The organism is Roseovarius nanhaiticus, from assembly GCF_900156535.1.
GTDB lineage: Bacteria > Pseudomonadota > Alphaproteobacteria > Rhodobacterales > Rhodobacteraceae > Roseovarius > Roseovarius nanhaiticus.
The window spans coordinates 1-112,812 of record NZ_FTNV01000003.1; the positions used below are offsets into that span (position 1 = coordinate 1).

Annotated in this window: 110 protein-coding genes and 1 tRNA gene (1 of these 111 only partly in view); 60 read left to right on the forward strand and 51 right to left on the reverse strand. The window is 63.1% G+C overall.

The window, feature by feature from the left end:
- Positions 1-92: 92 nt before the first annotated feature.
- Both BW975_RS17815 and BW975_RS13155 read left to right on the forward strand, forming a co-directional pair.
- Positions 93-1,919: a TniQ family protein gene (locus tag BW975_RS17815; protein ID WP_244512597.1), complete on the forward strand. Its 1,827-nt coding sequence runs from the start codon at positions 93-95 to the stop codon at positions 1,917-1,919.
- Positions 1,920-2,412: 493 nt separating this feature from the next.
- On the forward strand, positions 2,413-3,000 hold the full coding sequence (locus BW975_RS13155) for a rhodanese-like domain-containing protein (RefSeq protein ID WP_076534803.1): 588 nt from the start codon (positions 2,413-2,415) through the stop codon (positions 2,998-3,000).
- A gap of 463 nt (positions 3,001-3,463) precedes the next feature.
- Here BW975_RS13155 and BW975_RS13160 read toward each other — a convergent pair whose 3' ends face one another.
- The 19 genes from BW975_RS13160 to BW975_RS13245 all read right to left on the reverse strand — a co-directional run bounded on the left by BW975_RS13160 (position 3,464) and on the right by BW975_RS13245 (position 19,222).
- The gene (locus tag BW975_RS13160; RefSeq protein WP_076534804.1) at positions 3,464-3,682 is read right to left on the reverse strand and encodes a hypothetical protein; all 219 of its coding nucleotides are present in this window, start codon (positions 3,680-3,682) and stop codon (positions 3,464-3,466) included.
- A 553-nt stretch (positions 3,683-4,235) separates the two neighbouring features.
- Complete coding sequence (locus BW975_RS13165; protein WP_244512592.1) at positions 4,236-5,153, reverse strand: FAD:protein FMN transferase; 918 nt, start codon at positions 5,151-5,153, stop codon at positions 4,236-4,238.
- Between the two features lies 1 nt (position 5,154).
- On the reverse strand, positions 5,155-5,724 hold the full coding sequence (locus BW975_RS13170; RefSeq protein ID WP_076534805.1) for a nitrous oxide reductase accessory protein NosL: 570 nt from the start codon (positions 5,722-5,724) through the stop codon (positions 5,155-5,157).
- Complete coding sequence (locus BW975_RS13175) at positions 5,721-6,542, reverse strand: ABC transporter permease (protein WP_076534806.1); 822 nt, start codon at positions 6,540-6,542, stop codon at positions 5,721-5,723. Before BW975_RS13175 ends, BW975_RS13170 begins: the two co-directional genes overlap by 4 nt.
- On the reverse strand, positions 6,539-7,435 hold the full coding sequence (locus tag BW975_RS13180; RefSeq protein ID WP_076534807.1) for an ABC transporter ATP-binding protein: 897 nt from the start codon (positions 7,433-7,435) through the stop codon (positions 6,539-6,541). Before BW975_RS13180 ends, BW975_RS13175 begins: the two co-directional genes overlap by 4 nt.
- On the reverse strand, positions 7,401-8,732 hold the full coding sequence (locus tag BW975_RS13185; RefSeq protein ID WP_170846596.1) for a nitrous oxide reductase family maturation protein NosD: 1,332 nt from the start codon (positions 8,730-8,732) through the stop codon (positions 7,401-7,403). Before BW975_RS13185 ends, BW975_RS13180 begins: the two co-directional genes overlap by 35 nt.
- A gap of 3 nt (positions 8,733-8,735) precedes the next feature.
- Complete coding sequence (nosZ, locus tag BW975_RS13190) at positions 8,736-10,679, reverse strand: TAT-dependent nitrous-oxide reductase (protein ID WP_076534808.1); 1,944 nt, start codon at positions 10,677-10,679, stop codon at positions 8,736-8,738.
- A complete protein-coding gene (locus BW975_RS13195; RefSeq protein ID WP_076534809.1) occupies positions 10,672-12,879 on the reverse strand; it encodes a NosR/NirI family protein in 2,208 nt (735 codons plus the stop codon). Before BW975_RS13195 ends, nosZ begins: the two co-directional genes overlap by 8 nt.
- Before the next feature lie 91 nt (positions 12,880-12,970).
- A complete protein-coding gene (locus BW975_RS13200) occupies positions 12,971-13,255 on the reverse strand; it encodes a hypothetical protein (protein ID WP_139194248.1) in 285 nt (94 codons plus the stop codon).
- Positions 13,256-13,631: 376 nt separating this feature from the next.
- Positions 13,632-13,946 carry a hypothetical protein gene (locus BW975_RS13205; RefSeq protein WP_083687111.1) on the reverse strand — a complete coding sequence of 105 codons (315 nt, stop codon included), beginning with the start codon at positions 13,944-13,946 and terminating at the stop codon, positions 13,632-13,634.
- 47 nt (positions 13,947-13,993) lie between these two features.
- On the reverse strand, positions 13,994-14,230 hold the full coding sequence (locus tag BW975_RS13210; protein WP_244512591.1) for a hexameric tyrosine-coordinated heme protein: 237 nt from the start codon (positions 14,228-14,230) through the stop codon (positions 13,994-13,996).
- The gene (gene ccoS / locus BW975_RS13215) at positions 14,172-14,384 is read right to left on the reverse strand and encodes a cbb3-type cytochrome oxidase assembly protein CcoS (protein ID WP_076534812.1); all 213 of its coding nucleotides are present in this window, start codon (positions 14,382-14,384) and stop codon (positions 14,172-14,174) included. The genes BW975_RS13210 and ccoS (BW975_RS13215) overlap by 59 nt, the downstream gene beginning before the upstream one ends.
- Positions 14,381-15,178, reverse strand: a complete 798-nt coding sequence (locus BW975_RS13220) for a DUF2189 domain-containing protein (protein ID WP_076534813.1) — start codon at positions 15,176-15,178, stop codon at positions 14,381-14,383. Before BW975_RS13220 ends, ccoS (BW975_RS13215) begins: the two co-directional genes overlap by 4 nt.
- 10 nt (positions 15,179-15,188) lie before the next feature.
- Positions 15,189-15,347, reverse strand: coding sequence for a hypothetical protein (locus BW975_RS18090; protein ID WP_170846595.1), 159 nt, complete (start codon positions 15,345-15,347; stop codon positions 15,189-15,191).
- Positions 15,344-16,264: a cytochrome-c oxidase, cbb3-type subunit III gene (ccoP, locus tag BW975_RS13225; protein WP_076534814.1), complete on the reverse strand. Its 921-nt coding sequence runs from the start codon at positions 16,262-16,264 to the stop codon at positions 15,344-15,346. The genes BW975_RS18090 and ccoP (BW975_RS13225) overlap by 4 nt, the downstream gene beginning before the upstream one ends.
- On the reverse strand, positions 16,261-16,428 hold the full coding sequence (locus BW975_RS13230; protein WP_083687112.1) for a cbb3-type cytochrome oxidase subunit 3: 168 nt from the start codon (positions 16,426-16,428) through the stop codon (positions 16,261-16,263). The genes ccoP (BW975_RS13225) and BW975_RS13230 overlap by 4 nt, the downstream gene beginning before the upstream one ends.
- On the reverse strand, positions 16,425-17,153 hold the full coding sequence (gene ccoO, locus BW975_RS13235) for a cytochrome-c oxidase, cbb3-type subunit II (protein ID WP_076534815.1): 729 nt from the start codon (positions 17,151-17,153) through the stop codon (positions 16,425-16,427). The genes BW975_RS13230 and ccoO (BW975_RS13235) overlap by 4 nt, the downstream gene beginning before the upstream one ends.
- A gap of 3 nt (positions 17,154-17,156) precedes the next feature.
- A complete protein-coding gene (gene ccoN, locus BW975_RS13240; protein WP_076534816.1) occupies positions 17,157-18,794 on the reverse strand; it encodes a cytochrome-c oxidase, cbb3-type subunit I in 1,638 nt (545 codons plus the stop codon).
- Positions 18,791-19,222, reverse strand: coding sequence for an RrF2 family transcriptional regulator (locus tag BW975_RS13245; RefSeq protein ID WP_076534817.1), 432 nt, complete (start codon positions 19,220-19,222; stop codon positions 18,791-18,793). The genes ccoN (BW975_RS13240) and BW975_RS13245 overlap by 4 nt, the downstream gene beginning before the upstream one ends.
- 179 nt (positions 19,223-19,401) lie before the next feature.
- Between BW975_RS13245 and BW975_RS18370 the strand changes: the two genes are divergently transcribed.
- Positions 19,402-19,527 (forward strand): hypothetical protein, encoded by a 126-nt coding sequence (locus tag BW975_RS18370; RefSeq protein ID WP_272482026.1) that lies wholly within the window; start codon positions 19,402-19,404, stop codon positions 19,525-19,527.
- A gap of 572 nt (positions 19,528-20,099) precedes the next feature.
- On the opposite strand, the gene BW975_RS13250 is transcribed toward BW975_RS18370, so the two are convergent.
- From BW975_RS13250 to BW975_RS13305, 12 genes are all read right to left on the reverse strand, one after another.
- Positions 20,100-20,978, reverse strand: a complete 879-nt coding sequence (locus tag BW975_RS13250) for a copper resistance D family protein (protein WP_076534818.1) — start codon at positions 20,976-20,978, stop codon at positions 20,100-20,102.
- Between the two features lie 5 nt (positions 20,979-20,983).
- Positions 20,984-21,328: a copper resistance CopC family protein gene (locus tag BW975_RS13255; RefSeq protein ID WP_076534819.1), complete on the reverse strand. Its 345-nt coding sequence runs from the start codon at positions 21,326-21,328 to the stop codon at positions 20,984-20,986.
- A gap of 105 nt (positions 21,329-21,433) precedes the next feature.
- A complete protein-coding gene (locus BW975_RS13260) occupies positions 21,434-21,928 on the reverse strand; it encodes a DUF411 domain-containing protein (protein WP_076534820.1) in 495 nt (164 codons plus the stop codon).
- Positions 21,929-22,022: 94 nt separating this feature from the next.
- The gene (locus tag BW975_RS13265) at positions 22,023-22,397 is read right to left on the reverse strand and encodes a copper-binding protein (RefSeq protein WP_076534821.1); all 375 of its coding nucleotides are present in this window, start codon (positions 22,395-22,397) and stop codon (positions 22,023-22,025) included.
- A 26-nt stretch (positions 22,398-22,423) separates the two neighbouring features.
- Entirely contained in the window at positions 22,424-25,603 is a 3,180-nt protein-coding gene (locus BW975_RS13270) for an efflux RND transporter permease subunit (protein WP_076534822.1), read from the reverse strand.
- The gene (locus tag BW975_RS13275; protein ID WP_244512590.1) at positions 25,600-27,609 is read right to left on the reverse strand and encodes an efflux RND transporter periplasmic adaptor subunit; all 2,010 of its coding nucleotides are present in this window, start codon (positions 27,607-27,609) and stop codon (positions 25,600-25,602) included. Before BW975_RS13275 ends, BW975_RS13270 begins: the two co-directional genes overlap by 4 nt.
- Positions 27,610-27,891: 282 nt before the next feature.
- A complete protein-coding gene (locus BW975_RS13280; protein ID WP_076534824.1) occupies positions 27,892-28,293 on the reverse strand; it encodes a DUF2946 family protein in 402 nt (133 codons plus the stop codon).
- Between the two features lie 684 nt (positions 28,294-28,977).
- Entirely contained in the window at positions 28,978-29,529 is a 552-nt protein-coding gene (locus BW975_RS13285) for a carboxymuconolactone decarboxylase family protein (protein ID WP_076534825.1), read from the reverse strand.
- A 286-nt stretch (positions 29,530-29,815) separates the two neighbouring features.
- Positions 29,816-31,144, reverse strand: coding sequence for an aspartate aminotransferase family protein (locus BW975_RS13290; RefSeq protein WP_076534826.1), 1,329 nt, complete (start codon positions 31,142-31,144; stop codon positions 29,816-29,818).
- A gap of 5 nt (positions 31,145-31,149) precedes the next feature.
- On the reverse strand, positions 31,150-31,581 hold the full coding sequence (locus tag BW975_RS13295) for a universal stress protein (protein WP_076534827.1): 432 nt from the start codon (positions 31,579-31,581) through the stop codon (positions 31,150-31,152).
- Positions 31,582-31,592: 11 nt separating this feature from the next.
- Complete coding sequence (locus tag BW975_RS13300) at positions 31,593-34,364, reverse strand: TRAP transporter permease (protein ID WP_076534828.1); 2,772 nt, start codon at positions 34,362-34,364, stop codon at positions 31,593-31,595.
- A 132-nt stretch (positions 34,365-34,496) separates the two neighbouring features.
- Positions 34,497-35,453: a TAXI family TRAP transporter solute-binding subunit gene (locus BW975_RS13305; RefSeq protein WP_076534829.1), complete on the reverse strand. Its 957-nt coding sequence runs from the start codon at positions 35,451-35,453 to the stop codon at positions 34,497-34,499.
- 878 nt (positions 35,454-36,331) lie between these two features.
- Here BW975_RS13305 and BW975_RS13310 point away from each other — a divergent pair.
- The 5 genes from BW975_RS13310 (at position 36,332) to BW975_RS13330 (ending at position 41,116) form a co-directional block, all read left to right on the forward strand.
- Positions 36,332-36,823, forward strand: a complete 492-nt coding sequence (locus BW975_RS13310) for an Lrp/AsnC family transcriptional regulator (RefSeq protein WP_076534830.1) — start codon at positions 36,332-36,334, stop codon at positions 36,821-36,823.
- A gap of 161 nt (positions 36,824-36,984) precedes the next feature.
- Complete coding sequence (locus BW975_RS13315) at positions 36,985-38,127, forward strand: glycine cleavage T C-terminal barrel domain-containing protein (protein ID WP_076534831.1); 1,143 nt, start codon at positions 36,985-36,987, stop codon at positions 38,125-38,127.
- Between the two features lie 82 nt (positions 38,128-38,209).
- Complete coding sequence (locus BW975_RS13320; protein WP_076534832.1) at positions 38,210-38,659, forward strand: OsmC family protein; 450 nt, start codon at positions 38,210-38,212, stop codon at positions 38,657-38,659.
- Positions 38,660-38,671: 12 nt separating this feature from the next.
- Complete coding sequence (locus BW975_RS13325; RefSeq protein WP_076534833.1) at positions 38,672-39,472, forward strand: enoyl-CoA hydratase; 801 nt, start codon at positions 38,672-38,674, stop codon at positions 39,470-39,472.
- Positions 39,473-39,475: 3 nt separating this feature from the next.
- Positions 39,476-41,116 (forward strand): acyl-CoA synthetase, encoded by a 1,641-nt coding sequence (locus tag BW975_RS13330; RefSeq protein ID WP_076534834.1) that lies wholly within the window; start codon positions 39,476-39,478, stop codon positions 41,114-41,116.
- Positions 41,117-41,606: 490 nt separating this feature from the next.
- On the opposite strand, the gene BW975_RS18375 is transcribed toward BW975_RS13330, so the two are convergent.
- Together BW975_RS18375 and BW975_RS13340 are read right to left on the reverse strand one after the other, a co-directional pair.
- Complete coding sequence (locus tag BW975_RS18375; RefSeq protein ID WP_076534835.1) at positions 41,607-43,874, reverse strand: Hint domain-containing protein; 2,268 nt, start codon at positions 43,872-43,874, stop codon at positions 41,607-41,609.
- 191 nt (positions 43,875-44,065) lie between these two features.
- Entirely contained in the window at positions 44,066-45,190 is a 1,125-nt protein-coding gene (locus tag BW975_RS13340; protein WP_076534836.1) for a phosphatase PAP2 family protein, read from the reverse strand.
- 387 nt (positions 45,191-45,577) lie between these two features.
- Between BW975_RS13340 and BW975_RS13345 the strand changes: the two genes are divergently transcribed.
- From BW975_RS13345 to BW975_RS13355, 3 genes are all read left to right on the forward strand, one after another.
- Positions 45,578-46,552, forward strand: coding sequence for a quinone oxidoreductase family protein (locus BW975_RS13345; protein ID WP_076534837.1), 975 nt, complete (start codon positions 45,578-45,580; stop codon positions 46,550-46,552).
- Between the two features lie 89 nt (positions 46,553-46,641).
- Positions 46,642-46,974, forward strand: a complete 333-nt coding sequence (locus tag BW975_RS13350) for an SH3 domain-containing protein (protein ID WP_076534838.1) — start codon at positions 46,642-46,644, stop codon at positions 46,972-46,974.
- An 89-nt stretch (positions 46,975-47,063) separates the two neighbouring features.
- A complete protein-coding gene (locus tag BW975_RS13355) occupies positions 47,064-47,351 on the forward strand; it encodes a hypothetical protein (protein ID WP_076534839.1) in 288 nt (95 codons plus the stop codon).
- Between the two features lie 22 nt (positions 47,352-47,373).
- Here the strand turns inward: BW975_RS13355 and BW975_RS13360 are convergent, their stop codons facing one another.
- On the reverse strand, positions 47,374-48,039 hold the full coding sequence (locus tag BW975_RS13360) for a L,D-transpeptidase (RefSeq protein WP_076535234.1): 666 nt from the start codon (positions 48,037-48,039) through the stop codon (positions 47,374-47,376).
- A gap of 209 nt (positions 48,040-48,248) precedes the next feature.
- Positions 48,249-49,592, reverse strand: coding sequence for an oxygen-independent coproporphyrinogen III oxidase (gene hemN, locus BW975_RS13365; RefSeq protein WP_076535235.1), 1,344 nt, complete (start codon positions 49,590-49,592; stop codon positions 48,249-48,251).
- 70 nt (positions 49,593-49,662) lie between these two features.
- On the opposite strand from hemN, the gene fnrL reads away from it, so the two are divergent.
- The 10 genes from fnrL (at position 49,663) to BW975_RS13415 (ending at position 59,191) form a co-directional block, all read left to right on the forward strand.
- Positions 49,663-50,394, forward strand: a complete 732-nt coding sequence (gene fnrL, locus BW975_RS13370) for a transcriptional regulator FnrL (RefSeq protein ID WP_076534840.1) — start codon at positions 49,663-49,665, stop codon at positions 50,392-50,394.
- Between the two features lie 220 nt (positions 50,395-50,614).
- Complete coding sequence (gene ccoN, locus BW975_RS13375) at positions 50,615-52,219, forward strand: cytochrome-c oxidase, cbb3-type subunit I (protein ID WP_076534841.1); 1,605 nt, start codon at positions 50,615-50,617, stop codon at positions 52,217-52,219.
- 4 nt (positions 52,220-52,223) lie between these two features.
- On the forward strand, positions 52,224-53,054 hold the full coding sequence (gene ccoO / locus BW975_RS13380) for a cytochrome-c oxidase, cbb3-type subunit II (RefSeq protein WP_083687115.1): 831 nt from the start codon (positions 52,224-52,226) through the stop codon (positions 53,052-53,054).
- 14 nt (positions 53,055-53,068) lie between these two features.
- Positions 53,069-53,287: a CcoQ/FixQ family Cbb3-type cytochrome c oxidase assembly chaperone gene (locus tag BW975_RS13385; protein WP_076534842.1), complete on the forward strand. Its 219-nt coding sequence runs from the start codon at positions 53,069-53,071 to the stop codon at positions 53,285-53,287.
- The gene (ccoP, locus tag BW975_RS13390) at positions 53,280-54,269 is read left to right on the forward strand and encodes a cytochrome-c oxidase, cbb3-type subunit III (RefSeq protein ID WP_083687116.1); all 990 of its coding nucleotides are present in this window, start codon (positions 53,280-53,282) and stop codon (positions 54,267-54,269) included. Before BW975_RS13385 ends, ccoP (BW975_RS13390) begins: the two co-directional genes overlap by 8 nt.
- Before the next feature lie 196 nt (positions 54,270-54,465).
- Positions 54,466-56,190 carry a cytochrome c oxidase accessory protein CcoG gene (gene ccoG / locus BW975_RS13395; RefSeq protein ID WP_076534843.1) on the forward strand — a complete coding sequence of 575 codons (1,725 nt, stop codon included), beginning with the start codon at positions 54,466-54,468 and terminating at the stop codon, positions 56,188-56,190.
- Positions 56,190-56,666 (forward strand): FixH family protein, encoded by a 477-nt coding sequence (locus BW975_RS13400; RefSeq protein WP_076534844.1) that lies wholly within the window; start codon positions 56,190-56,192, stop codon positions 56,664-56,666. Before ccoG ends, BW975_RS13400 begins: the two co-directional genes overlap by 1 nt.
- Positions 56,663-58,777 carry a heavy metal translocating P-type ATPase gene (locus tag BW975_RS13405; protein ID WP_076534845.1) on the forward strand — a complete coding sequence of 705 codons (2,115 nt, stop codon included), beginning with the start codon at positions 56,663-56,665 and terminating at the stop codon, positions 58,775-58,777. The genes BW975_RS13400 and BW975_RS13405 overlap by 4 nt, the downstream gene beginning before the upstream one ends.
- Positions 58,774-58,992 carry a cbb3-type cytochrome oxidase assembly protein CcoS gene (ccoS, locus tag BW975_RS13410; protein ID WP_076534846.1) on the forward strand — a complete coding sequence of 73 codons (219 nt, stop codon included), beginning with the start codon at positions 58,774-58,776 and terminating at the stop codon, positions 58,990-58,992. Before BW975_RS13405 ends, ccoS (BW975_RS13410) begins: the two co-directional genes overlap by 4 nt.
- 4 nt (positions 58,993-58,996) lie before the next feature.
- Positions 58,997-59,191, forward strand: coding sequence for a hypothetical protein (locus tag BW975_RS13415; RefSeq protein ID WP_076534847.1), 195 nt, complete (start codon positions 58,997-58,999; stop codon positions 59,189-59,191).
- Positions 59,192-59,197: 6 nt separating this feature from the next.
- Here BW975_RS13415 and sfsA read toward each other — a convergent pair whose 3' ends face one another.
- Positions 59,198-59,899 carry a DNA/RNA nuclease SfsA gene (sfsA, locus tag BW975_RS13420; protein ID WP_076534848.1) on the reverse strand — a complete coding sequence of 234 codons (702 nt, stop codon included), beginning with the start codon at positions 59,897-59,899 and terminating at the stop codon, positions 59,198-59,200.
- A gap of 102 nt (positions 59,900-60,001) precedes the next feature.
- Between sfsA and BW975_RS13425 the strand changes: the two genes are divergently transcribed.
- The 4 genes from BW975_RS13425 (at position 60,002) to map (ending at position 63,414) form a co-directional block, all read left to right on the forward strand.
- Positions 60,002-60,721 carry a competence/damage-inducible protein A gene (locus tag BW975_RS13425; RefSeq protein ID WP_076534849.1) on the forward strand — a complete coding sequence of 240 codons (720 nt, stop codon included), beginning with the start codon at positions 60,002-60,004 and terminating at the stop codon, positions 60,719-60,721.
- A complete protein-coding gene (locus BW975_RS13430; RefSeq protein ID WP_244512589.1) occupies positions 60,718-61,470 on the forward strand; it encodes a GNAT family N-acetyltransferase in 753 nt (250 codons plus the stop codon). The genes BW975_RS13425 and BW975_RS13430 overlap by 4 nt, the downstream gene beginning before the upstream one ends.
- A 14-nt stretch (positions 61,471-61,484) precedes the next feature.
- The gene (locus BW975_RS13435; protein WP_083687146.1) at positions 61,485-62,423 is read left to right on the forward strand and encodes an OmpA family protein; all 939 of its coding nucleotides are present in this window, start codon (positions 61,485-61,487) and stop codon (positions 62,421-62,423) included.
- 124 nt (positions 62,424-62,547) lie between these two features.
- A complete protein-coding gene (gene map, locus BW975_RS13440; protein WP_076534851.1) occupies positions 62,548-63,414 on the forward strand; it encodes a type I methionyl aminopeptidase in 867 nt (288 codons plus the stop codon).
- A gap of 111 nt (positions 63,415-63,525) precedes the next feature.
- Here map and BW975_RS13445 read toward each other — a convergent pair whose 3' ends face one another.
- Positions 63,526-64,716, reverse strand: coding sequence for a BaiN/RdsA family NAD(P)/FAD-dependent oxidoreductase (locus tag BW975_RS13445; RefSeq protein WP_076535238.1), 1,191 nt, complete (start codon positions 64,714-64,716; stop codon positions 63,526-63,528).
- Between the two features lie 220 nt (positions 64,717-64,936).
- Here BW975_RS13445 and ftsW point away from each other — a divergent pair, with 220 nt between their 5' ends.
- From ftsW to recN, 13 genes are all read left to right on the forward strand, one after another.
- The gene (gene ftsW / locus BW975_RS13450; RefSeq protein WP_076534852.1) at positions 64,937-66,103 is read left to right on the forward strand and encodes a putative lipid II flippase FtsW; all 1,167 of its coding nucleotides are present in this window, start codon (positions 64,937-64,939) and stop codon (positions 66,101-66,103) included.
- The gene (locus BW975_RS13455; protein ID WP_076534853.1) at positions 66,100-67,203 is read left to right on the forward strand and encodes a UDP-N-acetylglucosamine--N-acetylmuramyl-(pentapeptide) pyrophosphoryl-undecaprenol N-acetylglucosamine transferase; all 1,104 of its coding nucleotides are present in this window, start codon (positions 66,100-66,102) and stop codon (positions 67,201-67,203) included. Before ftsW ends, BW975_RS13455 begins: the two co-directional genes overlap by 4 nt.
- Positions 67,204-68,619 (forward strand): UDP-N-acetylmuramate--L-alanine ligase, encoded by a 1,416-nt coding sequence (murC, locus tag BW975_RS13460; protein ID WP_076534854.1) that lies wholly within the window; start codon positions 67,204-67,206, stop codon positions 68,617-68,619.
- Positions 68,620-68,622: 3 nt separating this feature from the next.
- The gene (locus BW975_RS13465; RefSeq protein WP_076534855.1) at positions 68,623-68,931 is read left to right on the forward strand and encodes a DUF2484 family protein; all 309 of its coding nucleotides are present in this window, start codon (positions 68,623-68,625) and stop codon (positions 68,929-68,931) included.
- 19 nt (positions 68,932-68,950) lie between these two features.
- Positions 68,951-69,244: a hypothetical protein gene (locus tag BW975_RS13470; RefSeq protein ID WP_076534856.1), complete on the forward strand. Its 294-nt coding sequence runs from the start codon at positions 68,951-68,953 to the stop codon at positions 69,242-69,244.
- Between the two features lie 8 nt (positions 69,245-69,252).
- A complete protein-coding gene (gene murB, locus BW975_RS13475; RefSeq protein WP_244512588.1) occupies positions 69,253-70,206 on the forward strand; it encodes a UDP-N-acetylmuramate dehydrogenase in 954 nt (317 codons plus the stop codon).
- Positions 70,207-70,274: 68 nt separating this feature from the next.
- Positions 70,275-71,195 (forward strand): D-alanine--D-alanine ligase, encoded by a 921-nt coding sequence (locus BW975_RS13480; protein ID WP_076534858.1) that lies wholly within the window; start codon positions 70,275-70,277, stop codon positions 71,193-71,195.
- Complete coding sequence (locus tag BW975_RS13485; protein ID WP_076534859.1) at positions 71,183-72,088, forward strand: cell division protein FtsQ/DivIB; 906 nt, start codon at positions 71,183-71,185, stop codon at positions 72,086-72,088. Before BW975_RS13480 ends, BW975_RS13485 begins: the two co-directional genes overlap by 13 nt.
- Positions 72,085-73,416 carry a cell division protein FtsA gene (gene ftsA / locus BW975_RS13490; RefSeq protein WP_076534860.1) on the forward strand — a complete coding sequence of 444 codons (1,332 nt, stop codon included), beginning with the start codon at positions 72,085-72,087 and terminating at the stop codon, positions 73,414-73,416. The genes BW975_RS13485 and ftsA overlap by 4 nt, the downstream gene beginning before the upstream one ends.
- Positions 73,417-73,613: 197 nt before the next feature.
- Positions 73,614-75,299, forward strand: a complete 1,686-nt coding sequence (gene ftsZ / locus BW975_RS13495) for a cell division protein FtsZ (RefSeq protein WP_076534861.1) — start codon at positions 73,614-73,616, stop codon at positions 75,297-75,299.
- Positions 75,300-75,563: 264 nt separating this feature from the next.
- Positions 75,564-76,496, forward strand: coding sequence for a UDP-3-O-acyl-N-acetylglucosamine deacetylase (lpxC, locus tag BW975_RS13500; protein WP_076534862.1), 933 nt, complete (start codon positions 75,564-75,566; stop codon positions 76,494-76,496).
- A gap of 201 nt (positions 76,497-76,697) precedes the next feature.
- A complete protein-coding gene (locus BW975_RS13505) occupies positions 76,698-77,543 on the forward strand; it encodes an outer membrane protein assembly factor BamD (RefSeq protein WP_076535239.1) in 846 nt (281 codons plus the stop codon).
- Positions 77,544-77,596: 53 nt separating this feature from the next.
- Complete coding sequence (recN, locus tag BW975_RS13510) at positions 77,597-79,246, forward strand: DNA repair protein RecN (RefSeq protein ID WP_076534863.1); 1,650 nt, start codon at positions 77,597-77,599, stop codon at positions 79,244-79,246.
- 155 nt (positions 79,247-79,401) lie between these two features.
- Here recN and BW975_RS13515 read toward each other — a convergent pair whose 3' ends face one another.
- From BW975_RS13515 to BW975_RS13525, 3 genes are all read right to left on the reverse strand, one after another.
- Positions 79,402-81,045 carry a CTP synthase gene (locus BW975_RS13515; RefSeq protein WP_076534864.1) on the reverse strand — a complete coding sequence of 548 codons (1,644 nt, stop codon included), beginning with the start codon at positions 81,043-81,045 and terminating at the stop codon, positions 79,402-79,404.
- A gap of 173 nt (positions 81,046-81,218) precedes the next feature.
- Entirely contained in the window at positions 81,219-81,578 is a 360-nt protein-coding gene (secG, locus tag BW975_RS13520; RefSeq protein ID WP_076534865.1) for a preprotein translocase subunit SecG, read from the reverse strand.
- A gap of 148 nt (positions 81,579-81,726) precedes the next feature.
- A complete protein-coding gene (locus tag BW975_RS13525; RefSeq protein ID WP_076534866.1) occupies positions 81,727-82,122 on the reverse strand; it encodes a DUF6524 family protein in 396 nt (131 codons plus the stop codon).
- Between the two features lie 156 nt (positions 82,123-82,278).
- Between BW975_RS13525 and BW975_RS13530 the strand changes: the two genes are divergently transcribed.
- The 14 genes from BW975_RS13530 (at position 82,279) to nusB (ending at position 96,678) form a co-directional block, all read left to right on the forward strand.
- Positions 82,279-83,574: an adenylosuccinate synthase gene (locus BW975_RS13530; protein WP_076534867.1), complete on the forward strand. Its 1,296-nt coding sequence runs from the start codon at positions 82,279-82,281 to the stop codon at positions 83,572-83,574.
- 14 nt (positions 83,575-83,588) lie between these two features.
- Positions 83,589-83,837: a DUF2842 domain-containing protein gene (locus BW975_RS13535; RefSeq protein ID WP_076534868.1), complete on the forward strand. Its 249-nt coding sequence runs from the start codon at positions 83,589-83,591 to the stop codon at positions 83,835-83,837.
- 812 nt (positions 83,838-84,649) lie between these two features.
- On the forward strand, positions 84,650-85,153 hold the full coding sequence (mraZ, locus tag BW975_RS13540) for a division/cell wall cluster transcriptional repressor MraZ (protein ID WP_076534869.1): 504 nt from the start codon (positions 84,650-84,652) through the stop codon (positions 85,151-85,153).
- A 4-nt stretch (positions 85,154-85,157) separates the two neighbouring features.
- The gene (gene rsmH / locus BW975_RS13545; RefSeq protein WP_076534870.1) at positions 85,158-86,147 is read left to right on the forward strand and encodes a 16S rRNA (cytosine(1402)-N(4))-methyltransferase RsmH; all 990 of its coding nucleotides are present in this window, start codon (positions 85,158-85,160) and stop codon (positions 86,145-86,147) included.
- A complete protein-coding gene (ftsL, locus tag BW975_RS13550) occupies positions 86,147-86,506 on the forward strand; it encodes a cell division protein FtsL (protein WP_170846594.1) in 360 nt (119 codons plus the stop codon). The genes rsmH and ftsL overlap by 1 nt, the downstream gene beginning before the upstream one ends.
- Positions 86,503-88,299, forward strand: coding sequence for a peptidoglycan D,D-transpeptidase FtsI family protein (locus BW975_RS13555; protein ID WP_076534872.1), 1,797 nt, complete (start codon positions 86,503-86,505; stop codon positions 88,297-88,299). Before ftsL ends, BW975_RS13555 begins: the two co-directional genes overlap by 4 nt.
- Positions 88,300-88,327: 28 nt before the next feature.
- On the forward strand, positions 88,328-89,827 hold the full coding sequence (locus tag BW975_RS13560) for a UDP-N-acetylmuramoyl-L-alanyl-D-glutamate--2,6-diaminopimelate ligase (protein ID WP_076534873.1): 1,500 nt from the start codon (positions 88,328-88,330) through the stop codon (positions 89,825-89,827).
- Complete coding sequence (locus tag BW975_RS13565) at positions 89,824-91,263, forward strand: UDP-N-acetylmuramoyl-tripeptide--D-alanyl-D-alanine ligase (RefSeq protein ID WP_076534874.1); 1,440 nt, start codon at positions 89,824-89,826, stop codon at positions 91,261-91,263. Before BW975_RS13560 ends, BW975_RS13565 begins: the two co-directional genes overlap by 4 nt.
- Positions 91,264-92,346, forward strand: coding sequence for a phospho-N-acetylmuramoyl-pentapeptide-transferase (gene mraY, locus BW975_RS13570; protein ID WP_076534875.1), 1,083 nt, complete (start codon positions 91,264-91,266; stop codon positions 92,344-92,346).
- Positions 92,347-93,009 carry a DUF6630 family protein gene (locus BW975_RS13575; protein ID WP_076534876.1) on the forward strand — a complete coding sequence of 221 codons (663 nt, stop codon included), beginning with the start codon at positions 92,347-92,349 and terminating at the stop codon, positions 93,007-93,009.
- A 21-nt stretch (positions 93,010-93,030) separates the two neighbouring features.
- A complete protein-coding gene (gene murD, locus BW975_RS13580) occupies positions 93,031-94,440 on the forward strand; it encodes a UDP-N-acetylmuramoyl-L-alanine--D-glutamate ligase (RefSeq protein ID WP_076534877.1) in 1,410 nt (469 codons plus the stop codon).
- A 71-nt stretch (positions 94,441-94,511) separates the two neighbouring features.
- Positions 94,512-95,645 carry a 3,4-dihydroxy-2-butanone-4-phosphate synthase gene (gene ribB / locus BW975_RS13585; protein ID WP_076534878.1) on the forward strand — a complete coding sequence of 378 codons (1,134 nt, stop codon included), beginning with the start codon at positions 94,512-94,514 and terminating at the stop codon, positions 95,643-95,645.
- A 5-nt stretch (positions 95,646-95,650) separates the two neighbouring features.
- Positions 95,651-96,196, forward strand: a complete 546-nt coding sequence (locus tag BW975_RS13590) for a 6,7-dimethyl-8-ribityllumazine synthase (protein ID WP_076534879.1) — start codon at positions 95,651-95,653, stop codon at positions 96,194-96,196.
- Entirely contained in the window at positions 96,193-96,678 is a 486-nt protein-coding gene (gene nusB, locus BW975_RS13595; RefSeq protein WP_076534880.1) for a transcription antitermination factor NusB, read from the forward strand. Before BW975_RS13590 ends, nusB begins: the two co-directional genes overlap by 4 nt.
- A gap of 77 nt (positions 96,679-96,755) precedes the next feature.
- Here the strand turns inward: nusB and rpoH are convergent, their stop codons facing one another.
- Both rpoH and BW975_RS13605 read right to left on the reverse strand, forming a co-directional pair.
- Positions 96,756-97,652 (reverse strand): RNA polymerase sigma factor RpoH, encoded by an 897-nt coding sequence (gene rpoH, locus BW975_RS13600; RefSeq protein ID WP_076534881.1) that lies wholly within the window; start codon positions 97,650-97,652, stop codon positions 96,756-96,758.
- Positions 97,653-97,798: 146 nt separating this feature from the next.
- A complete protein-coding gene (locus BW975_RS13605; RefSeq protein ID WP_076534882.1) occupies positions 97,799-98,848 on the reverse strand; it encodes an RluA family pseudouridine synthase in 1,050 nt (349 codons plus the stop codon).
- On the opposite strand from BW975_RS13605, the gene BW975_RS13610 reads away from it, so the two are divergent.
- On the forward strand, positions 98,847-99,158 hold the full coding sequence (locus BW975_RS13610; protein ID WP_076534883.1) for a DUF6476 family protein: 312 nt from the start codon (positions 98,847-98,849) through the stop codon (positions 99,156-99,158). The genes BW975_RS13605 and BW975_RS13610 overlap by 2 nt on opposite strands.
- Positions 99,159-99,166: 8 nt before the next feature.
- On the opposite strand, the gene BW975_RS13615 is transcribed toward BW975_RS13610, so the two are convergent.
- Positions 99,167-99,243 (reverse strand) — tRNA-His (locus BW975_RS13615).
- 160 nt (positions 99,244-99,403) lie between these two features.
- On the opposite strand from BW975_RS13615, the gene BW975_RS13620 reads away from it, so the two are divergent.
- Positions 99,404-99,586 (forward strand): DUF6324 family protein, encoded by a 183-nt coding sequence (locus tag BW975_RS13620; RefSeq protein WP_076534884.1) that lies wholly within the window; start codon positions 99,404-99,406, stop codon positions 99,584-99,586.
- Between the two features lie 6 nt (positions 99,587-99,592).
- Here BW975_RS13620 and BW975_RS13625 read toward each other — a convergent pair whose 3' ends face one another.
- From BW975_RS13625 to BW975_RS17955, 3 genes are all read right to left on the reverse strand, one after another.
- Positions 99,593-100,036 (reverse strand): MmcB family DNA repair protein, encoded by a 444-nt coding sequence (locus BW975_RS13625; protein WP_076534885.1) that lies wholly within the window; start codon positions 100,034-100,036, stop codon positions 99,593-99,595.
- A gap of 257 nt (positions 100,037-100,293) precedes the next feature.
- On the reverse strand, positions 100,294-100,614 hold the full coding sequence (locus BW975_RS13630) for a hypothetical protein (protein ID WP_076534886.1): 321 nt from the start codon (positions 100,612-100,614) through the stop codon (positions 100,294-100,296).
- 264 nt (positions 100,615-100,878) lie between these two features.
- A complete protein-coding gene (locus BW975_RS17955; protein ID WP_139194246.1) occupies positions 100,879-101,091 on the reverse strand; it encodes a hypothetical protein in 213 nt (70 codons plus the stop codon).
- Between the two features lie 99 nt (positions 101,092-101,190).
- Between BW975_RS17955 and BW975_RS13635 the strand changes: the two genes are divergently transcribed.
- Both BW975_RS13635 and BW975_RS13640 read left to right on the forward strand, forming a co-directional pair.
- The gene (locus tag BW975_RS13635; protein WP_083687147.1) at positions 101,191-101,826 is read left to right on the forward strand and encodes a sigma-70 family RNA polymerase sigma factor; all 636 of its coding nucleotides are present in this window, start codon (positions 101,191-101,193) and stop codon (positions 101,824-101,826) included.
- Complete coding sequence (locus BW975_RS13640) at positions 101,823-102,518, forward strand: anti-sigma factor (RefSeq protein WP_076534887.1); 696 nt, start codon at positions 101,823-101,825, stop codon at positions 102,516-102,518. Before BW975_RS13635 ends, BW975_RS13640 begins: the two co-directional genes overlap by 4 nt.
- Positions 102,519-102,585: 67 nt before the next feature.
- Here the strand turns inward: BW975_RS13640 and BW975_RS13645 are convergent, their stop codons facing one another.
- The 3 genes from BW975_RS13645 to BW975_RS13655 all read right to left on the reverse strand — a co-directional run bounded on the left by BW975_RS13645 (position 102,586) and on the right by BW975_RS13655 (position 107,069).
- Positions 102,586-104,406 carry a M3 family oligoendopeptidase gene (locus BW975_RS13645; RefSeq protein ID WP_076535241.1) on the reverse strand — a complete coding sequence of 607 codons (1,821 nt, stop codon included), beginning with the start codon at positions 104,404-104,406 and terminating at the stop codon, positions 102,586-102,588.
- 72 nt (positions 104,407-104,478) lie between these two features.
- Complete coding sequence (locus BW975_RS13650; RefSeq protein WP_076534888.1) at positions 104,479-106,071, reverse strand: ATP-dependent DNA ligase; 1,593 nt, start codon at positions 106,069-106,071, stop codon at positions 104,479-104,481.
- The gene (locus BW975_RS13655) at positions 106,068-107,069 is read right to left on the reverse strand and encodes a ligase-associated DNA damage response exonuclease (RefSeq protein WP_076534889.1); all 1,002 of its coding nucleotides are present in this window, start codon (positions 107,067-107,069) and stop codon (positions 106,068-106,070) included. Before BW975_RS13655 ends, BW975_RS13650 begins: the two co-directional genes overlap by 4 nt.
- Before the next feature lie 98 nt (positions 107,070-107,167).
- Between BW975_RS13655 and BW975_RS13660 the strand changes: the two genes are divergently transcribed.
- Entirely contained in the window at positions 107,168-107,998 is an 831-nt protein-coding gene (locus BW975_RS13660) for a fumarylacetoacetate hydrolase family protein (RefSeq protein ID WP_076534890.1), read from the forward strand.
- Here BW975_RS13660 and BW975_RS13665 read toward each other — a convergent pair.
- Together BW975_RS13665 and BW975_RS13670 are read right to left on the reverse strand one after the other, a co-directional pair.
- Positions 107,995-108,930, reverse strand: coding sequence for an alpha/beta fold hydrolase (locus BW975_RS13665; RefSeq protein WP_076534891.1), 936 nt, complete (start codon positions 108,928-108,930; stop codon positions 107,995-107,997). The genes BW975_RS13660 and BW975_RS13665 overlap by 4 nt on opposite strands.
- Complete coding sequence (locus BW975_RS13670) at positions 108,930-109,226, reverse strand: SCP2 sterol-binding domain-containing protein (RefSeq protein ID WP_076534892.1); 297 nt, start codon at positions 109,224-109,226, stop codon at positions 108,930-108,932. The genes BW975_RS13665 and BW975_RS13670 overlap by 1 nt, the downstream gene beginning before the upstream one ends.
- A 92-nt stretch (positions 109,227-109,318) precedes the next feature.
- On the opposite strand from BW975_RS13670, the gene BW975_RS13675 reads away from it, so the two are divergent.
- The 3 genes in view from BW975_RS13675 to BW975_RS13685 are tightly spaced (at most 30 nt apart) and all read left to right on the forward strand, a layout consistent with a single transcriptional unit that may run on beyond the window.
- Positions 109,319-109,879: a tetratricopeptide repeat protein gene (locus tag BW975_RS13675; protein ID WP_076534893.1), complete on the forward strand. Its 561-nt coding sequence runs from the start codon at positions 109,319-109,321 to the stop codon at positions 109,877-109,879.
- A 30-nt stretch (positions 109,880-109,909) separates the two neighbouring features.
- Entirely contained in the window at positions 109,910-112,765 is a 2,856-nt protein-coding gene (locus BW975_RS13680) for a helicase-related protein (protein WP_076534894.1), read from the forward strand.
- Positions 112,762-112,812: the beginning of an RNA-binding S4 domain-containing protein gene (locus BW975_RS13685; protein WP_076534895.1), read on the forward strand. The gene runs 360 nt beyond the window's last position; the window shows 51 of its 411 coding nt (coding positions 1-51); the start codon lies at positions 112,762-112,764; its stop codon lies beyond the right edge, outside the window. Before BW975_RS13680 ends, BW975_RS13685 begins: the two co-directional genes overlap by 4 nt.

Sequence of the window (112,812 nt, forward strand, 5' to 3'; positions counted from 1 at the left end):
ATCGATAAATCTGGATGCGGGTGCCGAAGAATACGACGAGTCGCGCACAAAGCGGCAAAAGAAAAAGCTGGAGAGGGTTTGAACATATGCCCATGCTTCCAGTCTTGCCCCCATATGCCGATGAAACAACCGTTTCTTGGGGGGCCCGCGTCGCCCGCTTCCACACTGGCATGACCTGTGCGGACTTTCTCAAAATGGTTGAGATCAAGCAGGCCCATATAATGGACCTGAACGTCAAAACAGTGGAGCGCCTGTCAAAATTTACAGGTGTTCCAGAAACGCAGATTCTGGGGGGCGGCCCTCAAAAGGCTGGCGAACGGCTGCTGGCCTATAAGGGTGAAACCTTCAACGCTCGGTTCATGACGCGCACCTACACAACGTACTGCCCAGCGTGCCTAATAGATGATGCAGCTGCGGAGGCGAATGGGGACCGGGTAGGGCGCCTTTCTTGGATGTTCTCAACCGTCCGCGTTTGTCCGCGTCATGGCATACTCCTCACTCGGCGCAAGAACCTGGGATACTATGAGCGTTTTCAGGACATGAACCTCGTCGCCCCTGAAGACGACTTTCTGCGGAAGCAAGGCGCCGAAGCAGAGCGTAGGCGTGTCTCTCCTCTGCAGGCATATGTTGAGGACCGGTTTTCAGGAGCGTCGGGGCCCGCTTGGCTCGATAATCAGGGAATAGATCAAGCAAGCAAAGCCTGCGAAATGCTCGGCATCTGTCGCCTTATGGGTGCCGATGTAGACCTTCGGACGCCGACTCTTGCAGAATGGGATGAAGCTGGCGCAATCGGATACGCGGCCGCCAGTCAGGGGCCGGTTGGAATTTATTCGATCTTGGACGAGATTACGGCGCCAGTGAAGGCTAGGAATTGCTGGGGAGGCCCACAGTTAGTGCTCGGCCGCATTTTTAAATGGCTTCAATACAACAAATCTCACACCGACCCGGGTCCAATCCTTGATTGCGTTCGCGAATATATCGTCGATACGATGCCGGTCGATCCTGAAACGGTTCTCTTTGGCCATGCGATCGAGCACCGCAAGCGTCACAGCGTGCCAACTCTCGCCGAATACTCAGGCATTCATGTGAAAACAATCAATAGGGCGGTGGCTGTCACCGGTCTGCTAGCGAATGTAGACTTGGAGGTTATTGATGTTTGGAGAACATTCGACGCGACGGCTGGTGAAGCTCTGGCCGATCGGATCAATCGATCTTTGCCGATTAAGAGCGCTCCTGAATATCTGAACTGCAATCGCACACAAGCCCAGATGCTGGTCAAGTGCGGGATCTTGAAGCAGGTCGCGCCTGGCTTGGGATTGCACGGCGGGGTTCTGACTCAGGTGCCACTCGATGAAATCGATTCATTCCTCGAAGCGTTCCGATCCAGCGGCCGGCCCGTTACATCGGCCAGCAAGGGAATGATGAATGTCATCGACGCCTCTGAAATCGCGCGCGAGACGGCAGCCGATATTGTGCGAATGGTCCTTGATGGTCGCTTATCCAAGGTTGAATTGTTGAATGAATCGCTTCGATTTCGTTCGGTACTGGTCGACCCAGATGAGGTCTACGCTGTCGCGAACGCCAGTGAAGATCATCATGGATGTAGTGTCGCAGAAACTGCGCGCCGGCTTGGCGTTTCGACGGTTGGAGTGACCCATTTGAGGACCAAATTGGACGAAACTGGCCGACCATTTTTGCAAGTAACGGAGGTTATCAACGCGCGTGGATCGGTTCGCCTGCGATTCGCTGTCGAAGAGATTCAGCGCTTTTTGGACATTCATGTTTCGCTCAAGGATCTCGCGAAGAGGGAAGGGGTCAGCACGAAGGCAATGTCGAAGCGTCTTTCTGATCGTGGCATCGAACCGATCATGGACCGCGTTCTCTTGCGGTCGAAAGTTTTTCGTCGTGCTGACCTATAGATTTCTGCAAAAAAAACGCCTCTGAAAGCCGCCCACATGGGCGGCTTTTTTGTGTCTGCTCAATGGTCGGCAAAACTTGGCCCGAATTCACTTGGCACGACTTTCGCCGATTGCTTGGCAAAGTTGCTCGTTGGTTTTCGACGGTGATAGAACTTAGCGTTGAAATCATTAAGTTTTCTGGGTCGCGAAAGCCCCGTTTGGCCTAACTATGCCCGCGTCGACAGATTATCGGGACGGGCGTAGTTATGCCAAAACCGCTGTTTTGGTTTGCCACGAAGCGGGGTCAGTTTTGCCACGTGGTGCTCACATCCAGAGTTAAACGTAGTTTCGAATGACAAACCGGTGAACCCGGCGAGCGAGGACTAAGCCTCGTCGAGGACATTCCGCTCGCTGACCGGCAGAAGGTGTTTCTTTTGTCTGTGTTCGGCGGTGACGCCGCGCCAATCAACGGCTAAGCTTGGAGCCTGTGCAAGAAGCAGAGGAGGAGGCCCATATGAAACTGCTTGTTCTGACGTTTGCTCTGACCCTCGCCCCGGGATTGGCGCAGGCCGAGAGCCAAGTGGGCATTTCCAAGCAGATGCCCACTGTCACCGTGGACACTTCGGATGGCCCCGTAGAGATTGGTCGAATTCAGGATACGACGAACGAGATTTCCGGCGAATGGGCCCGGACCTCGCGTCCTTGCCCTGAATTTTGCATTCAGCCCATGACGCCCGCAGAGGGAGCGGCGACCATCGGCGAGCTTGAGCTCATTGAGATGCTACAGGATCCTGAGGCGGTCGTTGTGGACAGTCGCACCTATGACTGGTTCAAGGGTGGTACGATCCCGGGAGCGGTCAGCATCCCCTACGACCGTATCGTCGACGAATTGGGCCAGCTGGGCTGCGAGGCAGATTTTGACGGGTGGGACTGCACGACGGCGAAGCGCGTGGCGCTCTTCTGCAACGGCATCTGGTGCGGCCAGTCACCCACGGCGATCCGCAACATGATTCAGGCCAATTACCCCGCCGACCGGATCTCATACTACCGCGGCGGTATGCAGGTCTGGCGCCTGCTTGGACTTACGGTAACCGGCGACTGAGGCCTCTCACAGCCCGTGCAAGCCTGTAGGGGAGGCCTTCGAGCCAAGCCTCGCCAGATCCCCTGTCCGAAAGGCCTTCGTGACCTAGCTAAAACGGCGCGCTGACAGGGCCGCCCTGCATTCAGACTCGGAAGGCGACGTCACGCCTGCTGCGACCATCGCGAACAATCATCTGGCAGGCGTGAAGAGAAGGGGTGTCAGGTGCACGCCCTCTCCGGCTTACTGAACGCTGTGAAGGCCAAGTTGATCCTTGGCAGCTCAGCGCCATTGACATGCCAAGTCCGGGGTTGCCGGCATGACAGGCTCTCACCAGGCCTCGTCTTCCTCTTCAAATTCCGCTGTGTTGCCTGAGGGATGCAGGCCTTGATCGCCCCGGATCGTCTTGGGATGTGGTCAATCCACCGCACACTCGGGCCAGCGGCGCGATGACATCCTGCCAGCGTCCCTCGGCGCATGTGAGCATTCACCTGCCGGCCGGCGGATAGCGCAGCCGCGCATCGAGCAGCGGCACGTATCGCGAAAAGGTGTCGACCTCGGTCGGGATACGCAGCTTATGGCCTGTCGCCAGCTGGTCATGGACAGAATTCATCGCCCAAACGTCGTTGGGGCTGAGAGCTTTGGCGCGGTCAACGCGCAGCTTCGCCTTCGCTCTGTGCTTGGATGTCTTGTTCCGAAGCGGCATCCCCAACTTCTTGTCGATGCGGCAGACCTACTTGATCGCTCTCGCCCACAGCTACGCAATAGCCTGCCGGGCAACGATGTATGCCCCCGGCCTTTGTGGTCTGACAGCACGTGAACATGCCTGTAATCACAGCACACACGATGTCTCGCAGATCTCGGTGATCCGTTTCCCGAAACTAGCCTGATTGGTGCGGCGGGATTTGCAGCGAAGGTCGAGCGGTGAAATCCGATGACGTCAAACGCCGTCGGGATCGTGATTGCACAATCGTTGCACATCCCGCGCACCAACGTCGGGTCCGCAACGATTTTCTTCAGTTGCTTCACCTCGGTTGCCAACAGTCCGGCATACTTTTTTTCGAAGTGAGGAGGGCCACTTGGCTACCGCCCGGCGATGGCTTTGCAATCCTCTGCCGGTCACTGGATCCCTGCCGTCCGACAGATCTCTGACACAGGCATGCCTTGCCAGCCTGCTTGATGCGACACACCTTCTGCGCGTCCCTTCTGCACGGGCGGCAGACCTGATCCGGATGCGCGCTCCGGATGTGCTGAACGCTTCAGGAAAGATGCACCAACCGCAGGCCAAGTGTCCGCACGGCTGCTTGGATGGTGGTGCGGTCCATCAGGCACGCCGCTGTGGTCAGCCCATCGGTCATCGCCGCAGAAGGGCCAGAAATCGAAATCTGACGCCATGGCGTATCCGCTGGCTGCCCGGTGACCGGGTTGAGGATATGGCCGGCTGTTTGCGCGGCGTCAAAGCAGGTACCACGCGGTGCGGAGGTGGCCATCGCCATGTCCCGCAGATGGGTCTGCCCGCCTGACCGCAGTGTCACGGGCCAGTCGCCGCCGTGGGGATGCCCGCCGATGGCGGCCAACTCGCCAGTATCGACCATGATATTTGTCAGCCCTTCGGCGCGCAGCATCGCCGCGATGCGATCCGCGATGACCCCCTGCGCGATCCCGTTCAAGGTCAGGGCCATGCCGGGGCGCTTGAGCCGTACGAAGCCGCTGCCGAAGCTGACATTCTGCCAGCCGGTCAATGCCTGTGCGTGTGCCACATCGAGGCCACCGGACTCACCGCTGTAATGCCGCGCCCATGCGGACCAGAGCGGCTGTATCGTTGGATCGAAAAGCCCGCCAGTAAGTGCGTGGAGTTGGCCGCAGAGCGACAGGCACTCCAGCAGTTCGAAGGGCGGCGCGTCAAGCTGGCCATCCGCATTGAGGCGAGACAGGGCCGAGGCGGGTTTGTAGAGGCTGAAGATATCCTCCAGCCGGTCCAGCTCACGCGCGACGTCGGCGGCAATGCGGTCTGCATCGGCATGCGCCAGCGTCAGCGTGGTGCGCGCGCCAAGTGCCATACCGCGCCACTGCGTGATCTCCGGCGCGGCAGCCGTGCTGCCCGCGAAGCTGCCGGCGGCGGTTGCGGCGGCCCCTGCGCTGATGGTCAGGAAGCGGCGGCGGGACAATCTGGACATCTCAGTTCTTCCTCTCATTCGATAGTTTGCGCAGCCGGTCGGAGAAGTCGGCATCGTCCTCCGCGCGGCTTAACAGGCCATCGGCCACGGGCGCCAGAACGGCCTGATCGGGGATCTGGGCGAGGCGCAGGACCTCGCCGCCATGCGCGGCGATGTAATCCCTGGCGGCCGCTTCCTCGGCGAAGGGCACGGTTTCGGGCGCGCCCATGCCGCCCGTGCGATCCGAGCCGAGGACGTAATAGGCCTCCTCGGCGGCGATCCAATGATCCTGCCCCGGCGCGTCCCAGCTGGGCACGGTGCCGACATCCTGCACATAGATCGCGGTGATCGCGTGGCTTTGCTCGGGCATGCGCTGATAGGCGATGGCATCACGGACCTGGCTGAAAAAGAGCGGCATTCCGGGCAGCCCCTCCAGATGGACCTGCGCCTTCGGGCCGGGATGCTCGAGCAGGTTCATCTGGCAGAAATGGCCGATGGCATCTTGCGTCATGCGGACCGGCTCGGGCGCTTTGGCCTCTTCGCGGCAGGCGGCCAGTGCAAGGACGCACAGGATGGCAGGCAGAACCCTCATGGCGTCACCTTGCGGAAGGCCAAAACCGAGGCGGCAAGCGCCAGGAACGGCCACAAAAGGATCGAGAGCAACGCATAAAGCGGCGGAATTGCATTGGCCGCTCCGCCGATCCCGGCCGCCGCCGCGGTGGCGTCCGATGCGGCCAGATTGAAGAGGCGGAACGCATCCGCCGGGTTGGCGACCAGTAGCCAAGGGAATAGATCGGTTGTGAACCAGCCGCCGCTATCGGCGACAATGGCTGCGAGCAGGCCCAGATCGTAAAGAACGATCATGCCTAGCCACAGCCCGATCGCCAGCCCCGCCGCGCCCGAGGGGCGCCGTGACAGCGCCGATAGCCCGTAGCCGAGGCACAAAAACGTCGCGCCCAGAAGGACCGAACTCCAGACCAGCCGCAGAAGCGCGGGCAGACCCTGCACGGCTTCCGGATCGACCAGCCAGGCCGCGATCGCGGCGCTGCCATAGCCCGCGATGATGGCCAGTGTCAGCACAGCCAGATGCGCCGCGAGCTTGCCCAGGAGCAGTTCGGCGCGATTGCCGGGATAGGTCAGCAGCAGGGGCAGCGTGCCGCGCTCGACCTCGCCAGCGATGGCGTCGAAGGACATGAGCAGCGCGACCAGCGGCACGAGGTAGACGCTGAGCGACGTGAGGCTGGCCACCGTCACCGAGAGGCGGTCTGTTCCGAGCGCGCCCGTCGGCGCGGACCCCGCAGCCGAGAGAACCAGCGAAAAGACCACCATCATCAACACCGCGATCGCGACCCAGCGGTTGCGCAGCGCGATGCGGAACTCGGTTGCGGCGGTGGAAAGGATCCGTGTCATTGCCCGTCCCTCCGGCTGTAATGGCTGTAGATGTCTTCGAGGCTGGGCGGTGTGATTTCGATATCGGCGACCAGATCCTTGAGTGCGGTTATCTGCGACAGGACCGGCAGTTTGTCATTTTGCGTGACGTCCAGATGCAGGCCAGTGCCATTCATGTGCCCTTGTGGCAGGGCCGCCGCCAGCTTGCCCTCGGCGCCGGCTTGCGGAATGACATGCAGCGTCACCGACAGGTTCGCGGCGCGGCGCAGGTCGGGCAGCGTGCCTTGGGCGACGACGCGGCCCTGCGACAGGATGACGAGGCGATCGGTGCGCGCCTCGACCTCGGTCAGGGCGTGGCTGGACAGAAGGATCGCGGCGCCATCGGCGGCCAGACCGTCGAGCAACGTGTAGAAATCGCGGCGCGAGACGGGATCGAGGCCGCTCGTCGGCTCGTCCAGCACCAGAAGGCGGGGCTGGCCGATCAGCGCCTGTGCGAGGCCGATCCGTTGGCGCATCCCCTTGGAATAGGTGCCGATGCGCCGCTTGGCCGCATCCGCCAGCCCGACGCGGGCCAGAAGGTCGATCGCGCCGCTTGCGGGCAGGCCCCGCAGGCGCAGGAAATGGCGGATCTGCTCCAGCCCGCTCAGCGCCGGATGGAAGGCCACGTTTTCGGGCAGATAGGCGACATGCGCGCGCGCGCCCGTCGATCCGGGCGCGGCGCCCAGAACCTCGATTTGGCCGCTGTCATAGGGGATCAGGCCTAGGATGATCTTCATCATCGTGGACTTGCCGGCGCCGTTATGGCCCAGCAGCGCAACACGCTCGCCCGGTGCGACCTCGAGCGCGACGTCGCGCAGCGCAGGGGTGCCCGCGTAGGTCTTAGTGAGTTGCGAGAGGATCAAACTCTTCGTCATTGGTCTTTCCATTGCGCCAACGTCCGGCGCTTTGCTCGGCCAATTCGGCCATGTCATCGGGCACGGCAATCTCGACCGGTGCCATCATCGGGTGACTGTCCAGCACACCGCCGGGCAGGGTGGCGGGAAAGCTGCTTTGCGACCAGCGTATCAGCTGAACCGCCGGCGCGCCCATCAGAAGCGCCGCCGAAGGCTGTGACCAGAGGATATGATCCATCAGGTCATTGGGGCGAAACGCGCTGTCGGCGCGCCCGTCTCCATCCAGATCGAAGGCCGGATGATCGGACCAGAAATTGCCGCGGCCTTCAAAGCTCCATTCGACGTCGGTCGTGCCGACATATTTCACCTGCGTGCGGTTGCCGACAAAGGCGTTTCCGGTCAGCGCGTTCCGCTCGGAGCCGGCCGTGAAGTGGATGCCGATATCGCAGCCCTCAAAGCGGTTGTCGGCGATCAGGTTGCGATGGGCATTGTAGATGAACGTGCATTTCTCGGCGCCGCCCTGCACCAGATTGCCCTGAATGTCGGACTGGTTGGCGTAGTTCAGCATGATGCCGTGGTCGCGATCATTCAGCGACAGGTTGTCCAGCACCTGCACGCGGTCGGAAAACATCAGCGCATAGCCCAGATGATTGCCGATAGACACGTTTTGCGACACTTCGCTGTCATTGGCATACATGTAGTGCACCGCGAAGCGCAAATCGCGAAAGAGGTTGCCGCGGAAGACGTTGCGCCGCGACGTGTTCACGAAGATGCCATCACGCCCGTAGCGGATATCGTTGCCGATGACTTCGGCGCCGGTGGCATTCCAGACATAGACGCCGTTGCCGCGATCATTCATGCGCCGGTCGCGGCGGCCAACGATGGTGTTGCCCCGCACGATACTGTTGTTCGCGCCGTGGATGTCGACGCCGAAGAGATTGCCGAGGATGGTGTTGTTCTCGATCAGGGCGCGCCGCGCCGTCTTGATCAGTTGCACGCCGCTGTCGATGGTCGTGTGGCTGCTGCCCGATCCGGTGATCGTCAGCCCGCGCACGGTGATGTCATTGCCGGTCACCGTCACGACCGAGCCTTCTTCGGTGCCGACGATCTCGGCCTTGTTCTGACCGTCCAATGTGATCGTTTCGGCCAGCGTCACCGGGCCGTCGTGACGGCCCGGCGCAAGGATCAGCACATCGCCAGGGGCAGCCCCGGCGATGGCAGTTTGCAAGGCTCCGCCGCCTGCCGAAACCGTGACGGTTTCGGCCCATGCGGGCATCGCCAGAATGCAGGCGGCCAGCAGAAGGCGGAGCAGCGCCATGGATCAGCTCGCCTTCGGCTTGACCAGCATCCGGCCGCGCATCTCCATGTGGAGGGCGTGGCAGAACCACTGGCAATAGTACCAGTAGACGCCCGGCTTGGCCGCCGTGAACGTGACCGACGCGGTCTGTTGCGGCGAGATCTCAAACGCCACGCCGTGGTTGTTCAGCGTGAAGCCGTGGCTGAGATCGTCGATATCGTCGAGGTTGGTGATGATGACTGTCACCTCGTTGCCCTCTTCGACCTCGAACTTCTCCAGCGAGAACATTGGTGCGTTGCTGGACATGTAGACGCGCACCTTGTTGCCGTCTCGGATGACGGTGTCCATGTAGTCGTCGATATCGACGCCATCGGCCTCGGCCTGCTCGCGCGTCTTGGCCCACATCGGATCGTCGCGGTTCCAGACATCGAGAGGATTGACGATATCGCGCCGCACGAGGATCGCGTCATGCGGCTCGGCGAAGGTCGGTCCGTCATGCACCACCTTCATGTCATCGGTCGAAATGTCGATGATCTGCTCGTTCTCCGGCTTGAGCGGGCCGACATTGAGGAACCGGTCCTTGGAGAACTTGTTGAGCGAAAGCAGCCATTTGCCATCGGCTTCCTTGGTTTCGCCCATGGTGGTGGAGTTGTGCCCCGGTTGGTACTGCACGTCGACCTTGGACACGATGGGGTCGATATCCTCTCCATTATAGAGCTTGACTGCGTCCTCGATGTTCCACTTCACCACCTGGCTGTCGAGGAAGAGCGTTGTGAACGCATAGCCCTTGCCGTCGAACGCGGTGTGAAGCGGCCCAAGGCCAAGCTCCGGCTCCGCCACGACGACCGAGCGGGGATCGGCATCCTCGTCGAAAAGCGCGTCCATCTTGCGCACGTCCAGAACGGATACGGTCGGCGACAGCTTGCCTGCGACGCAGACGTGCTTCATGTCCGGCGCCGTGTTGATGCCGTGCGGGCTGCTGGGGATCGGCACGTAACGGGTGTATTTCTTGTTCTGGCCCTTGCGCCCGTCGATCACCTTGACGCCGTTCATCTCCTGATAGTCGCCGTTCTCGATGCCCTTCTCGATTTCTTTGAGGTTGAAGATCACGACATGGTCGCGCTCGGCCTCGGTCATCTCGGCGAGGTTCATGCCCATTTCCGAGTTGTAGGAGGTCGAGAAGGCGTATTTGCCCTGATAGTCGCAATCGGTGTTGTCGAGGTTGCCCGACACCATCACCTGCCACGCGATCTCCATCGTGTCACCGTCAAGCGCGGTGAAGAAGTTCACGTAGTTCGAGATGTCGTCCATGTTGGTCCCGTCATTGACCATCGGAACCTCGTCCTCGCCATTGGCAAAGACATAGCCCGTGCGCGGGAATTTTTGCGGACGCAGTCCGTGGATCGCCTTGGCATTGGGGATCTCGACGATCTTGTCGGCCTTCATCACGTCGCAGCGGACCCGCGCGACGCGCGTGTTGGCCTTGTCATTCATGAAGAGGTAGCGCCCGTCATAGGTGCCATCGGTGAAGGACATGTGCGGGTGGTGCAAATCGCCATTGTCATGCACGCGCTTGCCGTTGGCGGCAAGGAATTCCTTGGTCTGGGGCAGCATGCCTTCTTCGAAGATCGCGAGGCTTTCGTTGGTCTGGCCCCAGCCGGTGGCCGAGCAGCGGTTGAAGACCGGAACGCGCATCAGCTCGCGCATGGACGGAAAGCCTAGGATGCGCAGCTCGCCCGTCTGGCCCGAGGACCAGAAGCCGTAATACTCGTCCAACTCGCCCGGCTCGAGGTTGATGCCTTGAACTGCGGCCGAAGCTTTGCCGGTCGAGGCGACCGTGGCTGCGCCAGCGGCGCCGCCCAGTAGCGCCATGCGCGCCGCGCCCGACCCGCCCAAGAGGGCTGCACCGCCCGTGGCGCCCAAAAGGCCCCGGCGGCTGATGCCGTGTTTTTTTGTGTCGTCAGACATTGGAAGTCTCCTTCAGGTTGGGGTGGTTCTTGATCGCCCGGTCCAGCTCCGCCGAGCCGCGCGACGCGGTCTCGCGCCGTTTGAGCTTGCGGATCACGACCGGGCACTTCTCCTTGGATTGATACAGAACCTGGCAATGCATGCAGTTGAGGCATTCATTGGGGTTGATCTCTCCAGTGGGATGGATTGCCTGCACGAAGCATTCATGCGCACAGGTCTGGCAAGGGTTGCCGCATTCCTTGTAGCGTTTCAGCCAGTCGAACATGCGCAGCCGGGCCGGGATGGCCAGGCCCGCGCCCAGCGGGCAGAGGTAGCGGCAGAAGAACCGCTCGACGAAGAGCCCGGCCACCAGCAGCGCGACGACATAGGCCACGAAGGGCCAGGCGCGCATGAAGTTGAGGATGATCGCGGTTTTGAACGGTTCGACCTCGGCATAGATCTCGGCCTGTTCGAGGGACGCCAGCGAGACGCCGAAAAGCCCGAGGAAGATCATGTATTTGATGGGCCAGAGCCGCTCATGCAGGCCCCAGGGCAGGGTCCATTGCGGAATGCCCAGCTTGCGGCCGATCTGGTTCAGCAACTCCTGCAATGCGCCGAACGGGCAGAGCCAGCCACAATAGGCCCCGCGGCCCCAGAAGATCAGCGCCGCCGCGACCGCGAACCACAGGATGAAGGTCAGCGGGTCGAGCAGGAAGGCCTGCCAGCTGAAATCGCTGGTCAGCGCGCCGAAGAGCGCCATGAGGTTGACCACCGAAAGCTGTGCGTTGGCATACCAGCCCAGATAGACCAGCGTCACGGTGAGGAAGGTCATCCGGAACCAGTAGGTGACGCGCTCGGACCGGGTCAGGAAGCCCTGAAAGAAGAAGGCGCCCGTCAGGATCGTCAGCATCGTCGCCAGCACGATGATCTCCTGCGTCTTGTCCAGCCAGAGGCGTTTCCACAGGGCGGACTGCGCGGCCAATTCGTCCTGATCGGCCATCAGTTGCGCATCATTGGACGCAGCGGGGACGGGCGCGCTGCCGGGCACTTCCTGCATGTATTGCGCGGGCAGATCGTAGCTCATCTCGAAGGTGGTAAAGACCCGTTCGATCGCGGCCACGTCGCGCTGCACAAGCAGTTGCAGGCGGAAGGGCTCGGTCGGATCGAACCCCGCGTCGGCCGGAATCTTGAAAAGGTCCGTCTCGCTGAAATTCGGCGCGCCTTCGGCCGCGACCGCGCCCAGCCGGCGGTGCATCTTGTCGCGGAACCGCACCGAGGTATCGCCTTGGATCAACACGATCCGGTCAAAGATCCCGCCGCGGACATAGCCCGATCCCTTGAAGGAATAGAGGCCGTCCCCGGCCACCATGATCGCGTGCTCGTCCTCTTCCAGCCAGTCCTGCAGGTTGGCATTCTCGGCGCTGCCCAAGAGGGCTTCGCCCACGGCAGGAACGGACACGAGGCCCATATACATATCGATGAAATTGGTCTCGGGCGGGTCTTTCAGCGCGCGTTTGGCGGCGCGTGGGTCGTCCATCGCCTCAAAGGCCGCGTTCACTTCGCCCACGTCCAGCGACAGGCGGCGCAGCGTGCCGTCACCGGCCAGCGTTTCCCAGTCCTGCGGCGCGGTGGCCTCGGGGTTGATCTCGAATTTGGGGCCGGTGGGCGCATTGGGGGCGGTCAGTCCGCCAAGGCCCAGATCGCGCGCCACCTTGAGGCCGGCGCGCACGATCGAATCGTCGATCACCATGATCGTCACGGTCGCGCCTGCGATGATGTCGAGCTCATGCGCAGTCCCGCCCGATTGCGCCTCCTTCACGAGGTCGAGCCCGGCATAATCCGCCGCAAGCGCCTGAATCTTGGAATCGGGGATGCCGATCAGAACGATCGGCTCGGAATGCTTGACCAGCTTGACGCCCAGAACGATGGCGTCATCGTCGACGGCGACCATTGTGTGGATAGGCTTGCCCGAATAGCCCGTTGTGCCGACGTAATCAGACGCGATGAAGGCCCAACCGATCCGCTCGCCGCCCTGCAGCAGAGGCGCCACCGGCATGTCGTCGCGGATGGAGCCAAAGGCGTCCGCCCCCGGGGCCAGATCGCCGGGCGCCACGTCGCCGATGTATTCGGCCAGCACCGAGGCCGCCTGCGCGCGCACGCCATCGCCGGGCATCAGCGCAGCCAAAAGCAGCGCAGCGAGGCCAATGACACAGGATATCATGTGGGAAAGACGAGGGCGCTTGGCAATCGGAGCCGTCTTGGGAGGCGTTGCCGGGCCGGTGGCGCGAGGAGGGCAGATGCGGGCAGGCATATCAGATATTTTTCTGTTCTTGAGGTGGGCCGCGTGCGTGAGCGCGATCAAGGGATGCGCCATGCGGCGGCAAAGCAGTCTCGCCCATGGGCAAGAACGCCGCGTAGGAGATGGCACGACCGGGAGCAGCGGGCTGCGCCGGCGCATGGGCGGCCGTCAGCGCGCAAACAGGGCAGGTGTCGCAGATGGTGGCTGTCTCAAGCGGGGAGGGTGCCCCATCGGCATCGAGCACAACCTCGACCGCAGCGCCGTTGATGCAGATCACGGCCGTCATCGCGTCTGACATGGGCATCGCCATACGCGCCATAGACCCGTTGGCCATGGCGAGTAAGACTGTGATCAGCAAGATCAGACGGGCGAATCCAATGAGCATGGCATCTGATGCCACATCATCTCAGTCGGATGTTTGATCTAAAACAAACTCTGAATCAGGATATGCGCGTTTGGCGCCAAGTATATCGGATGGCAACCCCGCGCCTTGGATGCCGACTAGCCAAACATCAGCTGATATCCCCTGCGGAGGAAGGACATCTTGGCAGAAGGTTATCGGTCAGACCGTCGGCCAAGTCATCTTGGTGGGCGGATATGATCCCTCAACAAAGCGGATGATTTCCAGCTTTGCGGTTGTAGAACATCTCATATCCGGAATTCCCCGGTCCCTGTCATGCCAGTTTGAGCAGACAGTTTTCTAGTGTGAGATCGGCCACGCGTTCTTTCAAATCCGAGGTGTCCGGGCGCAGATCTGTGACATCTGGCGACGTTACCCAACGGGCCGCGTCGCCGGCCAATCGGCGGTTGCCAGCATCGAGGAACTCATTTGGCCCTCTATAATACAGGCTTTCGGCGATGCCCTCACGGCGGCAGAGCACCGAAACCCTCTGCTCGCGTGACAGGCCCGCCAAAAGACCGAAAATCTTCGCCTTTGCCGAACAGACCTCTCGGGTCTTGTGGCGGATGTCCTTTCCCCGCTTGTCCACGGCGCCCTTCGCCGGTCCGAGCTTCTGTTAATATTCAGGTACGGTTCTTAGGCATCTTTCCAATAGTCGTTTGCCGCAGCAACAGTTGCGAAATGAGTCGCCACGACCTGGCTCGACGCGATCAGGGCGGTGGAATCTTCTGCATATTCGGGCCGCAGCCTGTCGCGGATCGCGGCGTCCGGCTGAGTCATCTTGACTGCAACGCGCGCCATCTTCACCGCCAGATCATAGCCTTCTTCGGGCGTTGCCGTTTTCAGGGTTGGTAGCCATTTTGTCATCTTCATCTCCTTTTATTTCAAGTGGGGGATCGGGTATCAGGACGCGTTCAGCATTGCCCATGGGATCGTCGAATTGGTCGTGTCGCAGCGCCCATGCGAATGCGGCAAGGCCGATCAGGCCCATGGTGATCGACATCGGGATGAGTACGAGCCAGCTCATTTATCGAGCCGCCGGATCGCCTTGTAGGCGTGCCATGTGCCATGACCCAGAACCGGGAACACCACCGCCAGCCCCAGAAGGCCGGTCAATGCGCTCAGCGCTAGACCGCCCGCGACGATGGCGGCCCATGTCAGCGCGGGCTTCAGGTTGTGCGTCGTCATGGCGAAGCTGAGGCCGAGGGCGGTCAATGCGTCGCGCCGCTCGGCCATGATCATGGGGATCGAGAAAAGGCTCAGCGCGAAGGCGAAGGCGGCAAAAAGCCCCCCGATCGCGGTCCCGACCCCGATCAGCATCCAGCCCCTGGTTGTGGTCAGGACGTTGACAAACGCATCTTCGGCCCCCGGAAAAGGCGTAAGGCCGAAGAAAAGCGCATAAAGAAGATCGGCAATCCGGATCCAGAACAGCACGAGCAGGCCCAGCATCAGCCCGGCAAAGGCCAACTGCCCCAGCGGCGCGCCCTTGATCACAAGCATGCGCATCAGGCCGATGCGTGCGCCTTCCTCGCGGGCGCGGCTCTTCTCATAGAGGCCGATGGCAAAAAATGGCCCGACGATCAAAAACCCCGAAACCATCGGAAGCGCGAGATAGAGAAGTCCCGCCGACGCAAGCGCCCAGAGGACCGCGTAAGAAAAAATCACCACGCAGATGCCATAGATCAGACTTTGTGCAAGGCCCGCGCGAAAATCGCTCCAGCCGGCGCTTAGCCAAGCGAAGGCTGCGGTCGCGGGCAAGGACCGGGCAAGGGGCGAGTCCGGCCTGTCAGGGGCGCGCAGTGTCGGGAGAGGTTCGAGCATCTCAGACCTTTCAGCAGGCGGGTTTGGCGGCGGCGGCGCGCTCGGACAATGTGCAGTCGGGCTGCGAATTCAGCGCGACGGTGATCAGATGCGCGTTTGCCGCGATGAAGAGGCCGATCGCCAGAAACGCGCCGGTGATGGCCAATCTGCGCTGCACGGCTGCGGTCATTCCTGCGCCTCCGAAATGTCATCGGAAAGGGTCGAGACATAAAGCGCGAGCAGATTGATCTCGGCATCGGACAGACGGTCCGACCAAGCCGGCATGACCCCCTGCCGCCCGCTGCGCAGCGTGTTCAGAACGCTGGCGCGACCCTGCCCGTAAATGACCGCCTCGTCGGTCAGGGACGGCGCACCGATCATCAGCCCGCCTTCCCCATTCTCGCCGTGGCAGGAGCTGCAATTATCCGCAAAAAGCTCGGCACCTGTGCTGTCGGGGTCCGCGCCCTCGCCGGGAAGCGCGGCGACGTAATCGGCCAGTGCGCCAAGCTCGCCCCGCTCCATCCAGTCAAAGGACGGCATCTGTGCGAACCGCGCATCAGCGCCAGCGCCGTTGATGCCGACATGCAAGATTTCCGCGATCGTCGCCGGATCGCCACCCCAGAGCCAATGCCCATCGTTCAAAACCGGAAATCCGGGGCCGCCGCCGCCCTCCGCGCCGTGGCAGGCCGCGCAATTATCCTGATAGAGCCGATTGGCTGCGGCCATCGCGGGCAGCATCAAGGTATCGTCGGACTTGAGCGCCGCGAAATCGCCCCCCTCGAAACGGGCCAGCCAGTCTGCGCGCTCGGCGCTGATGGCGCGGTACCGCTCGACCGCCATGTCGCCCTGATCCAGCCCCAGAAGGCCGCGGGTGTAATCCTGCCCCAAAGGCCAGGCCGGCAGCAGGATCCACGCTATGACGGAATAGACAAAGCTGAGGGCAAGCGCCCAGATCGCGATCTTGGGAAAGGGTGTGTTCAGCTCGCGGATGCCGTTCCAGTCATGCCCGGTCGTGTCGTATCCGGTGACGGGATCGACCTCGCGATGCCCGGTATGCGGATCAACCTCATTGCTGCCTTCGGCATTTCGGCGTGGATCATCGCTCATCCCGCGTCCTCCCCGGCTTGATCGGGCAGGATGGAGCGGGCCGCCCTTTCATGGTCCGCGCGGCGCTTGGGATTGTAGGTGCGGATCAGCACGATGATGAAAAAGCCCATCATCCAGATCGGGCCGAAAGTCTTGGCGATCAGAACGAGCGTGTCGTGACTCATTGCGTCTCTCCTGCCAGCAGCTCATAGGGCGCATCGGTCAGGGTGCCCAGCGATTGCAGATAGGCCACGACCGCATCCATTTCGGTCAGGCGGCCCGGATCACCGTCGAAGGCGCGCACGGCGACATCCGCGCCATAGCGCTCTCGCACGGCGTCGCCTGCCTCCGTGTCCGGCTGGCTTTGCCCCTTGGCATCGTCAAGGGCGGCATCCACCATGTCCGCAGTATAGGGCACGCCCAGTGTGGCAAGTGTGGCCAGTTGATCGCCGATCAGGTCGGTGTCCAGATCCCGGCTCAGCCACGGATAGGCGGGCATGATCGAGGCGGGCACGACGCTGCGCGGGTCGATCAGATGCGCGCTGTGCCAGGCATCGGAATATTTCTCGCCCAAGCGGGCCAGATCGGGGCCGGTCCGTTTGGAGCCCCACAGCATGGGGTGATCATAGGCACTCTCGGCGGCCAACGAGTAGGGTCCATAGCGGTCCAGCTCGTCCGCGAGGCTACGTACCATCTGGCTGTGACAGGCGTAGCATCCCTCGCGGATATAGATTTCGCGTCCGGCCAATTCCAGCGGGGTATGCGGGCGCATGTCGTCCGGTATCTCAACCGTCTCGTCAATGGTGAACAACGGCGCGATCTCGACGATCCCGCCGATCGATGCGGCGACGATGATGCCGGCCACCAGGCCCATCGACATCTTCTCGAGGTTGTAATGAAGTCTGAGCATAACCTACTCCGCCGGCTGCGGTTTGAGGGGCACGTCGCGCGGCTCGGCCATGTAAGGCGCGCTGCGGAAGGTGGCGAGGCAGTTGAGCGCGCAGATAATGGCCCCTGTCAGGAACATGCCGCCCCCGATGGTGCGGATCAGGTAGTAGGGCGCCATCGCCTCGACCGATTGGACAAAACTGTAGGACAGCGCGCCGTTCTCGTCATAGGCACGCCACATCAGCCCTTGCGTGATGCCCGCGTTCCACATCGCCACGACGTAGACCAGCGTGCCCCCGACAGCGAGCCAGAAGTGCCACTCGATCGCGCGGGGCCATGCCATCGCCTCGCGCCCCGAAAGCTGCGGAACCATCGTGTAGATCGCGCCGAAAATGATCATCGCCACCCAGCCGAGCGTTCCGGAATGGACGTGCCCGACCGTCCAGTCGGTATAATGGCTCAGCGAGTTGACAGGCCGGATCGCCAGAAACGACCCCTCGAAGGTCGAAAGGCCATAGAACACTGCGGCGACGAACATGAAGCGCAGCGTCGCGTCGTCGCGCACCTTGTGCCAGGCGCCGTTCAGTGTCGCGATGGCGTTGCCCGCCGACGCCCAAGACGGCACCAGCAGCATCACCGAGAACGTCATGCCAAGGGTCTGCACCCAATAGGGCAGGGCAGTGTAATGCAAATGGTGCGAGCCGACCCAGATGTAGAAAAAGACAATGCCCCAAAAGCTGAGGATCGACAGCCGGTAGGACCAGATCGGACGCCCCGACCGCACCGGCAGGTAGTAATAGAGCATCCCCAGAAAGCCCGAGGTCAGGAAGAACGCGACCGCGTTATGCCCGTACCACCACTGGATCATCGCATCCTGCACACCCGCCCATATCGTGAAGCTGTCGGCGGTATTCCAGCGCACCGGAAGGGCGAGATTGTTGACGATATGCAGCATCGCGACAATCAGGATGAAGGCCATGTAATACCAGTTTGCCACATAGATATGTGGCTCGTGTCGCCGTGCGAGGGTGCGGATATAGACGGTGAAATAGACGACCCACACGATCACAAGCCATATGTCGGCATACCATTCCGCCTCGGCGTACTCCTTGGATTGCGTGCTGCCCATCAGATAGCCGCTGACCGCCCAGAGGCAGAAAAGGTTAAACCCGATCAGCACGAACCATGGGCTGATTGCATCGGCCAGCCGCGTCCGCGCGGTGCGTTGCAACACGTAGAACGAGGTCGCAATCAGGGCGTTGCCGCCAAACCCAAAGATGATGCCGGTGGTGTGCACGGGGCGCAGCCGTCCGAAGCTGGTCCAGGGAAGGGCAGTCGTGCCTTCAGGCCAGTAAAGAAGCGCGGACACCCAGACGCCGACACCCATCGCGACGATGGCCCAGACCAATGTCATCACGATACCAAAACGGGTGGGGCCGTCGAAATAACGGTCATGGCGCTCGGGTCCGGGCGCGTCGTCATAAAGCGCGCCGCCTGTTCGGAAAACCAGGAACAGTCCGAGTGCCAGCGCCATGGCGCCATGAACGGCCATCACGCCTTTGCCAGCCGCAGCTGCCATGGCAAATCCGATGATTGCCAATGCGATGGACAACGCAAAAGCGATCCGGCGTTCAAAGCTGCTGAGCGTTCCGGCAGATGTCATGGAATTGCCCCTTCAAGAGTGGCCGGCGGTGCCAGCGCGATATCCGCCAGACTGGCCCGATCAAGATCTTTCAGAAACGCGGCCTCGGCAGAGCGAAGGCGCGCCTTCAGCTTGCAACGGCCGTCAATGACGCATTCGCCACCCCCCGGCGCGAAACACTCGACCAGCGGCTGCCCCTCTTCGAGAAGGCGGACAACCTGTCCCAAGCTGATATCGCCCGCGTCGCGTGCCAGCATACCGCCGCCGCCACCGCCGCGCCTGGTCATGACGATGCCACCCGCAGACAGCCGCTGCATGATCTTCGACAGGTGATGCCGCGAAATGCCGAATTCGGTTGCAAGCTCCGAGGTGGAAAACCCGCGTTCCGGCGCGCTGGCCATTCGCATCAGCATCCGCAAGCCATAGTCCGTGAACGAGGTAAGACGCACTCGGAAGCCCTCTGATAAATAAGTATTTGAAATACCGATTAACACAAATGTTTCTGATCGCAAACCTTAACCAAGGTTGCGGTTTGCGCTGGAGATGCTGCCGTACCCCACCGAAGTGGTCCACGAGCCGGACTGGTATTGTCCCGCTTCCGCAAGGCCAGATGGCCGGAAAGAAAGACATGTCTGAAGAGATCGTGTCGGGGCGACGGCAGGTCGACATGTTGCAGTTGTACGTAAGCTCACTTGCCGATGCCGTGCGCCAGATCGGCGTGACGGCGCAGACCAGTGGCCAATGGCGCATATAGCATGGTGGCACCAATCGGGATCAGCTCAACTGTTTGAAACCGCTGGTGACCATGACTACGCGGTCTCGGGCGGGCGGTTTCAGATCGGCCGTTGGACCGCGTGATCCTGATCTGGGCCGTCCGGGAAAGCCTCTCGACCATTTGCGCCGCAGACAGTGCCCATGTGCGGCAACCTCCATCCTGTGCAGACCGCCGAAATACGTAACTTCTGCAATGGCGCTGAATGAACGTCAAAAGGGTGCGCGCTTGGATCGGGGCCGTGCGTGCCAAGACCGCCTTCATCGCATCAGGATCGCCACGGCGAAACGGCTACTGTGAGAACGCCATGCAAGGGCCGGGACGGGCTGTTGAACGACAAGCTAGTCGACAGCCAGCGCAAGGATCACATCCCGATCGAGGGGCGCCACCGCCGCTACGACACTGTCTGACCACACAGCGCCTTTGGATGCCGACCGCCTGGCCCCGACACCATCGTTCCGTTAGACCACCGGCCAATCATGCAACCGCAATCAAGCTGACCTACTCGATAGTGGCGACGGCGTTCCATGGGAAACCTTTGGATATGCCGAAAGCTACAGGTTTACCGGGGGCGTGGTGACAGAGGTAAGCGCAGCTGTCGCGAGCAGGATCAACGCGACGGCGATTGCTTCGACTAAGATTGAGCGCCGCAGACGGATCCCGGCGCGCGGCATTCCAGTAGCAAGCGCCGGAACAAGCCGCCATTTGTTAAGCGCGGCGAGCGCCATCAGACCGGCCACCAATGCCAGTTTCGCCAAGAGCGTCCAGCCGTAGGCGGTGGTGAAGAGGCCCACGAGCGATCCGGTCATCAGCCATGCAAAGACGAGGCCTGCCGCGACCAGCACCGAGACCGTGACAGCAGCGATGTGCCCGAACCGATGCAGTAGCGCGGCTCCCCCGGTGTCCTGAACTGCGCGGAATAGGGGCGGCAAGGCAGCCACCCAGAACGCCGCGGCCAAAAGATGAGCCGTCAGCAGCCCAGCGAGCAGCGCAGGCGGATCGCCAAGGGAGTGCCCCACGAAGGTGAAAGACAGCCCGATCAGTAGCGTCCCGAGCAACGCTATGCCAAGACCGACCCTGCCCCGCATCAGCCAGGCAATGATCATCAGCGCACCGCCCGCCTGCCAGAGTGCCGCAGTGCCAAGCGGGCTTTCCCAGACAAATCCCAACATAACCGGATCCAGCGCGCCAGACAGGCCCATGCCCGAGATACGCGCCGCGCGAATGCCGAAACGCAAGGCGAGAACCACAAGCGCAGCGAGGGCGGCAATGACCGCAACCCTCTGCGCCAGCCCCAGAACGTCAACTGATGCACGCGGAAATGCGACCGCAAAAAGCGGGCCACCCATAGCAAGCAGGGCGGCGCCATAACCTGCCGCCTTGGCGATAACCGCCAAAGCCACCCAATGGTCAATCGGTGCGAGCCCCTCCATCAGGGTCAGTTTGCAATCTCAAAGGCAAAGCTGCCCTGCATGGGATGCCCGTCAGACGACATGCCGCGCCAGTTCACCTCGTAGGCGCCGTCCGGCAACTCGCGCGGTGGCAGCGCGCGAAATTCGGTCACCGGATCCATACCCGTCTCGCGCGTCAATTCCACTTCGCCGTCGGGACCGGACATCAAAATCACTGTTATGCGCATGGCATCGTTGAAGCGCATCTCAATGTATGGGACCGAGGCGACGGTCGCGGCATCGGCGGGCAAGGTCTCCTCGGCTTTGGAATGCGCCGCTGCGCCCGTCGCCGTGAACGCCAGTGCGATGCCGGCAAGAAGTGTCTGTTTCATACTCTTAGCTCCAATCATATGTGCCGATGCAACACGCTGTCCGGTGATCACCGATCTTATGGCGACGAGAGCGGCGATGGCATAGCCCCCGACCGCTCCTTATCCTCAAAGACCGGCCCGGTAGAAGACCTCACCGGCACCGGCGTCACCGCCGAACGCGATCACGTCGAACCGCGCGGCCGGATCATCCCCCATGCCGGGCGAGCCAGCGGGCATTCCGGGTACCGCGATCCCTGCGATATCGGGCCGCTCCTCCAGCAGTTTGGCCAGCGCATCGAAGGGCACATGGCCCTCGACGACATAGCCCTCGATCATGGCTGTATGGCAGGACCACAAATCGCCGGGAATACCAGCGGCGCGTTTGGTGGGGGTCACGTTCTGGATGTCGGTCACCTCGACATCGTAGCCTTCCTCGCGCGCCAGCGCGACCCAAGCGCCGCAGCAGCCGCAGGTGGGGCTCTTGGTGACATGCATTGTGCCGTGATTGGCCGCGTTCGTTTGATTTTCCGCATGCGCCATGCCTGCGCCGCCCATGGTGGCCAGCCCAAGGGCCAATGCGGCGGCGGAAAGTGTGGCGAGCGCTGTTTTGATCGGTTTCATTGGGTAACTCCCTTGAGTGTTTTCGCGTGGCCGCCGCGACGGGGGCAGCCCGCTTGCAAGCTTGCGGCCACGCTGCATGATTTGGCGGCCTCGATCACTCGGCCATGATGCCGCCGATGGCATACATGCCATCCTCGCCCTTGATCAGCATCAGTGTGACGCTATCGCCTGCGGAGGCGTCGCCCATCATGTGCGCCTCGGGCAGTACGGGCAGGTCCATCGTCATGGCGGGCCAGCCGATTTCAGGGATCGGCTCGTGGCTGACATTTGCCGTGCCGTCCCCGATGGAGTTGAGAGTGGCCATAGTATGCACGGCACCCTCCATCTGCTCGGCACTCATGGTCATGCTCGAATGGTCCATTTTGGAGTGATCCATCTTGGAGTGGTTCATCTCGGATTTCTCCGTCTCGGCCATTCCCGCAGACGCGCCGAGGAGTGCCGCACAGGTGGCAATCAAAAGAGCTTTCATCTGTCTTCCTTTCAAGGTTGGCCCGCTCATTCGGCGGGCAAGGGGTCTGCCGGGGCGTCGCCGCCGGCCTGCAGGGCGCGGTTGGTGCGTGTCAGCGCCAGCCGCTTCCAGATCACGAAGATCGCTGGAATGACGAAAAGGGTAAGCAAGGTGGCAGTGGTCATACCGCCCAGCATTGGGGCCGCGATCCTCTGCATGATTTCGGATCCGGTGCCGGTGCCGTACATGATCGGAATGAGCCCCGCGAAGATGGTGGCAACGGTCATCACCTTTGGGCGCACGCGCAGGAGCGCCCCCTCGAACACCACCTCTTCGATATCCATACGCGTCATCGCGCGGCGCTCGGTGGCGGCGGCTGCATGCCGGCGGTCCCAGGCGAGGTTGAGGTAAAGCAGCATGACGATCGCCGTTTCCACCGCGACGCCTGCCAGCGCAATAAAACCGACGAGAACGGCCACCGAGATGTCGAAGCTGAGATACCACAGGAACCACACGCCCCCTGCCAGCGCGACAGGCAGCGCGGCCAGGATGATACCCACCTCGATCACGCGGCTGAACGCCATGAAGAGCATCAAGGTAATGATCAGCAATGTCGCGGGCGCGACGATCTTGAGCCGCTCCTGCATCCGCTCGATATACTCATATTGGCCGGACCACGTGATCGAATAGCCCGGCGGCAGCGTTACCCTATCGGCGACGGCAGCACGTGCCTCGTCCACGTATCCGCCCAGATCGCGGCCCGCGATGTCGATAAGTACAAAGCCGGTGCGCCGGGCGTTCTCGGACCGGATCATGCCGGGGCCATCATTGATGCGGATCTCGGCCAGCGCGCCCAGCGGGATATGCGCGCCCGAGGGCGTGACAATTGGCAGATCGCGCAGCCGCTCGGGGCTGTCGCGCCAGTGCTGCGGATAGCGCAGGTTTATGGGAAAGCGCTCTAGCCCCTCGATCGATTCCGACACCTGCATTCCGCCTATGGCGGTCTGCACCACATCCTGCACGTCGCGCACACTCATCATATAGCGTGCGACGGCCTCGCGGTCGGGCGTGATCTCGATATATCGCCCGCCCACGGGCCGCTCAGCATAGGCCGAGGTCGTGCCGGGGATACTCGCAGCGATGCGTTCGACCTGGGTGCCGATATCCTCGATCACGCGCAGATCAGCGCCCGATATCTTGACGCCCACGGGTGTCTTGATGCCGGTGGCCAGCATGTCGATGCGGTTCTTGATCGGCTGAATCCACACGTTCGTAACGCCCGGCACCTGCACTGCACGGTCCAGATCGGCGCGGATCGTCTCCATCGTGCTGCCCGCGCGCCACTCGGCCTCGGGCTTTAGCTGGATCGTCGTCTCGATCATCGTCAGGGGCGCGGGGTCGGTCGCCGTGTCGGCGCGGCCCAGCTTGCCGTGGACGGTTGCCACTTCGGGGACCGTTGCGATCATGCGGTCGGTCTGTTGCAGCACCTCGCGGGCCTTGCCGATCGAGACGCCGGGATAGAGCGTGGGCATGTAGAGAAAATCGCCCTCGTTCAGCTCGGGCATGAACTCGGTCCCGAGTCGCTGGAGCGGCCACATCATCGACGCCACCAGCACCCCGGCCAAAAGGGTCGTCGCCCAAGGCCAGGCGACCGCGGCATCGAGGAAGGGGCGGTAAATCCAGATCACCAGGCGATTGAGCGGGTTCTTGCGCTCGGGGATAATGCGCCCGCGCACGAAGTAGCCCATCAATACCGGGACCAGCGTGATCGACAGGATCGCGGCAGCGGCCATCGCGTAGGTCTTGGTAAAGGCCAGCGGCTTGAAGAGGCGGCCCTCCTGGCTCTCCAGCACGAAGACCGGCAGAAAGCTGACCGCGATGATGGCGAGCGAGAAGAAAAGCGCCGGCCCCACCTCCTGGCAACATTCCGCGACGATGCGCCATCGGTTCTTGGCCGTCAGCTTCTCCTGCTCGATCCGCCTGTGCATCGCCTCGATCATGACAATGGCGGCGTCGACCATCGCGCCGATGGCGATGGCGATGCCACCCAATGACATGATGTTCGCGTTGACGCCCTGCAGCCGCATGATGATGAACGCCGCCGCGATCCCGAGGGGCAGCGACAGAAGGATCACCAGCGACGAGCGGACATGCAGCAGGAAGGCCGCGCAGACCAAGATGACGACGATGAATTCCTCGGTCAGCTTATGCTGCAGGTTGTCGATGGCCCGCTCGATCACGCCGGCGCGGTTGTAGGTTGTCACGATCTCGACGCCCTCCGGCAGGCTGCCGCGCAACTCGTCCAGCCGCGCCTCGACCGCCTTGATCGTGCTCAGCGCATTGCCGCCCCAGCGCAGGATCACGACGCCGCCCGCCGCCTCGCCGATCCCGTTCAGCTCGCCCACGCCGCGCCGCATCTCGGGGCCAAGCCGGATCTCGGCCACGTCGCCCAGCGTCACGGCCGCGCCGCGGTCATTGACCATCAAGGGTGCGCTGGCCAGGTCCGACAGCTCGTCCACGTAGCCGGTCGAGCGGACCATGAATTCGGCCTCGCCCATCTCGACCACGCTGCCGCCCGTCTCGCGGTTGGCGCTTTGAATGGCGGCGCTGACCTCGGCAAGCGTCAGGTCGTAGGCACGCAGCTTCATCGGGTCGACAACGACCTGATATTGCTTGACCATGCCGCCGATCGTGGCGACCTCGGAGACGCCCTCGACCGTCTGCAACTCGTATTTCAGAAACCAGTCCTGAAGGGTGCGCAGCTGCGCCAGATCATGCCCGCCGGTTCGGTCGATCAGCGCATATTGGTAGATCCAGCCGACGCCGGTCGCATCGGGGCCAAGCTGCGGCGACACGCCCTCCGGCAGGTCCGCCGCGATCTGGCCGAGATATTCCAGGACGCGGCTGCGCGCCCAATAGAGATCAGTCCCGTCCTCGAAGACGACATAGACGTAGCTGTCACCAAAAAAGGAAAAGCCGCGCACGTCGCTGGCGCCCGGCACCGACAGCATGGCGCTGGCGATGGGATAGGTCACCTGATCCTCGACCACCTGAGGCGCCTGGCCGGGAAAGGGCGTTTTCACGATCACCTGCACGTCCGACAGATCCGGAATGGCGTCTACCGGCGTCGTACGAATGGCCCAGATCCCCGCAGCGCCCATCATGATCGCCAGCGCGAGAATGATGATGCGGTTCGCGATCGAGGCGCGGATGATGGCGGCGATCATTGTGCCGCCCCCGCATTGCGCGTGCCGACCAGCGTCAACGAGAAATCAGGGTTGCGCGCCAGTTCCAGCGTCACCTCTTGGCCAAGAGGCAGGCTGCTGGCCTCGACCGACGGCGCCACGGCGAAGTCCATCGTCATCCCGGGCATGCCGATTTCGGTCATCGGACCATGCGTGATGTTGGCCGTGCCCGCGGACGCATCGACGCTGTTGATCATGCCGTTCACCTCCATCGGCGGGGCGGTGGGCGCCGCTTCGGCCAGAATCATCGTCATGCCATCCGGACGCGCGAAGGTCAGCTGCGCCACTTCGCCCACCGGCAGAGCGGCGGGGTCGAGCCCCTCGGTCAGCGCAAACTCCATGGTCATGCCGGGCATGCCGATTTCCGCGATCGGCCCATGGGTGATGGTGGCCATGCGCGCCGCCGCGTCCACCGCATCGATCGTGCCCGACACGGTGATCGGGGGCGCTGCGGCCTCGGGTGCAGCGGCATTGGACGCGGCAGTATCGCTGCCTGCTGCCATATCTGTGCCGCGCAGGGCGACAATGGTGAAAAGACCGTCTTCACCCTTGGCCAGATCGAACTCAATTGGCTGGTCCAGGGGCGCCTCCGAGGGGGCAAAGCCTGCGACATCCATGTCCATCTGCATGGCGGGCCAGCCGAGTTCCGGGATCGGCTCGTGCGCGACGGTCAGCTTGCCTTCGTCGGTGACGGCAAGGATTTTGCCTTGCCCGGTGGCGGCAATCCCGTCATCGGCTCCCAGTTCGATAAGGCTCAGAAGGCCGTCCGCGCCGCGTGCGGCCATGAACGTCACCTCTTGCCCCACTTCCAGCCGCTCCAGCGCGATATCGCTGCGCAGCGCGAAGCGAGAGGTCATGGCGGGCCAGTCGAGTGCCGCGAGTGCGCCGTGCCGGATCGTGGTTATGCGAGTCTCACGGTCTAACGCGACGAGCGTTCCGGTGCCGCGCGCGGGCGCATCGTCGGTCGGTGCCATACGCATCAGTCCCGCGCTCAGCGCACTTTCGCTGTCGATCAGGAACTGCGCCGAGGCCACGACCTCCTCACCGGGGGCGAGGCCCTGCATGATCTCGGTCCGGCCCCCCTCGCCGAAGCTGTCGCGCAGACCGGTGGTGACGAGGCGCGGCTTGAACGTTCCGTTGCCCGTCTTGAGGATCACGCGCTCGGCCGAGCCTGTGCGGATGATCGCCTCGGTCGGAACGGTCAGCGCCGTTCGTGATGCTTCGGGGACCAGCGTGACGGTGCCAAACATGCCCGGCCTCAAGAGACCGTCCTCATTATCCAATCGAAGCCGGACGGGCAGGGTGCGAGTTCTGGCGTCGAGGGCGGGATAGATGTAGTCGATTTCTCCCTCGAACAGACGGCCAGGAAGATGATCGAAGCGGGCCAGTGCGCGCATGTTCGCGCTGAGACGCGCGATATCGCGCTCGAACACATCGACGATGAGCCAAACGTCGCGCGGATCGGTGATCGAAACCGCCCGCACATCCGGCCTGAGAAACATCCCCTCCGCCGCCTCAAGCGATATGACAACGCCATCCTGCGGCGCGAGCACCTCGATATTGCGGGCAAGCTCGCCGCTGGCCTCGATCCGTTTGATCTGGGCGTCCGACATGCCCTGGCTTCGCAGCGCATTCCGTGCGGCGCTGATGATGCGCGGATTGCCGGCCTCGAGCGCGCGGACCAGATCACTACTGGACGAACCGATGGTCTGCGAGAACATCTCGAAAAGGACATCACCCTTCTTGACCGGATCGCCGACCGCACGCACGTTCAGCGCCTCGATCCATCCATCAACGCGGGTGTGGACGTGGCTGGTCAGGTGGTCGTCATAGGCGACATTACCGACCGTCTCGATCTGCTCTGAAATCTCCGAGGATTGCGCAATCGCGGTGCGCACGCCGATCGCGTTGATCTCGGTGCCGGAGAGTTTCACTTCGCTCGCGTCGCTGGCGGGCTCCTCTCCTGCCATGACGGGGATGAGGTCCATTCCCATAGGAGACTTGCCGGGGCCAGGTTGCCTGAAATTGGGATCCATCGGCGCGACCCAGTAAAGGATCTCGGCGCCGCTTCCGTTGGCACCCTGAGAGGGCGTCAAATACAGCCTTTCGACGAGAATGCCGCCCGCCAAGCCCAAGCCAAGCGCCAGAACGCTTAGGGCTGAATATCTTCCACGCATGGTCACCTCGACCGCGACGTCCGATTTGGGACGCCATTTCCAATCAGTTACAGAAGCGCAGTCCGCGTAAAGCGGGCGCGCACGGAGAACGGATCAGAGATATTTTGGAGGGCGGTCTTTGCTGAAACGGATATTGGAGGGCAGCGCGACAGCGTAATCGGCTGTCCGCACGGTCGGCAGAAGGACCACGGCGATATCAAAAGCGATCGGCGAGGATACCCCGTGAAAACAACAGATCGACGGCGCGCAATGCTCCGCGCTGTCATGGTGATCTTGTGTGGCCGGACTGCCGAGGCCGGTGGCGTCCATTTCGGCGTGTTGCATGATCTGATGATCGGAATGATCCATCATCACCACATCTGCCGCGGGGTCCGACTGCATGGCCGTTGCCAGACTCGGCGCAAGAACCTGGAAGATCAGCACCAATACCATAAGCATCCGGCCCAGCGATTTACGGGACAGTCTGCCAAAGAATTGATGACGCGGGACGCTCATAAAACGTGAATGGACAGGATCCCGGATGACTTCAAGTCAGATTTTTGTGATTGCGTCTCAAAGCTTGCCAGAGTGACCGCCCCCGCCCTTTGCGTGTTTTTTCATCGAGAACGCTCGGTCGCAGTGAGCCTGCAAGCTGCGACCGGTTTCAAATCTACTCGCTGAAATACAATGATGCGCCTGACCAGTTCTAGGGTTTTTCCTCGGCGATAGATCACAATCTGCCCCAACGATGGGCTGGACTATGAAGCGGGCGAGATACCGCGAAGAGAAGTTCAGCCATTGGTCATGACATCACATTGACGTTGGTCTGTCAGATCCGGTTGACCATTGGTGTTGACCGAACCACCGGTCGGCTTGGTCACGTCAGGCTTATCTGCGCCCGTCGTTGGCGTTCTTGAGGAAGTGTTATGCTGCACTGCCTCTGTTCAGCGGCCTTGGGGCTCTTGGTCGCGGCCGTCTCCAGCAGTCCTGCGGGAGAAAAAAATTTTCGCTCAACGATGTTCCGGAACTCGTCGGGATGGAGTGTGCCTTGTTCAGACCGTGTATCGGAACCGTAGCCATGGCCCTTGTCGATGCGGCGGCTGGGAATTTCCTCGGGGCGAACGACGCGACAGCCGGACCATTCACGAAGGCGGCTGATTGCAACCTCCCGCACAGCAAGCTCGCCCGCCACGACCTTGGTCAGAACGGATCGGCTTCTCCTTCGGGAAGAGGGACGTTGAAGGCGTTAATTGTCATGGAAATCAAGGTGTAGTAGCCAAGTATTCCAACCAGCTCAACCGCACCCTCAACGCCATACTGCGCAACCACCGCTGCATAAGTCGACGAGGATACCTGATGGTTGCGATGCAACTCGTCTGCGAAACAATAAACCGCCGCTTCGTCTGCTGCAGTGAACGTCGGCGTTCTCCCGCAGCGGATATCTTCGACGATGTGTTCGGCCAGCCCCGCTTGCAGTGCGATAGGCGCATGAACGGCCCATTCGAAGCCAGAAGCCCAAAAGGCTCCTGTCACCAGAATTGCGAGCTCCGACACGCGTGGCGGCAGGCGCGTATCATATCTGCAAAAAGCGCCAAGAGCCTCCGCCCGCTCGGCCAACTTTGGCGATTGCAGCCAGACGCGCAGCGGACCCTGCACCACGCCACGCTTGCCCTCACGGATCGCGTCAAACACGCTTTGTTGTTCGGGTGTCAGGGCGGATTCATCCAGTGTCGGGTGGCGAGTGTCTGACATGAGAGAGCCTTTTTGTTTTTGAGATCAAATGGGATGTGATGCTTGGATCCCGCTTAAGCGTCACTTGGAAGGCGCGCAAATTGCGAGGAATGGAAAATCACCCAAGCGGGTATGCCCTGATACGGCTTGGGAAGGATCCGTCTTCGATCCAGACTATGCACTTGCGCTGGAGGCTTACCACCATGGTCGCTTGCTGACACGCCGACTTGGCGTGGGCCATAAAAGCATCTTTATCAGCCATGGCCAAAGAATTCAGTAATTCCGGCACCCGCACGGTTCGCAGAAATTATACGGCAATTGCCCTGTCTATCGCGCCCGATAACTTGTCGACCAATTCGCCGATTTGGTCGTCCGAGATGATGAAGGGCGGAGCCAGCAGGACGTGATCGCCGTGTTGACCGTCGATAGTGCCAGACATCGGGTAGCAGATCAGACCAGCGGCAAAGGCTTCTTTCTTGATCCGTGCTGCAATGCTGCGACTTGGATCAAACGGCGCCTTGGTCTCGCGGTCGGCAACAAGTTCGATCCCGCGGAACAGGCCGCGGCCGCGAATATCACCGACATGGGCGTGTTGCCCCAGCGCAGATTGCAGCGCGGACTGTAGTTTTGACCCTTGCGCCTGCACCCGGCCAAGCAGTCCCTGGTCCAATATCTCATCAAGCACGGCGTTGGCTGCGCTCGCGGCAAGCGGGTGCCCCATATAGGTGTGGCCGTGCTGGAAAAACCCCGTCCCGGATGCGATGGCATCGTAGATGGCTTTGGTGGTCAACAAGGCACCAATCGGCTGATATCCGGCGCCAAGCCCCTTTGCGATTGTTATCATGTCTGGCGCGACTTCGTCTTCGAGACAGGCGAACAGGTGGCCGGTGCGACCCATTCCGCACATCACCTCATCCAGGATCAGCAGCACGCCATAGCGGTCACAGATCTCGCGGATTAGTCGCAAATATCCGGGCACGGCAGGAACGGCACCGTTCGTCGCACCGACCACCGGTTCGGCAATAAAGGCCATGACGGTGCCTTCTCCCAACCGCAGGATTTCGGTCTCAAGCTCGTTCGCGACACGCCGGCCATAGGCCTCGACGGTCTCATCCTCACGGCGATCGCGGTATTCATAGCAGGGGCTGATATGGGTTGTGTCCGCCAAAAGAGGCGCAAATTGCGCCCGGCGCCATGCGTTCCCTCCGGCGGCAAGGGCGCCCAGAGTGTTGCCATGATAGCTTTGCCGCCGCGCAATAACGCGGTGTCGATCCGGCTGACCGATTTCGAGAAAGTACTGACGCGCCAGCTTTATGGCGGCCTCGACAGCCTCGGAGCCCCCTGAAACCAGATAAACCCGGTCAATACCGTCTGGCGCGTTGGCAACCAGACGATCCGCCAGCCGCTCGGCAGGCTCGGACGTGAAAAACCCCGTATGCGCAAAGGCAACCTGATCAATCTGGGCATGCAGCGCCGCGCGCACGGCGGCGTTGGAGTGCCCAAGGCACGAGACAGCCGCACCGCCGGACCCGTCCAGATAGCGTTTGCCGTCGGCGTCGATCAGGTAGCATCCATCGCCCCTGACCGCAGTGGGCAGGGTGGCCTTGCTCGACCGTCCAAAGATGTGCCCGGCCATGCGCTCTACGCTCTGATGACCAGCACGGAAACGGGTGACCGGCGCACGATCCGGTCGGCATTGGATCCCACGAGGAATTCCCGCACACGGTCTGGTTTGTGCGACGCCATGACCACGAGGTCGCAGTCGATCTGTTCGATCACGCGCAGGACCTTGCGGTGAATTTTGCCGAATGCGAGATGCTGTTTGACGGCGATATCGCTGGGCACTTGGTCCTCGACCAGCTTGTCGAGTGCTTTGCTGGCCGCCTCGACGGCCAGCTTTTCGTAGTCAGGCGGAAAAAACCCATCGACCAATGGCGAGCCGATATCAGGTACAACCGACATGATATGCAACTTGCCCCCAGAGGTGCGTACCAGTTCGACAGCTGCCGGCAGCGCCTTGTCCCATGAGGCTTTTGCATTCAGATCGATCGTCAGAAGAACCGTGTTGAACATCGTGTCTCTCCTCAGGCGTGTGCGGTTTTGCGGGACGCGCGCGTGTTGCGGCCCCGCTGCAAAAAGACGACCAAGGCCAGCAAAATCAGCGCCGGGATGAACATCAGGTACTTGCTGGGCTGTGGCACCGGCTTCAGCACGCGCAGCACCTCCTGGTCCCAGTCCAGCCCGGCCTCCGCCGCCGGACTGCCAAAGGCGACATCGTCGATGAACATCTTGTCGCCTTCATCCCGGAAGGTCAGGCCGGCATTCTCCAACTTTTCCTCACCGGTGGTACCTTCCGTAATTGGGACGAGCGCCACGAATTCGATTGGGTCGCCCAAGTCGTTCAGGCCTGCCACACGCACCCGCAGCGTTTGGCCGATGTCGGTATCGGCGGCCGCCTGCGTGATCGCGGCCGGCTCTTCCTCCAGATACGGGGCACTTACCATGTCCATCCAGAAACCGGGGCGGAACAGGGTAAAGGCGATCAGCAGCAGCAGGATCGTCTCATAGAACCGGTTTCTGGCAAGGAACCACCCTTGCGTGGCTGCCGCGAATAGCAGCATAGCCACCGTTGCGACAATGAAGACGAATATGCCCTGCACCATCGTCACATTGATCAGCAGCAATTCGGTATTGAAGATGAACAGAAACGGCAGTGCGGCCGTCCGCAAGCTGTAGAAGAACGCGATGACACCCGTCTTGATCGGATCGCCGCCAGAAACGGCAGCGGCGGCAAAGGATGCGAGCCCCACAGGTGGCGTCACGTCGGCCATGATCCCGAAATAGAAGACGAAAAGGTGCACAGCGATCAGCGGCACAATCAGGCCGTTCTGCTGTCCCAGCGTCACAATGACCGGTGCGAGCAAAGCGGACACGACGATGTAATTCGCCGTGGTCGGCAGGCCCATGCCAAGGATCAAAGACAGGATTGCCGTCAGGAACAGAATGGCAAGGATATTGCCGCCCGACAGGACTTCGACCACGTCGGCAAGGGCCGATCCCACGCCCGTCTGGCTGACCGCTCCGACGATGATACCGGCGGTGGCGGTCGCGATGCCGATGCCGATCATGTTGCGGGCGCCGACAACCAGACCTTCGAGCAGGTCGGTCGCGCCTTCCTTGATGCGGGCGCCCATTTGGCCTTCGCCGCGCATCATTGCCATCAGCGGGCGCTGCGTCATCAGGATAAAGATCATGTACATCGTCGCCCAGAACGCCGAGAGGCCCGGTGACAGACGATCCACCATCAGCGCCCAGACCAGCACGACGACCGGTAGGATAAAGTGCAGGCCCGACCGCACAGTCGGACCGGGCAGGGGCAGCTTTGTCACTGCCGCATTCGGATCGTCCAGCTTCAACGGCTCTTCTTTCGACGCGATGTAAAGCAGCCCGATATAGGCCGCGGTCAACGCGGTGAAGATGATGTAAGGCGCGGCGACGGGGAAAACGGGCCGGATCCAGCCCATGCCGTAGTAGACGAGGAACGACAGCGCACAGATGAACGCGACTCCAAAGGCGAACCCGATCAGGCGTTGGATGATCGGCTTGGGCTCATAGGGACGCTCAAGGCCCTTCATGCCTGCCTTCAAGGCCTCCAGATGGACAATATAGACCAGCGCAATGTAGGAGATGACGGCAGGCAGGAATGCATGCTTGACCACGTCGAAATAGGGTATGCCCACGTATTCCACCATCAAGAACGCAGCGGCGCCCATGACCGGGGGCATGATCTGACCGTTGACGGATGAGGCCACCTCGACGGCGCCGGCCTTTTCCGAGCTGAAGCCGACCTTCTTCATGAGGGGGATGGTGAACGTGCCGGTGGTCACGACATTCGCGATGCTTGATCCCGAGATCAGGCCGGTCATGGCCGAGGACACCACAGCTGCCTTGGCCGGGCCGCCCTTCATGTGGCCCATCAGCGAAAACGCAACCTGGATGAAATAGTTGCCGGCTCCCGCGCGGTCCAGAAGAGAGCCAAACAGCACGAATAGGAACACGAAACTCGTCGAGACGCCAAGCGCGATGCCGAAGACGCCTTCTGTCGTGATCCACTGGTGGTTCACGATTTCCGACAGATTGTTGCCCTTGTGCGCGATGATACTGGGCATCTGCGGTCCGAGGATGGTGTAGACCAGGAACAAGGTCGCCACGATCATCAGCGCTGGCCCCAATGCCCGGCGCGTGGCCTCGAGCAACAGTATGATGCCAATTACGGAGACCACGAAATCCTGCATGATCGGCGCGCCGACCCGCCCGGAAATATCGCTGTAGTATACAAAAAGATACAGGGCAGCAGCGGCACCGACGATCGCCAGCGCCCATTCCCAGAACGGCACGCGGTTCTTTGGACTGCCCGCAATCACTGCGGCCACAACGGCCAAGCCGACGATGGGAATCCACCAGATGGCCGTGCCGTCCTTGGAGCTGAGGATAAACAGGTAGGACAGCAGAACGGGTATCACGATGCCCAGACCCAGCTGAAATTTCGATCGTGTCGCGGGAAATGCAGCAAAGGCCAGGAAGATTGCGAATGCCAGATGGATCGACCGGCTTTCGGTATCGTTGAAGACGCCCCATCCGACAATGAAGGGAATGGGCGAGGCGATCCAAAGCTGGAACAGGGACCACGCCAGCGCAACAAGCATCAGGAATTTGCCGACCGGGCCTGCGACGTTGCGGCCACCAGTGTCGGCAGATGCGACCAGTTCGTCCAGTTCGGATTGGTCCAGACCGCCGCGACCGGCCGCCTCATTTTCCACGCGCGCAGCCTGGTGCTGGTTCGGATCGTCGGTCATTTCTGTACCCCCGCTGACCCGCTCTGGACGGGTGAAAATCTTTTTTATTCTTTGTTGGGGTCGGCCTTATGTGGGCGATCCCCCAAGTGGTGGCAGCCTCTGCAGGCTGCCACCGCCGTCATCAGGCGGGAATTACATCCAGCCACGTTCCTTGTAGTAGCGCTCGGCACCCGGATGCACCGGTGCCGAAAGACCATCCTTGATCATCTCTTCTTCGGTCAGATTGCCGAAGGCCGGGTGAAGCTTCTTGAAGCGATCGAAGTTGTCGAACACGGCCTTGACGACCTGATAGACGGTTTCTTCTTCCACATCGGCAGAGGTCACGAACGTCGCCTTCACGCCGAAGGTCTGGGTGTCGTCCGGCGATCCCTCATACATACCACCGGGAATGGTGGCAGCGGCGTAGTAGGGATTGTCAGCGATCAGCGCGTCAATCTCGGGGCCGGTGACGGGAACGAGAACAGTCTCGACCGTCGAGGCCGCTTCCTGAACCGATCCGTTCGGGTGGCCGACCGTATAGATGATCGCATCGACCTTGTTGTCGCCCAAGGCCGCGGCCTGCTCGGCCGGCTTCAGCTCGGAGGCCAGCGCGAAGTCGTCCATGGTCCAGCCCAAAGCGTCCATGACCACCTGCATCGTCGCATACTGGCCTGACCCCGGGTTGCCGATATTGACGCGCTTGCCCTTCAGGTCGGCAAACTCGGTGATGCCGGCATCGGCGCGCGCGATCACTGTGAACGGCTCGGAATGAACCGAAAAGACAGCGCGCTCCTTGTCGAACTTGTTGCCTTCGAAGTCGGATGTGCCGTTATAGGCGTGGTACTGCCAGTCGGACTGAGCGACGCCCATTGTCATGTCACCCGCCATGATGGCGTTGATGTTCGCAATGGAGCCACCCGTCGACGGGGCGGTGCACTTCAGATTTGTCTCTGCAGTGTTGCGGTTCACCAGGCGGCAGATCGACTGGCCGACCACGAAGTAGACGCCGGTCTGGCCGCCGGTCCCGATCGTGATGAACTTTTCCTGAGCATGCGCCCCGGTTCCTGCTATCATTGCGCCCACAAGGGCTATCTGTTTGAATATTCTCACGTAATTCTCCCGTTTGATTATGCAGTTCAACCATAAATGGCAGAGGTTTGCGCTTGTTGGCAGAGATGATCCCGACCTTGCATGAAGCGCTCTGTCCAGCGAGACCAAGCGCTATTTCACAGTTTTCCATCACTGGGCCACGTCACAACCTGAGAAGGACATTGTGACAGATTGGTCCGGATATTTTCCCCACAGTGTACACATCAGTATGGTGAGTCAAAAATGACGTGTCAACGGAGCTGACCGGCACGGCAATTACGCTTAAAAGCCTTCTATATTAGGCTTGTTTTGCTGGCGTTTTTGCCAAATCACTCTCGCCAACGGGTACCGAAAGGCAAAGCGCGCTTGAGACGGGCGGGGTGGGTTTGCAGCTCCGGAAGGTGACCGAACCTCATGCACGTCGCTATGTCAAAACGGCCTGTGAGAGGCTTTGTTTCGACGCGGCTTGGACGGGGGTGCCCGGTCGGATATCGCCACAGATGACTTGAGGATCGCACCGCTGCGCCGCGCGCTTTCGCCCCTGCCGAGGGCGTCCACATCCAAGGCTTCTTGCTGGGCGCGACACCACCATGGGCTTTGCGAGCAGCAGACGCATCATGGCATTTGAAGGTATCACATGCTCGGTCTGCCGTGGCGTTGCCAAGCGTGTGATCCGCAGCGATCTGGCTGAACACGTGGAGGAGCATCGGCGTATTGCCAATGCTGACCGCTGCTTTCAGGTCGAACCGACGCATAGCAGAGTGTTTTGGCGCGATTACGGGCGAATGGGTCGGAAAAGTGAAAGCCTCAAGCGAAGAAATTACGAAAGTCGTGCGAGGACGATCCTCTATTGACAGCTCGGACGACTGGCACATCAACGACGTGAGACACCTGCGCGCATGAAGAAATTGGGCCTCGACGCTGCGGACATCCGTATCCTCAGTGCGGTCCAACAGCATGGACAACTTAGCAAGGTGCGTCTGGCCGAACTTGTGAACCTGTCGCCCACGCCGTGTTGGGCGCGGCTCGATCGTCTGAAAGCCGCTGGCTATATCCGCAGCTACCACGCCGAGTTGGCGTTGGACCGGATCATGGATTTTACTCAGGTTGTTGTGACGGTCTCTCTCGGATCGCATCGCAAGGCGGAGTTCGTTCGTTTCGAAGACTATGTGCAAAAGCAGGACGAAATCATCGAGTGCATCGCGACCGGAGGGGGCATGGATTACGTGATGAAAGTGGTAACGCCCAGCCTTGCCGCCTTCCAGGAGGCGATGGACCACATGCTGTCGGCCGAGCTAGCCATAGATCGCTACATGACCTACATCGCGACCCGCCAGATCAAAACCAGCAGGCCCAACCTGGCTAAACTGATCGGCAAGGGCGACAATTAGAGGGCAAAGACTGAACGGCCTTTTTCCACCCTGAAAATCGGTCTGATTGGCCCGATCCGCGCATGTTATCAGACCGCGACATTTGCTGATTTGAAGTTAAGTCACGGGCAGGTTTCAACACTTCACTGGCCTGTCAGGCCACCTGCTGCGAGGGCGAAAACATGACGCAATCAGAAGACTTTGGCTTCGGCACTCAAATCCGGAAATCCCCTTACTTCGACGCAACGGTTCGCTGGGGCGCCAAGGCTTTTTCTGTTTACAATCATATGTATATCCCTCGCGACTTTGGTGATCCGCAACAGAATTTCTGGAACCTCGTCAATGACGCGATCCTGTGCGACGTGGCCGTCGAGCGTCAGGTCGAGATCACCGGTCCGGATGCGGCAAAGTTCGTCCAGTTGCTGACGCCGCGCGATCTGTCCAAGATGGCTGTGGGACAGTGCAAATACGTGCTGATCACCAATGCCGCGGGCGGTATCCTGAACGATCCGATCCTGCTGCGCCTTGCCGAAGGCCATTTCTGGATATCGCTGGCCGACAGCGACATCCTGCTCTGGGCTCAGGGCGTGGCCGTGCATTCGGGGCTGGATGTGCAAATTGGCGAGCCTGATGTCTCGCCGCTTCAGCTTCAGGGTCCGAAATCGGGCCTGATCATGCAAGAGCTTTTCGGCGAAAGCATCGTTGACCTCAAATACTACTGGCTGCGCGAAGTCGATCTGGATGGCATCCCGCTTATCGTGTCGCGCACGGGGTGGTCCAGCGAACTGGGTTACGAGCTTTATCTGCGCGATGGGTCCAAAGGCGATCTGCTGTGGGAGAGGATCATGGCCGCGGGCATGGAGCACGGCCTGAGGCCGGGTCACACATCCTCGATCCGTCGGATCGAAGGTGGCATGCTGTCCTATCATGCGGATGCGGACATCAATACGAACCCCTATGAACTCGGATTCGACCGCCTTGTGAACCTCGACATAGATGCGGACTTCATCGGCAAGGACGCGCTGCGCCGCATCCATGCAGAAGGTCCAAAGCGCAAGCAGGTCGGTCTGGTGCTGGATTGCGAGCCGCTTGACGGGCCGAACACGACGTTCTGGACGATCAACCAGGGCGGCGAAGTGATCGGCAAGGTGACATCGGCGGTCTATTCGCCGCGTCTCGAAAAGAACATTGCGTTGGCGATGGTTGCCGTGGATGCAGCGATGCTGGGGGCGGAGGTCGACGTCGTGACAAAATTCGGCCCGACAAAAGCGACAGTCGTCGAGCGCCCGTTCTACGACCCCAAGAAGCAGATTGCGGCAGCATAAGGCATCCTGCATCATCAACGGCGCGTGCGCTCTTCGGGGTGCACGTGCGGCGGCACCAACACTTTCGCAAGAGACTGCAAAAATGTCAGATCTTTCAATCGAGCTGCACTGGCAGCGCGCAGAGCCCGCATTCGCGGCAGGTGCCTATTCAAACGCACATACCGTGCAATTGAACAAAACGCACGACATCGCTGTGGACTCTGCCCCCGATTGGGGTGGCAATCCGTCGAATACCAACCCCGAGCAGGCGCTCGCGTCGGCGCTGTCAAGCTGCCACATGATGACCTTCCTCGCGCTGGCAGCGAAGGCGGGCTGGCCGGTGGCCAGCTATCACGATTATGCCGAGGCGCATCTTGGCAAGAATCCCGAAGGGCAGATGTCGGTCACTCGGATCGACCTTCATCCCGTTGTGCGCTTTGACACCGGCTTTTCCATAACCGACGCGCAGATGGCCGAAATGCAGGAACGCGCGCACCGCTATTGCTTTATTGCAAACACTCTCGCTGATAGCGTCGAGATCAACATCCGCTAAAGGACCGACCCCATGCACACGGATAGCATTCTTCTCAGCGATCTGAGCGATGACGGACTTCTGCGCCTGACGCTCAATGACGTAAAACGGCGCAACGCGCTCTCCGAGGCGATGCTGGCCGCGCTTGCCAAAGCGTTCGCGGACGCCGGCAGCAATCCGTCTGTCCGGGTGATTGTCCTCGCTGCAAACGGCCCCGCCTTTTGTGCCGGTCACGATTTGAAAGAGATGACAGCAGGGCGCAGTGATCCGGACGGCGGCAAAGCCTATTTCGCGAAGGTCATGGCGCTGTGTTCGGGTGTGATGCAGGGGATCGTCAACTGCCCCAAGCCGGTGATTGCAGAGGTTGCGGGCGTTGCCACAGCGGCAGGCTGCCAACTGGTGGCAAGCTGCGATCTGGCGATTGCCGCCGAGACCGCGCAATTCAGCACGCCCGGCGTTCATATCGGGCTATTCTGTTCGACCCCGATGGTCGCCTTGTCGCGCAACGTATCGAACAAGCACGCGATGGAGATGCTGCTCACCGGGGATATGACGCCAGCCGACCGCGCCGCCGAGATCGGGTTGATCAATCGCGTTGTCAGCGAGGGCGCACTGAAAAACACGACCACCGAATTGGCCCGCAAGATTGCCTCGAAATCCAGCATGACCTTGGCCACGGGCAAACGTGCCTTCTACGCGCAGCGTGAGTTGCCCCTCGCCGAGGCGTATGATCAGGCAAGCCAGGTGATGGTGGACAATATGCTGGCGCGGGATGCCGAAGAGGGGATCAACGCCTTCATCGAGAAACGCGCCCCTCAATGGCAGGACGCCTGAGACATGACGGCCAACCCTTTCAACACCGATCTGGATCGCAACCCTGCCAACCACCAGCCACTGACACCGCTGACCTTTCTGGAACGCGCGGCTACGGTCTTTCCCGATCACACGGCCATCGTTCACGGCGGCTTGCGGCGCAGCTATGCGGAGTTCTACGCGCGTGCGCGGCGGTTGGCATCGGCCCTGGCGCAGCGAGGGATCGGGCGCGGGGATACGGTCTCGGCGATACTGCCCAACATACCCGCCATGCTGGAATGCCATTACGGCGTTCCCATGTGCGGGGGTGTTCTGCATTCAATCAATACAAGGCTGGATGCGACGATCATCGCGTTTCAGCTCGATCATGCGATGTCCAAGATCGTCATCGTTGACATCGAGTTGTGGCCACTGATGAAAGAAGCGTTGGATCTAACCCAGGTCAGTCCCTTGGTCATCCTTGTCGACGATCCTGCGTTTGATGGTGCGCGAATGGCATTCGAAGGGGCGGAGTATGAGACCGTCCTCGCCGATGGCGATCCCGGATTTGCCTGGCTCATGCCCGAGGATGAATGGGACGCAATCTCGATCAACTACACCTCCGGAACGACAGGCGATCCGAAGGGCGTCGTTTCGCACCACCGGGGTGCGTATCTTTTGGCGCAGGGCAATGCGCTTACCACCTCGATGCGCAAACACGCCGTCTACCTCTGGACGCTGCCGATGTTTCACTGCAATGGCTGGTGCTTTCCATGGACATTGTCCGCCATCGTCGGAACCCATGTCTGCTTGCGACAGGTCCGCGCCGCGCCGATCTGGGCCGCACTGGCAGATGAAAAGGTGACACATCTATGCGGCGCCCCCATCGTCATGTCGCTGCTGATCTCCGCACCCGAAGAGGAACAGCGTACTCTTGACCACACGGTGCAATTTTTCACTGCAGCCGCACCGCCGCCGGAAAAGCTGTTGGCTGACATGAATGCCGCAGGATTTGACGTCACCCATCTCTACGGGCTGACCGAAACCTATGGGCCCGCAGTTGTGAACGACTGGCACGACGCCTGGTCTTCTCTGCCAAGCACCGAACAGGCCCGGCTGAAATCCCGCCAAGGCGTGCGCTACCTCCCGCTCGAGGGGCTGGATGTGCTCGACCCTGAAACCATGCGCCCGGTTCCTCGAGACGGAGAAACGATGGGCGAGGTCATGTTTCGGGGCAACGTCGTGATGAAGGGCTACTTTCGCAATCCTGCGGCCACACAGAAGGCGTTCGAGGGCGGCTGGTTCCATTCCGGCGATCTGGGCGTTGTGCACCCCGACGGGTACATTCAGCTGAAAGACCGCTCGAAGGACATCATCATCTCGGGCGGAGAGAATATCTCCTCCATCGAGGTGGAGGAGGTGCTTTACGGCTTTCCCTCCATAGCGATTGCAGCTGTCGTCGCCATGCCCCACGAAAAATGGGGGGAATCCCCCTGCGCCTTTATCGAAGCGGCGCCGGGTCAGGAGATCGACACAGAGGCATTGCGCGCGTGGTGCCGGGCCCGTTTGGCCGCCTATAAAGTTCCCAGAATGTTCATCGTAACCAGCATTCCCAGAACGTCGACTGGCAAGATCCAGAAATTCGCCTTGCGTGAATATGTGAAAGAGCTGGCTGAACGAAACTGAACGGCGCACCTGTTCGGGCTCCCGCGGCAGCCTCACACGCGAGGGTGGCACCCCCATTGCAAATGCGGGTCGTTCAGATCTTAAGCGGTCAATCGCGTACGTCGCAGCATACGGCAGTTCGGTCTCAAGCGCTCCTTCGCCCCAAAAGGCTTGAAGGTTGGAACGGCGGTGTTCGTGTCGTTCAGACGGGCAGGGCCCCAGAGTTGGTGCCCCTGGTCACGCGGGCACCAATATAGCCGACCACCTTGCTCAGATCCGGCGCCCGGACATGCCAAGTCTGCTGCACATGATCAAGAAACTGATGGCGAAGCGAGGGACTGGAAGAGTTTTTACCAGTCAACTCCGATCGTTCTACCCCCGGTGTATGGCCATCCCGGTGGGCCGATGCCTCCGGTAGGAGCACGCCAGCTTCCCTCATCGCTGAGGCGGGTATCACTTGGGTAAAATGGCGGCCTCATCCGACCGATCTATGGCAGGTGCGCCGTCCGGCTCAGGCCGCGAACCTGACAGCTGCCTGAGCAGGCAGCAAAAGCTGCGCTTCGTGACTTTTGAGACATTGGCGGGCGGTCTTGCCATAGGCGTTCGGATTGGCGCGCAACTCCGGGAAAATGCTGAACATTTCCTCGCGGGATTTGTCCGATATAGCCGAGATGCCGGCATCGGCTGCGTGAAAACTTTCGGTGGCGGCGCCATTGGCATAGATCACCTCATGGCAATCCAGCATCATGTGGATATAGGTCACCGCGGCTTGCGGAGCCGCGATCACGTCGCGCCCATCGACCAGATGCTTGGCTGCGACCAGAACCTCGTCATGACCGAACAGAAGCTCGGCCTTGTAGCCTGTAAACAGAAGCCGGTGCTGCGGCGAGACAAGCAGGCCACGGGTCGCGCCGTCAAGCACATGCGCGGCGACGGAAATCGGGGCAAATTTGCCCACACCCGGAACCGTGCGGCGACCGATCCAGCGGATCGGCTGGGGACCGTGATCCCGAGTGACCACCATGTCACCGGCGCGCAGCGTTTCGATCGCCCGCTCGCCATATGGGGTCAAGATCTGTGCGCCGGGGGTAAAGCAGATGATGTTCTCGATCTCGGAGAAGGTCACGACCGTGCCGTCGGCCAGCGTGAAATTGCCCGACAATCCGCCTGCGGCATCATCGAGGTTGGTAAAGGTAATGTCCGCACGGCTTACACTGGCGTCGAGCCGCAGCGTATCGCCATTTGTCTCGCCGCCTTCGCCGCCGACGATGGTGATTGTGCCTGTACCGGCCTCGGAAGGCGTCCCGATCACAAAGAAATCGTCACCGTCGCCGCCATAGAGCGTGTCATTCTCGCCCGCGATCAGCGTGTCATTGCCGCCTTCGCCATAGACCAGATCGGCCCCCGCGCCGCCATCAAGGACGTCGTTGCCGGCAACGCTATCGGTGCCGACAATCAATGGGCTGGTGGCCAGATCCTGAGCCGTGCCGCCGGGCGGGGTCACACGCCCCGACAACACGTTGCCGCCCTGGTTCTCCCAGTACCGCGCCTCGATGGTGTAGCTTTGGCCCTCTTCCAGCGTCACTTCGCCCCAACGGGTGGTTGCGGCCTGATGAAAGTCGTTGTTCAGAAATGTACCGGTCGTGCCGTTCTGGTTGGTAAAGGTGACCGGATTGCCCTGGCTGTCGAAAATGCGGAGGGTCGAGCCATCGTCCGAGGTGGTCTCGAACCGATAGACGCCATCTGACGAGGCGATCAGCTTTGAGGTATAGATGATCCCGTAATCGTTCGGATCATTCTGGCCCGTTGCCTGTTGGCCGTGACCCGTGACATTGAATCCGGCAGAGGTGCCGGTGGCCGCAAGTGTGCCGCTCTCGATGGTGAAGGCCTGCCCGTTGGCCGAAGTAAAATCACGTGTGAAAACCTGATAATTCCAACGCTCCGCCGGGCCGGCATCGCCGTAGAGCACATCGTTGCCTGTGCCGCCCTCGAGGCTGTCATTGCCCGCGCCGCCGATCAGTGTATCGGCCCCGGCCTGACCGAGCAGCGTGTCGTTCCCGGCCTGACCGCTCAGCGAATCGTTGCCCGTACCGCCAGACACCGAGTCGTTGCCCAGACCCGCCAGGACGGTGTCATTCCCCGCACCCGCGTTTATCACGTCATCGTTGAAGCCAGGGCCGCTCAGACCGTCGCCATTGTCAACGCGATCCGAGCCCGAGGTGATCGGTTCGACATATGCGGTATCGATCAGATCATTGCCTGCGGTGCCATCAATCACCCCGTCATCCCAGCCCTGCAAAAGACGGTTGGCCCCGAGGTTGGTATTGGTGCTGGACTCCACGCCATTGAGGGTGATCGACACGATCGGACGGGCCTCGAAGGCGCCCACGTCGGCATTGTTGGTAAACTCAGGCGCCAGGAACAACTCGCCGGTCGTGGACTGTGCCAAGACCGCCGTCACCTGCGCCGTCGTGCCGTTGGCATAGGCGATGGTGGCGTTGAAAACGCTAAGGCCATCAAAGGTAAAGGTCTGGGGGCCGCTGCCGATATTGGTGGTGAACGCGTCGTTCGTCACGTTGTTGTTCATGTCGAGAGCACCGGCAGCGCCACCATTGTCGATGGTCGTCACACTGGCGATGCGCTGATGAAGCGGATCACCTGCGGTGCCGTAGCTGCGGCCGACAAACAGCCCGGCATTCTCGGCGTTGCTGTTGCCCTCTGTCGGGTCCAGCACGAGGGACTCGTTGCCCAGGTATATCCAGTTGAATGTGGTTGGCATCGTGCTCGCGCCCCTTGGTTTTCAAAACGGATATACACTGTCTGCGGCAGCAATTCGTGCAATTTCAGTCAAATTTAAGACAGACCAAGGCAGGATCAGGGCCGGCGCTTCAGGCTTTGAAGATCCGTGGTGTCAGCGGGTTGCCGTTTTCTGCCTATGGGCGGTTCAGAGCCCGCTGCTCGTTCAATGTTTCATTTAACCGAAGAGACGTCCAAGGGCTCATCTATCCGGCTCTGTATTTGGGCCAGCTTGCTCCCGCTGAACCAGCATGCTGCCGCGACAAGGAAGCCTGCATAACCATCAATCGCGTAGTGCCAGCCAAGTATGACCGATCCCAGCTGGATCAGCACGGCAAATCCCACCATGATACAACCAAGTTTGGAACTATAACGAAAGGCGTGAAATGCCATGACCCACGAGGTGGCAAGATGCATGCTGGGCATCGCCGAGATACCGCCCACATCAGTGCCGTTCAGGTGGTTTTGAAGCAAACGGGTCTGCATTTCGACAGCCAGCAGCGGACGCTGCGCGTCCTGGCGCAAGAGTATGTCCTTCAGCGGCAGAAACTGGTCGCCGAGGCCGAAATCCTGGAAATAAATAGGCCCGACCGACGAAAATACCGTCGCCAAGATCGAGCCGCCAATGATCCATGTGAGGGTAAAGGACATCAGATATGCATTGCGGCGGATTGGGTTTTCGCGGTCCATGCAGGCGACGAACACAAAGAAATATATCAACAAAAACCATGCAGAATAGGCTTTGTCGACGACGCGGATCATCGTGTCATTCGCAAAAATTGGGCTTAGCCAGATGTATGCGTCGACACCACCGTGCATCTGGCGGTCCATGCGTGCAAACACTTCATCCCACGCAAACGGGTTCAGCTCGGGAATGGCCTCTTTGACATAAGAGAAGGCGGCGACGAAAAAGATGCTCGCAAAAATTGCGATGCCTCCGCTCAGAAGCCGCTGATAGTCAAACAAAATGGTTGTCTTGAAATCTTGAACAAGCCAGCCAATGGGCTTTTCCGGGCGGACGGACGTCGCCATGTAGGCGAAACGCCAGATTATCATCGATGCCAGAAAAAGCGGCACCAGGCTGGCCAGCATCAGCACCAGAATGGTTGGGCTCAGAGTATTGACCGGCCTCGCCGTGTAGACGCCGATCGCCAATGCCGCCAGGTAGTAAGCCAGCACCAGAAGAAGCAGGATAATGTTTTTCCGAAGGCCTAGACCGAGCAGGGAGGTAAACGCTTTGCCCGATGCGATTGCAGATCCCGAGCGCCGGCCAAAATCAATTTCAGTCTGCATTGTCATGTAGCGCCCTCATTTGCCCAGGGCAGGTGTTCCAAGAAAGAGCGACTGGCATATGGTGTGACTTTGTCCATATTTTGTCATTTTGCGCGGCAGCGGCGGTGATGCCGGATGCCTGTGGCGCAAGGATCAGTGGGCCGGGGGCAGAGGGAAAAAACGCCCGTCAGGTCTGTTTGAGCCGGCTGTTATGTATCTTTGAGCAAAGAACACTTTGCTGCCTGCCTGCCGGGCCGCGCCCAAATTTGCCTCTGTAGAAAACAGCTGCATCGTGTGTCGCAACGGCGGGTCGATGCCTGCGCATCACGCCTCATCTGCGTGCCAGATGGCTCTCGACATTGACGGCTGAATGCACTCATTCTGCCGCTTGAAAATCCACAGGGAGGTGCTGAAATGGCTTTGACGGCAATCATCGAGGAACATGGCGGACCCGAGCGGTTCAAGCTGGTCGAGCGTGACGTGGGCGCGCCCGGGCCTGGCGAGGTGCGCATCGCGCACAAGGCGGTCGGCCTCAATTTCATCGATGTCTACCAGCGCACGGGCCTCTATCCGATGGAGCTGCCCCACGCCATGGGGATGGAGGCCGCCGGCGTGATCGAGGCGGTGGGCGAGGGCGTGACACATCTCAAGGAAGGCGACCGCGCCGCCTATGCCTCGAACCCGCCGGGCGCCTATGCCGAGGCGCGCGTCATGCCCGCCGCCCAAGTCTGCCCGCTGCCCGAGGGGATCTCCTTCGAAGAGGGCGCGGCGATGATGCTGAAGGGGATGACGGTCGAGTATCTCTTTCACCGCACAACGCCGTTGAAATCGGGCGATACCGTGCTCTTTCATGCGGCCGCAGGCGGCGTGGGACTTCTGGCTTGCCAATGGGCGCGCTCCGAAGGGATCACCCTGATCGGGACCGCCGGATCGGACGAGAAGTGCCAGTTGGCGCTGGACCATGGCGCCGCGCATTGCATCAACTACCGGTCGGGGGATTGGGCGGCCACGGTGCGCGAGTTGACGGACGGCAAGGGCGTCGATGTCGTAATGGACGCGGTCGGGAAGGACACGTTCGACGGCTCGCTGTCGTCTTTGCGCCCCCTAGGCATGATGATTTCGTTCGGCAACGCCTCGGGGCCGGTGCCGCCGCTGGATATCGGTATCTTGGGCAAGAAGGGCTCGCTCAAGATCACGCGGCCCACGCTTTTCACGCATATCGCAGATCACGAGACGTGCCAGGCCATGGCCCGCCATCTGGCGGAGAAAGTGCTGTCGGGCGACGTCAAGATCACGATCGGCCAGCGTTTCGCGCTGCGCGACGTCGCCAAGGCGCATGAGGCACTGGAGGCGCGGAAGACCACCGGGTCAACAATCCTCGAGATCTGAGCGACTGAACAGCGCCGCTCGGCAACACCGGTCCTTTACGGGCCGGTGGGGCCGCGCTACCCACGCTGTGAACGATCAAGGAGAGAGCGATGAGATACGCCATTTCAGCCACGCTTGGCGCGATAATTTTGGGCGGACTGGCGGCCTGCGCGCCGGTGGGCGGCGGGCCGGTCAGCCTCGGGGGCCTCAATGCAGGTCCGGCAGGCACTTACGAGGTGAATGGCGTCGAAGAGGGCGACATGCTCAAACTGCGGGCCGGGCCGGGTACCGGGTTCAGGGTCATCACCGGATTGCCAAACGGCACTGTTGTCCGCGTGCTGGACTGCGAGCGTACGGGCGGCACGCGTTGGTGCAAGGCCGTCCTGCAAGAGGCCCGCGGCCTCGATGGCTACGTCTCCTATGCGTATCTGAAACGCCTATAGGCGGATCTATTGCAGGGACGGGCGGCAAAACGCTGGCTCTGCGGCGCAGAATCGCCCATTCTGCGCACTATTCAAGGAGATGACCAATAATGAGAAGACTAGTCTGGATGCCGGCCTGCGCGCTGATGATGTTGACCGCCTGCGAGGAAATGGACGGCACTGGAACCACTACAGCGCTGCCCGGCATGTCGCCAGCGCCCGAGCCTGTGGCCGCCCTTGCTGCGCCATGGCAGAATTTGAACGCCGTGCGTATCGATCCCACGACCGGCTGCTATCAGTATCGCCACGCCGGCCCGGTCGAGACGACATTGCTGCCGCTGCGGACCAGTGACGGCCGCCCGATCTGCACCAAACCGGCCGAGGCGCCCGCCATCTGAGCGATCAGCGCCGCGCGCCGCTTTAGCTGCGGGCGGTCACGCCGTCTTCGGCTGGGTAGAGATGGGCCGTTACGCCGGGTTCCACGTGCTCATAAAGCCCGATGATATGCGCCATGACCATCCGCACGCAGCCCGAGCTTGCACGCCCGCCGATCGAGCGGGGCTGCGGCGAGCCGTGAATGCGCAGATAGGTGTCGCGGTTGCCGCGGAAGAGGTAAAAGGCGCGCGAGCCCAGCGGGTTGGTCGGCCCGCCATCCATGCCATCCTCATGCTGCTTGTAGATCTCCGGATCCCGCGCGATCATCGCCTTGGTCGGCGTCCATGTCGGCCACTTGGCTTTGCGGCGGATCGTGTATCGGCCAGGCTCGTAGAGGTTGCCGCGCGCGATCGCCACACCATAGCGCATCGCGGTACCGTCATCACGGATGTGATAGAGGTAGCGCGCCACTGCGTCGACGTGAATGTCACCGGGCGTCAGGCCCGCGTTGGCTTCGACCCGCTGCGGCAGAAAACGCGGATCGAGTCCCCAAGGGTTGCTGGTGGCCGGGTCGTAATTTGGCGGCGTCACGCGCGCGTCCCAAGCCGCCCATTTCGACGGGTTCGATGTGGGGCGGTTTTGGGCCTGACCGGGCAGGGGCATCGAGAAGAGGGCCGCGCCCGTGATCACGAAATGGCGTCTGGTCAACATGGCGGTTCGGTCCTTCTGCGGCACTGACATCACTTTGGTTAGAACGAGCGTGCCCGGCAAAAGATCCAAAAAGATGTTTGCCATTATCGGCGCATGGCGCCGACGCGCGGGGCGACGCGGGTTCATACCGGTCGCCCCCACTATAGACGGAAAAAATCAAAACCGAAGGCGGAAAAGCATTAGTCTGACTGGTGCTTACCGCCTGTGGATCAGATCGCCGCGCTGTGGCGCTGCGCAGAGATTGCGTAGGCGTCGAATTCCATCGCGATCATTCGGGCCAGGTGGTGCGCCTCGGGCAGGATGGTGAGCGCGCCAGTGTCGTCGAGGCTGACCCCCCCTTGCCAGGCCTCGGCCGCCTGCGCTGTCCATTCCGCCACGCGGGCGGGATCACCGAAGATGGCCGGATCGACACGGAAATCACACAAGAGCCGCTCGATCACCGCTCGGCGCAGCACGTCGTCGCCGGTATCGGCATGGCCGCGGATCGTGGCCGGACGGCCCGTTGCGATCCGGGCTTTCCAGGCCGCTGTGGCGGGCGCGTTTTGCGCGTAGCCCTGCGGCAGCCGCGAGATCGACGAGGCGCCGAGTCCGATCAACGTCTGTGCGCCGTCGGTGGTATAGCCCTGAAAGTTGCGGTGCAGTGCGCCTGCCTTGGCGGCGATCGCCATTGTATCGCCGGGCTTGGCGAAATGGTCGATCCCGATGGCGCAATAGCCTGCCTCACCGATACGCTCCGCCGCGCGCAGCGACAGGTCCAGCCGCTGCCTGCCATCGGGCAGGTGGTCTTCGCGGATCATCACCTGTCGCTTGGAGGCCCATGGCACATGAGCGTAGCCATAAAGTGCGATGCGGTCCGGCGACAGCGACAGCGCCATGTCCAGCGTGCGCATCAGGCTGTCGTGAGTCTGATGTGGCAGGCCATAAAGCAGATCGAGGTTGATCGCGTTGATCCCGCGCGCACGCAGTCCGTCCACGGCGAATTTCGTCTGCTCAAAGCTCTGGATACGGCCGATGGCCGCCTGCACCTTGGGATCGAAATCCTGCACCCCAAGGCTGGCGCGGGTCACGCCCGCATCCGCCAGTGCATCGAGCCGGGCATCGTCGATTTCTGTCGGATCCACCTCGACCGAAATTTCGGCACCCGGAGCGCGGGGGATGCGCGCCTCGAGCATGGCGTAGAGGCGTCGCAGCAGATCGGGTGGCAGGAAGGTCGGCGTTCCGCCGCCCAGATGCAGATGCGAGGTCGTCACGCCCGCGGGCAGGGCCGCCGCTATAATATCGGCCTCGGCCTCCAGCGCATCCACATAGGGCTCGAGGGGGGCCTCGCTTTGGGTGCCTTGGGTGCGGCAGGCGCAGAACCAGCAAAGGCGCCGGCAAAAGGGGATATGCGCGTAAAGGGAGATGCTTGAATGTGGCTCGATCAGGGAAAGCCATTCCAGCATGGTATCGGGCCCGATCGAGGGCCCGAACTGTGTCGCAGGGGGGTAGCTGGTGTAGCGCGGTGCGCGTGCGGCCAGGGCCCGTTCGGTGAGCTGTGGATCAAGGTGTGTCATGATGACCAAAAAGCCGATGCATGGCCGGTATGCCTTGATCGAAGTCAAATGAAATGGCAAATCATAAACTATGACACGCATTGACCTTCAGATCGCCAAGGCAGGCTGCTCGGCTTGCCCTATCCGCCACCGCGCCATATGCGCGAGTTGCGAGCCCACAGAGCTGGACCAACTGTCCGAGATCAAATCCTACCGTACGTGGCGCGCGGGCGAGACGATCCTGATGGAGGGTGCCAATCTGCCGTTCGTCGGCTCGGTCGTGAGCGGCTGCGCGACCCTGACCCGGTCGATGGAGGACGGGCGCGTCCAGATGGTAGGATTGCTGCTGCCCTCGGATTTCGTCGGGCGCCATGACCGCGATACAGCCGCCTACGAGGTGGTCGCGGCCACGGATGTCACCTTCTGCCTGTTTCGCAGGGATGAATTCCGTCATCTGCTGAGCACGACGCCGCATCTCATGGAGCGCATGCTGCAGATGTCTCTGGACGAGCTGGATGCGGCGCGCGACTGGATGATTCTTCTGGGGCGCAAGACTGCGCGCGAGAAGGTCGCGACGCTTTTGGCCAATATTCTGCGCCGGGCTGCCTCGGCGGGACATCCGCTGCGCGCGGAATTGCCTCTGACCCGCGATGCCATGGCGTCCTATCTGGGCCTGACCATCGAGACTGTCAGCCGCCAGGTGACAGCGCTTCGGAAAGAGGGGATCATCGAGATGCAGGGACACCGCGGCATCACCTGCGCGGATCTGTCCGCACTGCTGACCGCGGCGGGCGATGACGAGGATGGTGCAACCGTCGCCTGACGGATATTGCCCCGAATACAATGCATATAACCGGTCTTTTGATCCTGCCGACGCTCAGGCTGCGGCAGGGATCGCGCCTGCGCTGTGCGCAAATTGCACAGCCCGACCGCAATTCTTGGGTGGTCACACGCATGGCGAGAGGTTTATTGACCTATATCAATGTGCCCCACTTGGGTGTCGGGCATTCCCCCACGTGAAACGACCGGAAAAGGGACGGGCGATGTCTGACTATTTCAAGCTGATTGCATTCGGCCTCATTGCGCTATTCGCCGCAATTGCCGCTAACTTTGCGCGGGACCTGGCCTATTTGGTTCACGCACTTCTCATCATGTTCATCGCTGCGGGCATGTTCGTTTGGCAAGTGCGCCGAATCGACGAATCACCATCGGCGGCGATGCTGGCCGAACGTGAGTTGGCTTACATGGATGGCCCGGTCCGCTACGGCGTCATCGCCACCGCCTTCTGGGGCGTTGTCGGATTTCTGGCGGGCACCTATATCGCCGCACAGCTGGCCTTTCCGGCGCTGAACCTCGAATGGGGCCAGCCCTTTACCAATTTCGGGCGCCTGCGTCCGCTGCACACCTCGGCGGTGATCTTTGCGTTCGGGGGCAACGCCCTGATCGCCACCTCGTTCTACGTCGTGCAGCGCACTTGCTCGGCCCGCCTCTGGGGCGGCAATGCCGCGTGGTTCGTCTTCTGGGGGTACAACCTCTTCATCGTGCTGGCCGCGACCGGCTATCTTCTGGGCGCCACGCAATCGCGCGAATACGCCGAGCCCGAGTGGTATATCGACATCTGGCTGACCATTGTCTGGGTCGTCTATCTGGCCGTCTTCATGGGCACGATCATCAAGCGGCGCGAGCGTCATATCTACGTCGCAAACTGGTTCTACCTGGCCTTCATCGTCACGGTCGCCATGCTGCACATCGTCAACAACCTGGCCATGCCCGTGTCCATCTTCGGCTCCAAGTCCGTCTCGCTCTTTTCGGGCGTGCAGGATGCCATGACGCAGTGGTGGTACGGCCATAACGCCGTGGGCTTCTTCCTGACCGCAGGCTTTCTGGGCATGATGTACTACTTCGTGCCCAAGCAGGCGGGCCGTCCGGTCTATTCCTACAAACTGTCGATCATCCACTTCTGGGCGCTGATCTTCCTCTATATCTGGGCGGGTCCGCACCACCTGCACTACACGGCGCTTCCCGACTGGGCCGCGACGCTGGGCATGGTGTTCTCGATCATCCTGTGGATGCCCAGCTGGGGCGGCATGATCAACGGCTTGATGACGCTGCAAGGCGCCTGGGACAAAATCCGCACTGATCCGATCATCCGGATGTTCGTCGCCTCGCTCGCCTTCTACGGCATGTCGACCTTCGAAGGTCCGATGATGTCGATCCGCGCGGTCAACTCGCTGTCGCATTACACAGACTGGACCATTGGTCACGTCCACTCCGGCGCGCTTGGCTGGAACGGCCTGATCACTTTCGGCGCGATCTACTTCCTCACGCCCAAGCTGTGGGGCCGCAAGGAGATGTATTCGCTCTCGGCCATCAACGCGCATTTCTGGCTCGCGACGGTCGGCATCGTTCTCTACGCCTCCTCGATGTGGGTTTCCGGGATCATGGAAGGTCTGATGTGGCGCGAAGTCGACGCCAACGGTTTCCTCGTCAACTCGTTCGCCGACACCGTGGATGCCAAGTTCCCGATGTATGTGGTCCGCGCGCTGGGCGGTGTGCTCTATGTCGCGGGCGGCGTGCTGATGGTGTGGAACATGTGGATGACAATTCGCGAGCCGCGTACGGCGGCCGCAACGCAGCCTGCGGAGTAAGAGCATGACAAAAGATCCCAAATCCCCCGACTACGACCCCAAGGACGACCCGAAGGTCGCCACCGCGGGCGACATTCCGGGCGATATCCCGAACGAGCTGCCGCCCGAAACCAAGACGATCACGTTTCACCAGCGGTTCGAGCGGAATGCGACCCTGCTCTTGGCCGGCAGCTTTGCCGTGGTGTCCATCGGCGGCATCGTCGAGATTGCGCCGCTTTTCTGGCTGGAGAACACCATCGAGACGGTGGAGGGCATGCGCCCCTATTCTCCGCTAGAGCTGGCCGGTCGCGAAATCTATGTGCGCGAGGGCTGCTATACCTGTCACAGCCAGATGATCCGTCCCATGCGGGACGAGGTCGAACGCTATGGCCATTACAGCCTCGCGGCGGAATCGATGTACGACCACCCGCACCAGTGGGGGTCCAAGCGCACCGGGCCGGACCTGGCACGTGTTGGCGGTCGCTACAGCGACGAGTGGCATGTCGACCACCTGATGGATCCGCAATCGGTCGTCCCCGAGAGTGTCATGCCGAAATACGCCTTCCTCGCGGCGACGCAGCTGGATGGCGAGCATATCGATGATCTGGTCTCGGCTCACCGCATGGTCGGCGTGCCTTACACCGACGAGATGGTCGAGGCCTCCAAGGCCGACTTCCACGTGCAGACTGACCCGAACGGTGATTGGGACGCCATGCTGGAGCGGTATCCCGGCGCGCAGATCCGCAATTTCGACGGCCAGCCGGGCACGTCCGAGATGGACGCGCTGATCGCCTATCTGCAGATGCTGGGCACGTTGGTCGATTTCTCGACCTTCACGCCCGATGTCAGCCGCTAGGGGGGGGGCGTGATATGGAGACCTACTCGCTTCTGAGGCAATTTGCCGACAGCTGGGCGCTCTTGGCGCTGACGCTGATTTTTCTGGGTGTCATCGTTTGGGCATTTCGCCCCGGATCGCGCCCGATCCACGATGACGCGGCCGACGTGCCATTTCGTAACAATGACGAGCGTCCGGCCCCGCGCCGCGAGGCACGCGCCCCGCATAACGTGAAAGGAAACGGTGATGTCTGATCACAAGCGCATCGACGACGAGACAGGCACCGAAACGACGGGCCACAGCTGGGACGGTATCGAAGAGCTGAACACGCCTCTGCCGCGCTGGTGGCTGTGGACGTTCTACGCCACGATCGTCTGGGGGGTGATCTACGTGATCCTCTTCCCGGCATGGCCGATGGTGTCGGGCGCCACGCAGGGCGTTCTGGGTTGGTCGACCCGCGGCCTAGTAGCCGAGCAGATCGAAGAGGTGAACCTCTCGAATGCCGAGATCACCGAGAGCCTCGTCAATGTGGATCTGGGCGTTCTGCCCGAGAACGAGGAGCTGCACCGCTTTGCCGTGTCCGCCGGCCGCTCGGTCTTTGCCAACAACTGCTCGCAGTGTCACGGGGCAGGGGCGGCCGGGGTCCAGGCCGCGGGCTATCCAAACCTTCTGGACGATGACTGGATCTGGGGCGGCACGCTGACCGATATCGCCTATACCGTGCGCCACGGCATCCGGAATGAGGACGACCCCGACGCGCGCTGGACAGAAATGCCCGCCTTCGGTGACATCTTGGAACGCGAAGAGATCGCCACGCTGGTGACCTATGTGCGCAGCCTGTCGGGCCTGGCCGAAGGAAATGAGGCGGGCGAGACCCTCTTCCTCGACAACTGTGCCGCATGTCACGGTGACAACGGGATGGGCAACCGCGAGCTTGGCGCACCCAACCTCACGGATGCCATCTGGCTGTACGGTGGCACCGAAGAAGCGGTAACCGAGACCATCCGCTACTCGCGCTTTGGCGTGATGCCGCCCTGGTCCGAGCGTTTGGGCGAGGCGCAGGTGCGCGCCGTGGCGGCCTATGTCCACAGTCTGGGCGGCGGTGAGGCGACGGTAGCCGATCCCATGACCGAGGCCGAGGCCGAAGAGGCCGCATCGGTGCCCGACGCCAGCTTCCCGGCCAGCGCAGAGGATACACCGACCGAGGCAGGCGCAGGCGAGGTGGCGCCGGAGTAAGCGCTGCACGGGACAGGATAACGGCTGCGACGGAATGGCGCAGCCGTTATCAAGCGCTGTGAACCGCCTGTAAACACAGGCGAAAACCGCCGTAGGCCCCGTTAAGGAGGCAGGCGGCGGTTGATCCATCTCAAAGCGTCTGCATCATGCTTTCGCGATAAGCCAGGCAATCAAAGCCAATACGGAAAGATCGCCCATGTCCGACAATCCCCCGCTTTTCGCCGCGCGAGAACCAATTTTCCCGCGCCGGGTCAATGGATTTTTCCGACGCCTGAAGTGGTACATCATGGCGATCACACTGGGCATTTATTACCTCGTCCCGTGGATCCGCTGGGACCGGGGTCCGAACCTGCCGGATCAGGCCGTGCTGGTCGATCTGGGATCGCGGCGGTTCTATTTCTTCTGGATCGAGATCTGGCCCCACGAATTCTATTTCGTTGCCGGTCTTTTGATCATGGCGGGGCTCGGCCTCTTCTTGTTCACGTCGGCACTGGGCCGGGTCTGGTGCGGCTATACCTGCCCCCAGACCGTCTGGACCGATCTGTTTCTTTTGGTTGAGCGCTGGATTGAAGGCGACCGAAACGCGCGCCTGCGTCTTTGGAAGGCACCCTGGAATTTCACCAAATGGCGCCTGCGCATCACGAAATGGGTGGTCTGGCTGTTGATCGCCATCGCAACAGGCGGCGCGTGGGTTTTCTACTTTGCCGACGCGCCCACATTGGCGGCCCAGCTCTTCACGCTGAACGCTCCGGCGGTGGCCTATATCACTATCGGTATCCTGACCGCGACAACGTTCATCTTTGGCGGCTTCATGCGCGAGCAGGTCTGCATCTACATGTGCCCCTGGCCACGTATTCAGGGCGCCATGATGGACGAAGGCACGCTGACCGTCGGCTATCGCGACTGGCGCGGTGAGCCGCGCGGCAAGGGTGGCGCCAAGCGTAAGGCCGTGGCCGAGGAGGCGGGCAGCGGCGGCGCGCAGCAGGCGCGCTACGGCCTGGCGGCGGGCAAAACCGACGCCGACAAGGACCACGCGGCCCCGCGCCTGTCGCGCAGCGGCGAGGAACTGGGCGATTGCATCGACTGCATGGCCTGCGTCAACGTCTGCCCCATGGGCATTGATATTCGCGAAGGCCAACAGATGGAGTGCATCACCTGCGCGCTCTGCATCGACGCCTGTGACGAGGTCATGGCCAAGATCGGCCGCCCGCGCGGCCTGATCGACTATCTGGCGCTGGATGACCGCCCCCCGGTGCTGCCCGGCGAACATGCGCCGGTGCGCCCCATGGGCACAGAGGCCGAGGATGACGGCGCCGAGACGGGTGTTCCTGCCCCGACAGCTGCCGCGCGATCGGACGTGACCTCCGATGGAACGGCATCGCAGCAAGTGGCGGGTGCCGCGGCGCCCGCCGCCCATGCCGCCGACGCGCCCTTCGTCACGCCCCACAGCCGCGATTGGCAGCCCAAGCCTGTGTGGAAGCACGTACTGCGCACCCGCACATTGATCTATACCGCGCTTTGGGGGCTGATCGGTGTCGGTCTGATCTTTGCGCTCTTTATCCGGGCCGATATCGAATTGACTGTGGCGCCCGTGCGCAACCCGACATTCGTCACGCTGTCGGACGGATCGATCCGCAACACTTACGATATTCGCCTCCGAAACAAGCATGGCGAGGCGCGGGAGTTTCAGCTGTCTTTGACCGATGCGCCCGGACTTTCGGTGTCGCTGGAAGGCGCGCCAGGTGATACTGTCGAGGTGGCGGCCGACAGTACGATGCTGCAGCGCGTCTATGTGGTCGCCGGTCCGGACGATCCGCTCGCCCGGCAGGAGCGCAGCGAATTCCGCATCTGGGCCCAGGATACGGCCTCGGGCGAGCGCGCGTACCGCGATACAATTTTCAACGGACGGGAGAATTTCTGATGACCGTTGCGGAAAACCAAGGCAAGCGCCGCCTGACGGGATGGCACGTGCTGGCCATGTTCGTTGTTGGCTTCAGCATCATCATCGGGGTCAACCTCGTGCTGGCATTCAGCGCGGTGCGGACGTTTCCGGGCCTTGAAACCGACAGTTCCTACGTCGCGAGCCAAAGTTTTGACGAGGACCGCGCAGCACAGGACGCCCTTGGCTGGGATGTCAGCGCCGCGATCCAGGCAGGCACGCTGGAGTTGGCCATTACCGGCGCCGATGGCCGCCCGGTCCGCCCCGAGATCGTCTCGATGATCCTCGGGCGCGCCACCACCGTCGACCGCGACCGCACGCCTGCCTTCGAGTGGGATGGTGCACGTTTTATAGCGCCTGTCGATCTGTCGCCCGGCAACTGGAACCTGCGCGCCGAGCTGCTGGCCGAGGATGGCACGCGCTTCAGCCGCCGGATCCCGTTGGTGGTGCCGCAATGAGCACGATGGCCGCTTGCCCTGCCTGCTCGGCGGCGCCGTCGGCGGCACAGACGGCGCGTGATGCCGCGGGCGAAGTGCTGCACCTGTCGCTGCCGGGCATCACCTGTGCCGCCTGCATCGCCGGGGTCGAGGGCACGCTGGCTACCGTGCCGGGCCTGCGGGCGGCGCGGGTCAATCTGGGCCGCCGCCGCGTGCGCATCGTGACGCAGCCCGGCCTCGGCGCCGCGCCCGCCATCGCCGCGCTCGAGGCGGCGGGATTTGAGGCGCATGAGCTGGATAGCGCTGCGCTGAACACCGGCGCGGACGATCCGGCGCGCGCCCTTCTGGCACGTATTGCTGTAGCAGGCTTTGCCATGATGAACGTCATGGCACTGTCCGTCGCCGTGTGGTCGGGCGCCAGCGCCACGACCGAGGCGATGTTCCACTGGATTTCGGCGGCCATCGCGCTGCCTGCGCTGGCGTTTTCTTCGGTGCCCTTCTTCGCCTCGGCCGCGGGCGCGCTGCGCGCGGGCCGCGTCAATATGGACGTGCCGATCGCCATCGCGATCTTTCTCGCCTGCGTTACGTCTCTGCACGAGACGATGTTCGGCGCGGGCGCCGATACGTGGTTCGATGCGGCGCTGTCGCTGACCTTCTTCCTACTCGCGGGCCGCTATTTGGATCAGCGCGCACGCGCCACGGCGCGTTCGGCTGCGGCGGAGCTCACCGCGCTTGAAGTGCCGCGCGCGACGCTGCTGGATGGGGCCGAGCGGCGCACGGTTGCCGTCGCCGACATCGCACCGGGCGACCGCATCGCGCTATCCGCAGGTGCGCGCGCGCCCGTGGATGGCGTCGCCGAAGAGGCGGGCGTGCTCGACCGCTCGGCGCTGACGGGCGAATCCGCACTTGTCAGCATCAACCAAGGCGAGGCGATCTGCGCGGGCGAGACGGTCATGGACGCGCCCATGATTCTGCGCGCCACCGCGCGGGCCGAGGACAGCGCCCTGCGCCGCCTCGCCGCGCTGGTCGAGGTCGCCGAGACGGGGCGCCACCGCTATTCCGGCATCGCCGACCGCGCCGCGCGGCTTTATGCGCCGGTGGTTCACGGGCTGGCCGCCATCGCCTTTGCGGGCTGGTATGCGGCCACTGGCGACGCGCATCTGGCCATCGGCATCGCCACCGCCGTGCTGATCATCACCTGCCCCTGCGCGCTGGGTCTCGCCGTGCCTGCGGTGACGGCCAGCATGACAGGGCGCCTTTTCCGGCAGGGGATCTTGCTGAAATCCGAAACCGCGCTCGAGCGTTTGGCCGATGTGGATTGCGTCCTTCTGGACAAGACCGGCACGCTGACCCAAGGCACGCCGCAACTGCCCCAGCTGGATGATGCGGCGGCGGGCGTGGCGCTGGCTCTGGCGCAGGCGTCGGACCATCCGGTGTCGCGCGCCATCGCCGCCGCGCTGGCGGGCCGCGCGGCCGAAGCCCTGACGGCCATCCGCGAGATCCCCGGCGAGGGCGTCACGGCAAAGTGGCGGGGCAAGCCGGTGGCGCTAATGCGCGGCGAGGCGGGCACCGAGCTGCGCCTGCCGGGCCGCACCATAGCGCTGCCCATGACCGAGGCGCTGCGCCCCGGCGCCAAGCAGATGGTCGAGGCGCTGACGGCGGCGGGCTATGAGATCCGGATGCTGTCGGGCGACCGGGCCGAAGCGGCAGGCGCTCTGGCGGACAGCATCGGGATTACCCAGGTGCATGCCGATATGCGCCCCGAGGACAAGGCGGCGCTCGTGCAATCGCTCGGCGACGAAGGCCGCCGCGTGTTGATGGTGGGCGACGGCCTCAATGACACTGCGGCGCTGGCGGCGGCGCATGTGTCGCTCGCGCCCGCCTCGGCGCTCGATGCGGCGCGGGTGGCCTCCGACGGCTTGATCCTGGCGGGCGATCTGATGGCCATTCCCCAGACGCTGAAGGGTGCGCGGCTGAGCCTGCGGCGCATTCGGCAGAACCTCGGGATCGCCGCCGGCTATAACGCCATCGCCATTCCCATTGCCCTCGCGGGGTTCGCCTCGCCGCTGGCGGCGGCACTGGCGATGTCGCTGTCTTCTGTCACTGTCGTTCTCAATGCGGTGCGCCGATGAATATCCTGGTCGTTCTTATCCCCGTGTCGGTTTTTCTGGGCAGTCTTGGCCTCGTCGCCTGTATCTGGACGCTGCGGCATAGCCAGTACGAGGATCTCGAAGGGGATGCTGCGCGTATACTTCTTGACGACGACGATGCGCCGCGCGGTCGCGCGTCCCGGAATGACGCCGATGCGGCGGCGGGCGCGGATGCATCCCAAACCAAGGAGATTTAGACCAATGGCCCCCAGCTATCTCACCCGCTCGCGCCTTGCGTGGGCTTCGCTGATCATGATCTTTTTGGGATTTTCCCTGAAATTCATCGTGGCCGCCACCAGCCTGCCTTTGTGGCTGGTGCCCGTCGGGTATTTCATCGCGCTGGCCGGCGCGGGTCTTCTTTTCGTCGGCTGGCTGATGTGGAAGGCGCGCCGTTAGAGCGCGCTACTCCACCCGCAATGCGGGCCCGAGCGTGATGCGCATGGGCGTGATATCTGCGCGATAGGCCAGCACTTCGACACCCGCGGCGCGGGCCGCCAGCATCGCCCGTGCATAGGCGGGGTCGATATCGCTGGCCACAGTCACCCGATCGCAATCGCTGCGCTGGACGAGGTAGAGCAGGACAGCGCGTTCGCCGTTTTTCGCGATTTCCGTCAATTCCGCCAAGTGCCGCGCGCCCCGCGCTGTGACCGTGTCGAGAAATTCCGCCAGACCCGCCGCACGGCTGAGCGTGACGGATTTCACCTCGACATAGCATTCCGGCAGGCCGCCGCCGCCCAGCAGGAAGTCGATGCGGCTGCCGGTGCCATAACGTTGCTCGGGCCGGATGGTGTCATAGCCTGTCAGGGCGGGAATGTCGCCCGCCTCCAGCGCCTCTTGAACAACGCGGTTTGCCGCGCCGGTATCGACGCAGGCCATGTGCCCGCCCGGCAGTTCCACCAGCTTCCACGCATAGCGCAGCTTGCGCTTCGGGTCGTCATTCGGCTGGGCCCAGATGATTGTGCCCACCTCGGCCAGGCCCGTCATCTTGCCGGGATTGGCGCAGTGGGCCGTGACCTCGCGGCCGTCTTGCAGCACGATATCAGCCAGAAAGCGTTTGTAGCGGCGCAGTAGCGTGGCGCGCAAAAGGGGGGTTTGAAACCGCATGGGTGCGGGCCTATACCAAGACATATAGTGCGATCAAGCGCGCCGCATCACCATGCCGCCCGCGCCGCGCGCCCAGATTTTCCGCCCGCTCAAGGAGTGCCCATGCCCAACCCCACCGCCGCGATGCTGGTCATCGGAGACGAAATCCTGTCCGGGCGCACCCATGACAGCAACACGCATCATCTGGCTGGCGTGCTGACCGAGGCGGGGATCGACCTGCGCGAGGCGCGCGTGGTCAGCGATGATGCGGATGACATCATCGCCGCCGTCAAGGCGCTGAGCGCACGGTACGATCATGTATTCACCTCCGGCGGAATCGGACCGACGCATGACGACATCACCGCCGATGCGGTGGCCGCCGCGATGGGCGCGCCCATCGGCGTGCGCGAGGACGCGCGCGCCATTCTGGCCGCGCATTACGAGAAATCGGGGGTTGAGCTGAACGCGGCGCGCCTGCGCATGGCCCGCATTCCTGAAGGCGCACGGCTCATCGACAATCCGGTCAGCGCCGCGCCGGGGTTCATCATCGACAATGTGCATGTGATGGCCGGGGTGCCCGCCATTTTCAAAGCGATGGTGGCGTCCGTGGTGCCCGGCCTGACGGGCGGCGCGCCGCTTTTGTCGCGCAATATCGACGTCTATCGCGGCGAGGGTGACATTGCCGCGCCCCTATCGGATCTGGCGGCGCGCTATCCCATGCTCAGTTTCGGCTCCTACCCGTTTCAGCGAGGCGGGGCCTATTGCACGAATGTGGTGACACGCGGACAAGATGCCGCGGCGCTGGATGCGGCGCTGGCCGAAATGCAGGAAATTTTCGGGTGAGCACGCCTCTGCCCGATGCAGCGCAACTGACCCGCGTGATCGAGGCAACGTGGCCGCCTGCCGCAGCTTGGCAGGCGGGTCCCTGGCTATTGCGGGACGGGCAGGGCGGGGGCAAGCGCGTCTCGGCAGCAACCGCGCAGGGCGAGATTGCCGCAGCAGGGTTTGCACAGGATCTGGCCTTCGCCGAGGCCGAGATGCGCCGTGCGGGCCAAACGCCCCTTTTTATGTTGCGCCAAGGCGAGGAGGCGCTGGACGCGCTACTGGCCGGGGCGGGCTATGATCTGGTGGATCCGGTCAATATGCATGTCAGTCCGCTCGCCAATCTGGACCTTGCGCCGCCCGAACGCCTGGCCAGTTTCAATCTTTGGGAACCTCTGGCCATCCAGGCCGAGATCTGGGCCGCTGGCGGGATCGGCCCGTTGCGGCTGGCGGTCATGCACAGGGTGGCGGGCCCCAAGACGGCGCTGCTGGGACGTTTGGAGGGCCGCGCGGTGGGCGCCGGGTTCGTGGCAATCCATGAGGGGATTGCGATGGTTCACGCGCTCGAAGTGCTTGGCCCCATGCGACGGCGCGGCGCCGGACGCGCGCTGATGGCCGAGGCTGCGCATTGGGCGCGGGGGCAGGGCGCGCAGCACCTTGCCATCATCTGTACCGCGGCCAATGCTGCGGCGAATGCGCTCTATGCCAAGTTGGGGATGGAGTTGGTCGGACGCTACCACTACCGCCAGCATCCGGGCGGTGCGCTATGATCCGGCGCAAGGCCATGACCGGGAGTCTCTGCACAGCGACGCTGGGCCTTCTCGCGCTTTTGCTGCCAATTGACGCCGCGCAGGCGCAGACGCTGAGCTTGCCCGCGAATGCCGAGATGACCCGCGAATTGCACGATGCCTCGGGCACCTACGCCGTGCCGATCGGCCCGTGGAGGGATGGAGAGGTCGATACTTTCGCGGCCGAGGGCACGGTTACCCGGCAGGCATGGCGCGTCGCGGGCTCTTCGCTGACGACGCTACAAGTGATCAACCAATTCGCTGACCAGCTGTCATCTGAAGGGTTCGAAACCCTCTACCGCTGTGAAGATGCGGCGTGCGGGGGGTTCGATTTCCGGTTCGCGTTGCCGGTGCTGCCGCCCCCTGAGATGTTTGTCGATCTCTTTGACTACCGGTTTATTGCCGCCCGGCAGGGGCAGGGCGCGCAGGCGCGGTACGTGACGCTGCTTGTCAGCCGCTCGGGCGCGGCAACCTATGTGCAGATCACCTATGTCACGCCGGGTGGGGACGCGGCGGCGCCTGCGGGGGGCGCGACATCGACGGAAAACGCCGATGACGGTGCGCTGGTCGCGGCGTTGCGTACACAGGGGCATGTGGTGCTGGAGGATCTCGATTTCGGCACCGGCGCTGCGGCGCTGGGCGAGGGGCCCTTTGCCTCGCTTGCCGCGTTGGCGGATTTCCTGGACGAAAACCCGGCACGGCGCATCGCGCTGGTCGGCCATACCGATACGGTGGGCGGGTACCAAAGCAATCTGGCGCTTTCGCGGCAACGGGCCGAGGCGGTGATGCGGCGTCTGGTTGCGCAGCACGGTGTCGCCGCCGACCGGCTGGAAGCCGAAGGGATCGCCTATCTGGCACCCGTCGCACCCAACGATACGGCACCGGGCCGCGAGGCCAACCGGCGGGTCGAGGCGGTGCTGTTGGCGCACGAATAGGCGTCAGTGCCGCTCGTGGCGGACGGCCCCGAGCCATGATGGCGCGCGTCGCCCGCCGCCCTCTGGTCCTTTTGCGGCAATCGTCTTAAGTAAGGCCGCAAATGGCAAGACATATGAGGCAGACATGCTGACCAAGCACACCGGACGCACCACCCGCGACGGCATCCGCATCCATGAGGCGGCGGATTTCGCAGGCATGCGCAAGGCGGGCGCGCTGGCCGCGCGGATCCTCGACGATATCGCGCCGCATGTGACGCCGGGTCAGACGACCGGCGCGCTGGATGCAATGATCGAGGCGATGGTCAATGAGGCGGGCGCCGCCTCGGCTACCATTGGCTACAAGGGGTACCGACATGCCAGCTGCATCAGCGTCAATCACGTCGTTTGCCATGGGATTCCGGGCGCACCCATTCCCAAGCTGAACACCGTGAGCCGCGACCTCGAGAAGCGGCGCAAGGATGACGCGCTGAAGGATGGCGATATCCTGAATATCGACGTGACGGTCATCGTCGACGGCTGGTTTGGCGACACCAGCCGGATGTATGTGGCGGGCGCCGTCAAACCGCGTGCCGAACGGCTGATCCAGATCACGCATGACGCGCTGATGAAGGGCATCGAGGCGGTGCGGCCGGGCAATACCTTCGGCGATATCGGCCACGCCATTCAGGCGTACGCCGAGGCGCACCGGGTGTCAGTGGTGCGTGATTTTTGCGGTCATGGCCTCGGGCGTGTCTTTCACGCGCCGCCCAACGTGGTGCATTTCGGAACGCCCGGATCGGGCCCGACGCTGGAAGAGGGCATGTTCTTTACCATCGAGCCGATGCTGAACCTTGGCAGCTACCAGACTGAGCTTTTGTCTGATGACTGGACCGCTGTGACGCGCGACAAGTCACTTTCGGCGCAATTCGAGCATTCGGTGGGCGTGACGGCGGACGGGGCCGAGATTTTCACTCTCTCGCCCGGCGGGTTGTTCCATCCGACGAAGCCCTGAGAAACGCGATTGCGCGCCGCTGAGGCGGCGCGCGGCGGCAAGGTTTTTTCAAGGAAAAACCTTAAGAAGATTGAGTATTTTTACCAAGATGAAATTGGACGCGTGTGCGTCTCAGGACAGGCGTGCCGTGATGGCCCGGCCTGCGGCGACGCCCGAGGCCCAAGCCCATTGGAAATTGTACCCGCCAAGCCAGCCGGTGACATCGATCGCCTCGCCGATGACATAAAGTCCCGGCACATCGCGCGCCTCGAGCGTTTTCGAGGTGATGCCGTCCGTGTCGATGCCGCCCAGCGTCACCTCGGCGGTGCGGTATCCCTCGGTGCCGCCCGGCGTCATCTGCCAGTTGCGCAGGCTGTCCACCAAGTGACTGAGCGCCGTATCGCTTTGATCAGCGAGGTTGCCTGCGAGCGGCAGTCCTGTCTGCTGCGGCAGCGCCGCGACGAGGCGAGCGGGAAAGTGGCGCGCCAGTTCGGTTGTCAGCTTGTGACGGCCCGAGGTGGCGCGCTGTTCGCGCAAGGTCTCGAACAAGCTGCCCTCGGGGTCCAGATCCACGGTAATCGGGTGCCCCTCGCTCCAATAGGAGGAGACTTGCAGCATGGCCGGGCCAGAGAGGCCGCGATGGGTGAAGAGCATTGCCTCGTCGAAACTGGCGCCGCCGGCGGTGGCGCGGCAGGGCAGCGCGGTGCCCGACAGTTCGGCGAAGCGCCCCTCGGGGAAGGTGAAGGGCACAAGGCCCGCGCGGGTGGTCGTGACGGCCAGTCCGAATTGGCGCGCGATGTCATAGGCAAGACCGGTCGCGCCCATCTTGGGGATGGATTTGCCGCCCGTGGCCAACACCAGGTTTCGGGCGCGAACCTCATGCGTCTTGCCGTCGCGCGTCACGGAGGCGCGAAAGGCGCTGCCGTCATGGCTGATCTCGCTCAGTTGGGTCTGCAGCCACAGATCGGCGCCCGCGCGCGTCATTTCGGCGCGGAGCATGGCGACGATATCCTTGGCGGTCACGTCGCAAAAGAGCTGGCCCAGCGTCTTTTCGTGCCATTTGATGCCATGCGCCTCGACAAGCGCAACGAACTCCCAGGGCGAATAGCGGCCGAGGGCGGATTTGCAGAAATGCGGATTGGCCGAGAGGAAATTCTCGGGCTCGGTGTGGATATTGGTGAAGTTGCAACGCCCCCCACCGGAAATGCGAACCTTTTCGCCCGGCGCGCGTGCGTGGTCGATCACCAGGGTGGACCCGGTGCAATGCGCTGCGCACATCATGCCGGCGGCCCCGGCGCCAAGGATCAGCGTATCGACTTGCATGGGCCACGCCCTGCCCGAAGGGCCGGGCGCGGTCAAGATGGCGAAGGCCCGCGTGGCTGCGACCTGAAGTCCCGGAAGCTGGGCGGTGACCGCCGCAGAAATAGGCGGCTGGCCGGCGCCCGCCATGCCAAACGAGGCTTTCCAGAACGCGCCATTGCTGCTACTGTGTTACCATAGATCCCGCAAAGGGACGATGAACGAGGCAGGAGCGGCGGCTCAAATGACAGAAATGGTCTATGGATCGGCGCCCGTCGGGGATGTCGAGCCAGTCCTTCCCAAGTGGTGGCGTACCATCGACAAGTGGTCGATGTCCTGCGTGCTGATGCTGTTCTGCATCGGCCTGCTTCTTGGTTTTGCGGCCTCGCCGCCCCTCGCCGAGAAGAACGGCTTTGCCCCCTTTCACTACGTGCAGCGACAGATGTTCTTTGGCGGACTTGCCATGGTGGCGATGCTGCTGACCTCGATGATGTCGCCCAATCTGGTGCGGCGCCTTGCCGTGATCGGCTTTCTCGCCGCACTGGCGGCGCTGATGATGCTGCCGATTTTCGGCACGGATTTCGGCAAGGGCGCGGTGCGCTGGTACTCGCTGGGGTTTGCGTCGATCCAGCCGTCGGAATTTCTCAAGCCCGGTTTCGTCGTGGCAGCTGCCTGGATGATGGCCGCCAGCCGCGAGATCGGCGGCCCGCCGGGCCTCAGCTGGTCGTTCATTCTGACTATCCTCATCGTCGCCTTCCTGGCGCTACAGCCTGACTTTGGCCAAGCGTCATTGGTGTTGTTCGCCTGGGGCGTGATGTATTTCGTGGCGGGCGCACCCATCCTTTTGTTGGCGCTGATGGCGGGCGCCGTCGTTATGGTCGGCACGCTGGCCTATTCCAATTCCGAACATTTCGCGCGCCGCATCGACGGCTTCCTGTCGCCCGATGTGGACCCGACGACGCAGCTGGGCTTTGCCACCAATGCCATCCAGGAGGGCGGTTTCTTTGGTGTCGGCGTGGGCGAGGGGACCGTGAAATGGTCGCTGCCCGATGCGCATACCGACTTCATCATCGCCGTCGCGGCCGAGGAATACGGCCTGGTTCTGGTCCTGTGCATCATCGCGCTTTACGGCACTGTTGTCGTCCGCTCGCTGATGCGGCTGATGCGCGAGCGCGATCCGTTCATCCGCCTTGCGGGCACCGGCCTTGCCTGCATCTTCGGCGTCCAGGCCATGATCAACATGGGCGTTGCGGTGCGCCTGCTCCCGGCCAAGGGCATGACGCTGCCTTTCGTCAGCTACGGCGGCTCGTCCCTCATCGCGGGCGGTATCGCGGTAGGTATGCTCTTTGCCTTTACCCGCTCACGGCCCCAGGGCGAAATCGGGGATATCCTGCGAGGACGTGCGCGATGAGCGCGCGCCAGCCCCTGATCGTGATGGCCGCCGGGGGCACCGGCGGCCATATGTTTCCAGCGCAATCGTTGGCCGAGCATATGCTGCGCGAGGGTTGGCGCGTCAGGCTGAGCACCGACGCAAGGGGCGCCCGCTATACGGGCGGCTTTCCGCATTCAACGGAAGTGCGCCAGATCACAAGCGCGACCACCGCGCGTGGCGGCATTGCAGCCAAGGTGATGGCGCCTTTTCGTATCTTCGGCGGCGTTTTGGGCGCGACCTGGAGCATGTTCCGCGAGCGGCCCGATGTGGTAATCGGCTTCGGCGGCTATCCTACCATTCCGGCGCTGGCCGCCGCGTGGATCCTACGCATTCCGCGTGTTATTCATGAGCAGAACGGTGTGCTGGGTCGCGTCAATCGGAGCTTCGCCAGCCGCGTCGACGCGGTCGCTTGCGGCACTTGGCCCACCGATCTGCCGGCCGGGATCGAGGGCCATCACGTCGGAAATCCGGTGCGCGCGGCCGTGGCCGAGCGTGCGGGCGCGGGTTATATTCCGCCGGGCAATTACCCCATGTCGATCCTCGTCATCGGCGGCAGTCAGGGCGCGCGCATTCTGTCGGACGTGGTCCCGCCCGCTATTGCCAGCTTGCCAATGGATATCCTGCGTAACATTCGCGTGTCCCATCAGGCGCGCGGCGAGGATCTGGAGCGCGTTGCGCTTTATTATGCCGAGAATGGCATCGACGCCGATGTGCAGGAGTTTTTCCGCGACGTGCCGCGCCGCATGAGCGAGGCGCAGCTGATCATCAGCCGCGCGGGCGCTTCCAGCATTGCGGATATCGCCGTGATCGGGCGGCCGTCGATCCTGATCCCCTATGCCGCGGCCACCGCCGACCATCAGACCGCCAACGCGCAGGCGCTGAAAAATGCGGGCGCCGCCATCATCGTGCCCGAAAGCAGGCTTGACCATTCTGCGCTGGCACAGCAAATCGAGACCGTCATGACGCACCCCGAAGGCGCAAGCCAGATGTCGCGCGCGGCGCTCAGCTGCGCCATGCCGGACGCCACGCTCCACCTGGCGGAGCTGGTCCAGACCATCGCACAGAAAGGCCAAGGCTAGATGAACGCAGCCACGAAACTCCCCGGCGATGTCGGCCCCATCCATTTCGTCGGCATTGGCGGCATCGGCATGTCCGGCATCGCCGAGGTTTTGCTGAATCACGGCTACGTGGTTCAGGGCAGCGATCTGAAGCGCAGTCCGCTGACCGACCGGCTGGAGGCCAATGGCGCGCTCATTTTCGAGGGCCAGCGGGCCGAGAACCTCGCGGATGCGCAGGTGGTCGTCATCTCCTCTGCGATCAAGCCCGGCAACCCCGAGCTGGACGAGGCGCGCCGCCGCGGCCTGCCCGTGGTGCGCCGTGCCGAGATGCTGGCCGAGCTGATGCGCCTCAAGTCCAACATCGCGGTGGGCGGCACCCACGGCAAAACAACGACGACCACGATGGTCGCGGCCCTGCTGGACCATGGCCAGTTCGATCCGACGGTCGTCAATGGCGGCATCATCCACGCCTATGGCAGCAACGCGCGTGTCGGCGGCGGCGAATGGATGGTGGTCGAGGCCGACGAGAGCGACGGCACCTTCAACCGTCTGCCCGCCACCATTGCCATTGTGACCAATATCGACCCCGAGCATATGGATCACTGGGGCACCGAAGAGGCGCTGCACAAGGGCTTTGAGGATTTCGTCAGCAATATCCCCTTCTATGGTCTCGCCGTGTGCTGCACCGACGATGTCGATGTGCAGACGCTGGTGGGCAAGATTACGGATCGCCGCGTCGTCACCTATGGCTTCAACGCGCAGGCGGATGTGCGTGCAGTCAATCTGCGCTATGCCAAGGGCGCTGCGCATTTCGATATCGCGCTGCAGGCCGAAGGCAAGATGATCAAGGATTGCACCCTGCCCATGCCGGGCGATCACAACGTGTCGAACGCGCTGAGCGCCGTGGCCGTCGCGCGCCATCTGGGCATGAAGACCGCCGAAATCCGCGATGCGCTGGCCAGTTTCGGCGGCGTCAACCGCCGCTTTACCCGCGTGGGCGAGGTGGACGGCGTGACCATCATCGATGATTACGGCCACCATCCCACCGAGATTTCCGCCGTGCTGAAGGCCGCGCGCCACGCCACCGAAGGCCGCGTCATCGCCGTGCATCAGCCGCACCGCTACACGCGCCTGCATCATCATTTCGAGGAATTCTGCGCCTGTTTCAACGAGGCGGATGTCGTCGCCATCGCGCCGGTTTATGCCGCGGGCGAGGAGCCGATCAAGGGCGCCAGCCGCGATGACCTGGTCGCAGGCCTGATCGACCGGGGCCACCGCGATGCCCATGCCATCGAGGGCGAGGAGGATCTGGCCAAGCTGGTGCGCCGCCACGCCCGCCCCGGCGATCTGGTGGTCTGCCTCGGTGCCGGCACGATCAGCGGCTGGGCCAATCGCCTGCCGGACGCCCTGAAAATCTCGGAATTGCAGGAGGGATAGCCCATGCCCACATCGCTCATTCTTGCCTGCCTCTGGGCCATCGGCGCCAATCTTCTGGCCATGACCCCCAGCCGGGACAAGCATTGGCGCGCCGCCTTCTGCCTGATTGCGGTGGGAATTCCCATCGTGGGGTATGTGACCTACCAGACGGGACCGCTCATGGGCTTTTTGTGCCTTCTGGGCGCCATGTCGATGCTGCGCTGGCCGGTCGTGTATCTGGTACGCTGGCTGCGCGGAGCGCCGGTGCCGCCACGGGCGCCCCGTGTTCCCGAAGCAAGCTCGGATTTGACGCCCGAGATGGCCGAGAAGTAATGCCTGCCTGTGATTTGATATGCGGACACAGCTTGTGACCGGCCTTCCGCCTCTTCTGCTTCTCTTCATGATCGCGGCCTTTTGCGTCGGGGCAGGGGTTTTCTACCGTGTTGGTATGCGCCGCCGCAGCCATGTGGCGATGATCAGCTGGGGTGTTGCGGGCGCGCTGGTCATGGCGATCGGCTGGGGCGCCTATGCGGTTCAGGCGCCGCCGGTTGCCGCGATCTTTACCGGGCTCATCCTGCCCATCTGGCTCTTCGGCGGCCTGCTTGGCATGATCGTGGGGCTTGCCCGGCAGGCGCTGCGCAAATGAGCGCGCCCATGCCAACCCCGCGCGGGCGTCTGACGCCGCAGCGCCCGCTTGCGGACCTTACTTGGCTCCGCGTGGGCGGGCCCGCCGATTGGCTTTTCCAGCCCGCGGATGAGGCCGATCTGGCAGACTTTCTGCGCGATCTGGACCCGGACGTGCCGGTGTTTCCCATGGGTGTCGGCAGCAACCTGATCGTGCGCGATGGCGGCCTGCGGGCTGTGGTGATCCGGCTGGGGCGGGGCTTCAACGGTATCGAGGTAAGCGGTGATAACGTCATCGCAGGGGCCGCCGCGCTGGATGCGCATGTGGCGCGGCGCGCGGCGGAGGCGGGGATCGACCTGACCTTCCTACGCACCATTCCCGGTGCCATAGGCGGCGCGCTGCGCATGAATGCGGGCTGCTACGGCACCTATACGGCGGATGCCTTCGTCAGCGCCCGCGCCATCACGCGGGCGGGCCAGATTGTCACGCTGAGCGCGGAGGATCTGAATTTTCGCTATCGCCAGACCGATCTGCCCGAAGGCTGGGTGCTGATCTCGGGCACCTTCACGGGGCCGAAGGGCGAGCCGGACAGGCTTGCTGCGAAGATGCAAGAGCAGCTGAAGAAGCGGGACGAGACGCAGCCGACCAAGGACCGCACCGCGGGCAGCACCTTTCGCAACCCTGCCGGGCACAGCAGCACAGGCCGGGCGGATGACGTGCATGACCTCAAGGCGTGGAAGGTGATCGACGATGCGGGCATGCGCGGCGCGCGGCGTGGCGGCGCGCAGATGAGCCCGATGCATTCCAATTTCCTCGTCAATACCGGCGGCGCCACCGCCGCCGACCTCGAAGGTCTGGGCGAAGATGTCAGAAAAAAGGTTTTTCAAACCAGCGCAATAGAGTTAGAGTGGGAAATCATGAGGGTCGGCATACCGGCCCCGGCAGGACAGGCCCCTGCCGAAGATCGTGAAAAAGACCAGTAAAACAGAACCATATAAGGTTCGTTATAATAATCGGGGCCGCAAACGGCCCGGGACATTGAGGCAGATCGGTGGTGCGTTCGAGCAGAACAAACCCCAAAGTCGCGGTAATCATGGGCGGCATGTCGGCAGAGCGCGACGTGTCCCTGTCAAGCGGGCGTGAATGCGCCGCCGCGCTGAGGGATGAAGGCTACAACGTAGTCGAAGTGGACGCTGGCGCGGACCTGGCGCAAAAGCTGTCCGACATCGCCCCCGACATCGTCTTTAACGCACTTCATGGCCGCTGGGGCGAGGATGGCTGCGTTCAGGGCCTTCTGGAATGGCTGCGCATTCCCTACACCCATTCGGGCGTTCTTAGCTCGGCCTTGGCGATGGACAAGGAGGCGACCAAGTCCGCCTACCGCGCCGCTGGCCTTCCGGTTGTGCCCAGCATCATTGCGGATCGTGACGACGTGCGCCGCGCGCATCCCATGCAGCCGCCCTATGTGGTCAAGCCCTACAACGAAGGCTCCAGCGTCGGTATCTATATCGTGCGCGAGGACGCCAATGGTCCCGCGCAGCTGAGCGATGACATGCCCGAGCGCGTGATGGTCGAAGCCTATGCGCCGGGCCGCGAGCTGACCACCACAGTCATCGGGGGCAAGCCGCTGACTGTGACGGATATCATCACCGATGGCTGGTATGACTACGCGGCGAAATACGAACTTGGCGGATCGCGCCATGTCGTGCCCGCCGAGATCCCCCAAGAGATTTTCGACCTCTGCATGTCCTACGCCGTCAGGGCGCATGAGATCTTGGGGTGCCGCGGTGTCAGCCGCACCGATTTCCGCTGGGACGAGGCGCAGGGCGCCGAAGGCCTGATCCTTCTTGAGACGAATACGCAGCCCGGCATGACGCCCACGTCGCTCAGCCCTGAACAGGCGCAGGCGACAGGCATGACATTCGGCGCGCTCTGCAGTTGGATGGTGGAGGATGCGTCATGCGATCGTTGATCAAGCGCGGCACCTCCAGTCGTCAAACCGGGGCCAAGTCCGATCCGGCCCCGTCGCGCTGGGCGTATCGGATGCAGCGCGTGCTGCTGACGCCGATGTATCGCCGCCTCTTGCGGTTTGGCATTCCCTTTTGCCTCAGCTTCGGCATCGGCACCTGGTATCTGTCCGATCCCGCCGTTCAGCAGCGCCTGCAACTGGCCATCGCCGACATCCGCCACCAAATCCAGACGCGCCCCGAATTCATGGTCAAGCTCATGTCCGTCGAGGGCGCCAGCGACCGCGTCGCCGAAGAGGTGCGCGACAGTTTCGCGTACACGCTGCCTGCCAGCTCGTTTGACATGGATCTCGATGCGGTGCGTGTCGCGGTCGAAGATATTCCAGCCGTCGCCGCAGCCGCCGTGCGCGTGCGCCAAGGCGGCGTTCTGGAGATCCGCATCAGCGAGCGTGAGCCTGCTGCGCTGATCCGCGTGCCCGGCGGCCTGATCGTGATGGATGCCGAAGGCGTGGCGCTTGACGCCGCCGCGCATCGCGGCGAGCGGCCGGATCTGCCGGTGCTGACTGGCGCCGGGGCTGACGAGGCCATCCCCGAGGCTCTGGCGATCCGCGCCGCTGCCGCGCCCCTTGCGGGCCGTCTGCGCGGCCTCGTGCGGATGGGCGAGCGGCGCTGGGACGTGGTGCTGGACCGCGATCAGCGCATCATGCTGCCCGAGGATGATCCGGTGCGCGCGCTGGAGCGCGTGATCGTGCTGAGCGAAGCGCAGGACATGCTGGAGCGCGACATCGCGGCAGTGGACATGCGGCTGTCGGACCGACCGACGCTGCGGATGAAGGAACAGGCCACATCCGAATGGTGGCGGGTACGCAATGAACAGGCAGGGACAAGCGCAGAATGATCGAACTATATGAATCCCAGCGTGCAATGCGGAACATGCGGCGCGCCGCCATGCAGCGGGGTGTGGTCGCTGTTCTCGATGTGGGCACGTCCAAGATCGCCTGCCTTGTTCTGCGTTTCGACGGCACCACACCGCGCCGCGACGACGGCATCGGCGCCATGGCAGGTCAGGCGGGATTCCGGGTGATCGGCGCCGCCACGACCCGCTCGCGCGGCGTGCGCTTTGGCGAGATCGACGCCATGGCCGAGACCGAGCGCGCGATCCGCACCTCGGTTCAGGCGGCGCAGAAGATGGCGAACATGCGCGTCGATCACGTCATCGCGTGCTTTTCGGGTGCGTCCCCGCGCAGCTATGGCCTTGCCGGTCAGGTCGAGCTGGAAAGCCATATGGTAACCGAGCAGGACGTGAGCCGCGTCCTCAGCTCCTGCGACGTGCCCGATTTCGGCGATGGCCGCGAGGTGCTGCACGCGCAGCCCGTCAATTTCGCGCTCGATCACCGCTCGGGGCTTATCGATCCGCGCGGACAGATGGGCAATGTGCTGAGCACCGACATGCACATGCTGACCGTAGACGCCGCCGCGATCCAGAACCTCGCCCATTGCGTCAAGCGCTGCGATCTGGAACTGGCCGGCGTGGCGAACTCTTCTTACGTCTCGGGCATTTCCAGCCTCGTCGAGGACGAGCAGGAGTTGGGCGCCGCCTGCATTGACCTCGGTGGGGGCAGCGCCGGCATCTCGATCTTCATCAAGAAGCACATGATCTATTGCGACAGTGTCCGCATGGGCGGCGAGCATGTGACATCCGATATTTCCATGGGCCTTTCGGTGCCCACCGCCACGGCGGAACGGATCAAGACATTCTACGGCGGCGTTGTCGCCACCGGCATGGACGACCGCGAGATGATCGAGATCCACGGTGATACCGGCGATTGGGATCACGACCGCCGCAGCGTCAGCCGGGCGGAACTCATCGGCATCATGCGCCCGCGGGTCGAGGAAATCCTGGAAGAAGTGCGCGCGCGCCTCGATGCCGCCGGCTTCGACTGCCTGCCCAGCCAGCAGATCGTGCTGACGGGCGGCGGCAGCCAGATCCCCGGCCTCGATGGCCTCGCCTCCCGCATCCTCGGGCAGCAGGTGCGCCTCGGGCGGCCCCTGCGCGTGCACGGCTTGCCGCAGGCGGCGACGGGCGCGGGATTTGCCAGCGCGGTTGGCATGTGCCTGTTCGCGGCGAACCCGCAGGACGAGTGGTGGGACTTCGAATTGCCGGTCGATCGCTATCCGCAGCGCTCGCTCAAGCGGGCGGTTAAATGGTTCAAGGACAACTGGTGACCGCAATATCGGGTGTGATCGGCGAAATCCCGCGAAAAGACGTGAAAAAATGACTATATTTGGTGGTTAACAGGCTTTTTTTAGGTGACGATCCGGGCGTATCTCGGTAATAATGCGAAATAAGGCAGAAAAAAGGCCCGCGAATGTGGGCGCAAGCGCAAGCTAAAACACAGCTTAAAACACAGGCGGACAGAGCAATGACATTGAACCTCACCATGCCCGGACGCGAAGACCTCAAGCCCCGGATCACCGTTTTCGGTGTTGGCGGCGCAGGCGGTAACGCGGTCAACAACATGATCGAAAAAGAGCTGGATGGGGTCGATTTCGTCGTTGCGAACACGGACGCCCAGGCGCTGCAGCAGTCGAACGCCGAAAATCGCGTTCAACTGGGCGTGAAGGTTACCGAAGGTCTTGGCGCGGGCGCCCGTGCCTCGGTTGGCGCAGCCGCCGCCGAGGAGAGCATCGAGCAGATCGTCGATCACCTGGCGGGCGCGCATATGTGCTTCATCACCGCCGGCATGGGCGGCGGCACCGGGACCGGCGCCGCGCCGATCATCGCACAGGCTGCGCGCGAGCTGGGCGTTCTGACCGTCGGTGTCGTGACCAAGCCCTTCCAGTTCGAGGGCGCCAAGCGGATGAAGCAGGCCGAGGACGGCGTCGATGCGCTGCAGAAGGTCGTCGACACGCTGATCATCATTCCGAACCAGAACCTTTTCCGTCTGGCCAATGAGAAGACGACCTTCACCGAGGCGTTCTCGATGGCCGATGATGTGCTCTACCAGGGCGTCAAGGGCGTGACCGATCTGATGGTCCGCCCCGGCCTGATCAACCTCGACTTTGCCGATGTGCGCGCCGTGATGGACGAGATGGGCAAGGCGATGATGGGTACGGGCGAGGCCGAGGGCGAGGATCGCGCGATCCAGGCCGCCGAGAAGGCCATCGCGAACCCGCTGCTGGACGAGATCAGCCTCAAGGGCGCCAAGGGTGTTCTCATCAACATCACCGGCGGTCACGATCTGACCCTCTTCGAACTGGACGAAGCGGCCAACCGTATCCGCGAGGAAGTGGACGCCGAGGCAAACATCATCGTTGGCTCCACGATGGATCCGTCGATGGAAGGCATGATGCGCGTCAGCGTTGTCGCCACCGGCATCGATGCGGCGCCTGCCATTTCTGATGTGCCCGTGCCGCGCCGCTCGCTGGCCGAGCCGCTGCGCCAGACATCGAGCGTCGAGGAGAGCCGCGAGGAAGCCGCGGCCAAGCCCGCCCCGGCTCCTGCTCCGCAGCCCGAGCCCGTCGCGGCCCGCCGCGAAGAGCCGCAGCCCGAGCCGTCGCTCTTCAGCCAGGTCGAGGCCGAGCGCGCCGCTGCCGAGGACCAAATGGAGGATATCTTCGAGCCCCGCGAAGAGCGCGCGCCCGCGCCGCGCCCCGCCGCGCGCGCCGATGACGATCTGCCGCCCCCCGCCTATGCGCCCCGCGCGATGGACGAGGAAGAGGACGATCTGGACGCCTATGTCGCCCCGCGCGCCCCGGCCCCCGGCACGCCGTCGCCCGAGGCGCTGGCCCGTCTGCATCACGCTGTCGGCAATGCTGCATCGCGCCGCCCTGAGGGGGCGCAAACGGCGCAGCAGCGTGCTGCGACCCAGCAGCAACAGCCCCGCGAGCAGCAGCCCCAGCCGCAGTCGGAACGTCCGCGCTTTGGCATCAACTCCTTGCTGAACCGGATGACCGGTCATGGCCAGGAAGGCGAGGCGTCGCGTCAGCCCCGTCAACAGCCCAGCGTGCAGGCGCAGGCTCCGGCCCAGCAGCGTGCGGCCGAGCCCGAGGACGAGCGGGACGAACAGATCGAGATCCCCGCGTTCCTGCGCCGCCAGGCGAATTGATCCAAGGCCTTACAAGCTTGTTGAAAAACCTTTGAAAAGACCGCCTCCGGGCGGTCTTTTTTCGTGATGAGCGGGGTTAATCCGCGTATTCAAGCCATTGAAAAGGCGCGTATATACACCTTTAGGCGAATTGCCGCCCATAGCCTGCACCGGCATGTTTCAATCGGTTGCAAAGATTGAGTTGAGCCAAGGGAACGAGGGGCCTAAACCCTCGTTAACACATCGCCAGCCCGTTTTGAGGCTTGCGGGAACCAGAGGTCTCGAGTGCAGAATACCGTATCACATCCCATCACCTTCGACGGTGTCGGCCTGCATTCAGGTCGCCCGGCCCGTCTGGTGATCCGCCCCGCCGCGGTGGATAGCGGTATCGTCTTTCGGCGCATCGACGCAGCGGCGGGCGATGGTGGCGCATCCTGCGACATTCCCGCACATTGGAACCTCGTACATCAATCTCCGCTCTGCACACGGCTTGAGAACACCGATGGCGTTCAGCTCTCGACGGTCGAGCATGTGATGGCGGCGCTGATGGGCTGCGGCATTCACAACGCTGTCGTCACCGTTGACGGCCCCGAAGTGCCTATCCTCGACGGTAGCGCGGTCGTCTTTGTGCGTGGCATCTTGGAGGCTGGTATCCGCCGTCAGGCAGCGCCCGTGCGGGCGCTCCGCGTGCTCCGCGACGTCACGGTGCAGCGCGGCGATGCGTGGGCGCGTCTCAGCCCCAGCGACACACTGACCATCGAATTCGACATCGCCTTTGCCGATGCCGCGATCGGGACGCAGACCAAGCGTCTCAACATGGCCAATGGCAGCTTCGTGCGCGAGCTTAGCAGCAGCCGCACCTTCTGCCGCAAGGCCGATGTGGATCTGATGCGCGCCAATGGCCTCGCGCTTGGCGGCTCGCTTGAAAATGCTGTCGTCGTTGATGGCGCCCAAGTGCTTAGCCCCGGTGGTTTGCGCCACCGCGACGAGGCGGTGCGCCACAAGATGCTGGACGCTTTGGGCGATCTGGCTCTGGCGGGTGCACCCCTTCTGGCGCATTACCACGGTCACAAGGCGGGCCACGCCATGACGAACGACCTGCTGCGCGCGCTGTTCGATCAGCCGGGCGCGGTCGAGTGGGTGACCTGTGACGCATCCCTCGCCTCGAAGCTGCCGGGCGCGGGCGTGCATTGGGGCGAAGTGCCCCAGGTCGCCTGAGCGTCTTCCCTGCAGCCCATCCCAATTCCGACATCGGTCGCTGATCCTGCCCGGCATTCTTGCCGGATTCCGTGCTGGCACAGGGCCGGTGATTGGGCTACAAACCGTTCAGAGGCGAAGAAGGGCTAATCAGGCATGACGTTTGGCAGACAGGGCGCAGAACGGCGCGCAAGACTGACGGCAAAACAGGCGGCCAAGCAGATGGGGCATCGTGCATCCCGGACGGCTGTCATCCTTGCGCTGACGGCGGCCATTGCATCGTGCAGCGGCATCAATGGCCGGGTCGAGCGCGGCGATGTCGATTACGAGAATTTCACCGCGCAACAGATCTTCGAGCGGGGCGAGTTCGACCTTGCCTCTAACAAGCCCGCGCTGGCCGCGCAGAGCTTTGCCGAGATCGAGCGGCTGTATCCCTATTCGGACCTGACCAAGCGCGCCGTAATCATGCAGGCCTATGCCTATCACCGCGACGCCGATTACGAGGCCAGCCGCAGCGCCGCGCAACGCTATATCGATTTCTACCCGACCGATGAGGATGCGGCGTACGCGCAGTACCTCCTGGCGCTCAGCTATTATGACCAGATTGACGAGGTCGGCCGCGATCAAGGTCTGACATTTCAGGCCCTCCAGGCGTTGCGCCGCGTGATCGAGGTCTATCCCGAGAGCGAATACGCCCGCACCGCGATGCTGAAGTTCGATCTGGCTTTCGACCATCTGGCCGCCAAGGAAATGGAGGTCGGACGCTACTACCTGCGCCGCGATCACTTCACCTCGGCCATCAATCGCTTCCGCGTCGTGGTCGAGGATTTCCAGACCACCACGCACACGCCCGAGGCGCTGCATCGCCTGGTCGAGGCGTATCTGTCGCTCGGTCTCACGGACGAGGCGCAGACGGCTGGCGCGATCCTTGGCTACAACTTCCGCTCCACCAGTTGGTACGAAGACAGTTACGAGCTTCTGACGCGGCGCGGCCTCGCGCTCGAGGCGCGCGGCGATAGCTGGCTGGCGCAGATCTATCGCCAGATGATCAAGGGCCAGTGGCTGTAACTTTTCGCTGTAACTAGGGCGGCAGGCCATGGCCCGCCGACGGGTTTGGGGCAATGCTGCGCAGTCTGGACATTCGCGACATGCTGATCATCGACCGGCTGGAACTGGGGTTCCAGCCGGGTCTCAACGCGCTTACGGGTGAAACGGGGGCCGGCAAGTCGATCCTTCTGGATAGCCTCGGCTTCGTTCTGGGCTGGCGTGGCCGGGCCGAGCTGGTACGCAATGGCGCCGAGCAGGGCGAGGTGACCGCCGTCTTTGATTTGCCGGTGGGCCACGCCGCTCATGCGGTGCTGGAGGAGGCGGGCCTGCCCGCCGCGGACGAGCTGATCCTGCGCCGTATCAATACCGCAGACGGGCGCAAAACGGCGTGGGTCAACGACCGCCGCTGCTCGGGCGAAGTGCTGCGCAGCCTCAGCGAAACGCTAGTCGAGCTGCATGGCCAGCATGACGACCGCGGCCTTTTGAACCCGCGCGGCCACCGGATCCTGCTGGATGAGTATGGCCAGCTGTCGACCCTGAAGGCAGAGGTGCGCGCCGCATGGGTCGCGCGTCAGGCCGCCCAAAAGGCGCTGGAGCGCGCCGAGGTGGCGCTTGAGGCCGTGCGCAGCGAAGAGGAATATCTACGCCACGCCGTCGCCGAGATGCGCAGCTTGAACCCTGAGCCGGGCGAGGATGCCGCCCTCGACGCGCGCCGCCGCATGATGCAAGCCTCCGAGCGGGTGCGCAGCGATATCGCCAAGGCGGCCCAGGCGCTTGGGGGCGACGGAGCCGAAGGCGCGGCTGGCGACGCGCTGCGCTGGTTGGAGGATGCCAGCGCGCAGCTGGATGGCGAGCTGGAGGCGACCATTGCCGCGCTCGGCCGCGCCATGGTCGAGCTGGACGAGGCCGCGCGCGGCGTCGAGGATTGCCTCGAGGCGCTTGCCTTCAACCCTTCCGAGCTGGAGGAGACCGAAGAGCGTCTCTTCGCAATCCGCGCCCTGGCCCGCAAACATGACGTCGTGCCGGACGAGCTGGGCAGCTTCGCCGAGGGCCTGGAGGCGCGGCTGGCCGCGCTCGATGCCGGGGATGCAGAATTGGAGGGTCTGCGCGCTGAGCTGAAGCGCGCGGGCAAGCTCTATGACGATGCGGCCAGCGCCCTCAGCGCCGCGCGCGCCGAGGCGGCGGGCCGTCTCGATACCGCAGTTATGGGAGAGCTCGCGCCGCTCAAGATGGAGCGCGCGGTCTTCGAGACGCAGATGACCGAGATCCCGCCCGGCCCCGACGGGATCGACGAGGTCGCCTTTCGCGTCGCGACCAACCCGGGCGCGCCCTCCGGCCCCTTGGCCAAGATCGCCTCCGGCGGCGAGCTGAGCCGGTTCCTGTTGGCGTTGAAAGTCTGCCTTACGGGCAGTCAGCCCGGCCTCACCATGATCTTCGACGAGATCGACCGCGGCGTGGGCGGCGCCACCGCCGATGCTGTGGGCCGCCGCCTTGCGGATCTGGCCTCTGGCGGTCAGGTGCTGGTCGTCACGCACAGCCCACAGGTCGCGGCACTCGCCGCGCATCACTGGCGCGTGGAGAAGCGCGTCGAGGATGGCATGACGCTATCGACCGTCACTGGCCTTGGCCCTGATCAGCGGGTGGACGAGATCGCGCGCATGCTTTCGGGCGACACGATCACCCCCGCCGCCCGCGCCGCAGCCGAAGCGTTGATGGCGGGCTGAACCATTCGGACCGCCGTGCCGGTTGACGCCTCAGAAGCCTCCGGCGGGGATATTTTCAGCAAAAAGAAAGAGGCAGGCGCGCAATTCGGGCGCGCGCCCCTGTTTTATCTTGGCAAAAATACTCAAATTCCGGACTGGCAATCCGGCGCGCCGTGTCAGACGAGGCGCGAGGTTTCGACCGCGGCGCGCACGAAATCGCTGAAGAGGGGATGGGGCGCGAACGGCTTGGATTTCAGTTCGGGGTGGAATTGCACGCCAATGAACCATGGGTGATCGGCCCATTCGACAATCTCGGGCAGGCGGCCGTCGGGGGACATGCCCGAGAAATCGAGGCCGCATTCCTCCAGCTTTTCACGATACTTGGTGTCCACCTCATAGCGGTGGCGGTGGCGTTCCTCGATTGAAGTGCTGCCGTAGATCTCGGCGACGCGGCTGCCTTCCTTGAGGATGGCGTCATAGGCGCCGAGGCGCATCGTGCCGCCCTTGTCGTCGGTGACCTTGCGCTTCACTTTCTCGTTGCCCTGGACCCATTCCTTGAGGTGGTAGATCACCGGCTCGAAACGGCGCACATCCGCCTCATGGTCGAACTCCTCCGAGCCTGCGGTCTTGATCCCCGCGACGTTGCGCGCGGCCTCGATCACCGCCAGCTGCATGCCAAGGCAGATGCCCATATAGGGGATCTTGCGCTCGCGTGCGAATTGCGCCGCCTTGATCTTGCCTTCGGTGCCGCGCTCGCCGAAGCCGCCCGGCACGAGGATCGCGTGGAAGCCTTCGAGATGCTGGGCTGGATCTTCCAAATCGAAGACCTCGGCATCGACCCATTCGACGTTGACCTTGACCCGGTTGGCCATGCCGCCATGGGTCAGCGCCTCCTTGATGGATTTGTAGGCATCTTCGAGCTGTGTATATTTGCCGACGATGGCGATGCTGACGGCGCCGTCAGTGTTGTGGATGCGGTCCGCCACGTCCTGCCAGATGCTCAGATCGGGGCGCGGGGCGGGCGATATCTGGAACGCGTCGAGCACGGCCTGATCCAGCCCCTCGCGGTGATAGGCCAGCGGCGCCTCGTAGATCGACTTCAGATCATAGGCGGCAACGACGGCCTCTTTGCGCACGTTGCAGAAAAGGGCGATCTTCTCGCGTTCCTTTTCGGGGATGGGGTGTTCGGAGCGGCAGACGAGGATGTCGGGCGCGATGCCGATCGACTGCAGTTCCTTGACGCTGTGCTGGGTCGGCTTGGTTTTCAGCTCTCCGCTGGCGGCCAGATAGGGCAGGAGGGTCAGGTGCATGAAGATGCACTGCCCGCGCGGCTGGTCATGGCTGAACTGCCGGATCGCCTCAAAAAAGGGCAGGCCTTCGATATCGCCCACCGTGCCGCCGATCTCGCACAGCATGAAATCGACCTCGTCCTCGCCGATGGCGAGGAAGTCCTTGATCTCGTTCGTCACGTGGGGAACGACCTGAATCGTCTTGCCCAAATAGTCGCCCCGACGCTCTTTCTCCAGTACATTGGAGTAGATCCGCCCCGAGCTGACAGAATCCGTCATGCGGGCGGGGACGCCTGTGAAACGCTCGTAATGGCCAAGATCCAAGTCGGTTTCGGCCCCGTCATCGGTGACGAAGACCTCTCCGTGCTCGAAAGGGCTCATCGTGCCGGGATCGACATTGAGATACGGATCCAGCTTGCGCAGGCGAACCGAGAAGCCGCGCGCCTGCAGAAGCGCGCCGAGTGCGGCGGAGGCAAGACCCTTGCCGAGGGAGGAGACAACGCCGCCGGTGATGAAGATGTATCTGGCCATTGGGTGGCGGTCCCCCGTGTTTGAGGCCCATGCTTTGGGGCCGGATAACGTGCAAAAACGGCGTCAAAAAACCGCAGCACCACGGGACTTGAGCCATAGAGGATTCGGCCACGGCACGCAACCGCACCGCATGACCATTCTGGGCCGCGTGTGCGGCCCAGTTGCATTCAGGATCAATCGGCGGTCGGAAGCACCGGCGCGTCGCCGTCGGCGGGTGCCAGCGGCGCGGTCAGCCCGTCGTCCAGCGGCGCTTCGTCGCGGGCGGGCGCATCGGTCAGGCGGTCCAGCACCGAGGCGCCGGACGAATTGCTGGCCGCGATCACCGTGAGGATCATCGAGGTGCAGATGAAGGCGCCCGCAAGAACCCAGGTCAGCTTGCCCATCGCCGTGCCAGAAGAGCGCCCGGCCACGCGGCCGCCTGCGCCGCCGCCACCGCCCATGCCCAAACCGCCCCCTTCGGAGCGCTGAAGCAGCACGGCGCCAATCAGCGACAATGCCAGAAGCAGGTGGATGATGAGAACGACGTTTTCCATTGAGCGGCCTGCCGAATAGGGAAATCAGAAAATCTGACCCGGTATCTATGGAATTTCAGGCGCCCCCGCAACCCGCCATCGCCTGCCGGGGCACTGTGCCAAAGCACTATGCCCGGCGGCAATAACCATAGGGCCTGCTGCCATGCGGTTAATCGCCGACGTCGTCGATATCCGATTGGCCTGAAAGGCGCCTGCGCAGATGGCTCCAGCTAAGTCCGATGCCAAGCACCAAAGACAGCGCGACAAGCGCGAGCCAGATCAGCTGCGACGTGTCGCGCAGCGTCAGAAGGCCGTAATCATGCAGCACCCACAGACCCGCCGCCGTGATCGCCAACACCATCGTCATGCCAAAGCCCCCGATCGAGCGCAGCGTGGCGCGCAGGTAGACGACATAGACAACTAAAAGGATCAGGCCCGCTAGAACCACCAACGGCAGTTGGTCCTGATAGGACTGACGCGCCCATTGGATGTAATTCCACGGCGTCGGATTGAAGGTCGCTGTCAGAAGGACAAAGGCGATCAGCCAGCGTAGCGCGAATCCCATGAATTCTCCTTTACTGTCGGAAGGGACAGTGGGCCATGGCGCATGGCGTCTGTCCAGAGCGCAGACGCCCCTCGTTGGACCGATTTAGAGGTTTCGCCTGCTCCAGCGCACCGCTATACCGACGCGGGTTTTATCCGTAATGACAAGAGGTCCGGCATGGCAAACGTGGTCGTCGTAGGCGCCCAATGGGGCGACGAAGGCAAAGGCAAGATCGTCGATTGGCTGAGTGAGCGGGCAGATGTCATCGCACGCTTTCAGGGTGGGCATAATGCCGGGCACACATTGGTTGTCGACGGCAAGGTCTACAAGCTGAACGCGCTGCCTTCGGGCGTGGTGCGGGGCGGCAAGCTGTCGGTGATCGGCAATGGCGTTGTTCTGGATCCGTGGCACCTGGTGGCCGAGATCGCGAAGATCCGTGAGCAAGGCGTCGAGATCAGCCCCGACACACTCATGATCGCGGAAAACACGCCGCTTATCCTGCCCATCCACGGCGAGCTGGACCGCGCCCGCGAGGAGGCGGCCAGCAAGGGCACCAAGATCGGCACGACCGGGCGCGGCATTGGGCCGGCCTATGAAGACAAGGTCGGGCGCCGCTCGGTCCGGGTGGCGGATCTGGCGGATGCGGCCACGCTTGAGGCGCGGGTGGACCGCGCGCTGCAGCATCACGATCCGCTGCGCAAGGGCCTCGGGATCGAGGCGGTGGATCGCGACGCGCTGATCGCGCAGCTGCAAGAGATTGCGCCGGAAATTCTGCAATACGCCGCGCCCGTCTGGAAGGTGCTGAACGATCAGCGCAAGGCCGGCAAGCGCATCCTTTTTGAGGGGGCGCAGGGCGCGCTGCTGGATATCGATTTCGGCACCTATCCCTTTGTCACCTCGTCCAACGTGATCGCGGGGCAGGCGGCGACGGGCGTCGGCGTAGGGCCGGGGGCCATCAATTACGTGCTGGGCATCGTCAAGGCCTACACCACCCGCGTGGGCGAGGGCCCGTTTCCAACCGAACTGGACGATGATAACGGCCAGCGCCTGGGCGAGCGGGGGCGCGAATTTGGCACCGTCACGGGGCGCAAGCGGCGCTGTGGCTGGTTCGATGCCGCCCTTGTGCGTCAGACCTGCGCGACGAGCGGCGTCAAGGGAATCGCGCTGACCAAGCTCGACGTGCTCGACGGGTTCGAGACATTGCGCATCTGCACGGGCTATGAGCTGGACGGCAAGACGCTGGACTACCTGCCGACCGCGGCCGACCAGCAAACTCGCTGCAAGCCGATCTACGAGGAGATGCCGGGCTGGTCCGAGTCCACCGAAGGCGCGCGCAGTTGGGCCGACCTGCCCGCGGGCGCGATCAAATACGTCCGCCGCGTCGAGGAATTGATCGATTGCCCCGTCGCACTACTCTCTACCTCGCCCGAGCGGGAGGACACCATCCTGGTGACCGATCCGTTCGCGGACTGATGCAAGGAGGCGGCATGGCTGAGACACGGTTGAGCTACAAGGCGCGGCGGCGCTGGTCATTGGTGATCCTTCTGATCGGCTTGCCCGCTTATATCGTCGCCGCAATCAGCCTGATCGCATGGCTGCCGGACTTGCCGGGATGGGTCGAGTTCTTTGTCTACGTGATCTTGGGCTTTGCCTGGATGGTGCCTTTGAAATTCGTCTTTCTGGGAATTGGCCAAGCGGATCCAGATGCGCCCCATCCCGATGGTGATCTGCGCTGAAGCGTTGGGATTTGAGTATTTTTGCCAAGATGAACGAGGGGGCCGGGGCACATTGATGCCTCGGCCCTTTTTGATTTGCCTGGCTGATGCCTCCTCTGCGGGCGAGAGGTGATTGTTCTGACCGATTTTGCGCGGATCGCGAACCGTTGGCCTTGAGCGCCGCGTGCGGCTTGTGGGATTTCATGGTACTGGGGCGGGATTTGAGCAATCCAGGTCGGGCGAATGGCAGAGTGCACGGCGGCATTTGCGCGAATCCAACTGTTTTTCACGAAACGAATCTGCGCTCCCCGTGGGCTTGCGGTACGCCAAACGCGGCCGCTTTGCGCGGTGACTGCGTGTTGGGCGAAAAAAAATGGGAGATCAGGGGAAATTTTAAGTCACCTCTGCTGCCCCTAGATATGGTGTGATTTTTGATCATCACATCTATGTGAGCCATTTTTTCACAAAATCGTGTCACATGATCTTGTTTTGTACCCTTGTGGATAACTACATGCTGTAGGTTCGCGCTTCATTTTTTTGTTGCGTCCCATGAATTCCCATGCGATCCCTATAAGCGTGATGAGGACGGGACGACGACAAGGGACACCAAACGATCCCGAATAAAATAACCAAAGTCAGGTTTCATACAGGCATCCGCCTTCATCCGAACGAAGAGATCCGGCGCGCAGCGAGCAGACATCCCCCCAGGTGGCGCGCGTAGCTGGACACCCCGCAAATGCGGGACGAGGGCGGCGGATCGAGCAGTGGCAGCAGCTCGATCCGTCGTTTTCGTTTGAAGAGCAGTTTTTGAGACAGGGCAAGGGGCCGCAGACGTGGCACGCAGGTTCAGAGGCGAAAGCCATCACAAGGTAGATGCGAAGGGCAGGGTCTCGATCCCGGCCCTTTTCCGCCGTGTGATCGAAGCCTCGGACCCCAACTGGAAAGAGGGCCTCGCGCCCGAGTTGATCATCGTCTACGGCGATCACCGCCGCAACTACCTGGAATGCTACACCGTCGAGGCCATCAACGAGGTGGACGACAAGATCGACGCGCTTCCGCGTGGATCGAAGGATCGCAAGATCCTGCAGCGTCTCTACCACGGTCAATCCTTTCCCACGACGATCGACGATACCGGGCGCCTGGTGCTGCCTGCCAAGCTGCGCGCCAAGATCGGGCTGGAGAACGAAGCCTTCTTCATCGCCGCAGGGGACACGTTCCAGATCTGGAACCCCGAGACCTACGAGACCGAAGAGGCCGCCGAGACCGAAGATTGGCTGGATGCGCAGCCCGACGACTTCGACCCGCTCATCCTTCTGGACGCAGCCGGGAGGGCCTGAGGCGATGCCGAATGCCGCCACGCCCGAAAATGCACCCCATATCCCAGTTCTGATCGAGCCGCTTGTCGCGGCGGTGGCCCCGGTGGAGGGCGTTTGGCTGGACGGCACATTGGGCGCGGGGGGCTATGCGCGTGCGCTCTTGGCGGCGGGCGCCGCCAAGGTGATCGGGGTGGACCGCGATCCCGCCGCGCTGGCGATGGCCGAAGGGTGGGCGGCCGATTACGAGGGCCGGGTCAAGCTGGTGCAGGGCGTTTTCTCCGAGCTGGACGACTATGCGCAGGGTCTCGATGGCGTGGTGCTGGACCTTGGGGTCAGCTCGATGCAGCTGGATCAGGCGGGGCGGGGCTTTTCCTTCATGCGGGACGGGCCGCTTGATATGCGGATGAGCCAGGACGGGCCGACAGCGGCCGATCTGGTCAATACCGCCGAAGAGGGCGAGCTGGCCGATATTCTTTATCTTTACGGCGAAGAGCGCGCGAGCCGCCGCATCGCCAAGGCTATTGTGCGTGCGCGGACAGCCGCACCATTGACCACGACCTTGCAACTGGCCGAGGTGGTCGAGAAATGCCTGCCGCGCTCCAAGCCCGGTCAGGCGCATCCCGCAACGCGCAGCTTTCAGGCCATCCGCATCGCCGTGAACGATGAATATGGCGAGCTGATCGGCGGGCTGGAGGCGGCCGAGCGGGCGCTGCGGCCCGGCGGTGCGCTGGCTGTCGTGACGTTTCACTCGATCGAGGACCGCATGGTCAAACGGTTTCTGCAGGACCGCTCGGACGGGGGCGGGGGTGGCAGCCGCCACGCGCCGGCCGAGGCCGAGCGCCCGCGCCAGTTCACGCTGACCAGTCGCAAGGCGATCACCGCAGACAAGACGGAACTGGCGGCCAACCCGCGTTCGCGCAGCGCCAAGCTGCGCGTGGCGATCCGCACGGATGCGGCGCCGGGGGTGACGGACCGCAAGGCACTGGGAATGCCGCTGCTCAAGGGGGGCAAGTGATGCGAAGCTTTTTTTACGTGATCAGCGCGTTGGCCGTAATCGGCCTGGCCTACTGGGCCTATCACGAGAACTACCGCACGCAGGCCGCGATCAGCCATGCCGAGCGGCTGGAGGGCCAGATCGCCACCGCACGCCAGCGTCTGCGCGTTCTGAATGCCGAATGGGCCTATCTCAACCGCCCCGCGCGTCTGCGCGAGCTGGCGGATATCAATTTTGACCGTCTCGGCCTCATGCCGCTGGAGGCGCAGCAATTCGGGCGTATCGACGATGTGGATTACCCGCCTGAGACGGATCTGCGCATCGATTTTTCGGGCTCGGTCGAAGTAACGAACCAGCCTTCCGAGGAGGCCGCAGAATGATCCGCACGCCGCTGCGCCCGCTGGCGCGTATTCTGCCCGCCCGTGCCAAGGGCGAAAACCCCGACGCGATCGAGCGCGAGAATATCCGCCTGCGCCACGAGGCCATGCGCGACAAAGCGCGTCGCCGCGCCGAGGGACGGCTTCTGGTGCTGGGCGCCACGTTCTTTTGCGCGTTTGCCGTGATCGGGCTGCGCATGGGCGTTCTGGCCCAGACAGAGCCCGCCGAGCCGCGCACCAGCGCGGCGGGCGCGGGGATCCTCGCGCAACGCGCCGATATTGTGGACCGCAATGGGCGCATACTGGCCACGAATTTCGACACGCACAGCCTCTATGCGCAGCCGCAGCAGATGATCGAGCCTGAGAAGGCCGCCAAGGCACTGGTCCAGATTTTTCCCGACCTGAAGGAAGAGCGTCTGCTCAAGGATTTCTCGGGCAAGCGCAAGTTCCTCTGGATTAAGAAGAAAATCAGCCCCGAGCAGATGCAAGCGGTGCATGACATCGGTGAGCCGGGGCTGCTGTTTGGCCCGCGCGAGATGCGGCTTTACCCCAACGGGACGCTGGCCGCGCATGTGCTGGGCGGCGCGGGTTTCGGCCGCGAGGGCGTGCATGCCGCCGAGGTGATCGGCGTCGCGGGCATCGAGAAATATCTCGACGACCGCTTGCGCGATCCCGCGCAGAACCATCAGCCACTGACCCTGTCGCTGGATTTGCCCGTGCAGGCCGCGGTCGAGCGTGTGCTCGCCGGCGGCATGAGCATTATGAACGCCAAAGGCGCCGCCGCCGTGCTGATGGATGTGCAGACGGGCGAGGTGCTCTCGATCGCGTCGCTGCCCGATTTCGACCCCAATGACCGCCCCCGCGCCTTGGTGCAGGGCAATCCCGCCGACAGCCCGCTGTTCAACCGCGCGGTGCAGGGCGTCTATGAGCTGGGCTCGACCTTCAAGATTTTCACCACCGCGCAGGCGATGCAGCTGGGGCTGGTCAGCCCCACGACCATCATCGACGCATCGCCCCCCATGCGCGTCGGCGGCTTCCCGATCGGGGAGTTCAATCGCAAGAATTACGGCCAGATCAGTGTGTCGGATGTGATCGTCCACAGCTCGAACCGGGGAACGGGGCGCATCGCGCTGGGCATCGGAGCGGAGCGGCAACAGGAATTTCTGAAATCCCTTGGGTTCTTCAAGCCCGTCGATTTTGAGATGATCGAGGCGTCGGGCGGTCAGCCCCTCTTGCCCAAACGCTGGACGGACCTGTCGACCGTGACGATTTCCTACGGACATGGACTGTCCTCAACGCCGCTGCACCTGGCCGCGGGCTATGCGGCCATCGCCAATGGCGGGCGCTACGTCAGGCCGACCCTGCTCAAGCAGGATGGCCCGCAAGAAGGCGAGCGCGTCATGTCCGCCGCCGTCGCCGCCGCATCGCGCAAGATGCTGCGCGAGGTCGTCACCAGCGGCACCGCGTCCATGGGCGAGGTGCCGGGCTACAAGGTGGGTGGCAAGACCGGCACGGCGGACAAGCCCAAGGAGAACGGCGGCGGCTATTACGAGGACAAGGTGATCGCGACCTTCGCGTCGATGTTCCCGGCGGATGATCCGAAATACGTGCTGATCGTCACGCTCGATGAGCCGGTCGAGACATCGGGCGACAAGCCGCGCCGCACAGCGGGCTGGACGGCGGTGCCCGTCTCATCCGAGATCGTGGCGCGTGTTGCGCCGCTCTTGGGCCTGCGTCCCGAGATTGAACACACCCCTGTGGCTGATATAACGCTGACATCGGCGGATGGCGATTGAGCAACGAGAGACTGGGGCGGGCAAGGCGATGAGCGGCGGGCAAAGAAGAACATTGGCGCAGCTGGGTCTTGCGGCCACAGGCGGCGCACAGGCGCAGGTAACGGGGCTGGTCATCGACAGCCGCGAGGTGCGCGAAGGCTCGCTTTTTGCCGCGCTGCCCGGCACGCGGGTGCATGGCGGCGAGTTTATCCAATACGCGCTGCGCATGGGCGCCTCGGCCATTCTGACGGACGCTGAGGGCGCACGCATCGCCAAGGCCGAGCTGGCCGCCTCGGACGCCGCGCTGGTCGTGACCGAGGATGCGCGCGCTGCGCTCTCCTGCGCCGCCGCGCTCTGGTTCGGCGCCCAGCCCGAGGTGATGGTGGCCGTGACCGGCACCAACGGCAAAACCTCGGTTGCCAGTTTTACCCGCCAGATCTGGCAGGCGATGAGCCTGGAGGCGATCAATGTGGGCACCACGGGCGTCGAGGGCAGTTATACCGCGCCGCTGGCCCATACCACGCCCGACGCGATCACCCTGCACAAGGTGCTGGCGGATGCCGCCCATGCGGGCGTCACCCATGCCGCGATGGAGGCGTCGAGCCACGGGCTGGATCAGCGCCGCCTCGACGGGGTGCAACTGGTCGCGGCGGCCTTTACCAATTTCAGTCAGGATCATCTGGATTACCACCACACGTTCGCGGCCTATTTCGATGCCAAGGCCGCGCTTTTCACCCGCGTTCTGCCCGAGGGTGGCGTGGCCGTGATCAACATGGATGACGGCAAGGGCGAGGACATGGCCGCGCTGGCCGAGGCGCGCGGGCAGGATGTGCTGCGCGTGGGGCGGCACAATACGGCGCAGCTGCGCCTGCTGAGCCAGCGGTTCAATCCCACCGGCCAATCGCTGCGCTTTTCTTGGCTGGATGAGATCAGCCAAGTCGATCTGCCGCTTATCGGCGGTTTTCAGGGGGAAAACCTGCTGGTCGCGGCGGGGCTGTGCATCGGCGCTGGTGCGGATGCAAACCGCGTCTTTCAGGCCCTGCCCGAAATGGAGACAGTGCGCGGTCGGATGCAGCTGGCCGCGACGCGCCGCAATGGCGCGGCGGTCTTCGTCGATTTCGCGCATACGCCCGACGCAGTGGCGACCGCCATCAAGGCGCTGCGCCCGCATGTGCAGGGCCGGCTCATCGCCATCATCGGCGCGGGCGGCGATCGCGATCCGGGCAAGCGGCCCTTGATGGGGCAGGCGGCCGCGCAGCATGCGGATCTGGTCATCGTCACCGACGACAACCCGCGCAGCGAAGATCCTGCCGCGATCCGCGCCGCCGTCATGGAGGGCTGCCCCGAGGCCGCCAATGTGGGCGACCGCGCCGAGGCGATCCTGCGGGGCGTCGATGCGCTGGGGCCGGGCGATGCGCTGCTGATCTTGGGCAAGGGGCACGAGACGGGCCAGACGGTCGGCACCGATGTGCTGCCCTTCAACGATGCCGAGCAGGCCAGCGTCGCCGTCATGGCGCTCGATTCCGCCGAAGCGGGGGAGGGCGCGTGAGCCTCTGGACGGCCGCCGAGGCCGCCGCCGCCACAGGCGGGCGCGCAGTCGGGGACTGGCAGGCGAGCGGCGTTTCCATCGACACCCGCACGTTGGCGCCCGGTGATCTTTTCGTCGCGCTCAGCGCCGCGCGGGACGCGCATGATTTCGTGGGCCAGGCGCTGGAGGCGGGCGCCGCCGCCGCGATGGTCAGCCGCATCCCCGCGGGCGTGGCCGATGATGCGCCCTTGCTCATCGTCGAGGATGTGTTGGAGGCGCTTGGTGCCCTGGGCCGGGCGGGCCGCGCGCGAACGGGTGCGCGCGTGGTGGCCGTGACCGGCTCGGTCGGCAAGACATCGACCAAGGAGATGCTGAAAGTCGTGCTGTCGGGGCAGGGCCGCACCCATGCCGCCGAGGCCAGCTACAACAACCACTGGGGTGTGCCCCTGACGCTGGCCCGGATGCCGCAGGACACCGAGTTTGCCGTGATCGAGATCGGCATGAACCATCCCGGCGAGATTGCGCCGCTGGCCCGTATGGCTCGGCCGCATGTTGCCATGGTCACCACCGTTGCCGCCGCGCATCTGGAAGCGTTCGACAGCATCGAGGGCATTGCGCATGAAAAGGCGTCGATCTTTGAAGGGTTGGAGCAGGGCGGAACCGCCATCGTCAATGCCGACCTGCCGACCACGCCAATTCTGATCGACGCCGCCAAGTCGGCAGGCGCGCGCATCGTGCCCTTCGGCGCGGCGAGCGATCTCTACAGGCTCGACGGCGTCACCTTGGCCAATGACTGCACCATTGTGCGAGCGACTTTGGGCGGCACGTCCGCCACGTTCAAGATCAGCTCGGCGGGGCGCCACTTCGCGATGAACGGCCTCGGCGTGCTGGCCGCCTGCGAGGCGCTGGGCGCGGATGCCGGCCTTGCGGCGCCCGATCTGGCCCGCTGGCAGCCGCCCGCGGGGCGCGGCACGCGCGAGGTGCTGCAACTCGACAGCGGAGACGAGGAGTGGACGCTGGACCTCATCGACGACGCGTTCAATGCCAACCCCACTTCAATGGCCGCCGCACTGGAAGTGCTGGCCGCCAGCACGCCGCGCGACAATATCGGCCGCATCGCCAATGGGCGCCGCATCGCCATTCTGGGCGACATGCTGGAGCTGGGCGAGGACGAGGCCGAGATGCACCGGGCGCTGGTGGACCTGCCGCATATGGCGTCGCTGACAACGGTCTACTGTGTTGGACCGCGGATGCGCAGCCTGTGGGATGCATTGCCACGCGCGCAACGGGGTCAGTGGTACGAGAATGCGGAGGAACTGGCGCATAAGGTGCATGGCGTGATAGACGCGGGCGACGTGCTGCTGATCAAGGGATCGAAAGGCAGCAAAGTCAGCGTCATAGTGGACGCATTGCGCAAATCGGGGCGGACCAGCCGCCTCCAGACGAGGGATGATTGAATGTTCTACTGGCTCACCGCCTTGTCCGATGGCGGCGATTTTTTCAATCTGTTCCGCTATATCACCTTTCGCACAGGTGGCGCGTTCCTGACGGCATTGCTCTTCGGTTTCATCTTTGGCCCGCCGCTGATCAACGTGCTGCGTCGCCGTCAGGGCAAGGGTCAGCCCATTCGCACCGACGGCCCCGAGGGGCATTTCACCAAAGCGGGAACGCCCACCATGGGCGGTCTTCTGATTGTGGGCGCGCTGCTGACGTCGACGCTGCTCTGGGCGCGGTTGGATAATCCTTTCATATGGATGGTTCTCTTCGTCACGATGAGCTTCGGCGCCATCGGCTTTGCAGATGATTACGCCAAAGTGTCCAAGCAGAACCATGCGGGCGTGCCCGGCAAGCTGCGCCTTGCGCTGGGCTTCCTGATCGCGGGCATCGCGGCCTATTGGGCGGCGGCGTATCACCCCGAGCCGCTGCAATACCAACTGGCTTTGCCGGTGTTCAAGGATGTGCTGATCAATCTCGGCGTCTTCTTCGTGCCCTTCGCCATGGTTGTGATCGTCGGCGCGGCCAATGCGGTGAACCTGACCGATGGCCTCGATGGCCTCGCGATCATGCCGGTGATGATCGCCTCTGCCACGCTGGGCGTCATTGCCTATGTCGTGGGGCGCACCGACTTTACCGAGTATCTGGACGTGCATTATGTCGATGGCACCGGCGAGATCCTGATATTCGTGGCGGGCCTTATCGGCGGTGGCCTTGGCTTTCTGTGGTATAACGCCCCTCCTGCCGCCGTCTTCATGGGTGATACCGGATCGCTGGCCCTTGGCGGCGCGCTGGGCGCCATTGCGGTGGCGACCAAGCACGAGATCGTTCTGGCGATCGTTGGCGGCCTCTTTGTGGTCGAAGCGCTGAGCGTGATCATCCAGGTGCTTTACTTCAAGCGGACGGGCAAGCGCGTGTTCCTCATGGCGCCCATCCACCACCATTACGAGAAAAAAGGCTGGGCCGAGCCGCAGATCGTCATCCGCTTTTGGATCATCGCTCTGATCCTCGCGATGATCGGCCTCGCGACGCTGAAAGTTCGGTAGATGCGCTGGCTGGTTTTCCTTGCTGGCTGTGTCTGGGCATTCGCCGCGGCGGCGCAGCCGATTGCCGCGCCAACCGATGCCGACATGCGGCGCGCGGTGTCCGAGATCACCGAGGGAGATCCTGCCGCGCTGGCCGCTGCCGATGCCATGATCGCAGGGCGCGCCGAGGAGTCCTTTGCCGCCGAGTGGCTGGATGGGTTTCGCCCGATGGCAATCTTGTTTCACGCCCTCTGGGAGACGGATCGGTTGATCTACCTCGACTGGAAAACCGGACGTGACGAGGCTCTTGCGCAGTTCGAAGGGCTTTTCACAACGGCAGGGTTGGTGTGGCCCGCCGACATGGCCGAGGTGGTCATCCGGCAAATCGCCGAAGCCGCGCCCGAGAGCGGACCTGAAATGGCTTTTGTCTATATCCCGCTGCAAAGGCTGGCCGAGCAACAAGAGCATCAGATCATGCTGATCAACGACGGCAGCGACGCCTACCCGTTCTTTCTGACACGCCGCGCGGTGGCCGAGCGTTGGGCGGACGTCGCGCTGGGCAACGATATGTTCATCGACCATCCGGATTGGCAGTTCGCGGACGAGATGCGCGCGGCCGGGCTGGACCCACGCAATGACGACCATCCCATTTACCGGGCGCGTCCCGTGCCCCCCGAGGAATGATGACATGCCAGTGAGGCTCCGATGATCCCCGTTCGCGGATACGAGGGCGCGCGCGTCGCCATCCTTGGCCTCGGCCGTTCGGGCCTGTCGGCTGCGCACAGCCTGGAAGCCGGCGGCGCGCAGCCGGTTTGCTGGGACGACAACGAGGCGGCCCGTGCCAAGGCCGAGGAATACGGGCTGGAGGTGCTGGACCTTGCCCGTGAGGGGGCGTTCGAGGGTATCGCCTGCCTGATCGTCAGCCCCGGTATCCCGCATCTCTATCCTCAGCCCAACCGCATCGTCGCCGCGGCCCAGGCTGCGGGCGTGCCGGTGGATAATGATATCGGGCTCTTCTTTCGCAGCTTTGCCGGGGCCGAGTGGAATGATTTCGACCAGCCGCCGCGCGTCATCGCTGTCACCGGCTCGAACGGCAAATCCACCACCTCCGCGCTGATCCACCATATCCTGCGCGAGGCGGGGCGCGACGCGCAGCTGGCAGGCAATATTGGCCGCGGTGTTCTGGATATTGATCCGCCCGAGGACGGCGGCGCCGTGGTGCTGGAACTCAGCAGCTACCAGACCGAGCTGGCCCGCGCGCTGACCCCCGACATCGCGGTCTTCACCAACCTCTCGCCGGATCACCTCGATCGTCACGCCGGCCTCGGCGGTTATTTCGCGGCCAAGCGGCGTCTCTTTGCCGAAGGCGGGCCGGACCGCGCGATCATCGGCATCGACGAGGCCGAAGGCCGCTTCCTTGCCGGGCAATTGAGCGAGGGCGCGGCGGATGACCGCGTCATTCGCATTTCGGTGGCCGAGAAACTGACCGGCCCAGGCTGGCAGGTCTTCGCGCGCAAGGGCTTTCTCAGCGAGTATCGCAAGGGCCGGCAGGCGGGCAGTATCGACTTGCGCCCCATCAAGGGCCTGCCCGGCGCGCATAACCACCAGAACGCCTGCGCCGCCTATGCCGCCTGCCGCGCGATGGGCCTCGCCCCGCGCGTGATCGAGGAGGGGATGCGCAGCTATCCGGGCCTGCCGCATCGCAGCCAGGTGATCGCCGAGGCGGGTGGCGTGACCTATGTGAATGACAGCAAAGCGACCAATGTCGACAGCGCCCTCAAGGCGCTTCAGGCCTTTGGCAGCATCCGCTGGATCTGCGGCGGGCTGGAGAAGGAGGGCGGGCTGAGCGCCCTGGCCCCCGCGCTGGAAAACGTCGCCTGCGCCTATGTCATCGGGCGCGAGGCTGCGCATTTCGCGATGCAATTGGAGGGGATCGAGGCGCAGGTTTGCACCACCATGGCCGAGGCCGTGCGCCGTGCCCATGCCGATGCGCAGCCGGGCGATACCGTTCTCTTGGCGCCCGCTGCGGCCAGTTTCGATCAATACGACAGTTTCGAGCGGCGCGGCGAGGATTTCGCGGCCTGCGTCGCGGCGGCACTCGGCTCTGGTCAATAGCGCCTGCGCGCGCTATCTCGGGCGGCAAGATTGCGGGCACGCACCGCAAGACATTTCCGAGGGAGCGCCCTATGCCCAACAGCACAGCCTACAGAAACCCCGGCCCGGTCGAGGCCGAGCTGAAATCGGCGATGGCCAGCACCGAAGAGATCATCGCAGAGGCGAAGGCAGGCCGCGTCTTCATCCTGGTCGATCACGAGGATCGCGAAAATGAGGGCGATCTGGTGGTCGCCGCCGAATTCGCGACCCCCGAGGCGATCAACTTCATGGCGACGCATGGCCGCGGCCTGATCTGCCTGCCGATGACCGCCGAGCGTGTGGACCGCTTGGGCCTGCCGATGATGGCCGTGAACAATTCGTCGCGCCACGAGACGCCCTTTACCGTGTCGATCGAGGCCCGCGAGGGTGTCAGCACAGGCATCTCGGCGCCCGACCGCGCGCATACGGTGGCGACCGCCATCAACGAGCAGAACACGATGGCCGCACTGGCAACGCCCGGCCATATCTTCCCTTTGCGCGCGCGGCAGGGCGGCGTTCTGGTGCGCGCGGGCCATACAGAGGCCGCCGTGGACATCGCGCGGCTGGCAGGGCTGAACCCCGCGGGGGTGATCTGCGAAATCCTCAAGCCGGACGGAACCATGGCACGTCTGCCGGACCTCGTCGAATTCGCCAAGGAGCATGGGCTGAAGATCGGTACCATCAGCGATCTCATCGCCTACCGGCACAAGCACGATAACCTCGTGCGCGAGCTGCGCCGCGAGACCGTGACCGCCCATATCGGCGGCGAGTGGGGGATGCGCATCTTTGCCGACCAGATCAGCGGGACCGAGCATGTGGTGCTGGTCAAGGGCGATCTGACGGATGGCGCGCCGGTGCTGGCGCGCACCCATGCGCTGAACGCGCTGGAGGACGTTCTGGGCATCGGTGGCGCGCCCGCCGGCAAGCTGCGCAGCGCGATGCAGATCATCGCGGATGAGGGGCGCGGCGCGATCTTCCTTTTCCGCCAGCCGCGCCCCGAACTGGCCGAAGAGCTGGACGAGGACGGCCCCCGCACCATCAAGCATACCGGCCTCGGCGCGCAGATCATGTCCACCATGGGCATTCATGAGCTGGTTCTGGTGACGGACAATCCCGAGACGCGCTACCTGGGCCTCGACGCCTACGGCATTTCCATCACGGGCACCCGCCCGCTGAGCAAAGGGTGATATCCATGGCCGGCACGGAATACACATTGCCCCGCGCAGAGCTCTCGAAGCCTGCAAAACTGCTGATCGCCGTCGCGCCCTTCTACCGCGACATCGCCGACAACATGATCAAGGGCGCCGTTGCCGAAATCGAGGCGACCGGCGCCACCTATGATCTGGTCGAGGTGCCCGGCGCGCTGGAGCTGCCCACGGCCATCGGCATCGCCGAGCGTCTGAGCAATTTCGACGGCTATGTGGCCCTTGGCTGCGTTATTCGCGGCGAGACCACGCATTACGAGACGGTTTGCAACGATTCCAGCCGCGGCATCATCTTGCTGGGCCTGCAGGGCCTGTGCATCGGCAACGGTATCCTGACCGTCGAGAACCGCGAGCAGGCCGAACTCCGCGCCGATCCTGCGCGCATGAACAAAGGGGCAGGCGCCGCTGCCGCCGCCTTGCATCTGATCGCGCTGACCCGTAAATGGGGCGCTCCGCGCAAGGGCGTCGGGTTCATCCCCGGCGCCGACGAGATGCAGATCGCGGGCAAACCCAAGGACACCCCGACCGCATGACCACCGACGCCCCCTCGCTCTCCGGCAATCAGAAACGCAAGATGCGCGCGGCCTCACGGCTTTATGCCGTGCAGGCTCTGTTCCAGATGGAGCATTCGGATCAGAACGTGAATGCGGTCTACTTGGAGTTTCTGGACCATCGGTTTGGTGCCGAGGTGGATGACGGCGTCGAGATGATGGAGGGTGATCCCGATCTGTTTCGCCTGCTGCTTGACCGGGCAGTGGATCAGCAGCGCCCCATCGACCAGATGACAGACCGCGCGCTGGTGGCGAAATGGCCGATCGCGCGGATCGACCCGACGCTGCGCGCGCTCTTCCGTGCTGCCGGCGCCGAGTTGATGGGCGACGAGACGCCGCCCCGCGTGGTGATTACGGAATATGTCGGGCTGGCCGAGACATTTTTCCCCGAAGGCAAAGAACCGAAATTTGTCAACGCGGTGCTGGACCACATGGCGCGCGAGGCGCGACCCGAAGCGTTCTGACACCGGATTGACCTAAGTTATGCAAAACGCCGCGCCCTTTCGGACGCGGCGTTTTGCATTTTCTGAGGGATGGGGCGTCAGGCGTCCTCCATCATCCCCTTTTCCTGAGCCAGCTGGCGCATACGCTCTTGCAGCTTTTCAAAAGCGCGAACCTCGATCTGACGGATCCGCTCGCGGCTGACATCGTATTGACCGCTCAGCTCTTCGAGTGTGACGGTCTGATCGGCAAGGCGGCGCTGCGTGAGTACGTCCTTCTCGCGGTCGTTCAGAACGTCCATCGCCTCGGCCAGCATCTCGCGGCGCGCGGTCAGCTCGTCGCGCTCCTCATACTCGGTGGCCTGGTCGGCATCTTCGTCCTCGAGCCAATCCTGCCATTGCATCGTGCCTTCGCCCTCGGAGCCGACCGTGGCGTTGAGTGACGCATCACCCCCCGACATACGCCGATTCATCGAGATCACTTCGGCCTCGGTCACACCCAGCTGGGTCGCGATCTTCTTGACGTTTTCGGGCCGCAGATCGCCCTCTTCCAGCGCGCCGATCTTGTTCTTGGCCTTGCGCAGGTTGAAGAACAGCTTTTTCTGGGCGGATGTGGTGCCGAGTTTCACAAGGCTCCAAGACCGCAGGATGTATTCTTGGATGCTGGCGCGGATCCACCACATTGCGTAGGTCGCAAGGCGGAACCCCTTCTCGGGATCAAAGCGTTTGACCGCCTGCATCAGGCCCACATTCGCCTCCGAGATCACCTCGGCCTGCGGCAGGCCATAGCCGCGATAGCCCATCGCGATCTTGGCCGCGAGGCGCAGGTGCGACGTCACCATGCGATGCGCCGCCTCTGTATCCTCCTGCTCGACCCAGCGTTTGGCCAGCATGTATTCTTCTTCGGGCTCGAGCAGCGGAAATTTGCGGATTTCCTGCATGTATCGATTCAGCCCGCCTTCCGGCGTCGGTGCCGGCAGATTTGCATAATTTGCCATGTCATTGCCCCTTCACGTGCCGTGTATGTTTACGGCGTTAACATCTATTTGGGCGCTGCAGCCAGCGGTTACAACTCTCTTGATCTTATTTTGTTAACTTATCATGAAGCGCAGCCGTTCCCTGCGCCAGCCATGTGACAGCGCTTTCACGCAACCGTGCTGGCGTCGCTACTGGGCGTGAGCGCCTCGATCAGTGCGGTCATGTCGGCGGGCAGGGGCGCCTCGAACATCATCTCCGCGCCCGACACAGGGTGCACAAAGCCCAGGCTGGCGGCATGAAGCGCCTGCCTGCCAAAGCTCTGCGCCATTTCCGCGCCCGCTGGAGGCAGTGCCTTTTGCCGCAGCTTGCGGCCCGCGCCATAGACCGGATCACCGATCAGGCCGTGTCCCGCATAGGCCATGTGCACGCGGATCTGGTGCGTGCGCCCCGTCTCCAGCCAGCACTCCAGCAGCGCGCAGGCGCCCGGCGTCCCGAACCGCTCAACCGTACGGGCGCGCGTCACCGCATGGCGGCCCCCGGCCCAGCATACCGCCTGTTTCTGGCGGTCCGTGCGATGCCGCGCCAGATGCGAGGTGATGCGCAGGATATTGCCCGGCTCAAAACTGATGCCGCGCAGGCCGCGCAGCCGCGGATCCGACGCCTCGGGCGTGCCATGACACAGCGCGATATAGCGCCGCTGGGCCGTATGCTGCGCGAATTGCGCGGCCAGGCCATGATGGGCGGCATCGGATTTGGCCACCACCAGAAGGCCGCTGGTATCCTTGTCGATACGGTGAACGATGCCGGGCCGCTTTTGCCCGCCGACGCCCGACAAATCGCCGCCGAAATGATGCAAAAGCGCGTTGACCAGCGTGCCGCCCGGCGTGCCGGGGGCAGGGTGGACGACCATGCCAGCGGGCTTGTTCACGACCAGCAGATCGCCGTCCTCGTGCAGAATTTCGAGCGCAATTTCCTCGGGCAGGATATGTGTGTCCTCGGCCACGGGAACGGTGATGGCGACCTCGTCATCCTCGGCCACGCGCGCCTTTGGATCAGTGACGACCGCACCGTTGATACGGATTTGCCCGGCCTCGATCAGCCGGGCCAGCCGTGTGCGCGATAGGGCCGCGTCCACCGGAACGTCGCGCGCCAGCGCCTTGTCAAGCCGCGGTGGCGGGTCCATACCGATCCGAAACGTCAAAGAGGTCGAACCCATGGATGAAGATCCCCAGATGCAGCCGGTCGATCCGGCGTTGGTGCGATATCTGCGCGTATTGGTCACGGTTCTGACCGCAACGATGATCATCGGGTTCATAGTGATCGTGGCGCTCTTTGTCACCCGGTTCGGCGCGCGCACCGATCTGACCCTGCCGGAGGCGATTACGGTTCCCGAAGGCGCCGCCCCGGTCGCCTTCACGCAAAGCGCAGGTTGGTTCGCAATCGTCACCGATGCCGACGAGATCCTGATCTATGACCGGGCCAGCGGCGAGTTGCGCCAGACGCTGCGCGTCGACATATCGGACTGAATTGAGGGTGGTACCACCTCCCCGGCTCGAACGGGGGACCTCTTGATCCACAATCAAGCGCTCTAACCAACTGAGCTAAGGCGGCACTGGAGGCGATTTAGCCCCGGCGCAGCGCGATTGCAACCCAAAACCGCGTCTTGGCACGGCCCCTTTCGCACCAGTCCGGCACTTTGGCTTTTCGGGATCCGCCTTGCCAAGCAGGGCGCGCCGGGCTATCCCGGCGGCGAGGATCAAGGAGCCGTATCATGGGCATCAACAGCGAACGGGACGTCGAGGCAAACCTGCAGATCGGGCCGACCGATCAGGGTATGGTGCGAATTTACGTCGAATCGCAGGGCGTCGAAATTCCGATGGATTTCACGCCCGAAGAAGCCGAAGAGATCGCCTCGGAGATCATGGCCGCCGCAAAGGGCGCCGCTGCCTCCTGACAGCCATCAAACCTGCGGGTCGCGCCACCGTTGCAGCCTGCGTGCGGCATCGCGGGCGAATTTGCGCGTAACCGCGCTGCGCCGCGCGCCGGCCAGCTTCGTTTCCGGGCCCATGCGGATGATTTCGGCGCCATAGCCATCGGCCATGATCAGGCCCGTGCCTTCGGGCAGGATGTCGGCCGGAAAATTCGCATCTACAGCCCAAAAGAACCGGTCGGCCCAGTCCAGATATCCCTGCCATTTGGCGTCGGCCATGAAATCTGCGCGGCTCGATTTGCATTCGATCACCCACAACTCGCCCTTGGGGCCCATCGCCATCACATCGACGCGGCGGCCCCGCTCGGGCACATATTCCTCAAGCGCGGCGAAATTCATTTCGGCCAAGAAGCGGCACACACCGCGCGCCAGAATCTGGCCTGGCTGCAGGGAAAGAGGCGATTGGTCGTTCATGCGGCAATTATGAACAAAGAATGAACACGCGCAACCCCTTGCCGAACCGTCCACGCGCGCCTATCTCAAGCGGTGGCGGGTTCTGCCCTTCTCGTGATCGGTTTCATTCCAGTGGCCTTAATCACTTCCGAGGGAGCTGGCTCTGTCCTGGCCCTGGTCAGGTTACCCGGCGCCCACCTGTACATGCAGGCTCTCGGGAATGAGGAACCAAACGGCTGCGTGCGGGCCCGCCACTTTGCGCGCAATCATCGAAAATGTCAGCGGCGTTCGCGCCAGCGTGCCTCGACGCGGATCGGGATCATCTGGCCGCCTTGCGGCCCGCGATGTCCGCCGCCGCCGCGCGGGCCTTCGTCATCATCGTCATCGCTGTCGATGCGGGCCAAGACGCATTTCAGACCTGCGAACACCGATCCGATGCCGAGCCACATGACCGCCGCCGCGATCCACTCGTTGCCGGAAAACGCGACGATCTGCCGGAGTTGCCCTGTATCCAGCCAAAAAAGAAGGCCCACCAACGCACCTGCCATGCCGAAACCAAAGGCGGCGTGTCTTGCGTATCGGTGTTGGGCATGCGGCATGATGACTCCCCCACGTATTGGCCTCAGTGCGCTTAGTACTAAGATAGAGGCCCTGCGCGTCAGAGCAAGCGGCGCCGACAGAATACCGCCTAAAATGCGACGCCCGGCAGGATATGGCCGATGGTGCAGACCAAGTCATGCAGCGTGGAGTGACTGGAACCGGACTGTTGCCTGACAGGCGTGGAGGCAATTTTCGCGCGCTTGGATCAGAAGCACCGTGTATCGACCTTTCGAATGAGATGCATGCATGGCTGAGATGCGGCTTCAGGCGCGGCGCGCGCTGCTGGCCAGTTCGGCGGCGAAGAGCGCGGCGATCTCGCTTCGTGTCACTATGTGGCGCGTCTCGGCGGACGCGTCGGTGCGACCATGCGCGTTCCAGGTGGTCATCTTGGTCTTGAGCAGCTTGAACATTTTTACTTCCTCGTCGTTTCGTAGCCCCTGATTGGACTGACGGGCCGTTTGCCCGGGAAGTTTCACGAAAAAGATCTTTTTTGCCCATCAAATGTCTAAATCCGTGATTGTTAATGATTTTCAAACCAAGATTTTCTGCAACCTACAGCGATGGGAACTGCAAAGATGACAGCGACGTCCAATTTCGACACCGGCGACGAATGGTCCACCCGCACGCGCCGCTTTGCGCGCAAGGCCAAGCCGCGCGCACGTGCGCCGCAATTGGGAACGCAGGAGATAGACGAGATGATCGCGCGCATCTCACTGGCTGACCGCCGTGCTTTTTCCCAGCTTTATGACAGCACCTCGTCGAAACTTTTCGGGGTCTGCCTGCGTGTCCTCAAGAACAGGGCCGCCGCCGAAGATGCCCTGCAAGAGACGTATATGAAGGTCTGGCGCTATGCGTCGAAATACCAAAGCGGCGGGATCAGCCCAATGACGTGGCTGATCACGATCGCGCGCAACACCGCCATCGACAAGCTGCGCGCGACGCGCCAGGCGGAAGATATCTCGGGGATGCATGACACGCTGGCCGCGCCGGGACTGACGCCCGAGCAGGCCGTTATCGCGGGCGGCGAGGCGACCCGCATCGCCGTCTGTTTGGCCGAGCTTGATGACCCGCGTGACCGTGCGGTGCGCGGCGCCTACCTGGAAGGGCGCAGCTATGCCGAGCTGGCCGAAACATTGAATGTGCCACTGAACACGGTGCGCACCTGGCTACGCCGTAGCCTTATAAGCCTCAAGGAGTGCATGTCGAAATGAGCACCTCAGCAACAGCCGACCGTGGCGAAGATGGCCTTCTGGCCGCGGAATACGTTCTGCGCCTCTTGATGCCGGATGAAGAGCGCGCCTTCGAGCGTCGTCTGCAATCCGACCGTAGCCTGCTGCGCGACGTCGCCGAATGGACTACCCGGTTTTCCGGGATGGACAGTGAAGTGGCCGAGTCCGCGCCGCATCGCCGGGTCAAGAGGGCGCTTGAGCAGCGTTTATTCGGCGCGCCCGAGGGCGCATCCTGGTTGCAGCGCATTGGCCTCTGGCAGGGCGTGAGCGCCGTTTCGGTGGCGATGGTGGGCGTTCTGGCCTTCCAGGTCATGCAGGGGCCGCAGATGATTCAGCCGCAGAACGGCCCGATCTACGTGTCCGAAGTCATGGCGCAGGACCAGTCGCTGCGCGTGCTGGCAGTCTATGACGAGGATGCCGGCCAGCTGCAGGTGACGCGCACCGCCGGTGCCGCCCTGCCGGGCCGCACGCTGGAGCTGTGGGCCATCCCCGAGGGCGCCGCGCCGATCAGTCTTGGTGTGCTGCCCGAGAATGGCCGCGCAGCGCTCTTGCTGCCCGAAGGTGTCGCGGCACTGGGCCTGACGCTGGCCATCAGCGACGAGCCTATCGGCGGCTCGCCCACGGGGCAGCCCACGGGTGCGGTATTGGCCGCAGGTCAGATTACCGACATCTGAATTTCCATCCAGACGAAAAAACGGGGCGTTTCCGCGCCCCGTTCTGCGTTTTGCGGTGACGGCCGGATCAATCCTCCATCGCCTCCAACTCGTCGATCATGCCCGAGATCATGTCGAGACCCTTGTCCCAGAACTTGGGATCACTGGCATCAAGACCGAAGGGCTTGAGCAGGTCTGAATGGTGCTTGGATCCGCCGGCCTTCAGCATGTCGAAATACTTGTCCTGAAAGCCCTCGGGGTTTTCCTCGTAAACGGCATAAAGAGCATTCACCAATCCGTCGCCGAAGGCATAGGCATAGACGTAAAACGGCGAATGCACGAAGTGGGGCACGTAACACCAGAACGTCTCGTACCCGTCCATGAAATCAAATGCCGGTCCAAGGCTCTCGGCCTGTACTGACATCCAGAGTGCGTTGATATCCTCCGGCGTCAGCTCGCCTTCGCGGCGTGCGGCGTGCAGCTTGCATTCGAAATCGTAAAAGGCGATCTGCCGCACAACCGTGTTGATCATGTCCTCGACCTTGCCAGCCAGCATGACCTTGCGCTCGGCCTTATCCTTGGCGCCCGCCAGCATCCGGCGGAAGGTCAGCATCTCGCCGAAAACGCTTGCGGTTTCGGCCAGCGTGAGGGGGGTGGACGACAGAAGTTCGCCTTGCTCGGCGGCCAGCACCTGATGGACGCCGTGCCCCAGTTCATGCGCGAGCGTCATGACATCGCGCGGCTTGCCGAGATAGTTCAGCATGACGTAGGGGTGCACGTTCGTCACGGTCGGATGTGCAAAGGCGCCCGGCGCCTTGCCCTGCTTCACGCCTGCGTCGATCCAGCCCTTGTCGAAAAAGGGCTGCGCCAGATCGCCCATGCGCGGATCGAACTCGGCATAGGCAGTCATCACCGTGTCGCGCGCATCGCTCCAGCCGACGATCTTGGTCGTCTCCATCGGCAGGGGGGCGTTGCGGTCCCAGACCTGCATGCGGTCGAGGCCCAGCCATTTGCGCTTCAGCTCGTAATAGCGGTGGCTTAGCTTGGGGTAGGCGGCGACGACGGCGTCGCGCAGCGCTTCGACGACCTCGGGCTCGACATCATTGCTCAGGTGGCGGCCCGTCTGCGCGGTCGGCATGCCGCGCCAGCGGTCCATTACCTCTTTTTCCTTGGCCGAGGTGTTGTGCACGCGGGAAAACGTGCGGATATTCTCGCCAAAGACGCGGGCCAATTCGCGGCTGGCCGCCTCACGCTTGTCGCGGTCCTGCTCGGTCAGAAGATTCAGTGTACCTTCAATCCCCAACTCTTCGCCGTCCACCTCGAAGGTGAGCCCCGCGATTGTCTCGTCGAAAAGCCGCTCCCAGGCATCTCCGACCACGCCCATATCGTGCAGGAACTTCTCCATCTCATCAGAGAGCTGGTAAGGCTTCATCGCGCGGATGCGGTCCAAAACGGGTTTGTAGCGGGCAAGTTCCGCGTTTTCGGCCAGAAGGCCCGCCAAATGATCCTCGTCAAGCTTGTTCAGCTCGAGCGTGAAAAAGACCAGCGGCGTGGTGTAGGTGGTGATCTTTTCCTGCGCATCCGACAGAAACTTGGTGCGGGCGGCATCGGTGGTCAGCTGGTAATAGCGCAGGCCCGCATAGGACATGATGCGCCCCGCAATGTTGCTGATCGCCTCGTCCCGGTGGATGCATTTCAGCAGCCCTTCGGCGTCCAGATCTGCCAGCTTGCCCTCGTAATCGGCGGCAAAGGCGGCGCATTCACGCTCCAGCCAGTCCATATCGCGCTTGAGCTCGGGTGCATCGGGGGCGCTGTAAAGGTCGCTCAGATCCCATTCCGGCAGGTCGCCCAGATCCTTTCCCTTTGCATTTGCATTGGCATCGTGGGCGGGCTGGCGGACACGGATCATCATTGCGGCTCCTGAATTTTGCTGCACCAGACATAGGCGGGCCGCGCCGCAGCCTCAAGGGCGGTGCGAATTTCAGCCGTATTGCCGCAGCATCTCGTGCAGATCGTCGAGGGTGTTGGCCTCTTGCAGCGGCTTGTCATGCCGCCAGCGTTTCATGCGGGGGAATCGCAGTGCCACGCCGGATTTATGGCGCGGCGAGGGCGCGATCCCTTCGAAGGCGATTTCGAACACATGCTCTGGCGTGACGCTGCGCACGGGGCCGAAACGCTCTTTGGTATTTTTGCGCACCCAGGCTGTTATCTTGCGGAATTCGGTATCCGTGAGACCGGAATAAGCCTTGGTGAACGGGACGAGGTCATTGCCATTCCAGACGGCAAAGGTGAAGTCTGTAAAGAGGTTCGCGCGGCGTCCGGATCCCTGCTGCGCATAGATCATCACAGCATCTATGGTCAGCGGGTCCAGCTTCCATTTCCACCAATCGCCGCGCTTACGCCCCGCGTGATAGGGGCTGGTGGCAGATTTAAGCATCAAGCCCTCGGCGCGGTTCTCGCGTGCGGTGCTGCGGATCTCGGCCAAGGCATCCCAGCTGTCGTAGTCGATCAGCTTTGAGGCGTGGACGGGCGCATCAACCGGCAGTTCGCTGAGGAGCGCATCCAATCGCGCGCGCCGTTCGGCAAATGGCAAGGCGCGCAGATCGCGGCCACCCTCCTCGAGCATGTCATAGGCCAAGAGGATCACCGGAGCGCTTTTTAGCAGCGCCTTCGGCACCGTCTTGCGGCCGATCCGCTTTTGCAGATCGTTAAAGGGTAGCGGCGCGGCGCCCTCCCAGGCCACGATTTCTCCATCGAGAACGGTGCCATCGGGCAGAAAATCCGCGGCACGGGCGAATTCGGGAAAGCGGTCAGTCATCAACTCCTCACCGCGCGACCAGACAAAGTGCGCGCCCTTGCGCGCAATGAGCTGGCCTCGGATGCCGTCCCATTTCCATTCCGCCAGCCAGTTTCGCGGGTCGCCCAGCGTCTCGGGCGCCTCCTCCAGCCCGTAGGCAAGGCAGAAGGGATAGGGCCGCGATTGTGCCGCCTCGGGATCGGGCGCCTCGATCAGGGTGCGATAGTCAGTGCTGTCAGGCGTCCAGTCGCCCATCAGACGGTGCGCCAGTTCCGCTTCGTCATGCCCGGTGGCGGCGCTGAGCGCGCGGGTCATCAGCTTGCGGCTGATCCCGACGCGAAAGCCCCCCGTTAGCAGCTTGTTGAAAACCAGTCGTTCGGCGGTGTCCAGTTGATCCCATGCGTCCAGAATGGCCGATTTGCGCGCTTCGTCGTTGGCGCCATCAAGGCTGCGCAGAAAGGCGATCCACTCAGTCAGGCTGCGGTCTTGTTCACGGCTGGGCGGGGGAAGGACCAGCGCGATTGTCTCGGCCAGGTCGCCGACGATCGGATACGCCTCCTCGAATAACCACAAGGGAACATTGGCCCGCTCCGCCGCCCATTCGCGCAGCTTGGTCGTGGTGATCGCGCGGCGTGGGCGGCGCCCCGAAAAGAGTGCAATGGTCCAAAGACGGTCCTCCTCGGGGGCGGCTTCGAAATAGGCGGCGAGGGCAGCGACCTTGGTATTGGTCTTGGTTGTCTGGTCGATGGTCGCATAGAGCGCGGTAAAGCGTTTCATTCCGGCTCCTCCGCATCGATTGCCTCGCCGGTGAACTCGGTTTTGAGCGCTTCGGCATTATAGCCTTCCGACTTCAACCACCGCGCGAAGATATCGGTATAACCATGCGTGGCATATATGTTTTCTGCGCCAGTTGCCTTGATCGCTTCATTCAGCCCGGTCCAATCCGCGTGATCCGACACGACAAAGCCGCGATCCACGCTGCGACGCCGCCGCACGCCGCGCATCCGCATCCAGCCGCTGGCAAAGCCGGTGGCGCCGGGGCGAAACCGCCGCGCCCAATCGCTGCCCAATGCGCCGGGGGGGGCGATGATCATGGCGCCGGGATAATCCTTGGGGGCGAGGTCTGGCGTGACATACGTGGTGGCGGGCAGATCAAAGCCCTGCTCGCGCAGGATCGCGTCGGTGTTCTCGACTGCGCCATGGGTCAGGATCGGCGCAATTTCGGGGTCCAGCAGACTCATCACGCGCTGCGCCTTGCCCAGTGAATAGGCGCCCAGCAGGCTGAACTTGCCATCCGCCGCATTGCCGGCCCACCACTCGTTTATCTGGCGCGCGGCCTCGGCCTCGGACGGCCACTCGAAAACCGGCAATCCAAAGGTGCATTCGGTAATGAAGCTGTGGCATTTTACCGTCTCGAACGGGGTCGAGAGCGCATCGGGCGTGGTCTTGTAGTCGCCAGAGACCACCCACACCTCGCCGCCCACTTCGACGCGGACCTGGGCCGATCCGGGGATGTGCCCCGCGGGATGAAAGGACACGTTTGCGCCCCCGATGGTTCTGACTTCACTATATTTTATCGAATCGAGGTCAATGTTGCCCAAGCGGTGACGCATCACCGGCCCGGCAATATCGGTGGCCAGGTAGCGCCGATGGCCCGGTCGCGCGTGGTCCGCATGGCCATGCGTAATAAGCGCACGGTCCACCGGGCGCCATGGGTCGATGTAAAAATCGCCCGCGGGGCAATAAATACCCTCTGGTCTGAAGCTGAGCACCATTTGGGGAAGAATAGGTTGGGCCCCGCGGTTTGCCACCCTCTTGCGTGCAAACGCGCCGTGGCTAGTCTGCGGATGAGGTCAGCAGAAAGGGCGGTGACATGAAATTTGTGCGATATGGCGAGCTTGGGCACGAAAAGCCCGGCGTTCTGGACGCATCGGGCGCTCTGCGCGATCTATCGGACGTGATCGAGGATATTGCGGGCGATATACTGGCGGCGCTGCCAGATGTTGACGTCAACGCATTACCCGAAGTGCCGGGCGCGCCGCGTCTCGGCCCGCCCGTGGGCCGTGTGGGCAAGCTGATCGGGATCGGGCTGAATTATTACGATCATGCCGCCGAAGTGGGGCTGGAGCCGCCGAAAGAGCCGATTATCTTCATGAAGGCGACGTCATCGATCACAGGGCCGAACGATCCGGTCTATCTGCCGCGAGGATCCGTGAAATCCGATTGGGAGGTCGAACTGGGCGTCGTGATCGGCAAGCGGGCGAAATACGTGAGCGAGGCCGATGCGCTGGCGCATGTGGCGGGCTACACCATCGTCAACGATGTGTCCGAACGCGCGTTTCAGACCGAGCGGGGCGGACAGTGGACCAAGGGCAAAAGCTGTGACAGCTTTGGCCCCATCGGACCCTGGCTGGTTACGCCGGACGAGTTGGGTGATGTGCAGGCGCTGGACATGGTGCTGGATCTGAACGGAGAACCGGCGCAGCGGGGCAGCACGTCGTCGATGATTTTCGGCGTGGCCGAGGTGGTTTCCTACCTCAGCCAGATGATGACGCTCCATCCGGGTGACATCATTGCCACGGGCACGCCGCCGGGAGTGGGCATGGGGATGAAACCGCCCCGTTTTCTGCGCGAAGGGGATGTGATGACCCTTGCGATTGCGGGCCTTGGCGCTCAGCGGCAGGAAGTGCGCCAGGACGCCTAGCTGTGCGCGGTCCAGAACCGCTCCAGCATATCCCAGACGGCCTGGCGGGTTTCGGGGCGGTCCATCATCGGCTCGTGCCGCGCGCCGTTCAGCCACTCCAGCCGCGCGCCGGGCCAGCGGGCAATACGCGCCTTGATGCGGGGCACGTCGACGATGCGCTCGTCGGTCCCGACGATGGTCAGGCAAGGCAGATCGGGTGACGGCAGGGCATGAAGGCGCCGGCATTCCTGTAACGCGCCAAAGAGCCAGCGCAGGCTGGGGCCGCCCAAGGACAGTTCGGGATGGTCGGTCAGCTGAGCCACCATATGGGTGTGCATCTCGGCGTCGCGGGTCAGGTCGTTGCTCTCGAACGGCTCGCTTAGCATATAGCTTTTGGGGCCGGTGCTGGGCGCGAACTTATGGCCCAGCCCGACACGCTGGCTGCCCCAACCCAGTGACCAGGCCAACGGTCGCAGGGCGGCACGCATGCGGATACCCCACATCGGAGCCGAGAACGCGGCGCTCGCCACCGGCAGGCCGTCCGCCGCCGCGCGCAGGCCAATGGCGCCGCCCATGGAGTGCGCCAGAAGGTGCCATGGCCGGGGCAGATCCAGCGCCCCGGCGGCGCGCATGAGCGCCGCGACATCCTTTTGGTAATCTTGAAAATCGCCGACGTCCCCGGTCATCGCGTCGCCCGTCAGCCGGTCTGACAGGCCCTGACCGCGCCAATCGATGGTTGCCATCCCGTAGCCCCGCGCGCCCAAATCAGCTGCAGCTCGCCCGTATTTTTCAATAAATTCCGTGCGGCCCGGAAAGAGGATGATCGTGCCGCGCGCGTCTGCAACTGGCCAGGCACCGATCCGCAGCCGCACGCCATCGTCCGCGCGAACCCAGGCTGCGTGGCCGCCATCCGGCCCGCCAGCGATCTCGGCAAAGAAAGGCGCTGTGTCCATCAGCCCAGGATGCGGCCCAGTTTCATTGCGGCGCCGATATCGCCCTTGAGGCCCATCTTGCCGGTCAGATACGCCTTGGCCGGATCCAGATCGCCGCGCACGATATCCTCAAAGACATCCGCTGTAGCTGTCAGGGTTACGTTAGCGTCATCTGCATCTTTGCCGGGCCGCGCGCCCTTTGCGTCGATCACGATGATACCTTCTCCGGTGACGACAAATTTGGCCATCCCGTCCATTCCCTCGGGTTTCAGACGCCGATTGAGGGCTTCGACCGCCTCGTTGATCCTGTCGCTCATCTGCCGCTCCCGCCGATTTGATGAACCTTGCGGCGCCGCATTGCGTTCGGGGGGTTTGCTTTCCCGGCTGCGGCGCTAAACTTGGAAGTGTTATGGGCGCTCTTCGCATCAATCTCAATCCCGCCGTTGCGCTTTGTCTGGCGCTGCTGCTGCCTGCCGCGGGGCAGGCGCAGGACGAATCTCGCCTCGACCAGATGTATGAGGCGCTGAGAACCGCGCCTGCGGACGAGGCGGGCCGCATTGGACGTGAGATTAGACTGGAATTGTCGAAATCCGGCTCTCCCGCGATGAACTTGCTGTTGAAACGGGGGCGCGATGCGATTGCGGGTGGCGATATGGGCCTCGCCATCGAGATTTTGAGCGCGCTGACGGATCATGCGCCGGAATTTGCCGAAGGCTGGCACGCACGCTCGGTTGCGTTTGCGCGGGCCGGCATGCCGGGCGCCGCGATGGGCGATCTTGAGCGCGCGCTGGCGCTCGATCCGCGCAATTTCGCGGCGATCTACAGCCTTGGCGCCCTGCTCGAGCAGATCGGGCAGCCCGCCCTCGCGCTGGACGCCTACGCGCGGGTGGCCGAGATCCACCCGCATTTCGACGACACCGAGGCCAATCTGGCTCGTATCAGCGCCGACACCCAAGGCTCTGCCCTCTGACGTAATCCTGAACCACCGGAGACGAGGCCCATGGCCGATAATGCACGGATCCTTGCGGTTCTGGGCCCTACCAATACCGGCAAGACGCATTTTGCGATCGAGCGGATGCTGGGCTATCCCACGGGCGTCATTGGCCTGCCGCTGCGCCTTTTGGCGCGCGAGGTCTATGACAAGATCGTGCGTGCCCGTGGCCCGTCCGTGGTGGCGCTGGTCACCGGCGAAGAGCGGATCGTGCCGCCGCGCGTCAAATACTGGGTCTGCACGGTCGAGGCGATGCCCGAGGGCATCGGCGCGGATTTCGTCGCGGTGGACGAGATCCAGCTTTGCGCGGATCCCGAACGCGGCCATGTCTTTACCGACCGCCTTCTGCGGATGCGCGGACTGCGCGAGACCCAGTTTCTGGGCGCCGGGACGATGCGCAGCATGATCGCGCAACTGATCCCCGAGGTGGAATTCGTGCCGCGCACCCGAATGTCTGAATTGATGTATTCAGGTTCGAAAAAGATAAGCAAGATGCCTGCGCGTAGCGCGATTGTCGGTTTTTCGGTAGATAATGTATATGCAATTGCCGAGGTGCTGCGGCGGCAGAAGGGCGGCGCAGCGGTTGTCATGGGCGCGCTCAGCCCTCGCACCCGTAACGCTCAGGTCGAGATGTATCAAAACGGCGATGTGGACTATCTTGTCGCCACCGATGCCATCGGGATGGGCCTCAATCTCGATATTGACCACGTCGCTTTTTCCTCGCTGACCAAGTTCGACGGGCGCCGGATGCGCCAGTTGATGCCCAATGAGCTGGCCCAGATCGCCGGACGTGCCGGCCGGGGGATGAGCCATGGCACCTTCGGCGTGACCGGCGAGGCGCCCGAGCTTACACCCGACGTGGCCGAGGCGATCATGGAGCACCGCTTTGCCCCCATTCGTAAGCTGGAGTGGCGCAACGCCGCGCTTCAGATGGGGTCGACCGGCGCGCTGATTACCTCGCTCGAGGCAAAGCCCGATCATGACATTTTGGTGCGCGCCCGCGAGGCGGACGATCTGACTGCGCTGCGGACACTGTCGGAGATTCCCAACGTGCGGGCACGCGCCACGGGCGGCGCGGCGGTGAAGCTTCTCTGGGATGTCTGCCGCATTCCCGATTTTCGCGGCATCAGCCAAGCCGAGCATGCCAGCCTGCTGGAAACCATTTTTTGCGACTTGCACGAATGGGGCCGTATCCCCGACGATTGGCTTGCGCGACAAATCAAGCGCATCGATCGAACCGATGGCGACATTGATACGTTGTCGAAACGTCTGGCGTATATCCGCACATGGACATACGTCGCCCAGCGAAAAGGCTGGGTGGATGACGAAACGCATTGGCGTGAGGCAACGCGCGCTGTAGAAGACCGATTGTCGGACGCGCTGCATGGGGCGCTGACGCAGAGATTTGTGGATCGGCGCACATCCGTGCTCTTGCGTCGGCTCAAGCAGAAGGAAGCCATAGTGGCCGAGGTGAATGAGAATGGTGAAGTGACGGTCGAGGGCGAATTCGTCGGCCGTCTGGATGGGTTCCGCTTCGTGCAGGACAAGACCGCGTCGGGCCAAGAGGCCAAGACGCTGTCGCAGGCCAGCGTTTCGGCACTGGCGCCGCATTTTAACCTGCGCGCTGACCGTTTCTACAACGCACCCGATACCGAGATCGACTTTACCGAGCAGGGCGGCCTCATGTGGGGCAAGGACGCAGTGGGCAAGCTGGTTTCTGGGTCCGATCCGCTCAAGCCCGGCGTAAAGGCCTTTGTCGACGAAGAAGCTGGCCCTGACGTGGTGCAAAAGGTCGAGCGCCGCTTGCAGCATTTTATCGACCGCAAGGTTGCGACCCTCTTCGAGCCACTTTTGAACATCAGCCGGGACGAGACGTTGACGGGCCTGGCACGCGGCTTTGGCTTTCGCATGGTCGAGACGATGGGCGTCATCCCGCGCGGCGACGTGGCCGATGAGGTCAAGGCGCTCGAGCAGGAATCGCGCGGCGCATTGCGCAAACATGGCGTCCGCTTTGGCCAATTTACCATTTTCATGCCGCTTTTGCTGAAGCCGGCACCGACGCGCCTGCGTCTGGTTCTCTGGGGTCTTGCAAATGGAATGGACGAGTTTCCCGAGGCGCCGCCCCCCGGTCTGGTCACCGTGCCGGCCGCCAAGATGCCGCAAGGCTATTACACGATGGCCGGATATCGCGCGGCGGGCGCCCGCGCCATCCGCATCGACATGCTGGAGCGTTTGGCCGACATGCTGCGCGCCGAAGATAGTCGCGGTGGTTTCGAGGCCAAGGCCGATATGCTGTCGATCACCGGCATGACGCTGGAACAGTTCGCGGATTTGATGGAGGGGTTGGGCTACAAGGCCGAGCGCGGCGAGCGCGCCAAGATCAAGCCAGTCGATCAGATCATGGAAGAGGCGCCGGGCGTCGAGCCAGAAGCGGAGACTGTCGAGGACATGGTCGATCAGATCGAGGCCGAAGGGCTTGCTCCGGTGGCCGAGACGCCCGAGCCTGACGCCGAGGTGCCGGCCAACATCCCCGAGATGAGCGAGACCGAGGTCGAGCCGGGCACGCCCGCCGATCCCATCGCACCCTCGGCCGAGCCGGAAGTTTACTACACCTTCACATGGGCCAGCCGGCCCCGCCGTAGCGGGCCGCCCGCCGGTGCACGTGAGGGCGGCGGTCGCGGTAAGCCCCAAGAGGGCCGAGGCAAACCACGCGGCAAGGGCAAGCCCAAGGGCGGCGATCGGGGCGGCAAGCCCGGCGGCGCGGGCAGCAAAAGCTTTGAGGCCAAACCGGCGTCCAAGAAAGACAAGATCGATCCCGATAATCCCTTCGCTGCGGCCCTCATGGGCTTCAACAAGGATAAATGAGCGCAGTTGCCGAGGCGGAGGACGCACCCGATCAGGGCAAGATCCGC

Excerpts from the sequence above, each read along its gene's own strand:
- BW975_RS13530 (WP_076534867.1), top strand. The coding sequence starts at position 82,279 with ATGGCAAACGTGGTCGTCGTAGGCGCCCAATGGGGCGACGAAGGCAAA.
- BW975_RS13625 (WP_076534885.1), bottom strand. The coding sequence starts at position 100,036 with ATGAACGACCAATCGCCTCTTTCCCTGCAGCCAGGCCAGATTCTGGCG.
- BW975_RS13630 (WP_076534886.1), bottom strand. The coding sequence starts at position 100,614 with ATGCCGCATGCCCAACACCGATACGCAAGACACGCCGCCTTTGGTTTC.
- BW975_RS13185 (WP_170846596.1), bottom strand. The coding sequence starts at position 8,732 with ATGGCGCTGCTCCGCCTTCTGCTGGCCGCCTGCATTCTGGCGATGCCC.
- BW975_RS13455 (WP_076534853.1), top strand. The coding sequence starts at position 66,100 with ATGAGCGCGCGCCAGCCCCTGATCGTGATGGCCGCCGGGGGCACCGGC.
- BW975_RS18375 (WP_076534835.1), bottom strand. The coding sequence starts at position 43,874 with ATGCCAACCACATTCAACTGGATATACCTGGGCAACGAGTCCCTCGTG.
- BW975_RS13350 (WP_076534838.1), top strand. The coding sequence starts at position 46,642 with ATGAGATACGCCATTTCAGCCACGCTTGGCGCGATAATTTTGGGCGGA.
- ccoO (WP_083687115.1), top strand. The coding sequence starts at position 52,224 with ATGACAAAAGATCCCAAATCCCCCGACTACGACCCCAAGGACGACCCG.
- BW975_RS13605 (WP_076534882.1), bottom strand. The coding sequence starts at position 98,848 with ATGGGTTCGACCTCTTTGACGTTTCGGATCGGTATGGACCCGCCACCG.
- BW975_RS13180 (WP_076534807.1), bottom strand. The coding sequence starts at position 7,435 with ATGACGAAGAGTTTGATCCTCTCGCAACTCACTAAGACCTACGCGGGC.
- BW975_RS13195 (WP_076534809.1), bottom strand. The coding sequence starts at position 12,879 with ATGATATCCTGTGTCATTGGCCTCGCTGCGCTGCTTTTGGCTGCGCTG.
- BW975_RS13315 (WP_076534831.1), top strand. The coding sequence starts at position 36,985 with ATGACGCAATCAGAAGACTTTGGCTTCGGCACTCAAATCCGGAAATCC.
- rpoH (WP_076534881.1), bottom strand. The coding sequence starts at position 97,652 with ATGGCAAATTATGCAAATCTGCCGGCACCGACGCCGGAAGGCGGGCTG.
- rsmH (WP_076534870.1), top strand. The coding sequence starts at position 85,158 with ATGCCGAATGCCGCCACGCCCGAAAATGCACCCCATATCCCAGTTCTG.
- BW975_RS13200 (WP_139194248.1), bottom strand. The coding sequence starts at position 13,255 with ATGTCAGACGCGATGACGGCCGTGATCTGCATCAACGGCGCTGCGGTC.
- BW975_RS13535 (WP_076534868.1), top strand. The coding sequence starts at position 83,589 with ATGGCTGAGACACGGTTGAGCTACAAGGCGCGGCGGCGCTGGTCATTG.
- BW975_RS13320 (WP_076534832.1), top strand. The coding sequence starts at position 38,210 with ATGTCAGATCTTTCAATCGAGCTGCACTGGCAGCGCGCAGAGCCCGCA.
- ccoO (WP_076534815.1), bottom strand. The coding sequence starts at position 17,153 with ATGCTCAGACTTCATTACAACCTCGAGAAGATGTCGATGGGCCTGGTG.
- ccoS (WP_076534812.1), bottom strand. The coding sequence starts at position 14,384 with ATGAGCTGGCTCGTACTCATCCCGATGTCGATCACCATGGGCCTGATC.
- BW975_RS13635 (WP_083687147.1), top strand. The coding sequence starts at position 101,191 with ATGACAGCGACGTCCAATTTCGACACCGGCGACGAATGGTCCACCCGC.
- BW975_RS13310 (WP_076534830.1), top strand. The coding sequence starts at position 36,332 with ATGAAGAAATTGGGCCTCGACGCTGCGGACATCCGTATCCTCAGTGCG.
- fnrL (WP_076534840.1), top strand. The coding sequence starts at position 49,663 with ATGACACGCATTGACCTTCAGATCGCCAAGGCAGGCTGCTCGGCTTGC.
- murB (WP_244512588.1), top strand. The coding sequence starts at position 69,253 with ATGCCAACCCCGCGCGGGCGTCTGACGCCGCAGCGCCCGCTTGCGGAC.
- BW975_RS13640 (WP_076534887.1), top strand. The coding sequence starts at position 101,823 with ATGAGCACCTCAGCAACAGCCGACCGTGGCGAAGATGGCCTTCTGGCC.
- BW975_RS13650 (WP_076534888.1), bottom strand. The coding sequence starts at position 106,071 with ATGAAACGCTTTACCGCGCTCTATGCGACCATCGACCAGACAACCAAG.
- BW975_RS13465 (WP_076534855.1), top strand. The coding sequence starts at position 68,623 with ATGCCCACATCGCTCATTCTTGCCTGCCTCTGGGCCATCGGCGCCAAT.
- BW975_RS13220 (WP_076534813.1), bottom strand. The coding sequence starts at position 15,178 with ATGCTCGAACCTCTCCCGACACTGCGCGCCCCTGACAGGCCGGACTCG.
- BW975_RS13590 (WP_076534879.1), top strand. The coding sequence starts at position 95,651 with ATGGCCGGCACGGAATACACATTGCCCCGCGCAGAGCTCTCGAAGCCT.
- map (WP_076534851.1), top strand. The coding sequence starts at position 62,548 with ATGCTGACCAAGCACACCGGACGCACCACCCGCGACGGCATCCGCATC.
- murD (WP_076534877.1), top strand. The coding sequence starts at position 93,031 with ATGATCCCCGTTCGCGGATACGAGGGCGCGCGCGTCGCCATCCTTGGC.
- BW975_RS13670 (WP_076534892.1), bottom strand. The coding sequence starts at position 109,226 with ATGAGCGACAGGATCAACGAGGCGGTCGAAGCCCTCAATCGGCGTCTG.
- recN (WP_076534863.1), top strand. The coding sequence starts at position 77,597 with ATGCTGCGCAGTCTGGACATTCGCGACATGCTGATCATCGACCGGCTG.
- BW975_RS13280 (WP_076534824.1), bottom strand. The coding sequence starts at position 28,293 with ATGAGCGTCCCGCGTCATCAATTCTTTGGCAGACTGTCCCGTAAATCG.
- BW975_RS13425 (WP_076534849.1), top strand. The coding sequence starts at position 60,002 with ATGCCCAACCCCACCGCCGCGATGCTGGTCATCGGAGACGAAATCCTG.
- ftsW (WP_076534852.1), top strand. The coding sequence starts at position 64,937 with ATGACAGAAATGGTCTATGGATCGGCGCCCGTCGGGGATGTCGAGCCA.
- ftsL (WP_170846594.1), top strand. The coding sequence starts at position 86,147 with ATGCGAAGCTTTTTTTACGTGATCAGCGCGTTGGCCGTAATCGGCCTG.
- BW975_RS13265 (WP_076534821.1), bottom strand. The coding sequence starts at position 22,397 with ATGAAAGCTCTTTTGATTGCCACCTGTGCGGCACTCCTCGGCGCGTCT.
- BW975_RS13470 (WP_076534856.1), top strand. The coding sequence starts at position 68,951 with ATGCGGACACAGCTTGTGACCGGCCTTCCGCCTCTTCTGCTTCTCTTC.
- BW975_RS13555 (WP_076534872.1), top strand. The coding sequence starts at position 86,503 with ATGATCCGCACGCCGCTGCGCCCGCTGGCGCGTATTCTGCCCGCCCGT.
- BW975_RS13270 (WP_076534822.1), bottom strand. The coding sequence starts at position 25,603 with ATGATCGCCGCCATCATCCGCGCCTCGATCGCGAACCGCATCATCATT.
- BW975_RS13275 (WP_244512590.1), bottom strand. The coding sequence starts at position 27,609 with ATGGACCTCATCCCCGTCATGGCAGGAGAGGAGCCCGCCAGCGACGCG.
- BW975_RS13250 (WP_076534818.1), bottom strand. The coding sequence starts at position 20,978 with ATGGAGGGGCTCGCACCGATTGACCATTGGGTGGCTTTGGCGGTTATC.
- ccoP (WP_083687116.1), top strand. The coding sequence starts at position 53,280 with ATGTCTGATCACAAGCGCATCGACGACGAGACAGGCACCGAAACGACG.
- BW975_RS13260 (WP_076534820.1), bottom strand. The coding sequence starts at position 21,928 with ATGAAACCGATCAAAACAGCGCTCGCCACACTTTCCGCCGCCGCATTG.
- BW975_RS13170 (WP_076534805.1), bottom strand. The coding sequence starts at position 5,724 with ATGAGGGTTCTGCCTGCCATCCTGTGCGTCCTTGCACTGGCCGCCTGC.
- ccoN (WP_076534841.1), top strand. The coding sequence starts at position 50,615 with ATGTCTGACTATTTCAAGCTGATTGCATTCGGCCTCATTGCGCTATTC.
- BW975_RS13300 (WP_076534828.1), bottom strand. The coding sequence starts at position 34,364 with ATGACCGACGATCCGAACCAGCACCAGGCTGCGCGCGTGGAAAATGAG.
- BW975_RS13165 (WP_244512592.1), bottom strand. The coding sequence starts at position 5,153 with ATGTCCAGATTGTCCCGCCGCCGCTTCCTGACCATCAGCGCAGGGGCC.
- BW975_RS13330 (WP_076534834.1), top strand. The coding sequence starts at position 39,476 with ATGACGGCCAACCCTTTCAACACCGATCTGGATCGCAACCCTGCCAAC.
- BW975_RS13505 (WP_076535239.1), top strand. The coding sequence starts at position 76,698 with ATGGGGCATCGTGCATCCCGGACGGCTGTCATCCTTGCGCTGACGGCG.
- BW975_RS13560 (WP_076534873.1), top strand. The coding sequence starts at position 88,328 with ATGAGCGGCGGGCAAAGAAGAACATTGGCGCAGCTGGGTCTTGCGGCC.
- sfsA (WP_076534848.1), bottom strand. The coding sequence starts at position 59,899 with ATGCGGTTTCAAACCCCCCTTTTGCGCGCCACGCTACTGCGCCGCTAC.
- BW975_RS13400 (WP_076534844.1), top strand. The coding sequence starts at position 56,190 with ATGACCGTTGCGGAAAACCAAGGCAAGCGCCGCCTGACGGGATGGCAC.
- BW975_RS13405 (WP_076534845.1), top strand. The coding sequence starts at position 56,663 with ATGAGCACGATGGCCGCTTGCCCTGCCTGCTCGGCGGCGCCGTCGGCG.
- BW975_RS13340 (WP_076534836.1), bottom strand. The coding sequence starts at position 45,190 with ATGACAATGCAGACTGAAATTGATTTTGGCCGGCGCTCGGGATCTGCA.
- BW975_RS13290 (WP_076534826.1), bottom strand. The coding sequence starts at position 31,144 with ATGGCCGGGCACATCTTTGGACGGTCGAGCAAGGCCACCCTGCCCACT.
- BW975_RS13660 (WP_076534890.1), top strand. The coding sequence starts at position 107,168 with ATGAAATTTGTGCGATATGGCGAGCTTGGGCACGAAAAGCCCGGCGTT.
- hemN (WP_076535235.1), bottom strand. The coding sequence starts at position 49,592 with ATGACACACCTTGATCCACAGCTCACCGAACGGGCCCTGGCCGCACGC.
- BW975_RS13645 (WP_076535241.1), bottom strand. The coding sequence starts at position 104,406 with ATGATCCGTGTCCGCCAGCCCGCCCACGATGCCAATGCAAATGCAAAG.
- BW975_RS13445 (WP_076535238.1), bottom strand. The coding sequence starts at position 64,716 with ATGCAAGTCGATACGCTGATCCTTGGCGCCGGGGCCGCCGGCATGATG.
- BW975_RS13255 (WP_076534819.1), bottom strand. The coding sequence starts at position 21,328 with ATGAAACAGACACTTCTTGCCGGCATCGCACTGGCGTTCACGGCGACG.
- BW975_RS18370 (WP_272482026.1), top strand. The coding sequence starts at position 19,402 with ATGTCTGAAGAGATCGTGTCGGGGCGACGGCAGGTCGACATGTTGCAG.
- BW975_RS13175 (WP_076534806.1), bottom strand. The coding sequence starts at position 6,542 with ATGACACGGATCCTTTCCACCGCCGCAACCGAGTTCCGCATCGCGCTG.
- BW975_RS13525 (WP_076534866.1), bottom strand. The coding sequence starts at position 82,122 with ATGGGATTCGCGCTACGCTGGCTGATCGCCTTTGTCCTTCTGACAGCG.
- BW975_RS13675 (WP_076534893.1), top strand. The coding sequence starts at position 109,319 with ATGGGCGCTCTTCGCATCAATCTCAATCCCGCCGTTGCGCTTTGTCTG.
- ftsA (WP_076534860.1), top strand. The coding sequence starts at position 72,085 with ATGATCGAACTATATGAATCCCAGCGTGCAATGCGGAACATGCGGCGC.
- BW975_RS13485 (WP_076534859.1), top strand. The coding sequence starts at position 71,183 with ATGCGATCGTTGATCAAGCGCGGCACCTCCAGTCGTCAAACCGGGGCC.
- nusB (WP_076534880.1), top strand. The coding sequence starts at position 96,193 with ATGACCACCGACGCCCCCTCGCTCTCCGGCAATCAGAAACGCAAGATG.
- nosZ (WP_076534808.1), bottom strand. The coding sequence starts at position 10,679 with ATGTCTGACGACACAAAAAAACACGGCATCAGCCGCCGGGGCCTTTTG.
- mraY (WP_076534875.1), top strand. The coding sequence starts at position 91,264 with ATGTTCTACTGGCTCACCGCCTTGTCCGATGGCGGCGATTTTTTCAAT.
- BW975_RS13620 (WP_076534884.1), top strand. The coding sequence starts at position 99,404 with ATGGGCATCAACAGCGAACGGGACGTCGAGGCAAACCTGCAGATCGGG.
- ccoS (WP_076534846.1), top strand. The coding sequence starts at position 58,774 with ATGAATATCCTGGTCGTTCTTATCCCCGTGTCGGTTTTTCTGGGCAGT.
- BW975_RS13295 (WP_076534827.1), bottom strand. The coding sequence starts at position 31,581 with ATGTTCAACACGGTTCTTCTGACGATCGATCTGAATGCAAAAGCCTCA.
- BW975_RS13230 (WP_083687112.1), bottom strand. The coding sequence starts at position 16,428 with ATGAGTCACGACACGCTCGTTCTGATCGCCAAGACTTTCGGCCCGATC.
- BW975_RS13210 (WP_244512591.1), bottom strand. The coding sequence starts at position 14,230 with ATGAAGATGACAAAATGGCTACCAACCCTGAAAACGGCAACGCCCGAA.
- ccoP (WP_076534814.1), bottom strand. The coding sequence starts at position 16,264 with ATGAGCGATGATCCACGCCGAAATGCCGAAGGCAGCAATGAGGTTGAT.
- BW975_RS13575 (WP_076534876.1), top strand. The coding sequence starts at position 92,347 with ATGCGCTGGCTGGTTTTCCTTGCTGGCTGTGTCTGGGCATTCGCCGCG.
- BW975_RS13325 (WP_076534833.1), top strand. The coding sequence starts at position 38,672 with ATGCACACGGATAGCATTCTTCTCAGCGATCTGAGCGATGACGGACTT.
- BW975_RS13665 (WP_076534891.1), bottom strand. The coding sequence starts at position 108,930 with ATGGACACAGCGCCTTTCTTTGCCGAGATCGCTGGCGGGCCGGATGGC.
- ccoG (WP_076534843.1), top strand. The coding sequence starts at position 54,466 with ATGTCCGACAATCCCCCGCTTTTCGCCGCGCGAGAACCAATTTTCCCG.
- BW975_RS13415 (WP_076534847.1), top strand. The coding sequence starts at position 58,997 with ATGGCCCCCAGCTATCTCACCCGCTCGCGCCTTGCGTGGGCTTCGCTG.
- BW975_RS13680 (WP_076534894.1), top strand. The coding sequence starts at position 109,910 with ATGGCCGATAATGCACGGATCCTTGCGGTTCTGGGCCCTACCAATACC.
- BW975_RS13655 (WP_076534889.1), bottom strand. The coding sequence starts at position 107,069 with ATGGTGCTCAGCTTCAGACCAGAGGGTATTTATTGCCCCGCGGGCGAT.
- BW975_RS13385 (WP_076534842.1), top strand. The coding sequence starts at position 53,069 with ATGGAGACCTACTCGCTTCTGAGGCAATTTGCCGACAGCTGGGCGCTC.
- BW975_RS13610 (WP_076534883.1), top strand. The coding sequence starts at position 98,847 with ATGGATGAAGATCCCCAGATGCAGCCGGTCGATCCGGCGTTGGTGCGA.
- BW975_RS13155 (WP_076534803.1), top strand. The coding sequence starts at position 2,413 with ATGAAACTGCTTGTTCTGACGTTTGCTCTGACCCTCGCCCCGGGATTG.
- BW975_RS13285 (WP_076534825.1), bottom strand. The coding sequence starts at position 29,529 with ATGTCAGACACTCGCCACCCGACACTGGATGAATCCGCCCTGACACCC.
- secG (WP_076534865.1), bottom strand. The coding sequence starts at position 81,578 with ATGGAAAACGTCGTTCTCATCATCCACCTGCTTCTGGCATTGTCGCTG.
- ftsZ (WP_076534861.1), top strand. The coding sequence starts at position 73,614 with ATGACATTGAACCTCACCATGCCCGGACGCGAAGACCTCAAGCCCCGG.
- BW975_RS13435 (WP_083687146.1), top strand. The coding sequence starts at position 61,485 with ATGACCGGGAGTCTCTGCACAGCGACGCTGGGCCTTCTCGCGCTTTTG.
- ccoN (WP_076534816.1), bottom strand. The coding sequence starts at position 18,794 with ATGACATCTGCCGGAACGCTCAGCAGCTTTGAACGCCGGATCGCTTTT.
- BW975_RS17815 (WP_244512597.1), top strand. The coding sequence starts at position 93 with ATGCTTCCAGTCTTGCCCCCATATGCCGATGAAACAACCGTTTCTTGG.
- BW975_RS18090 (WP_170846595.1), bottom strand. The coding sequence starts at position 15,347 with ATGACCGCAGCCGTGCAGCGCAGATTGGCCATCACCGGCGCGTTTCTG.
- BW975_RS13515 (WP_076534864.1), bottom strand. The coding sequence starts at position 81,045 with ATGGCCAGATACATCTTCATCACCGGCGGCGTTGTCTCCTCCCTCGGC.
- BW975_RS13355 (WP_076534839.1), top strand. The coding sequence starts at position 47,064 with ATGAGAAGACTAGTCTGGATGCCGGCCTGCGCGCTGATGATGTTGACC.
- ribB (WP_076534878.1), top strand. The coding sequence starts at position 94,512 with ATGCCCAACAGCACAGCCTACAGAAACCCCGGCCCGGTCGAGGCCGAG.
- BW975_RS13160 (WP_076534804.1), bottom strand. The coding sequence starts at position 3,682 with ATGCCGCTTCGGAACAAGACATCCAAGCACAGAGCGAAGGCGAAGCTG.
- murC (WP_076534854.1), top strand. The coding sequence starts at position 67,204 with ATGAACGCAGCCACGAAACTCCCCGGCGATGTCGGCCCCATCCATTTC.
- BW975_RS13345 (WP_076534837.1), top strand. The coding sequence starts at position 45,578 with ATGGCTTTGACGGCAATCATCGAGGAACATGGCGGACCCGAGCGGTTC.
- BW975_RS13360 (WP_076535234.1), bottom strand. The coding sequence starts at position 48,039 with ATGTTGACCAGACGCCATTTCGTGATCACGGGCGCGGCCCTCTTCTCG.